The organism is Acinetobacter sp. Res13-Abat-PEC15-P4-01, from assembly GCF_015676285.1.
In the GTDB taxonomy this organism is placed as follows: domain Bacteria; phylum Pseudomonadota; class Gammaproteobacteria; order Pseudomonadales; family Moraxellaceae; genus Acinetobacter; species Acinetobacter nematophilus.
Genome location: NZ_JADAIN010000011.1, coordinates 1 through 115,343 on the forward strand (window position 1 = coordinate 1; position 115,343 = coordinate 115,343).

The 115,343-nt window shown below is 39.5% G+C and carries 102 protein-coding genes and 8 tRNA genes (1 of these 110 running past the window's edge); 37 read left to right on the top strand and 73 right to left on the bottom strand.

Annotated features, from left to right (window positions below):
• Positions 1 to 92: 92 nt before the first annotated feature.
• Positions 93 to 2,228, bottom strand: coding sequence for an elongation factor G (fusA, locus tag IMO47_RS04270; RefSeq protein WP_196076293.1), 2,136 nt, complete (start codon positions 2,226 to 2,228; stop codon positions 93 to 95).
• 21 nt (positions 2,229 to 2,249) lie between these two features.
• Between fusA and IMO47_RS04275 the strand changes: the two genes are divergently transcribed.
• Positions 2,250 to 2,411: a hypothetical protein gene (locus IMO47_RS04275; protein ID WP_196083699.1), complete on the top strand. Its 162-nt coding sequence runs from the start codon at positions 2,250 to 2,252 to the stop codon at positions 2,409 to 2,411.
• A 4-nt stretch (positions 2,412 to 2,415) separates the two neighbouring features.
• On the opposite strand, the gene rpsG is transcribed toward IMO47_RS04275, so the two are convergent.
• From rpsG to IMO47_RS04290, 3 genes are all read right to left on the bottom strand, one after another.
• A complete protein-coding gene (gene rpsG, locus IMO47_RS04280; protein WP_004655203.1) occupies positions 2,416 to 2,886 on the bottom strand; it encodes a 30S ribosomal protein S7 in 471 nt (156 codons plus the stop codon).
• Between the two features lie 178 nt (positions 2,887 to 3,064).
• The gene (rpsL, locus tag IMO47_RS04285; protein WP_000246374.1) at positions 3,065 to 3,439 is read right to left on the bottom strand and encodes a 30S ribosomal protein S12; all 375 of its coding nucleotides are present in this window, start codon (positions 3,437 to 3,439) and stop codon (positions 3,065 to 3,067) included.
• Positions 3,440 to 3,586: 147 nt separating this feature from the next.
• Positions 3,587 to 5,053, bottom strand: coding sequence for an EcsC family protein (locus IMO47_RS04290; protein WP_196076294.1), 1,467 nt, complete (start codon positions 5,051 to 5,053; stop codon positions 3,587 to 3,589).
• A gap of 346 nt (positions 5,054 to 5,399) precedes the next feature.
• Between IMO47_RS04290 and IMO47_RS04295 the strand changes: the two genes are divergently transcribed.
• From IMO47_RS04295 to IMO47_RS04325, 7 genes are all read left to right on the top strand, one after another.
• Positions 5,400 to 6,491 carry an AAA family ATPase gene (locus IMO47_RS04295; RefSeq protein ID WP_196076295.1) on the top strand — a complete coding sequence of 364 codons (1,092 nt, stop codon included), beginning with the start codon at positions 5,400 to 5,402 and terminating at the stop codon, positions 6,489 to 6,491.
• A complete protein-coding gene (locus IMO47_RS04300; RefSeq protein WP_196076303.1) occupies positions 6,491 to 9,097 on the top strand; it encodes a DUF5682 family protein in 2,607 nt (868 codons plus the stop codon). The genes IMO47_RS04295 and IMO47_RS04300 overlap by 1 nt, the downstream gene beginning before the upstream one ends.
• Complete coding sequence (locus IMO47_RS04305) at positions 9,094 to 10,278, top strand: VWA domain-containing protein (RefSeq protein ID WP_196076296.1); 1,185 nt, start codon at positions 9,094 to 9,096, stop codon at positions 10,276 to 10,278. The genes IMO47_RS04300 and IMO47_RS04305 overlap by 4 nt, the downstream gene beginning before the upstream one ends.
• Positions 10,275 to 12,431 (top strand): hypothetical protein, encoded by a 2,157-nt coding sequence (locus IMO47_RS04310; RefSeq protein ID WP_196076297.1) that lies wholly within the window; start codon positions 10,275 to 10,277, stop codon positions 12,429 to 12,431. The genes IMO47_RS04305 and IMO47_RS04310 overlap by 4 nt, the downstream gene beginning before the upstream one ends.
• A gap of 114 nt (positions 12,432 to 12,545) precedes the next feature.
• Complete coding sequence (locus tag IMO47_RS04315) at positions 12,546 to 16,385, top strand: DUF4132 domain-containing protein (protein WP_196076298.1); 3,840 nt, start codon at positions 12,546 to 12,548, stop codon at positions 16,383 to 16,385.
• Positions 16,386 to 16,669: 284 nt separating this feature from the next.
• Positions 16,670 to 17,902 carry a beta-ketoacyl synthase N-terminal-like domain-containing protein gene (locus tag IMO47_RS04320; protein WP_196076299.1) on the top strand — a complete coding sequence of 411 codons (1,233 nt, stop codon included), beginning with the start codon at positions 16,670 to 16,672 and terminating at the stop codon, positions 17,900 to 17,902.
• 81 nt (positions 17,903 to 17,983) lie between these two features.
• Positions 17,984 to 18,436 carry a CopD family protein gene (locus IMO47_RS04325; RefSeq protein WP_004830008.1) on the top strand — a complete coding sequence of 151 codons (453 nt, stop codon included), beginning with the start codon at positions 17,984 to 17,986 and terminating at the stop codon, positions 18,434 to 18,436.
• Between the two features lie 274 nt (positions 18,437 to 18,710).
• On the opposite strand, the gene IMO47_RS19560 is transcribed toward IMO47_RS04325, so the two are convergent.
• The 10 genes from IMO47_RS19560 to IMO47_RS04370 form a co-directional block, all read right to left on the bottom strand.
• On the bottom strand, positions 18,711 to 19,061 hold the full coding sequence (locus IMO47_RS19560; protein WP_227552205.1) for a hypothetical protein: 351 nt from the start codon (positions 19,059 to 19,061) through the stop codon (positions 18,711 to 18,713).
• The gene (locus IMO47_RS19565) at positions 19,058 to 19,294 is read right to left on the bottom strand and encodes a hypothetical protein (protein WP_227552206.1); all 237 of its coding nucleotides are present in this window, start codon (positions 19,292 to 19,294) and stop codon (positions 19,058 to 19,060) included. Before IMO47_RS19565 ends, IMO47_RS19560 begins: the two co-directional genes overlap by 4 nt.
• 2 nt (positions 19,295 to 19,296) lie before the next feature.
• On the bottom strand, positions 19,297 to 20,400 hold the full coding sequence (locus tag IMO47_RS04335) for a type VI immunity family protein (protein WP_196076300.1): 1,104 nt from the start codon (positions 20,398 to 20,400) through the stop codon (positions 19,297 to 19,299).
• A 13-nt stretch (positions 20,401 to 20,413) separates the two neighbouring features.
• Positions 20,414 to 21,127 (bottom strand): VRR-NUC domain-containing protein, encoded by a 714-nt coding sequence (locus IMO47_RS04340; RefSeq protein WP_196076301.1) that lies wholly within the window; start codon positions 21,125 to 21,127, stop codon positions 20,414 to 20,416.
• Positions 21,120 to 21,653: a PAAR domain-containing protein gene (locus IMO47_RS04345; protein WP_196076302.1), complete on the bottom strand. Its 534-nt coding sequence runs from the start codon at positions 21,651 to 21,653 to the stop codon at positions 21,120 to 21,122. The genes IMO47_RS04340 and IMO47_RS04345 overlap by 8 nt, the downstream gene beginning before the upstream one ends.
• Before the next feature lie 378 nt (positions 21,654 to 22,031).
• Positions 22,032 to 23,141 carry an acyltransferase gene (locus IMO47_RS04350; protein WP_196077821.1) on the bottom strand — a complete coding sequence of 370 codons (1,110 nt, stop codon included), beginning with the start codon at positions 23,139 to 23,141 and terminating at the stop codon, positions 22,032 to 22,034.
• A gap of 215 nt (positions 23,142 to 23,356) precedes the next feature.
• On the bottom strand, positions 23,357 to 24,790 hold the full coding sequence (locus IMO47_RS04355; RefSeq protein ID WP_196076017.1) for an amino acid permease: 1,434 nt from the start codon (positions 24,788 to 24,790) through the stop codon (positions 23,357 to 23,359).
• A gap of 180 nt (positions 24,791 to 24,970) precedes the next feature.
• Positions 24,971 to 25,342, bottom strand: a complete 372-nt coding sequence (locus IMO47_RS04360) for a RidA family protein (protein ID WP_196076018.1) — start codon at positions 25,340 to 25,342, stop codon at positions 24,971 to 24,973.
• A gap of 10 nt (positions 25,343 to 25,352) precedes the next feature.
• Positions 25,353 to 26,468 (bottom strand): alanine racemase, encoded by a 1,116-nt coding sequence (gene alr, locus IMO47_RS04365; protein WP_196076019.1) that lies wholly within the window; start codon positions 26,466 to 26,468, stop codon positions 25,353 to 25,355.
• Between the two features lie 89 nt (positions 26,469 to 26,557).
• On the bottom strand, positions 26,558 to 27,817 hold the full coding sequence (locus IMO47_RS04370; protein ID WP_196076020.1) for a D-amino acid dehydrogenase: 1,260 nt from the start codon (positions 27,815 to 27,817) through the stop codon (positions 26,558 to 26,560).
• 138 nt (positions 27,818 to 27,955) lie between these two features.
• On the opposite strand from IMO47_RS04370, the gene IMO47_RS04375 reads away from it, so the two are divergent.
• Positions 27,956 to 28,420, top strand: a complete 465-nt coding sequence (locus tag IMO47_RS04375) for an Lrp/AsnC ligand binding domain-containing protein (protein ID WP_004830027.1) — start codon at positions 27,956 to 27,958, stop codon at positions 28,418 to 28,420.
• Positions 28,421 to 28,797: 377 nt separating this feature from the next.
• On the opposite strand, the gene IMO47_RS04380 is transcribed toward IMO47_RS04375, so the two are convergent.
• Complete coding sequence (locus tag IMO47_RS04380) at positions 28,798 to 29,442, bottom strand: HAD-IA family hydrolase (RefSeq protein WP_196076021.1); 645 nt, start codon at positions 29,440 to 29,442, stop codon at positions 28,798 to 28,800.
• Positions 29,443 to 29,547: 105 nt separating this feature from the next.
• Between IMO47_RS04380 and IMO47_RS04385 the strand changes: the two genes are divergently transcribed.
• Both IMO47_RS04385 and IMO47_RS04390 read left to right on the top strand, forming a co-directional pair.
• Complete coding sequence (locus IMO47_RS04385; protein ID WP_196076022.1) at positions 29,548 to 30,315, top strand: hydroxymethylpyrimidine/phosphomethylpyrimidine kinase; 768 nt, start codon at positions 29,548 to 29,550, stop codon at positions 30,313 to 30,315.
• 84 nt (positions 30,316 to 30,399) lie between these two features.
• The gene (locus IMO47_RS04390; RefSeq protein WP_196076023.1) at positions 30,400 to 30,945 is read left to right on the top strand and encodes an FG-GAP repeat protein; all 546 of its coding nucleotides are present in this window, start codon (positions 30,400 to 30,402) and stop codon (positions 30,943 to 30,945) included.
• A gap of 147 nt (positions 30,946 to 31,092) precedes the next feature.
• Here IMO47_RS04390 and IMO47_RS04395 read toward each other — a convergent pair whose 3' ends face one another.
• From IMO47_RS04395 to sugE, 4 genes are all read right to left on the bottom strand, one after another.
• Positions 31,093 to 31,749, bottom strand: coding sequence for a nuclease-related domain-containing protein (locus IMO47_RS04395; protein ID WP_196076024.1), 657 nt, complete (start codon positions 31,747 to 31,749; stop codon positions 31,093 to 31,095).
• A 30-nt stretch (positions 31,750 to 31,779) separates the two neighbouring features.
• Entirely contained in the window at positions 31,780 to 32,268 is a 489-nt protein-coding gene (locus IMO47_RS04400) for a methylated-DNA--[protein]-cysteine S-methyltransferase (RefSeq protein ID WP_196076025.1), read from the bottom strand.
• Between the two features lie 42 nt (positions 32,269 to 32,310).
• Positions 32,311 to 32,628: a multidrug efflux SMR transporter gene (locus tag IMO47_RS04405; RefSeq protein WP_196076026.1), complete on the bottom strand. Its 318-nt coding sequence runs from the start codon at positions 32,626 to 32,628 to the stop codon at positions 32,311 to 32,313.
• Positions 32,629 to 32,718: 90 nt separating this feature from the next.
• Positions 32,719 to 33,036: a quaternary ammonium compound efflux SMR transporter SugE gene (sugE, locus tag IMO47_RS04410; RefSeq protein WP_004830041.1), complete on the bottom strand. Its 318-nt coding sequence runs from the start codon at positions 33,034 to 33,036 to the stop codon at positions 32,719 to 32,721.
• A gap of 217 nt (positions 33,037 to 33,253) precedes the next feature.
• Here sugE and IMO47_RS04415 point away from each other — a divergent pair, with 217 nt between their 5' ends.
• Positions 33,254 to 33,745, top strand: a complete 492-nt coding sequence (locus tag IMO47_RS04415; protein WP_196076027.1) for a hypothetical protein — start codon at positions 33,254 to 33,256, stop codon at positions 33,743 to 33,745.
• Between the two features lie 51 nt (positions 33,746 to 33,796).
• On the opposite strand, the gene IMO47_RS04420 is transcribed toward IMO47_RS04415, so the two are convergent.
• From IMO47_RS04420 to IMO47_RS04480, 13 genes are all read right to left on the bottom strand, one after another.
• Entirely contained in the window at positions 33,797 to 34,729 is a 933-nt protein-coding gene (locus IMO47_RS04420) for a copper resistance protein B (RefSeq protein ID WP_196076028.1), read from the bottom strand.
• Complete coding sequence (locus IMO47_RS04425) at positions 34,716 to 36,677, bottom strand: multicopper oxidase domain-containing protein (protein ID WP_196076029.1); 1,962 nt, start codon at positions 36,675 to 36,677, stop codon at positions 34,716 to 34,718. The genes IMO47_RS04420 and IMO47_RS04425 overlap by 14 nt, the downstream gene beginning before the upstream one ends.
• A gap of 50 nt (positions 36,678 to 36,727) precedes the next feature.
• On the bottom strand, positions 36,728 to 37,156 hold the full coding sequence (locus IMO47_RS04430; RefSeq protein WP_242052605.1) for a hypothetical protein: 429 nt from the start codon (positions 37,154 to 37,156) through the stop codon (positions 36,728 to 36,730).
• Between the two features lie 411 nt (positions 37,157 to 37,567).
• Complete coding sequence (gene rpe, locus IMO47_RS04435; protein WP_196076031.1) at positions 37,568 to 38,254, bottom strand: ribulose-phosphate 3-epimerase; 687 nt, start codon at positions 38,252 to 38,254, stop codon at positions 37,568 to 37,570.
• A 265-nt stretch (positions 38,255 to 38,519) separates the two neighbouring features.
• Positions 38,520 to 39,653, bottom strand: coding sequence for a M48 family metallopeptidase (locus IMO47_RS04440; protein WP_196076032.1), 1,134 nt, complete (start codon positions 39,651 to 39,653; stop codon positions 38,520 to 38,522).
• A 20-nt stretch (positions 39,654 to 39,673) separates the two neighbouring features.
• Positions 39,674 to 40,780: a YjgN family protein gene (locus tag IMO47_RS04445; protein WP_196076033.1), complete on the bottom strand. Its 1,107-nt coding sequence runs from the start codon at positions 40,778 to 40,780 to the stop codon at positions 39,674 to 39,676.
• Between the two features lie 170 nt (positions 40,781 to 40,950).
• Complete coding sequence (gene fghA, locus IMO47_RS04450) at positions 40,951 to 41,787, bottom strand: S-formylglutathione hydrolase (RefSeq protein ID WP_196076034.1); 837 nt, start codon at positions 41,785 to 41,787, stop codon at positions 40,951 to 40,953.
• A 220-nt stretch (positions 41,788 to 42,007) separates the two neighbouring features.
• Positions 42,008 to 43,423 (bottom strand): C13 family peptidase, encoded by a 1,416-nt coding sequence (locus IMO47_RS04455; RefSeq protein ID WP_196076035.1) that lies wholly within the window; start codon positions 43,421 to 43,423, stop codon positions 42,008 to 42,010.
• Between the two features lie 121 nt (positions 43,424 to 43,544).
• Entirely contained in the window at positions 43,545 to 44,363 is an 819-nt protein-coding gene (locus tag IMO47_RS04460) for a class I SAM-dependent methyltransferase (RefSeq protein WP_196076036.1), read from the bottom strand.
• Positions 44,357 to 45,181 (bottom strand): undecaprenyl-diphosphate phosphatase, encoded by an 825-nt coding sequence (locus IMO47_RS04465; protein ID WP_196076037.1) that lies wholly within the window; start codon positions 45,179 to 45,181, stop codon positions 44,357 to 44,359. The genes IMO47_RS04460 and IMO47_RS04465 overlap by 7 nt, the downstream gene beginning before the upstream one ends.
• Before the next feature lie 46 nt (positions 45,182 to 45,227).
• Positions 45,228 to 45,893 carry a tRNA (adenosine(37)-N6)-threonylcarbamoyltransferase complex dimerization subunit type 1 TsaB gene (tsaB, locus tag IMO47_RS04470; RefSeq protein ID WP_196076038.1) on the bottom strand — a complete coding sequence of 222 codons (666 nt, stop codon included), beginning with the start codon at positions 45,891 to 45,893 and terminating at the stop codon, positions 45,228 to 45,230.
• 215 nt (positions 45,894 to 46,108) lie between these two features.
• A complete protein-coding gene (locus IMO47_RS04475) occupies positions 46,109 to 46,642 on the bottom strand; it encodes a gamma carbonic anhydrase family protein (protein ID WP_196076039.1) in 534 nt (177 codons plus the stop codon).
• A 52-nt stretch (positions 46,643 to 46,694) separates the two neighbouring features.
• Positions 46,695 to 47,309, bottom strand: a complete 615-nt coding sequence (locus IMO47_RS04480; protein ID WP_196076040.1) for a CoA pyrophosphatase — start codon at positions 47,307 to 47,309, stop codon at positions 46,695 to 46,697.
• 124 nt (positions 47,310 to 47,433) lie between these two features.
• On the opposite strand from IMO47_RS04480, the gene IMO47_RS04485 reads away from it, so the two are divergent.
• Positions 47,434 to 47,982, top strand: coding sequence for an NUDIX hydrolase (locus tag IMO47_RS04485; RefSeq protein WP_196076041.1), 549 nt, complete (start codon positions 47,434 to 47,436; stop codon positions 47,980 to 47,982).
• A gap of 88 nt (positions 47,983 to 48,070) precedes the next feature.
• Here the strand turns inward: IMO47_RS04485 and IMO47_RS04490 are convergent, their stop codons facing one another.
• The 6 genes from IMO47_RS04490 to IMO47_RS04515 all read right to left on the bottom strand — a co-directional run bounded on the left by IMO47_RS04490 (position 48,071) and on the right by IMO47_RS04515 (position 56,240).
• Positions 48,071 to 50,014, bottom strand: coding sequence for a hypothetical protein (locus IMO47_RS04490; RefSeq protein ID WP_196076042.1), 1,944 nt, complete (start codon positions 50,012 to 50,014; stop codon positions 48,071 to 48,073).
• A gap of 10 nt (positions 50,015 to 50,024) precedes the next feature.
• Positions 50,025 to 51,350 (bottom strand): putative pilus assembly protein FilE, encoded by a 1,326-nt coding sequence (filE, locus tag IMO47_RS04495; protein WP_196076043.1) that lies wholly within the window; start codon positions 51,348 to 51,350, stop codon positions 50,025 to 50,027.
• On the bottom strand, positions 51,350 to 53,014 hold the full coding sequence (locus IMO47_RS04500) for an outer membrane protein transport protein (RefSeq protein WP_196076044.1): 1,665 nt from the start codon (positions 53,012 to 53,014) through the stop codon (positions 51,350 to 51,352). Before IMO47_RS04500 ends, filE begins: the two co-directional genes overlap by 1 nt.
• Positions 53,015 to 53,026: 12 nt before the next feature.
• A complete protein-coding gene (locus IMO47_RS04505; protein WP_196076045.1) occupies positions 53,027 to 54,217 on the bottom strand; it encodes a hypothetical protein in 1,191 nt (396 codons plus the stop codon).
• Between the two features lie 53 nt (positions 54,218 to 54,270).
• Positions 54,271 to 55,104, bottom strand: a complete 834-nt coding sequence (locus tag IMO47_RS04510; protein WP_196076046.1) for a C39 family peptidase — start codon at positions 55,102 to 55,104, stop codon at positions 54,271 to 54,273.
• Between the two features lie 206 nt (positions 55,105 to 55,310).
• Entirely contained in the window at positions 55,311 to 56,240 is a 930-nt protein-coding gene (locus IMO47_RS04515; protein ID WP_196076047.1) for a DUF6160 family protein, read from the bottom strand.
• A 264-nt stretch (positions 56,241 to 56,504) separates the two neighbouring features.
• On the opposite strand from IMO47_RS04515, the gene IMO47_RS04520 reads away from it, so the two are divergent.
• Entirely contained in the window at positions 56,505 to 57,851 is a 1,347-nt protein-coding gene (locus IMO47_RS04520) for an anthranilate synthase component I family protein (RefSeq protein ID WP_196076048.1), read from the top strand.
• A 229-nt stretch (positions 57,852 to 58,080) separates the two neighbouring features.
• On the opposite strand, the gene hisC is transcribed toward IMO47_RS04520, so the two are convergent.
• The 8 genes from hisC to IMO47_RS04560 all read right to left on the bottom strand — a co-directional run bounded on the left by hisC (position 58,081) and on the right by IMO47_RS04560 (position 65,941).
• Positions 58,081 to 59,178 carry a histidinol-phosphate transaminase gene (gene hisC, locus IMO47_RS04525; RefSeq protein WP_196076049.1) on the bottom strand — a complete coding sequence of 366 codons (1,098 nt, stop codon included), beginning with the start codon at positions 59,176 to 59,178 and terminating at the stop codon, positions 58,081 to 58,083.
• 190 nt (positions 59,179 to 59,368) lie between these two features.
• Positions 59,369 to 60,670, bottom strand: a complete 1,302-nt coding sequence (gene hisD, locus IMO47_RS04530) for a histidinol dehydrogenase (RefSeq protein WP_196076050.1) — start codon at positions 60,668 to 60,670, stop codon at positions 59,369 to 59,371.
• A gap of 128 nt (positions 60,671 to 60,798) precedes the next feature.
• Positions 60,799 to 61,461, bottom strand: coding sequence for a DUF4272 domain-containing protein (locus IMO47_RS04535; RefSeq protein ID WP_196076051.1), 663 nt, complete (start codon positions 61,459 to 61,461; stop codon positions 60,799 to 60,801).
• A 142-nt stretch (positions 61,462 to 61,603) separates the two neighbouring features.
• Positions 61,604 to 62,299, bottom strand: coding sequence for an ATP phosphoribosyltransferase (hisG, locus tag IMO47_RS04540; RefSeq protein ID WP_004830084.1), 696 nt, complete (start codon positions 62,297 to 62,299; stop codon positions 61,604 to 61,606).
• On the bottom strand, positions 62,299 to 63,564 hold the full coding sequence (gene murA / locus IMO47_RS04545; protein ID WP_196076052.1) for a UDP-N-acetylglucosamine 1-carboxyvinyltransferase: 1,266 nt from the start codon (positions 63,562 to 63,564) through the stop codon (positions 62,299 to 62,301). The genes hisG and murA overlap by 1 nt, the downstream gene beginning before the upstream one ends.
• 6 nt (positions 63,565 to 63,570) lie before the next feature.
• Positions 63,571 to 63,822 (bottom strand): BolA family iron metabolism protein IbaG, encoded by a 252-nt coding sequence (gene ibaG / locus IMO47_RS04550; protein ID WP_196076053.1) that lies wholly within the window; start codon positions 63,820 to 63,822, stop codon positions 63,571 to 63,573.
• Positions 63,823 to 63,970: 148 nt separating this feature from the next.
• Complete coding sequence (gene raiA, locus IMO47_RS04555) at positions 63,971 to 64,312, bottom strand: ribosome-associated translation inhibitor RaiA (RefSeq protein WP_196076054.1); 342 nt, start codon at positions 64,310 to 64,312, stop codon at positions 63,971 to 63,973.
• Between the two features lie 180 nt (positions 64,313 to 64,492).
• On the bottom strand, positions 64,493 to 65,941 hold the full coding sequence (locus tag IMO47_RS04560) for an RNA polymerase factor sigma-54 (protein ID WP_196076055.1): 1,449 nt from the start codon (positions 65,939 to 65,941) through the stop codon (positions 64,493 to 64,495).
• Positions 65,942 to 66,467: 526 nt separating this feature from the next.
• Here IMO47_RS04560 and IMO47_RS04565 point away from each other — a divergent pair.
• The 4 genes from IMO47_RS04565 (at position 66,468) to IMO47_RS04580 (ending at position 69,750) form a co-directional block, all read left to right on the top strand.
• Positions 66,468 to 67,379, top strand: a complete 912-nt coding sequence (locus IMO47_RS04565) for an amino acid ABC transporter substrate-binding protein (RefSeq protein ID WP_196076466.1) — start codon at positions 66,468 to 66,470, stop codon at positions 67,377 to 67,379.
• A gap of 91 nt (positions 67,380 to 67,470) precedes the next feature.
• The gene (locus IMO47_RS04570; RefSeq protein WP_196076467.1) at positions 67,471 to 68,313 is read left to right on the top strand and encodes an amino acid ABC transporter permease; all 843 of its coding nucleotides are present in this window, start codon (positions 67,471 to 67,473) and stop codon (positions 68,311 to 68,313) included.
• Between the two features lie 2 nt (positions 68,314 to 68,315).
• A complete protein-coding gene (locus IMO47_RS04575) occupies positions 68,316 to 68,993 on the top strand; it encodes an amino acid ABC transporter permease (protein ID WP_196076468.1) in 678 nt (225 codons plus the stop codon).
• 13 nt (positions 68,994 to 69,006) lie between these two features.
• Entirely contained in the window at positions 69,007 to 69,750 is a 744-nt protein-coding gene (locus IMO47_RS04580) for an amino acid ABC transporter ATP-binding protein (protein ID WP_196076469.1), read from the top strand.
• Positions 69,751 to 69,953: 203 nt separating this feature from the next.
• Here the strand turns inward: IMO47_RS04580 and IMO47_RS04585 are convergent, their stop codons facing one another.
• The 4 genes from IMO47_RS04585 to IMO47_RS04600 all read right to left on the bottom strand — a co-directional run bounded on the left by IMO47_RS04585 (position 69,954) and on the right by IMO47_RS04600 (position 72,455).
• Entirely contained in the window at positions 69,954 to 70,628 is a 675-nt protein-coding gene (locus IMO47_RS04585) for a GNA1162 family protein (protein WP_196076470.1), read from the bottom strand.
• Positions 70,625 to 71,005 carry a DUF4810 domain-containing protein gene (locus IMO47_RS04590; protein ID WP_196076471.1) on the bottom strand — a complete coding sequence of 127 codons (381 nt, stop codon included), beginning with the start codon at positions 71,003 to 71,005 and terminating at the stop codon, positions 70,625 to 70,627. Before IMO47_RS04590 ends, IMO47_RS04585 begins: the two co-directional genes overlap by 4 nt.
• A 14-nt stretch (positions 71,006 to 71,019) precedes the next feature.
• Positions 71,020 to 71,691, bottom strand: coding sequence for a CsgG/HfaB family protein (locus tag IMO47_RS04595; protein WP_196076472.1), 672 nt, complete (start codon positions 71,689 to 71,691; stop codon positions 71,020 to 71,022).
• A gap of 140 nt (positions 71,692 to 71,831) precedes the next feature.
• The gene (locus tag IMO47_RS04600) at positions 71,832 to 72,455 is read right to left on the bottom strand and encodes a LysE family translocator (protein WP_196076473.1); all 624 of its coding nucleotides are present in this window, start codon (positions 72,453 to 72,455) and stop codon (positions 71,832 to 71,834) included.
• A 400-nt stretch (positions 72,456 to 72,855) separates the two neighbouring features.
• On the opposite strand from IMO47_RS04600, the gene IMO47_RS04605 reads away from it, so the two are divergent.
• Positions 72,856 to 74,475 carry an oleate hydratase gene (locus IMO47_RS04605; RefSeq protein WP_196076474.1) on the top strand — a complete coding sequence of 540 codons (1,620 nt, stop codon included), beginning with the start codon at positions 72,856 to 72,858 and terminating at the stop codon, positions 74,473 to 74,475.
• A 63-nt stretch (positions 74,476 to 74,538) separates the two neighbouring features.
• Here the strand turns inward: IMO47_RS04605 and IMO47_RS04610 are convergent, their stop codons facing one another.
• From IMO47_RS04610 to IMO47_RS04630, 5 genes are all read right to left on the bottom strand, one after another.
• Positions 74,539 to 74,718 (bottom strand): NF038215 family lipoprotein, encoded by a 180-nt coding sequence (locus tag IMO47_RS04610; RefSeq protein ID WP_196076475.1) that lies wholly within the window; start codon positions 74,716 to 74,718, stop codon positions 74,539 to 74,541.
• Between the two features lie 104 nt (positions 74,719 to 74,822).
• A complete protein-coding gene (locus tag IMO47_RS04615; protein WP_196076523.1) occupies positions 74,823 to 75,383 on the bottom strand; it encodes a hypothetical protein in 561 nt (186 codons plus the stop codon).
• A gap of 58 nt (positions 75,384 to 75,441) precedes the next feature.
• Positions 75,442 to 76,203 (bottom strand): class I SAM-dependent methyltransferase, encoded by a 762-nt coding sequence (locus IMO47_RS04620; RefSeq protein ID WP_196076476.1) that lies wholly within the window; start codon positions 76,201 to 76,203, stop codon positions 75,442 to 75,444.
• Between the two features lie 99 nt (positions 76,204 to 76,302).
• Positions 76,303 to 76,941, bottom strand: coding sequence for a hypothetical protein (locus IMO47_RS04625; RefSeq protein WP_196076477.1), 639 nt, complete (start codon positions 76,939 to 76,941; stop codon positions 76,303 to 76,305).
• A gap of 70 nt (positions 76,942 to 77,011) precedes the next feature.
• Complete coding sequence (locus tag IMO47_RS04630) at positions 77,012 to 77,656, bottom strand: D-Ala-D-Ala carboxypeptidase family metallohydrolase (RefSeq protein ID WP_196076524.1); 645 nt, start codon at positions 77,654 to 77,656, stop codon at positions 77,012 to 77,014.
• A gap of 232 nt (positions 77,657 to 77,888) precedes the next feature.
• Here IMO47_RS04630 and IMO47_RS04635 point away from each other — a divergent pair, with 232 nt between their 5' ends.
• The 5 genes from IMO47_RS04635 to IMO47_RS04655 all read left to right on the top strand — a co-directional run bounded on the left by IMO47_RS04635 (position 77,889) and on the right by IMO47_RS04655 (position 83,706).
• Complete coding sequence (locus IMO47_RS04635; protein WP_196076478.1) at positions 77,889 to 78,437, top strand: TetR/AcrR family transcriptional regulator; 549 nt, start codon at positions 77,889 to 77,891, stop codon at positions 78,435 to 78,437.
• A gap of 11 nt (positions 78,438 to 78,448) precedes the next feature.
• Entirely contained in the window at positions 78,449 to 80,101 is a 1,653-nt protein-coding gene (locus IMO47_RS04640; protein ID WP_196076479.1) for an MFS transporter, read from the top strand.
• Positions 80,102 to 80,175: 74 nt separating this feature from the next.
• Positions 80,176 to 81,315 carry an HlyD family secretion protein gene (locus IMO47_RS04645; protein WP_196076480.1) on the top strand — a complete coding sequence of 380 codons (1,140 nt, stop codon included), beginning with the start codon at positions 80,176 to 80,178 and terminating at the stop codon, positions 81,313 to 81,315.
• Positions 81,316 to 81,439: 124 nt separating this feature from the next.
• Positions 81,440 to 82,330 carry a pyridoxal-phosphate dependent enzyme gene (locus IMO47_RS04650; protein WP_196076525.1) on the top strand — a complete coding sequence of 297 codons (891 nt, stop codon included), beginning with the start codon at positions 81,440 to 81,442 and terminating at the stop codon, positions 82,328 to 82,330.
• A gap of 176 nt (positions 82,331 to 82,506) precedes the next feature.
• Positions 82,507 to 83,706, top strand: a complete 1,200-nt coding sequence (locus tag IMO47_RS04655; RefSeq protein WP_196076481.1) for an NAD(P)/FAD-dependent oxidoreductase — start codon at positions 82,507 to 82,509, stop codon at positions 83,704 to 83,706.
• 26 nt (positions 83,707 to 83,732) lie between these two features.
• On the opposite strand, the gene IMO47_RS04660 is transcribed toward IMO47_RS04655, so the two are convergent.
• From IMO47_RS04660 to IMO47_RS04670, 3 genes are all read right to left on the bottom strand, one after another.
• On the bottom strand, positions 83,733 to 83,885 hold the full coding sequence (locus IMO47_RS04660; protein WP_196076482.1) for a hypothetical protein: 153 nt from the start codon (positions 83,883 to 83,885) through the stop codon (positions 83,733 to 83,735).
• Positions 83,886 to 84,036: 151 nt separating this feature from the next.
• Complete coding sequence (locus IMO47_RS04665; protein ID WP_196076483.1) at positions 84,037 to 84,201, bottom strand: hypothetical protein; 165 nt, start codon at positions 84,199 to 84,201, stop codon at positions 84,037 to 84,039.
• A gap of 82 nt (positions 84,202 to 84,283) precedes the next feature.
• Positions 84,284 to 85,906, bottom strand: coding sequence for a mechanosensitive ion channel (locus IMO47_RS04670; RefSeq protein WP_196076484.1), 1,623 nt, complete (start codon positions 85,904 to 85,906; stop codon positions 84,284 to 84,286).
• A gap of 552 nt (positions 85,907 to 86,458) precedes the next feature.
• On the opposite strand from IMO47_RS04670, the gene IMO47_RS04675 reads away from it, so the two are divergent.
• Entirely contained in the window at positions 86,459 to 86,881 is a 423-nt protein-coding gene (locus IMO47_RS04675; RefSeq protein WP_196076485.1) for a hypothetical protein, read from the top strand.
• 30 nt (positions 86,882 to 86,911) lie between these two features.
• On the opposite strand, the gene IMO47_RS04680 is transcribed toward IMO47_RS04675, so the two are convergent.
• Together IMO47_RS04680 and IMO47_RS04685 are read right to left on the bottom strand one after the other, a co-directional pair.
• A complete protein-coding gene (locus IMO47_RS04680; protein ID WP_196076486.1) occupies positions 86,912 to 87,361 on the bottom strand; it encodes an ABZJ_00895 family protein in 450 nt (149 codons plus the stop codon).
• Positions 87,362 to 87,879: 518 nt separating this feature from the next.
• Positions 87,880 to 89,085: a multidrug effflux MFS transporter gene (locus tag IMO47_RS04685; RefSeq protein WP_196076487.1), complete on the bottom strand. Its 1,206-nt coding sequence runs from the start codon at positions 89,083 to 89,085 to the stop codon at positions 87,880 to 87,882.
• A gap of 146 nt (positions 89,086 to 89,231) precedes the next feature.
• On the opposite strand from IMO47_RS04685, the gene yccS reads away from it, so the two are divergent.
• The 4 genes from yccS to IMO47_RS04705 all read left to right on the top strand — a co-directional run bounded on the left by yccS (position 89,232) and on the right by IMO47_RS04705 (position 95,764).
• Positions 89,232 to 91,406 (top strand): YccS family putative transporter, encoded by a 2,175-nt coding sequence (gene yccS, locus IMO47_RS04690; protein WP_196076488.1) that lies wholly within the window; start codon positions 89,232 to 89,234, stop codon positions 91,404 to 91,406.
• Positions 91,407 to 91,505: 99 nt separating this feature from the next.
• Complete coding sequence (locus IMO47_RS04695; protein ID WP_196076489.1) at positions 91,506 to 92,066, top strand: YcxB family protein; 561 nt, start codon at positions 91,506 to 91,508, stop codon at positions 92,064 to 92,066.
• A 166-nt stretch (positions 92,067 to 92,232) separates the two neighbouring features.
• A complete protein-coding gene (locus IMO47_RS04700) occupies positions 92,233 to 94,845 on the top strand; it encodes a sulfite reductase flavoprotein subunit alpha (RefSeq protein WP_196076490.1) in 2,613 nt (870 codons plus the stop codon).
• Positions 94,846 to 94,978: 133 nt separating this feature from the next.
• Entirely contained in the window at positions 94,979 to 95,764 is a 786-nt protein-coding gene (locus tag IMO47_RS04705) for a YdcF family protein (RefSeq protein WP_196076491.1), read from the top strand.
• Between the two features lie 29 nt (positions 95,765 to 95,793).
• On the opposite strand, the gene IMO47_RS04710 is transcribed toward IMO47_RS04705, so the two are convergent.
• The 10 genes from IMO47_RS04710 to IMO47_RS04755 all read right to left on the bottom strand — a co-directional run bounded on the left by IMO47_RS04710 (position 95,794) and on the right by IMO47_RS04755 (position 97,997).
• Positions 95,794 to 96,261 carry a DUF2750 domain-containing protein gene (locus IMO47_RS04710; RefSeq protein ID WP_196076492.1) on the bottom strand — a complete coding sequence of 156 codons (468 nt, stop codon included), beginning with the start codon at positions 96,259 to 96,261 and terminating at the stop codon, positions 95,794 to 95,796.
• Between the two features lie 77 nt (positions 96,262 to 96,338).
• Positions 96,339 to 96,414: transfer RNA gene (locus IMO47_RS04715), tRNA-Val, on the bottom strand.
• Positions 96,415 to 96,514: 100 nt separating this feature from the next.
• Positions 96,515 to 96,591, bottom strand: a tRNA-Asp gene (locus tag IMO47_RS04720).
• A gap of 8 nt (positions 96,592 to 96,599) precedes the next feature.
• Positions 96,600 to 96,675 (bottom strand) — tRNA-Val (locus tag IMO47_RS04725).
• Between the two features lie 115 nt (positions 96,676 to 96,790).
• Positions 96,791 to 96,867 (bottom strand) — tRNA-Asp (locus IMO47_RS04730).
• An 8-nt stretch (positions 96,868 to 96,875) separates the two neighbouring features.
• Positions 96,876 to 96,951: transfer RNA gene (locus tag IMO47_RS04735), tRNA-Val, on the bottom strand.
• A 76-nt stretch (positions 96,952 to 97,027) separates the two neighbouring features.
• Positions 97,028 to 97,104: transfer RNA gene (locus IMO47_RS04740), tRNA-Asp, on the bottom strand.
• Positions 97,105 to 97,146: 42 nt separating this feature from the next.
• Positions 97,147 to 97,223, bottom strand: a tRNA-Asp gene (locus tag IMO47_RS04745).
• A gap of 21 nt (positions 97,224 to 97,244) precedes the next feature.
• A tRNA-Val gene (locus IMO47_RS04750) sits at positions 97,245 to 97,320 on the bottom strand.
• Positions 97,321 to 97,604: 284 nt separating this feature from the next.
• On the bottom strand, positions 97,605 to 97,997 hold the full coding sequence (locus IMO47_RS04755; RefSeq protein WP_196076493.1) for a YbaN family protein: 393 nt from the start codon (positions 97,995 to 97,997) through the stop codon (positions 97,605 to 97,607).
• A gap of 214 nt (positions 97,998 to 98,211) precedes the next feature.
• Between IMO47_RS04755 and IMO47_RS04760 the strand changes: the two genes are divergently transcribed.
• The 3 genes from IMO47_RS04760 to dapE all read left to right on the top strand — a co-directional run bounded on the left by IMO47_RS04760 (position 98,212) and on the right by dapE (position 100,608).
• The gene (locus IMO47_RS04760; protein WP_196076494.1) at positions 98,212 to 99,057 is read left to right on the top strand and encodes a DUF1853 family protein; all 846 of its coding nucleotides are present in this window, start codon (positions 98,212 to 98,214) and stop codon (positions 99,055 to 99,057) included.
• A 115-nt stretch (positions 99,058 to 99,172) separates the two neighbouring features.
• On the top strand, positions 99,173 to 99,313 hold the full coding sequence (locus tag IMO47_RS04765) for an entericidin A/B family lipoprotein (RefSeq protein WP_004830144.1): 141 nt from the start codon (positions 99,173 to 99,175) through the stop codon (positions 99,311 to 99,313).
• Between the two features lie 161 nt (positions 99,314 to 99,474).
• Positions 99,475 to 100,608, top strand: coding sequence for a succinyl-diaminopimelate desuccinylase (gene dapE / locus IMO47_RS04770; RefSeq protein ID WP_196076495.1), 1,134 nt, complete (start codon positions 99,475 to 99,477; stop codon positions 100,606 to 100,608).
• A gap of 647 nt (positions 100,609 to 101,255) precedes the next feature.
• Here dapE and IMO47_RS04775 read toward each other — a convergent pair.
• Positions 101,256 to 103,439 carry a carboxy terminal-processing peptidase gene (locus tag IMO47_RS04775; protein ID WP_196076496.1) on the bottom strand — a complete coding sequence of 728 codons (2,184 nt, stop codon included), beginning with the start codon at positions 103,437 to 103,439 and terminating at the stop codon, positions 101,256 to 101,258.
• Between the two features lie 196 nt (positions 103,440 to 103,635).
• Here IMO47_RS04775 and nagZ point away from each other — a divergent pair, with 196 nt between their 5' ends.
• The gene (gene nagZ / locus IMO47_RS04780) at positions 103,636 to 104,655 is read left to right on the top strand and encodes a beta-N-acetylhexosaminidase (protein ID WP_196076497.1); all 1,020 of its coding nucleotides are present in this window, start codon (positions 103,636 to 103,638) and stop codon (positions 104,653 to 104,655) included.
• A gap of 248 nt (positions 104,656 to 104,903) precedes the next feature.
• A complete protein-coding gene (locus IMO47_RS04785) occupies positions 104,904 to 105,746 on the top strand; it encodes a class I SAM-dependent methyltransferase (RefSeq protein WP_196076498.1) in 843 nt (280 codons plus the stop codon).
• A gap of 203 nt (positions 105,747 to 105,949) precedes the next feature.
• Here the strand turns inward: IMO47_RS04785 and IMO47_RS04790 are convergent, their stop codons facing one another.
• Positions 105,950 to 107,296 (bottom strand): alpha/beta fold hydrolase, encoded by a 1,347-nt coding sequence (locus IMO47_RS04790; RefSeq protein ID WP_196076499.1) that lies wholly within the window; start codon positions 107,294 to 107,296, stop codon positions 105,950 to 105,952.
• Between the two features lie 304 nt (positions 107,297 to 107,600).
• Here IMO47_RS04790 and IMO47_RS04795 point away from each other — a divergent pair, with 304 nt between their 5' ends.
• From IMO47_RS04795 to pta, 3 genes are all read left to right on the top strand, one after another.
• A complete protein-coding gene (locus IMO47_RS04795) occupies positions 107,601 to 108,866 on the top strand; it encodes a glutamate-5-semialdehyde dehydrogenase (RefSeq protein ID WP_196076500.1) in 1,266 nt (421 codons plus the stop codon).
• A gap of 606 nt (positions 108,867 to 109,472) precedes the next feature.
• Positions 109,473 to 110,690 (top strand): acetate kinase, encoded by a 1,218-nt coding sequence (locus tag IMO47_RS04800; protein ID WP_196076501.1) that lies wholly within the window; start codon positions 109,473 to 109,475, stop codon positions 110,688 to 110,690.
• Positions 110,691 to 110,961: 271 nt separating this feature from the next.
• Positions 110,962 to 113,103, top strand: a complete 2,142-nt coding sequence (gene pta, locus IMO47_RS04805) for a phosphate acetyltransferase (RefSeq protein WP_196076502.1) — start codon at positions 110,962 to 110,964, stop codon at positions 113,101 to 113,103.
• A 120-nt stretch (positions 113,104 to 113,223) separates the two neighbouring features.
• On the opposite strand, the gene IMO47_RS04810 is transcribed toward pta, so the two are convergent.
• Positions 113,224 to 115,343: the 3' portion of a TonB-dependent receptor gene (locus tag IMO47_RS04810; protein ID WP_196076503.1), read on the bottom strand. Its footprint extends 70 nt past the window's final position; the window shows 2,120 of its 2,190 coding nt (coding positions 71-2,190); its start codon lies beyond the right edge, outside the window — the gene reads right to left on this strand; it ends in the stop codon at positions 113,224 to 113,226.

Consider the following 115,343-nt stretch of genomic DNA (forward strand, 5'->3'; position numbering starts at 1 on the left):
AGAGCTTCCTTTTTTAACTACTCATGCAGGGTCACTGCATGAGCACTTGGTTTTTAACTATGAATTAGTTTGGGCTTATAGTAATCGAAAGATTACTCGTCGTCACCTTTTTTACCGCCAGACTGGAATTTAGAAATGATGCCTTCAGCCACGTTACGTGGAGTTTCAGCATATTTAGCAAATTCCATAGAGTATGTCGCACGACCTTGAGACATAGAACGCATTTGAGTCGCGTAACCAAACATCTCAGCAAGTGGAACTTCAGCACGAATGGCTTTAGTACCGCCAGGTAAGTCATCCATACCCTGAACCATACCACGACGACGGTTTAAGTCACCCATGATATCGCCCATGTAGTCTTCTGGAGTTTCTACTTCAACTTTCATGATCGGTTCAAGCAAGATCGGATCTGCTTTCATGAAACCATCACGGAATGCGTAAGAACCTGCCATTTTGAACGATAATTCGTCAGAGTCGACATCATGGTAAGAACCGTCAAATAATGTCGCTTTGATACCCACAACAGGGTAACCAGCCAAGACACCATTCTTCATACGTTCTTGAATACCTTTGTCAACTGCACCGAAGAATTCTTTAGGTACAACACCACCAACAACTTCTTCAGCGAATTCGTATTCTTTACCAGCTTCAGGGTCAAGCGGCTCTAAACGTACGTATACGTGACCGAATTTACCTTTACCACCAGTTTGACGAACGAATTTACCTTCTTGTTCAACAGACTTTTTGATTGTCTCACGGTAAGCAACCATTGGTTTACCAATGTTCGCTTCAACACCGAATTCACGTTTCATACGGTCAACGATGATGTCAAGGTGAAGCTCACCCATACCCGCAATAATTGTTTGACCAGATTCTTCGTCTGTGCGAACACGGAACGATGGATCTTCTTTCGCCAAACGACCTAAAGCAATTGACATTTTTTCTTGGTCAGCTTTAGTTTTTGGCTCAACTGCAAGTGCAATTACCGGCTCAGGGAATTCCATACGCTCAAGTGTGATGACATTTTTCTCATCACAAAGTGTATCACCTGTAGTTACGTCTTTAAGACCTACACACGCAGCGATATCACCCGCACGGATTTCTTCAACGTCTTGACGATCGTTTGCGTGCATTTGCACGATACGACCAATACGTTCACGTTTAGATTTAACTGGGTTATAAACAGAATCACCTTGTTTAAGAACACCAGAATAAACACGTACGAATGTCAAGTTACCTACGAACTTGTCGTTCATGATTTTGAACGCCAATGCAGAGAATGGAGCTTCGTCAGATGCTTCACGAACAGCTTTAGTTTCAGCTTTATCGTCAAGTACACCTTCAATCGCTTTCACTTCTGTAGGTGATGGCAAGAATTCAATTACAGCATCCAACATACGTTGAACACCTTTGTTTTTGAACGCTGTACCACAAAGCATTGGTTGAATTTGACAAGCTAATGTTTGAACACGTAGACCTTTAACGATGTCTTCTTTGTCAAGATCACCATTTTCAAGGTATTTGTCCATTAACTCTTCAGAAGCTTCAGCAGCAGCTTCAACCATGTTTGTACGCCATTCTTCAGCAGTCGCTTGAAGATCAGCTGGAATATCGCCGTATTCGAACTTCATACCTTGAGAAGCTTCGTCCCAAATGATCGCTTTCATTTCGATCAGGTCGATAACACCTTGGAAGTTTTCTTCAGCACCGATTGGAACAACGATAGGTACAGGATGTGCACCAAGACGTGTTTTCATTTGTTCAACAACACGGAAGAAGTTTGCACCTGTACGGTCCATCTTGTTCACGAATGCTAAACGAGGTACTTGGTACTTGTTCGCTTGACGCCATACAGTTTCAGACTGAGGTTGTACACCACCTACAGCACAGTAAACCATACAAGCACCATCAAGAACACGCATAGAACGTTCAACTTCGATTGTGAAGTCTACGTGTCCCGGTGTATCGATTACGTTGATACGGTGTTCAGGGAACTGTTTACTCATACCTGACCAGAATGTAGTCGTAGCAGCTGAAGTGATTGTAATACCACGTTCTTGCTCTTGTTCCATCCAGTCCATTGTTGCTGCACCATCATGTACTTCACCGATTTTGTGAGATACACCTGTGTAGAACAAAATACGTTCTGTAGTCGTGGTTTTACCAGCATCAATGTGCGCAGAAATACCAATGTTACGATAACGAGAAATTGGGGTTTGACGAGCCATGATTTCTTGCATTCCTAAATTTTGTTGTTTAAAACAGGACGCACCAATGAAGCATTGATGCGTACGGATACTCAATACGTAATGGGCAACTTAAATACCCGCAAATCCCCCACTTTGGTAGAGGGCGATGTTAAATCGAGCTGCAATACGCATGAGTATTCTCCTGATAAGGGACTGTTTTAGCCGCTTAGAAGCGGTAGTGAGAGAAGGCTTTGTTAGCTTCAGCCATACGGTGCACATCTTCACGTTTTTTGATCGCTGCGCCTTTGCCTTCAGCTGCATCAAGCAACTCACCAGCAAGACGTAACGCCATAGTTTTTTCAGAACGCTTAGCAGCAGCATCTACTAACCAACGCATAGCCAAGGCAGTACGACGGGATGGGCGTACTTCCATAGGTACTTGATAAGTAGCACCACCAACACGGCGTGCTTTTACTTCGACCATAGGACGAACTTTTTCAAGAGTAGTCTCAAAAAATTCAACTGGGTCAACTTTGTTTTTTTCTTGAACGCGGTCTAAAGCACCGTAAACGATACTTTCAGCAATAGACTTTTTACCATCTTGCATTACGTGGTTCATGAATTTAGCGATTGTTTGGCTACTGAACTTAGGATCCGGAAGGATTTCACGAGCAGCAACTACGCGACGTCTTGGCATTTTAATCTACCTATAAATATGACACTTCAGGTTTATCCAGCATGAGCACAAAGTGTCATGTGCTATTCGCTGGCCTTACTACACGTCGCTTGAATTTCACAAAATTAATGCAGAAATCAGACAAGCGAGACGATAAAGGATTGCGGTTCTATCTGCTTAAGAAGCTAATCTCGAAAGATTATTTCTTAGGACGTTTAGCACCGTATTTTGAACGAGACTGGTTACGATCTTTAACACCAGCACAGTCCAAAGAACCACGAACGGTATGGTAACGTACACCCGGTAAGTCTTTAACACGACCACCACGGATAAGAACAACACTGTGCTCTTGCAGGTTATGACCTTCACCACCGATATAGCTAGAAACTTCGAAACCTGAAGTTAAGCGAACACGGCAAACTTTACGCATTGCTGAGTTAGGTTTTTTAGGTGTAGTTGTATAAACACGTGTACAAACACCACGACGTTGTGGACAAGCCTTCAACGCAGGAACTTTTGATTTTTCAACCAAAGTTGTACGACCCTTACGGATCAACTGATTTGTTGTTGCCATATGGCAATTCTCCCGTTAATAAAAAGCCTCAAAAAATTACCACTTTTTGAGGGCATGCAATTGTAAGCCAAGATGTAAAAATGGTCAATATTCAACGTACTGTCAAATATTGACCATTTCGAACTTTGCCGATAAAACCAAGCAAACTTAATTCAGCTTATTTTCTGATTTCTTATCAGTAGCTTCTAGGTTTTTTTCAGTGCTTTTTACCGTATTTTCAGCGCTGACTTTCGGTTTCGCAGGCGTACGCTTTTTTGTTACAGTTTTTGCTGCTGTGGTGGTCTTTACCGCAGGAATTGAGGTTGATGTTGCTGGTTTCTTCTGTACATTGCGGCGAGGTTTTGCTTGGATCGATTTTTCATCCGATTGTACAGATGCGTTCTTTTCAATATGCGTCTCAGCTAATTTCTGAATTCCCTGCTCAACTTTTTCGACAGGATTTGAAACAACATCCTTCTCACTGGATTTTTCTTTCACTTCAACTTGAGTAATCGTTTTGTTTTCAATTTGTGCATCAGATTTCTGTGGATCAGTCTTTTGCGAGGAGTCCGCTAGAAGCAATGGATTGGCATGAGACAACAATTGAGTAAACTGCTCATAAGCCTCTAGAGTATCGATTGTCTGATCAGGATGCTGAAGTAAATATTGACGTGCTCCCGAAAAAACAATTTGAGCTTGCTCTGTGGCATCATCCACCAGTTTCCAGCTATATACAGCGCTGATTCCCATCGTGGCCAAAGGTGTTAAACGCGTCAAAAGATTAAACTGAGGAAGATGATTCATCCAAGATAATTTGAATGAACCATCTTCATTGGCAATCCATTTTTTGAGCAGCTCTGCATCATTTGCTGAACCTAGTAATTGCTGAAGTTGATTGACATTATGAGTTTGCAAAACACCTGCAAATGTTCGAATCGCCGCAATCAATGCCTGCTTTTCAGCGACAGTCCCCAAATCAATCTGTTTAAAAATATATTCCACTACTGCATGATCTTTCGCCTGCAACTCAAAACCATATGCCCGACCCGTATGGTAAACACTGCGGAGTGCCAGAGCCAGGGAAGCAGGAATATCAATAAGCGTACCCACGCCTCCAACCGCACCCGTCAATGTACCTTGAATTGCGGCAATAATTTTATTTTGATTGGCTAATGCAGTACTGATCCGTCGTGAACGATCAGTATCTTGACTGAGTTCTGCCAGATTTTTTGCACCAACCTCTTTTAATACAGACTCGACAGAAGTCAACTCAGAGACGAAATCATTGAGTTTATCAAAAAGAAAGTCGGATAATTTATCGTTCAAGTCCGGTGAGATAAATGAAGCAACATGATTAATTTTTTTTGAATGCTTTCCTAAAAGTTTGCCAGTTACGTTGGGCAAATGCTCACGCATCATTTGCTGAGGGTTTTCATATTTTTTACGCTCAAAAGCGTTTTTTTCTTGCGCTGTACCTTGAACAACTGAGTCTGCTTGAGGGCTATGTGTAAGCTTGCTGACTGTTCCTGGCGCGACATGCTGAAGCACATTTAAACCCGTTTCACTGAGTTTTTTTGCTACACCAAAAGCATTTGAAATAAGTCCGCTTGAATGTTTTTTATTGGAATTTACCATCTGCATCCTCTGTAACTATGTTTATATTAAATATTAAGACATGTACCCTGAGTCTGCTGACGACTCACCTAAGATGAAATCAGCAACAGCCCCATACATTAATGTACCGAATCATTCACCAATACAATCACTATTTCATAAAATTTCAGTACAGATCAGTATACGATACAATTATAAACAATCTGAACGCCACCCAATGGCGATAAAATGAATTTATTTCAGGATAAACCATAAGATTAACAAATAGATGTCATAATTTGTCGCGAACAACAATTGTACGGGTGGTGATCTTGGCTTTTGCCAGTTATGATAGTTTTATTCTTTCAAATATATTTACTCAATGATTATGAAACAGAATTTACAGAATCAAATTAAATACAGTTCAGAACAAAAATATCAAGCAGAACTAGAACGTTTGAAAGAACAGGATCAGCATAGAAAACCAGCAGGCTGGCAACTTTCAGCTTATGCGGTTCGTTCATTTATTTTAGGTGATCACAAACTTGATATTCAGAAGAAGTTTTATGGTGACGATGCGCTTGTTGACCGTGCCCTAGTAACGTTGATGGGAAATCAAGGGCTGATGTTGGTTGGTGAACCGGGTACGGCTAAATCCATGCTTTCAGAACTGTTCAGTGCAGCGATCTCTGGAAACTCTCATCTCACCATACAAGGAACTGCGGGTACAACCGAAGACCACATTAAATACTCATGGAACTATGCCCTGCTGTTGTCAGAAGGTCCTACTGAAAAATCACTGATTCCATCCCCCTTATTCCACGCCATGAAAAATGGTCAAATTGTACGATTTGAAGAAATCACCCGTTGCCCGCCTGAAATTCAGGACGTTTTGGTGTCGTTACTTTCAGAAAAACAAATGATGATTCCAGAAATGGGACAAGATTTTAACCTAGCGGCGACTCAGGGTTTTAATATCATTGCCACAGCCAACTTACGTGACCGTGGTGTGCATGAGATGTCTGCCGCATTGAAGCGACGTTTTAATTTTGAAACAGTCAAAGCGATCCGTGATCGAAAGTTTGAGATTGAATTGGTTGGATTACAACTGAAACAGCAGCTTGCAGAGCTTTACCAAGAGATTCAGATTCGCCCACAAATCATTGAGCTGTTGGTCACTATTTTCAATGAATTAAGAACTGGGCAAAGTCTACAAGGGGCAACATTAAAAACACCTGACGCGGTCATGTCTACAGCCGAAGCAGTAAATATTGCCCATGCTGCTGGACTTCAAGCCCTCTATCTGAGTGATGGCATCCTAAAGGCAGAACATATCGCACAACAGTTGGTTGGTGTTGTATTTAAGGATAATCCAGATGATGCCAAACGTCTGCGTTATTATCTAGACACGGTAGTCAAAGAACGTGCACGTAAAGACGATGATTGGAAAAGTTTTTATGAAGCCAGTCGAGAGTTTTAATCATGCAATCACTGGACCCAAACACAGTCATTGATGAAATGCCCTCACGATTAAAACAAGCATTTCACCTAAAACAACAATTAGCACAGCAAAATGTGTTCTTTGCACCTATTCGCCATCATAGTCCAGCCTGTGCTTTTGCTTTGAAACAATACATCAATGAAATTAAACCCACGCATATATTGATTGAAGCACCCGGCAGTTTTGAGTTTTTAATCCAAAGCTTACAAGACCAAGCTACCGAACCACCAATTGCGATCTTTGCACAAGCACAATTTCACAATACGGTAACCCCATCTCGTTTGAAAGAGGATGAAACAGATCAAGCCAATCGATCTCAACCTGAGATTTTTTCTGCCTATTTTCCTTTTTGTGAATATTCACCAGAATGGGTGGCGATTCAGGAGGCAAAACAACAACATGCAGAGGTTAAGTTTATTGACTTGGATTGGGCTGAACAAAGCATTTTAAAAAGTCAGCAAAAGAATGTTGACTGGCAACAAAAAAGTTTGATGTCTGAACGTTATTTTGCACATAGTCAATATATTCAAAAACTGGCTGAAAGCATGCATTGTCGAAACCATGACGAGCTGTGGGATCATTTATTTGAATTGCAAAGCGCCAGTCAACTACAACAAGCACAACAGTTTTTTGATGATGTGTTTGTGTGGTGCTCATTGGCACGACTGGACTACGAACGAGAGGTTCTATTACAAGAAGCCTCCTTACACCGTGAAGACGTCATGTGGAATTGTATCCAAAAGGCGATGAATCCAAAACACAAAGTTTTAGTGGTGACGGGCGGGTTCCATAGTATTGCCTTAATTGAAAATTTGAGTGACAGCGCTCAGGCTGAACGTTTTATTGTTCAAGCTTCAACCCAAAAGTGGCAAGAACAAGCATGGCTGATTCGCTATAGTTTTGATCGTCTCGATGCGCTGAATGGTTACGCTTCAGGAATGCCCTCACCTGCCTATTATCAACAACACTGGCAACATTTAAATACGCAGAACGCTCCATCACAGACAGACCCACAACAACATTTTTTTCAGTACCTAAATGAGTTGTGCCATTTTTTAAATCAACAGAATGCACTTGATGTCACCCCCTATATCGCACTTAAAAATACCGCGGAAATCGCATGGCAATTGGCGGTACTGCGTGGGCACAATCAACCCAGCCGTTATGATTTACTCGATGCATTACAGTCTGCACTGATCAAAGGTGAAATGGATGACGGACAACAACATCTATTTACCCATATTTTTCAGTTTTTAGGTGGACAGCGACTTGGCAAAGTTGCGCAGAATCAACATAGCCCAGCTTTACTTCAAAATACCTATCAACAAATTAAGGCTTACCGCTTTAATATCAATGACACCATTTTACGTCATCGAAAACTGGATATTTATCGTAAGCCACTGCATCAAGAAATCAGCCAATATCTGCATTTATTGGCGTTTGTCGACTGTCATTTTGCGCAACGTATTTCAGGACCTGATTTTGTGCAAGGCGCAAGCTTGGATCTTCTATTCGAGGAATGGCGTTATGCTTGGACACCTAGTGTTGAAGCACGCTTGATTGAACTGGCTGAAATGGGCAATCAGCTTGAACAGATTGCATTGATTAAAATGCTCAAGTTGCAGCAAGAAAATGAGCAACAGGGTATGGGGCAATCCGCATTTGAAACTGCCAAATTGCTGGCTCTCGCCTGCCGTTTGGGATTAAAGCAGCATTTGAAACTGTTGAATCAGCAACTCGATGGATATCTTGAAAGCGATCAAAACTTGGCTTCAGTGATTGGTGCAGCACAACAACTCTATTATTTGTGGCATGGTCGCAGTCTGCTCAACCTCCCCGAACAGATGCTATTGAAAAGTTTAAGTTTTGCTGTCTATCAAGCCTGTTTTTTACTTGATCAACTTTATGATACACATGAAGAAAAAATTGAACAAAACCTGAAAAGTCTGAAAACCTTACATCAACTGATTTTAAACATCCGACAACAGAAGATGCAGCTTGAACATCATGCATTTAAGACTCAAACCTTCGATTTATTGAGTTTGATGTATGAACAGATTGATCCAACAAAACTGGATGAATTCCATCTTAACGCGCTGAAAGGTGCGCTGCATACCTTACAATTTTTAGATCATCAGATTGAGCAACAACAGCTGCGGCAATACTTACAACTGGCTTTTGCTGTAGGCAGCTCTCCAGAAGACTCGGTGCAGTATTTACATGGCATGTTTTTTATTGCACCTGAGATCTTTGTACAATCAAAAGTAGCAATTGATGCATTGCATCAATTGGTCAGTCATTGGACTGAAGAAACCTTTATTCAGATTCTACCTGATTTACGTTATATCTTTAGTCAGCTCACGCCTAAGCAAAGTACTCAGGTGTCTAGATTTATCGCTCAAACCACAGGGCTTGGCAATGACACCATTCTGGATCAGGTGTTGAGTCATATTAGTGAACAGGATGTTTTACAAGGCGTTCAACTAAACCAACAACTTCAGAAAATATTTACATATGACCATTTAGAGCACTGGGCAACCCCCTCAAAACAACACTCGTCTAAACAGCAGGGAGCAAACTCATGAGCCAATTGCCTCCTGAACAAAATCAACATGACAACTCAGACACTCAGCTTACTCTCGATGCAGTGGATCAAGCTCGCCGATGGCGCCTGATGTTGGGTCGATATGCAGATCAAAATTTATCTGCTGCTACGCTGTCTGGTGAGCAATTGAAGCTTGAACGCAATCTCGATTATCTCTATCAAAATGAATATAAACGTCGAGGCATCCAACAGGGGAAAAACCGTCATGGTGGTTTAGAAGCATCCCAATTGAATGCGATTAATTGGCTGAATCAAAGTCGTAAACTTTTTCCAAAATCAACTTTTGAACGCATGCAAAAGCAAGCGATTGAACGTTATGAGCTGACTGAGTTATTTAAGAATCCTGAACATGTACGACAGCTTGAACCTAATCCAGCGGTAGCCAAAGCCTTGCTGAGTATGCGTGGTCGTTTAAGCACAGAGATGAAAGAGGCGATCCGTGAATTAATTCGAAAGGTGGTTGAAGAATTACTTCAAAAAATTCGAGCTCAATTTCTACAAGCCTTACAGGGTCGTCGTAATCGTTTTAAACGTTCACACCTCAAACAAGCACAGAATTTTGACTGGAAACGCACCATCCAGTCCAATCTGAAAAACTATCAACCTGATTTACAGAAACTGATTATTCAGACCCCTTATTTTAACGCACGCGTACAGAAGCACTTAGCTTGGGAAATTGTCCTGTGCGTAGACCAAAGTGGTTCAATGATGGACTCCATCATGTATGCCGCGATATGTGCCAGTATTTTAGCTGCACTGCCTGCGGTCAGTATCAGCTTGGTGCTGTTTGATACTCAAATCGTTGATCTTAGTCATTTGGCACATGATCCTGTTGAAGTGCTACTGACTATTCAGCTGGGTGGGGGAACCAATATTGGTCAGGCATTACACTATTGCCAAAACAAAATTAAACAGCCTCATCGCAGCATTTTAGTTTTGATCAGTGATTTTGAAGAAGGTGCTTCAGTTCAACAGATGCTGAATACCACCAGTCAACTTCATCAACAAGGCTGTAAATTACTTGGACTTGCTGCACTTGATCAGTCTGCCAATCCCGTTTATGACATCAATATGGCACAAAAACTTCAAGAACGCGGCATGCAAATCGCAGCAATGACTCCTGAACATTTAGCAACTTGGTTTGCAGAGGTAATGCAATGAGTTGGCAGATATATACCCAATACGATGAAGACAGCCTGATCATGCACAGTAATGCAGGCTTATTAAGACGGGCACGAAAAGCACTCAATGATGTTGAATTACTTCGACAAAGTGCTGATCAACTGTTATTTAAAGTGGAAGAATGCGAAGTTGAGCTGCCTGAGGCAGGCATCACCAAGGCTCAATGCAATTGTTCTGCCCAAGGTTGTTGCAAACATATTTTAACCAGTATTTTATGGGTTCAAGAAAATGTCTCACACTTTTCAAGCATTGACAGTTCGCAAGACTGTTCATCAGATTATAAGTTTGAAAATTCGACTGAAAGCCCACCTCAGCAGCATACGCACTCAGCAACTACAGCAGTCGGGCAAAACACACCATCTGCAAAAGAAAAACTTCTAAACTTTGATCCAAACAAAATTCAAAAGCAGGCAGGCAAAGCCAATGTCCGTTTGGCTTATGAATTTATTCAAAACTGGTTGGCACAACCTGAACAGTGTCAGATTGACATTCAGACCAACAAAATTTCTTTTCATACCGATTTAAGTTCCGATCCCGTTCTGCTCTACCCTGCAACTGGATTTGAAGGCATCTTGTCAGAAATCAGTGACAAACAAAAAATTGCAGCACATTTAGCATGTGTTGCCTACTTCTTTCTACAACATGCACCAGAAAAATGGCAATGGTCGATCGAGTTAAGCGAACAGCAATACCACTCGAGCCAACACCTTTCCTTAGATGATCGTGAATTCATCGAAGAACTTAAAATAATTTGTCAGCACTTTATTCAACAGGGTTTATCCCATCTTGCAAAAGAAAGCGTCATGTCACTGCATATTTTAAATATGCAGGCACGTGCTCAGAATCTTCCTCGCCTCGGGAGTTTATTACGTGCACTACATGGCACTATGCGACAATTTTTAGAGGATGATGTACAGGTTGATGAGCAACAGATTTATAATCAGTTGGCACATCTATATGCTTATCTGACCGCACTTTCAGAAATTGAGTCTTTAAAGCCGGAGTTTCAAACAGAAGCTTTAGCCAAGCTGCGTGGGGTTGTAAAGCGTGATTATCAAAATGAAACGATTGCACATTTGATTCCACTCGGTTGTGAATGGTGGAGTACCGAAAGTGGTGCGCATGGCTTAACCGTCTGTTTTTGGGATGTTTCTGAACAACAGCTCAAAGAAGTCACTCAAGCCAGAGCCAATCATTTAGACCGCACTTTTGATATGCACAGTGCTGCCAATACTGGAATTTGGGGAAGCTCTTTGAGCTTTTTATTGCAACATCAGTTGGAGCTGACGCATGCAAAATCAAGTTCAGAGACTCAGCTCAGTGCAAGTACGGATACCCGCTTTTTACAGAAAGGTTCGTTTAATGAGTTGACCATTTCTGATCTGGACCAGATGAATATTGGCATATCTCAATGGGAAACTTTACACAAGATACTTGTCCCCCACTCAAGTCTTGAACAACTCAACTCACGTTATGTCCTGTTGCGTCACCACCATATCAATCCACCTGAACTTAACGAGCTTGAACAGTATTTTGAATATCGTGTAACCGATCAACAAGACATTGGATTGAAATTAGTGATCCCGATCGAACCAGAATATCGTGTTCGAATTAAAAATCTGACTCATCTTATCCAAAATGAAAAAATTCTTGCGACTTTGGTACGTGTTGAAACAACACAGCAACAGTTGCAATTCATTCCATGTAGCGTGATTTGGCAATCCCCGAAAGGCTTAAAAATTTTTAGTCTCGACTATGACCATCCTATACAAAAGAAAAGTAGTTTGGCTGAACTGATCACAGGGCGAATTGAGAAACTTCTGGAACAAAAAAAACAATGGCAAAAACAACAGCATCTGTCTGCTTTAGAGATTTTGGTTTTAGAAACACAGTCATTACTTGAGTTTTATGCCAATACCGGGCGTTCTCAATTTGATCGCGATGACCAAATTAAACTCAATGATCTTGCCCAACAATTTGCAGAGTTGGGTTTAAGTTTTATTTACAACACATTACAAATGGATGCCACTGAAGAGACTCTTGCAACGCAGCTTTTAAAATGGCGACATGTTTTATTACAACTGCAACGCTTAAATCAAAGGATCGCTTTAGAAGGACAAGTTACGTCGTGATAAATTAGTCGTGGTATTTAAATTGATGATATTTTTCTATAATTTTGCTGAATAACCAAGCGAAGTATTAAAGACTATAGAAAAGCAACTCTCAGTTGCTGAAAAGGAATGTATATGTTGAATCAACTTTTTTCAAAAATAGAGTCTATGTTTTCGAAGCCTGAAGATAAAAGTATTCAAGCACAGCAGGCAAACCCATCTCATGCCGAGGAGATCCAAAAATATAATGAGAACCTTAAAAGCAAAGTAGAAAAGCTTTACCATATTTTTAGTCCTTTGGCTGTTATTGAAGAACAACTTGATCAGCATGTTGTTTTATTTATTTTGGATGGTGAAAACCCTGAAATTCTTATTAAACTACAACAGTACACCGACGAAAAAGCTTTGCTTTTATTGGGCAAGCCAGGTACCTATAGCTGGTATTGGCCTCAAAACAATCAAGCCTTGGATAAAAAACAAAATAAGCTTGCTGACGCAGCATTAAAACTGCGCCGTCGCTATTATGGCGAGATCTTTGATGAATTAAACTTTGATCAGATTATTCGTTTTGCCAAAGTGCTTGAAGCCGCTACCAAACAAAAAAATTTCACCAATATATATGAAAAAGTACCTTCTTGGTTTATCTATCTTACCGTAGATGCATTTATCACTGCTTTTGATAGTCAACATTTTAGTGAAACTGATCCAAATAAACTCTTAAAGCAGAATTGGACACAACAAAAACTGGTCGATTTACTTGAAAGCGATCAGCAAGGTTTGGGACAAGAGCTATTAGCTTATTTATTTGAGCGTCAGAATATAGACAGTTACCATGCCAATAAGTTAGAAAAAATATTGTTATTGAAAGATACCAAAGAATTTATTACGGAACGCTTGGAACAATTAAAAAACATCATTCCAGCATTGAGCATCATCGGACAAGAAAACTTTTTAGATTATATTGTTAAACAGCCTTCTCTCATCAAACAAGTGCCGGACTTGATTGTAAAACTCGCCATCGGCAAGTCTAAAACAATCCGTACAAAGGCAACCAGTTTACTGAGCAATCTGAATGCTGAAGATAGTCAAAAATATTTACAACACAGTTTACTGGAAGGTTCTAGCCAAGAGCGTGGTTTTTCAGCAGATTTATTGGCGCGTTTGGGCGCAGACAACCTTGCTGTCTTAGAACAAGCTTTTGAGCAAGAAAAGCAAAAGTCAGTACAACAAATCCTACAAATGGCAATTCAACGCCTAAGATCCGTTGACAGTGCTCAGCTTCAAGAAAATATTGAAACACCCGAATTCAAACCCTTTACCGAACAAAAAATTCCGCAGCATTTTTCAGAAATTATTTTAGAAAATTATCAGCAGATTTTAGCAAAAGCTGAACAAAATGCCGCAGATGAAATCGAAGAAAATAAAACCGCCAACTACAAGCGTAATTGGGCGCAAGATCATTTGAAACAACTGAAAAAGATCAGCCGAGAGAGTTTATTGGCACTTGTAGATCAATTGAATGGGGATGCGCCATTTAAAAATTTCCACAACCTAGAAAATATTATTACCTATAAAAACAAATATAAAAAATACCCAGAATTTTCGATAATCCATGCGGCTCGAATCGTTTCTACACGAAATCGGGACTGGATCTATTGGCCAAATTTATTTGAAATGCTACGTCCAGAAGAATATGCACAATATGAGTTGCGTCATATTGTCCAAGCCCTAGAAGCCGCTAAGTTTTTCAGTCCACAACGCAAAGTTGCCAAAGGTATTTTATCGTCTTCATCCTACTATGAAAGTTTACAGGATTATATTTACGAAGCAGATAAAATTTGGCCATTCTTTGCGGAACATCAAGAATACTTAACTGAAGCTTTAGGACTTTCCCCCTCATTGGAAAAAAATGAATATCAAAGCTTTACACCGTCTGATGCGATTTTTGTATTGAAATGCTTTCCATCTCTGCCTACTCAATTTATTCCACGTTTGCTGGAATTTGCCTTAGGTGAGAACAAACGACTGCGTTATGAAGCACAAGAAACCTTACAACACCTTCCTGATATTCATCTTCGCGCGATTGAAGCACTAGACTCAGGCAAACAAGAGATTCGAATTACAGCCATTGAATGGCTCGCACGATTACAGAATCAAGATGCAGTAAAACCGCTCAATACTTTATTGAAGAAAGAGAAAAAAGAAATTGTACGCGCAGCACTATTAACTGCACTGGAAAAATTAGGGCAAGATATTAGTGCCTATCTCGAACCGGAAGTATTACTCAAAGAAGCAGAAGACGGACTCAAAGGTAAACTATCGGCAAGCTTTACCTGGTTTGATTTTGAAACACTGCCAAAAGTGAAGTGGAAAAATGGCAAAGTTGTCGATCCCAAGATCATTCAATGGTGGGTGATTTTGGCAGAAAAACTCAAAGAGCCAAAAGCCAACGAATTATTGCAACGTTATACCCATCTATTGGATGAAAAAGATCAAGTTCAACTGGCAAATCATTTACTGCACAGTTTTATCCATCAAGATACTTTGCAAACACCGCTTGATGAAGCGACACAATACGCGACCCAAGAAGCACCAAGTCGCTTGAATTCTTATCGCGATGCGTATAAACGCTATGGTGAACAATATCCTGAATATTATGCCAAATACGCAACCATCACTTTAGAAGAAGTGATTGATGAAATTAAGCGTGAACGTTTAGGTCTCTACCTGGGTTCTGCAATCAAGAGCAAGGGTATGCTTTCACTGACCGCCAATGCACAGGGCAGTTTTGCAGTCAAACAACTGCAAAACTATATGAAACAGCACTACCCTCGTCGCTCGCAAATTGAAGCGATGATCAGTGCATTGTCCATCAGCAATGATCCTTTGATTATCCAGCTATTGCTTTCACTTTCTCGCCGTTATCGTACTGCTTCAGTACAGACCCTTGCGAATCATTTAGTGGCTGAAATCGCAGAACGCAACCAATGGACCAGTGATGAGCTTGCTGATCGCACCATTCCAACTGCTGGCTTAGACGAAAATGGTGTATTACAACTGCAATATGGCTCACGTAACTTTACTGCGTTTGTAGATGATAAAGACAAATTTATCTTAAAAAATGAAGAAGGGAAAGAAGTCAAAGCCCTACCTGCTGCGCGCCAAAATGATGATGAGAGTTTGATCAAAGAGGCTAAATCACTGTTCAGCACCAGTAAAAAAGAGTTCAAACAAGTGGTGGATATGCAAACCGGGCGTTTGTATGAAGCAATGTGCAGTGAACGTCAGTGGAATGTTGCTGAATGGCAAGAGTACATCTTTGCACATCCGATTATGCGTCGCTTGATTCAACGTCTGACTTGGCTCGAAATTAAAACCACCGGTGAAAAAGTCAGTTTTAGACCAAGTGATGATGGTGCATTATTGAATTTGGACGATGATGAAATTGAACTCAGCCCCGAGAGTAAAATTCAAATTTCACATGCGGTTTTAGTTGGTGAAGATGAAGCACAGGCTTGGATTGCTCACTTTAAAGACTACAAAGTGAAGTTTTTATTTGAGCAAATGACACATCATCTACCACAATTTGAAGATGAAAATGCCACAGAGATCAGTGATCATAAAGGTTGGCTGACTGACACATTTACCTTACGGGGTGTGGTAACCAAGCTGGGATATCAACGTGCCAGCATTGAAGATGGTGGTTCTTTTGATCGATATACCAAACCGTATAAACAACTGGGTATTGAGGTCGAAATCACATTCAGCGGCAGTTATGTTCCAGAAGAAAATATTCCAGCTGTACTCTATGAATTGGCATTTAGTAAAAAAGGTAGCCGCTCTTGGAACAACAATGAACTTCCCATAAAGGAGATTCCGCCTATTTTATTGGCAGAAAGCTATGCTGATTATTTGAAGGTTGCCGCTTCAACATCAGGATTTGATCCTGAATGGGAAAAGAAAACACCGTGGTAAGGCATATTTCTTTAAAGTTGATTTAAGAAATCATCGCTATAAACCGTCTATAATGACTTGTCGTTATGGATGGTTTTGCCTAATTGAGGTAAATATCCATGATTCATTAAACTGCTACGGCATGGCATAAAAGCATGGATATTCAAGTAATTAAGCAACATTTAATCCTTAAAGTTATCTGTCTAAATGATGCTTAAGAATCAGTATCTTTCGCCATTGAACTGAAAAACTAAACGCGTTTAAATGTGACCATTCATTCTGTATTCTAAAATAAAGGACTTTGCATGAACCGTCGTGTTGTGATCACTGGTATGGGTATTAACTCATGTATCGGTAATACATTGGAAGCTGTTAAGCATTCTTTGGAAAATGGTATTTCAGGAACACGTCATAATTCAACTTACGAAGAACTTAATTTTAAAAGTCATGTCAGTGCCGCCGCTGAACAGGATTTTGATGGTATTGACCGTAAGCTGAAACGCTTTATGGGTGTTTGTGCCATGTATGCATACAATTCAGCACTTGCAGCCGTTGAACATGCAGGTTTAACAGCAGAACAAATCGGTGGTAACCCACGTTATGGTATTGCAGGCGGTTCAGGCGGTAACTCAACTGCTTCTGTCGCAGAAATGGTTAAGCTTCTGGAAGAAAAAGGCGCACGTAAAATCGGTCCTTTCTTCGTACCGCGTAATATGTCAAACACCATCACTGCCAATGTCGGTGTTGCATTCAAACTACAAGGTGTTGCACATTCCATTACCAGTGCTTGTGCAACTTCTGCTGATGCGATTGGTTATGCTTACAACCTGATCCAATTGGGCAAACAAGATTTAATGCTTGCTGGGGGGGGTGAAGAAGATCACTGGTCACAAAGTTTATTGTTTGATGCAATGGGCGCGCTTTGTTCTAAATACAATGAAACACCTGAAACAGCTTCTCGTCCATATTCAGCCGATCGTGATGGCTTCGTCATCGCTGGCGGTGGTGGTTTCGTGGTACTTGAATCGCTTGAACATGCCCAAGCGCGTGGTGCAAATATCCTTGCTGAAGTTGTTGCCTATGCGGCGAACTCTGACGGTGCGGATATGGTTGCACCATCAGGTGAAGGGGCAACACGTTGTATCCTTATGGCACTTGAAGAAGCCAAACAACATGGCGTAGACAAGATCGACTATGTGAATACGCATGGTACATCTACCCCTGCTGGTGATGTGACAGAGTTACTTGCCATGGGACGTGCGTTCGGTGAAGGCAATGTTCCTCCACTCAGTTCAACCAAATCGATGACAGGTCATAGCTTAGGTGCTGCCGGTGTCCAAGAAGCCATTTACTCTGTGTTGATGATGCAAAACGACTTTATCGCACCCAACATCAATGTAACTGAACTTGATGAAGGTGCAAAAGGCTATGACATCGTACTTGAAAAACGTGACGCAAAATTGAATACTGTAATGAGTAACAGTTTCGGTTTTGGCGGTGTAAATGCTTGTCTCATTTTCAAGAAATGGGAAGGCTAATTTAAGCAATTCTGATCATTCATGGTTTTCTATACTGTGAATGATCAAGTTTTCGCTCACTGCCCTTAAAAGGGTAAATTGATGGATGCTCCTTCTGAAGCTTTCCTTTGGGTTAAAGCTTTACATATCATAGCAGTCGTATGCTGGTTTGCTGCACTGTTCTATCTTCCCCGCTTATACGTTTATCATGCAATGAGTGAGGATACAGTCAGCCATCAACGTTTCGAAATTATGGAGCGTAAGTTGTATCGTGGCATCATGTGGCCATCGATGATTGCAACATTGATTACTGCGCATTTTTTAGTGGATTGGGGTGATGCCACACGTCACTACCATGAAGCATTGTGGTTTTATCTCAAAGTTGGCTTGGTGGGTCTGTTGGTGATTTACCACTTTGTTTGTGGTTATTACCGTAAAAAACTGATTGGCAATGCCCATTATAAATCACACAAGTTTTGGCGTTTTTTTAATGAGATGCCAACATTGATTTTATTTGCCGTGATTATATTGGTGGTGGTTAAACCGACGTTTTAGTCTCAAAACTATATTTGCCTCACATTCACTTAACTGACTGGCATGTTTTTATATTCCATGAAGTCAATCCATGAAAGATAATTTTATTGTATAAAAGAATAGCCTCTTCAAATATAAAGGGGCTTTTTTAATTCCAACCTATACGTTTATCTAACCATGTTTAGCTTTTGAACGTTGCACACGATTAATCAATAAATCCATAAAATTTACTTTTTTACCAACCTAATCAACTGGCATAGAAAAATGAAAACGCTTGGTGTATTTCCTCTTTTGATTAATTCCAAACAGCATTTCTCAAATAAACATAAAGTGCTTTATCTAGCTCTCTAAATAAAGACTCAGCATCAACTTTTTCACCTAAAAGCTCAATAATATCATCTTTATAATTAACCCTTTGTCCAAAAGGTCTCTTACCATCAGTGTATGGTAAAGGTAAGGGATACCCCTTAAAGAAAAAATCAACAAGACCATCATTGATCTTCATATCGTACCATATAAGTAGTTTAAGCAGTTCTATGTGGTGTTCTGTTAAATCAAATACTTCATTTTCCTTATAAACATAGCGATTAGCTAAACACGATGAAGCTGCAAACCATGTTGGAAAAGCACATAAAGCTTCACTCATGATTTTTTTAGTTCATTAGAATTTTTAGATTTCTTTAAAATCTTAGATATTTCATCAAAACGAGGTAAATATACCGCTAAAGCACCATTTTCAATATTTAACCATGCAACATGTAAATTTTGAATAACAAGTATATGCTCTTGTGTTAAGGGAATATTTTCTTGCTCATAAGCATCTTTAACATTATATTTTCGAGGAATAATAGTTTTTATAAAATCTAAAATAACTTTCATTTTTAATTCCAATCTATACGTTTATCTAAAAAAGCATACTGACTATTTAACTTAGGCTCATCTTGTAACTTTGCAAAATATTCAAGCTTTTGATCATCTTCTATATCAAAACGAGCTAACCAATGATTGGCTAAATAGCCTTTAATCAGTGGAATTTCATCTGTTGAATAATTACCACGATGTAAATCACCTATTTTTTCAACACGTAAAGGCTTTAACACTCTATTTAACAAGACATAAGGCGCGGGTAAGGGATCACTTTCAACAGAGCCCATTAAAGGTAAAGTCCCCGCTTGTATCACAACCCCTGTACCATAGTCATAACCAATGAACCAATTCATCGGTAGTTCACTGTTTAATGCTTCTTCTTCCTTAATCGAATTAAACCACCCGTAGCTGATTGCAGTTAACCAGTTCACAGTTTTAATGCCTGTTATTAATCTATTAGATAAAAGTCCTGGATTTCCTACATCCATTGCCCAAGCTTTACGAGCCATAAACGCTTCAGTCGGTTCATTCTTATCACTTCTTATTCTAGAAATGAGACAAGCATAACCTGCATAACCATGTTTGGCTTTTAAACGTTGCGCACACTTAATAAATAAATCAATAAAAGCTTTACTATTTTCGCCCACCCAGTCGATTGGCATAGAAAAAGTTAAAGAGCTTTGATATTTCCCATTCTTCACTTGCCATTGACTAGATCCTCCTACATAAAACTCCCATGCACCAGTGGTAAATTTCTCTTTACCACTGGTATATAAAAAATTAAAAGCTTTCATAGGACTATAAAGTTTTAAGATATTTCGTATAGGTTTAACTTTTTCAAAAGCTAAACTAGCACCACCAGCCCCGTTAGGTGGCTCATCCTGCCAAAGCCAAGTTAAATGCGCTTTGGCATATTCTTGATAATCATCAAAGCATTGAGCAATCGCTTCACGCATGTCATCGCTATAACCCTCTTTAAAGTATAAAACCGCACGAATCGCAGGAATCGCACCGACATAGTCTTCTCCACCTTGTGGGGTGAGTAATCCACCACCAATTGCGCCTTTTTCTTGTGTCGCAACCCATGCTTTGTAGTCTTGTTCTTTTTTAAAGTGCATTGTTTTCTCCAAGTTAAAATGCTGGGGCTGGGAATTTTGGCATTTTTGGTAGTTTGCCTTTTCGCAACTGTGCCAAGGCAGCTAATGTCGCAATTGCTGCAGTTGCCCATTCAGTCACTGTGGATTTTTTACCATCATCATCACCACAACCACATTCATCAGGGTCGAGCACTTTTAACTTACTGTAGTCGCCTGCTATTTGCTCATAAGCCTTTTCTTGCTCAGGACCAAAAACATCCGTACCAAACTTAATTTCCACCACATGTTTAATATTGTCTTGGGTTGGAGGTGCATTGGGGTCTTTAACAATAACCAAATCAGGACGACGAGTCATTCCCTCCCCTTTCTCATATTCATAACCCTTATCCTTTAACCAATTTTTTTTAATCCATCCCCAAACATATTTATGCCCTTTGGTGAGTATATTTTTATCCATGATCGGTTCAGGAGGGTCTGTATGCATATCATAAGTGATTTCGGGTTTATATGGACTTTGATTAAACATCATTTCATCCATTTCTTTTAATCGCTCAGAAACACATGATTGATAAAGGTTATTTTGCTTTTTCCCTTTGTTTGGATTGTAGTTACAATAACAAATGGCACTGCAAAGAATTTCTTTGTCTTTGGGATCAAGTGCCGTACTGTCAATTGCAACAACTTTAATTGTTGGATTTTGTGTTGGTGTAGTTGTTAATACTCCTTGTGGTTTTCCCTGATCAGCCATTGTCTAACTCATCCACTAAATTGAGATGAATTTCTTCCTCAGACGGGGTATAAATCCAATCAGTATAGCCTTGCGTATCACTTGCATAAATGGTACTGGTACCATCTCCCATGGTTACACGGACTCTACGGTTGGCGATCGGTTCACCAGTATTTTGGTCAACAAGCTGAAAACGACCTGAATGGTCTTGTGGTGGCGGTATTGTTTCTTCACCCTCATCGTTTGGATTACCCATCAGTTGGGAACCAAAAGGTGAACTGGCTTCAACAACCACTTGAAATGAACTTGGCAATAATTTCGCACCACATGCGGTTTTCATTCCCGCCAAAGCAACCTGACTATTATCAGGAAGAATAAAATGAGGCGCACCTTCTGCGATTGGAAAAATGCCTTTACATTTAGGACAAGCAACCATATAGCCTTTAGCAGCCATACCGATTCCATTGACTAAGGTCGATGCATTGCTTTGAATCACGACACCACCATGATCGGTTTTACAACCTTGGATAATAACAGCTTGAGTCATAATTATTCTCTTATTTTATTTAGTAAAATTTAATAAAAATGTTTATATAAAAATAAATAAACCGCTCAAATATACCTTAATTATATGCAAGTAACAAATTTTCAAACTAGAAACCTAGCCAGCTATTCATTTCATATTAGGAATTAAAAATAAAAAGCTCATTCTAGATTGGATTAAAAAATAGGAATAAGGTAAAACAAAAAATTATTTTATATTAAAATTCAATTAATTAATTTCATGAAAATATATGTGATTATCTTTCACAATAGACTTAATCACTACATTTTTTCAATTATAGATTTATCCACTCTCTAAAGTATATAACTGATCATAGATACATATTATATACTTTAAATATATTTTGAGAATTTAATTTACCTATCTATTATTAAGTAAAAATTGACGTATTTGTCGATTCAACGGTGCTGAATAATACTTTTCGATTGCCCAACTCAATATAAAAACACCTATAAAATAAATGGGCAATAGCATCAATTTTTCAACAGGTAAAGTTTCTTTGGGAAGATAAAAAACTTTAAACATACCTAGAATAATCAGATGAAATAAATACATCTCATAACTACGCTGCCCTATCCACTCCATAGCTTTGGAGAGGATAGAGGATGGTTCAGCCTGCGGATGTTGAGCAAAACAGAAAATTAAAATTGCAGACAATAACGCAAAAATAGACACTCCCCATGTACTGACCTCTTTGATCGGGGCATAAAGGTACAGAATAATCATCAAAATACAAACCACAGGTACAATGATTTTTGGAATATCAAGCGTTGTCCCTACCTTTTGAACAAGCAATGCAGTCAAACAGCCGATTGCAATGCCATCAAAACTTGAAAAATAGTGATATAAGTACGCTCCACTTTCCTCTGCAAAGTGTAAAGAACGAAAGTAAGTTGCATAACAGATAATAGCCAACAACAATGCAATAAAACCTTTCCCCCGCCCTAAAACCAAACAGAGTATTGGAAAGGCTAAATAAAACACCTCTTCAACCGACAATGACCATAAAACCCCAAGTGCATAATTCACCCAGCCATTTTCAATGATCAATATATTCATCCAAAAGGTAAAAGCAGAAAATACAGTAAGTCCATAAGAAACTTCGATATCATTTGGAGCCTGATTCATAAAGGGTTTAAGTCCCATTGCTCCGAATATCGTGACCATGGCAACAAGTAGAACCAAGCAAGGCATAATTCGCGCAATACGGCGAACATAAAAGTCTTTAACTCTGATATGCCCTAACGAACCACTTCTTTGTAAGGCGTGCTGGGTAATCAAAAAACCTGAAATAACGAAAAACATCGTCACTCCGTAATTACCATTACGCGCAATCAAATTGTTCAGGCTTTCACCAAAAATTTCTACACCTAAAAATGTGTCGTGTAATTTATAAGGAATATTAAAATGATGAATCAGCACCAATAAAATTGAGATGCCACGTAATACATCAATCTTGTAATTGCGCATAGATATTATTGTCTACCCAAATTGGTGCTATTAAACGTGTTTTTTATTTTTATTTCAGTATTTTATTTTGAACAATTTGTTAATGCATTGATGATCTAAAAACACTTCAATCAAGATGCGATTAACTAGATAAAATGTCTAAGAAATGAAGCCAATCAGAAAATATACAGGAGATGACCGAAAACCATCTCCTGATCAGTTGAAGATATCCAACATCAGCCTTGTTGATGACTACGCTTTTTCATACGCGGTTTATACATTAACTGATAAGTGACTGCTAAAATGATCACCCATAACGGACTGATGATGAGCGCTTTTAAAGTATCAGGCTCCAAGCTGAGAATCACCAATGTAAATGCAAGAAAAATCAATACAATATATGACATCCATACGCCACCTGGCATTTTAAAGTTCGATTTTGCATGAAGCTCTGGGCGTAACTTACGATAGCGTATATAACATACCATGATGATGCTCCAGATGCTGATGAACAAAATCACACACAAAGAGCTTGCGAGTGTAAATGCTTCGACAGTATTCGGTACAAAATACTGTAAGGCTGCACCCGCCATAATGAAACCACAAGAAAACAACAGTCCTTTTGCAGGCACAGCACGCTTTGACAGCTCAGCTAACTTTTCAGGTGCTTGACCTTCTTTGGCTAAACCAAAGAGCATGCGACTGGTTGAAAACACACCACTGTTCATTGATGACATCACAGAAGATAATACCACCAGATTCATAATGATGGCTGCTCCGCCAATACCTGCATGCATAAATAACGATACGAAAGGACTCTGGTCTGCGGGAATTTCTGTCCACGGTGTTACAGACATCACAATAAACAATGCCAACACATAGAACAAAATAATCCGTGTAGGAATGGCATTGACCGCTTTAGGTAAGTTCTTTTCTGGATCTTTGGTTTCAGCTGCCATCGTACCAATCAGCTCAACCCCCACAAAAGCAAATAACGCGATTTGGAAGCCTGCTAAAAAGCCACTGCCACCTTTCGGGAACATCCCCCCATATGACCAAACATTGCTAAAACTTGCAACTGAACCACTTGGTGCTTGAAAATGGCTGAATACCATATAACCACCAATGAGAATCAAGCCAAGAATGGCCAGAATTTTGATCAATGCAAACCAAAATTCAATTTCACCAAACAATTTTACCGTGAGCAGGTTAATTCCAAGCACCAAAAGCACACAACCTGCACTAATCAGGGCTTGTCCCATGGGCGTAAAGGCAACCCCATCGGGTAACCAAAAATTCAAATAATTAATAATTGCAGCTAAATCAGCAATGCCGACCAAAATCCAACCCAGCCAATAAGACCAGCCGATGTAATACCCAGCACCAGGACCGATTAAGTCATGAGCCATGTCGATAAATGATTTGTAATGCAGATTGGAAAGTAGAATTTCGCCTAATGCACGCATCAAGAAGAAAAACATGGCACCAATAATCATATAGATGATTAAAATCGAGGGACCTGCTAGAGAAATTGTTTTCCCAGATCCCATAAATAAACCTGTACCAATCGCACCGCCAATGGCAATTAATTGCAAATGACGATTTGATAATTTCCGTTGCAGCTCATGTGGCGACGATGGTGCGTCATCTGTATGGCTTGAAGTTGTCATAAAAATATCCTTTTTGACAATTTTTTGGAGGTAAAACTTGCTTGTGGCAACAGAACATTCCCGTTCTGTTTTGTTTTACCCAACTTGAGCCAAAGCACATGGTTTACATGTGCTTTGGTTTTGTTTCCAAATAAGTACGATTTAATTCATGCAGTGATCAATGCATAGACATTAAAAAGCTTATTTCTGTGCAGCCGTGACCGCAATTTCAATCAACCAATCTGGATTTACCATATCTGCTTGAATTGTGGCACGAGAAGGTGCAACACAGCCTTTTAACCAATCTACCCAAATAGCATTGAATGTTGGAAAGTCAGATAAATTCTTAATGTAGACATTTGCCGACAGTAGACGTGATTTATCCGTATTGGCTTCAAGTAACAGTTGATCGATGGTTGCCAGAATATCTTTGGTTTGACCTGTAATATCAAGTTGCGTATTTTTAGGCACTTGACCAGATAAATAAACCACTTTATTAAAAATTGTGACTGCACTCATCACGTCATTACTGTTCAGTTTCTGGATATCTGCATGTTGAAGATTATTTGACATCTGTATTTCCTTATTTCGAAATTTTGAAATTTACCCGTGCAGTGACACCGCACATGAGTTCATAACCGACTGTGCCAGAACTTGCGGCAACATCATCGATTGCAAGTACAGTACCATCGGAAGATTGTCCCCATAGCACCACTTCACTGCCAATATCAGCATCAGCAATATGAGTTAAATCAACTGCAAGCATGTCCATACTGACTCGACCAATGGTTTTTGTAAGTACAGAATTGACCAATACAGGTGCATCCATAGAGATACGCTGATAACCATCGGCATAACCACATGCAACAATACCGATTTTCATGGCATGGGGTGCTGTGAATTTTGAACCATAACCTACTGTTTCATTTGCCTGTAAATCTTGAACTGCGATAATTTCACTGCGCAAACTCATGCTTGGTTTAAGATTCCAATCCTGGATTGAATGGCTAGGATAGTCAGGTGAGCTACCATACAGCATAATCCCGCTACGAATATAATCTGAATGTAAGTCTTGTGAATGTCTCAGGATGGCTGCGCTATTTGAGACAGAGCGGTCACCTGCTAAATCGTGAATGGTATCTTCAAAAACACGTTGTTGATATTCAATTCCTGATTTTCCTAAACGCTCACCATCGGCATCAGAAAAATGCATCATATGGGTAATGGACTTAACAGCTGGACACTGTTGCAATCTTTGCCACATCGTACGATAAGCATCTGGCTTAAATCCCAGACGATTCATACCCGTATTCATTTTTAAAAATACATCGAATTTAGCCTGTGATTGGTCTGATTGAGCCTGAAACTGTTCCAACCAATTGATTTGTGCAATATGATGCAGACTAAAACTTAATTGATATTCTTTACAGTCCAACAAATCTTGCGCTGAAAAAATACCTTCTAAAAGTAAAATTGGACCTGTCCAGCCTAATTTTCTTAATCTTTTTGCTTCATCAATATCCAATAAAGCAAAACCATCTGCGGATTTAAATGCTTCATAGACACGTTCAATTCCATGCCCATATGCATTGGCTTTGACCACTGCAAAAACTTTACTTTGAGGCATAAATTGACGAGCAACATTTAAATTATGCTGCAAGGCATCATGATGAATGACAGCAGTAATTGGTCTAGGCATGTTATTCGTCCCTGAATACGAATGTACAATTAAAGCGTTTATCTCTAAACGCTTTAATGCAATGTGAATGATAAAAATGAATACAGTTTTTAAGCTGCGTGAGGATAACGCTGAATAGATAGACCTTCTGTACTAATGTCAGTTTGATGATTCAATACAAGATCACTGATCAATTTTCCTGAACCACATGCCATAGTCCAACCTAATGTACCGTGACCTGTATTTAAGAATAAGTTTTTAAAACGTGTTGCGCCAATAATTGGCGTACTGTCTGGCGTCATTGGGCGTAGACCTGTCCAGAACGATGCTTGTGCCAAATCGCCGCCTGGGAATAAGTCTTGAGTGACCATTTCTAGCGTGCCGCGACGGTCAGCATTTAAACCATGGTTAAAACCACTCAACTCAGCCATTCCACCCACACGAATACGTTGGTCAAAACGCGTGATCGCAATTTTATAGGTCTCATCCAAAACTGTAGACTGCGGTGCAAATGCAGGATCAACAATTGGAATAGTTAATGAATAGCCTTTTACAGGATAAACGGGTAAATTCAATTCAAGTGGTTTCAAGAAATCACGTGAATAACTACCGAATGCCAATACATAACGATCAGCTGTCAGCACTTGACCATTGACAAGCACACCTTTGATTTCATCCCCTTCAACCACAAGTTTTTCAACATTTTGATTAAATTTAAAATCCACACCCAGATCTTTGGCTAAGTTGGCTAAGGCATTGGTAAATAGATAGCAATCACCAGTTTCATCATTTGGCAAATGCAAACCACCCACCAATTTATCTTTCGCATGTTCAAGCGCAGGTTCAACTTTAGCGAGATCATCTTTAAGCAACAACTCATGCGGAACGCCACACTCTTTCAGTACAGCAATATCGCGTTGAACCATCTCTAATTGTGCTTCATTACGGAAGACTTGCAGGGTACCTTTTGAACGGTTTTCGTATTGAATACCTGTATCTTTACGAAGTTCTCTTAAACAGTCACGGCTGTATTCTGCAACACGCGTCATACGTTCTTTGTTGATGGCATAGCTTTCTGAATTACAGTTTTTAAGCATTTGCGCCATCCACTGTAATTGCCACATACTGCCATCGATATTGATTGCGAGTGGAGCATGATGTTGAAACATCCACTTCACTGCTTTAAATGGAATACCCGGTGCAGCCCACGGCGTAGAGTATCCAGGAGAAATTTGACCTGCATTGCCAAAACTGGTTTCTTCAGCTGGACCCGCTTGGCGATCTAAAACTGTAACTTGTGCTCCTTGCTGCGCGAGGTAATATGCACTTGCTACACCAATCACACCACTACCCAATACGATTACACGCATTTCTTATCCTTTACGCATTTACTAGTTTATTTCACTAGTATATTTTTGGTTCAATAGTTTATTTCACTATTTTTGATGTTAAAATTTAGGTGTTTTAATTTTTTGTCGTGAAAATTGACTAAAAAAAGGAAATTATTGATGCGTAAATTAGACCGTATAGATCGAATGATTTTAGAAATTCTTCAGAATGAAGGTCGCATTGCCATCAGTGAATTGGCTTCGCGCGTCAGTTTGTCGACAACACCCTGTTCTGAGCGAGTGAAACGTTTGGAACGTGATGGCATCATCATGGGCTATCATGCACGCCTTAACCCCAAGCATCTTGACCGTAACCTATTGGTTTTTCTTGAAATTAGTCTCTCTGCAAAATCTGGTGACGTTTTTGAACAAGTGGCGAAAGATTTAATGGAAATACCGGAGGTGCAAGAATGCCATCTCATTTCTGGGGACTTTGATTATCTGGTCAAAGCCCGTCTAAAAGAAATGAGTGCTTATCGCCGTCTACTGGGTGACTTACTTAAAAAACTCCCCTCTTCCGCATCATCACATAGTTATATTGTGATGGAAGAAATCAAAGAATCACTGTACCTTGATGTCAAATAAATAAATTAACCTGAGTTCGATAAAAATTCTTGATGAAATATGATACTCGGAAACGTCATCCACAACTGTTTGAGGCAGGACTACTTCTATAAAGTATTGTTTCTGCAACTGATTAAAGATGTTGCTGGTCGTTGACGAATTTTGCGGTGAGCAGCGATACCGCTGCGCAAGATGGTTGCCCTTGCGGAGCTTCGCTCCTCATGCCAAAAAAAGTATGGCGAGCCGCAGGCTGATCCTGAAATTGGGTAAAAACTCAGCACCCCCTGAAAAATATTTATTTTTCAATGAATTGAAGAAATGATTGCATCGAAATCATGCTAGATTATTTTAACAACTTACAAGGATTCACTTAATTTAGCTCGTCAACATGGAACGCATCAAACAAAATCGAGCAGTTCGGCAAAACTTTTGATCCTAGCCTTTGGCTGAGCGAGATCCAACTCCTGCTGACTTCCATAGCCATATTCAACAGCAATCGTTTCGATACCGTTTTTGCGAGCACCCAAAATATCATGTTCTCGATCTCCGACCATTAAACATTGTTCTGGATTGAGCTGTTCTTTATCTAAAATATACGCAATCAATTCAGCTTTATTGGTTCGCTCACCATTGAGTTCACTTCCATAAGGATAGTCAAAATAGTTCAATAAATCGAAATGATCTAAAATTTGACGCGCATACACTTCAGGTTTTGCTGTCGCTAAAAACAGTCGATAACCTTTATCTTTTAATGTGGCTAAGGTCTGAGCAACATCCTCAAATACATGATTTTCAAATAGCCCAGTAACAGCAAAACGCTCTCTATACCCCAGTAAAGCTTGCTCAGCCAATACATCATTTGCTTCAACATTCAGCAATTTTGCTAGGGATGCCTTTAGCGGTGGACCAATAATCCAATCAATGTTTTCAGATTCAGGAATAGGATGCCCAACTTTTGCAAGGCCATATCGTGCAGATGTGGTAATCCCTACCTTTGGGTCAGTGAGTGTTCCATCCAAATCAATTAAAATATTCTTTATCATGGTCCAATCCTTTAAATCTGCATTTCAAACAATTATCAAATTACTATCGAGTGTTCTCTCAAAGTTGCCTATACTAACGCAAATTTGAGAATTAAGGACATCATCGTGCGCCCTACTGTACTTTGTTTTTCAGGTCTAGACCCTTCAGGTGGAGCTGGCTTACAAGCTGATATTGAGGCAATTGGTCAAAGTGGTGCGCATGCGGCAATTGCTTGTACAGCATTAACCATTCAAAACTCTCAACAAGTCTTTGGTTTTGAAGCAACCTCAAAACAACTCTTAATTGCTCAAGCCAATGCTGTTGTTGGCGACTTACCGATTAAAACGGTAAAGTCTGGGATGCTAGGGACGACAGATAATATTGCAGCTTTGGCTGAATTTTTACGAGAACATCCAGACTACCTCTATGTGCTTGATCCTGTTTTAGTGGCGAATAGTGGTGGTTCTCTAGGTAATCAAGAAACCTTGGTTAAAGCCTTTGTTGAACTGATTCCTTTAGCAACTGTCATTACCCCAAACACAGTTGAATTACGCGCCTTAACGGGTGAAGATGATTTAGAACAGGCAACCCAGAAACTCTTTGAAATGGGGGCAAAAGCCGTTTTGGTCAAAGGTGGACATGAAGATACCCCTGACTATATTCGCAATGCTCTATATGTAAATGGTGAAATGATTGCAGAATCAAAATGTCCGCGTTTAGCAGGTGAATATCATGGCTCAGGTTGCTCACTTGCGAGCTTTATCGCTGGGCGCTTGGCACTGGGTGATCAACTTAAAATTTCGGTACAACACGCTGAAACATGGTTATTTGGCGTATTGAAAAATGCGGAAATGCCTGTTGAAGGCGGGCAAAAAATTCCTAAACGTTTTTAAAACCTAAATGGCATGTCCAAAATTTTATCCTTGCTTTTTTAAAGGTGAAGTTTTGGACATACATAGAAAATAAAGAGAATAACAATGATTAAAAAATACTGGTTCATCTTGGTGGGTAGCACAATTTTCAGCCCATTCACGTTTGCCTTCCCTCAACAACAGACGGTTACAGGCAATTTAAGCTACACTGTAAATGGGCAAAAAACCCACTTTTTATTTAAAAATGGTGATGAAGAATCAGGGCAACTCACCATTAAAACTGCATCAAAACAGCAAACTTTTCCGCTTCAAGAATTGCCTTATCAACGTTCCTATCAAATCTATTTTAATGATTATAATTTTGATGGATATACAGATATCGCTGTGTCTGCTCCAGATATGGGCATGGGCGTTTATGCAGTCTTTGATATTTTTCTTTATCAGCCCAAAAGCAAAGGCTATCAGGCATTAGATCAAAGTAAAATTGATTTTAGCCATGCCCAATGTTCTCTATTGGCAGATCTCAAGCTGATTCCTCAGAAAAAACAAATGACCAGTTCATGTCGAGGTGGCGCAAAATGGTGGGTTGATACTTTTCAATTTAAACATGGGCAATGGCGATGGTTAAAATCCAAGGCAGAGGATGAGTGATTTTATCATCATCCTTAAAGTTGAGTTTTTTATCAAACTTTTGGATTTGTACAGAACTGCACGCTTAATAAAATGCACCAATCCTTTACGATTTGATCAAAGCCCTTTTAAACATGAACAGCCAATATTATTGAATACTCATAATCTTCAACTTTCAGTAAATTTATCCTTAAGGTTCTGTACATGTTGGCGATTGGTTTGCCACGATTTTTCTAAGATTTCTTTTTCTAAACGATATTGTATACGTTTTAATTTCATAGGAGGAATGGTGCTTTGATTAAATTGTTTTACATAGTCAATCCAACCAGCTCCACGAAAAACATTGCTTGGCATTGTTGTTTTAAATTCACAATCAGGCATAAAGACAATCACCGAATGAATTTGATCCGCATCGACAATATCAGCTAATACATATTCTAAAACTTTTTGATTTTTATAATTTTGATGTAGGGGATTTTGAAATTTATAGGTTTTTTTAAAAATTTTTTGTGTCCAGTTCTTTTGTCGCTCACTGCCAAATATCCATCCTTTATAGTTCTTTGTTTCTATCACAAAAATCCCAAAAGGACTTAATAGAATGTGGTCAATTTGAGTCGTCTGATTTTGCTCATCGAGCAAAGTGCAATCATTTAATAAGCTATAATTTTGCTTGTCCAAGTAGAGTTTTACATGCGCACTGACTGCAAACTCGCCTAGTTTCCCTTTTAAAAATGGTTTAAAAAATTTAATAAGTGTAATAACAATTAAAACTAAGACAAGCCACCAAAAAGTGGATAGCAATGGAATAAAAATTTGGTTCATCATTTTTAAATTTTAATCTTTATAAAGAATACTCTAAGTGTATGAGCGTTTCTCAATTTTTAAAAGAATATCCTTATTTTCCAAACCTCCGGCAAAACCCACCAATTTACCATTTGCACCCACCACACGATGACATGGCGCAATGATAGAAATTGGATTTTTACCATTCGCAGCGCCGACTGCACGAACAGCTTCCACATTGCCAATCTGTTCAGCTATTTGCTTATAACTCCGTGTTTCACCAAATGGTATCGTGAGTAGAGCTTGCCAGACTTTTTGCTGAAAATCTGTTCCAGCAAAATCTAGGGCTAAATCAAATTGGGTTCGCTGTCCTTGAAAATATTCGTTCAATTGCTTCTGTGTTTCCAACAAAATTGGATGATTTTTATTTTCGATCAATTGTGCTAAACGGACACGTTTAGGATTTTCATTTTCCCAAAGTACTGCAACCAATGCTTGATCATGCGCAACGAGTTTTAATATTCCCACTGGCGAATTCATTTCCATAAATGAAAGCTGCATCAATTGACTCACTGTTGCTGATATATGTTTCCCCAGATTAACTTAGCTTGAAGATAATTTCATCAAGACTAAACCAGAAATAATCAGTACAGCTGCCAGCATTCGCATGGCAGAGGCGGGTTCACCTAAAAAGAAAATACCGACAGCAAATGAACCCACAGCACCAATTCCTGTCCAAACCGTATACGCTGTACCAAGCGGTAAACTTTTCATTGCATAGGATAATAAGGCAAAACTTGCGATCATAAAGACAAGGGTTAAAGCACTAGGAATCAGTTGACTAAAACCATCTGAAACCTTCATAAAATATGCCCAAACCACCTCAAATAAACCTGCAACAGCCAATAACACCCATGCCATTCGATATTCACCACTTTCTATATTTTATTAGATAATATGATTACACAAAAAAGTGCCAGCCCTGCACGGAATGGCACTTCAATTTTTCAATTAACTTGATGAAAGCTTCATCAGCACTAGACCAGAAATAATCAGTACAGCCGCCAACATTCGCATTGCTGTTGCAGGTTCACCCAGAATAAAGATTCCCACTAGGAATGAACCAATCGCACCAATTCCTGTCCAGATGGTATAAGCTGTTCCCAACGGTAGGGTACGCATAGCATATGCCAGTAGACCGAAACTTAAAATCATGAAAAATAAGGTAATAATGCTCGGTGTCAGTTTTGTAAATCCTTCAGACATTTTCATGGTATATGCCCAAACGATTTCAAAGATACCTGCAAAGACGAGAACAATCCAAGCCATGACCAGCTCCAAATTTAAATTAGAATCAGGTCGTCCTGACGATTTTTCTCAAATTGAGGGAGGTCGTTCCTCCTAAAGAATCATAATTATATCAACTCATCTGGCTAAATTTATTAAAATTTACAAAATTTGACCTTATTTACATTTGAATGGTACTTTTTCGTCAAGCTTACTTTATGATCATTCACAGTCATTATAAAAGCGGAGTAAATACGCCATGAAACATGATTATTGGGGTGAAATCCATCCAAGTTGGGCAGGATTTAGTTCAGAAACTTTTTTTTCACATGCTTTTTTCAACCAACATGCAGATCGAGAAATATTTTTGGGAGAAGAGTTTGATGAAGAAGGCAATGAAATAGAACAAGAACCTGATCAAGAACAACTCAGTGCATTCGCCCGAACCTACCAAAAATTCCTGCAAAATTTTGACCAACACCTCAAAACAATACAACAATATGCTTTTGAACGTTATCAAAAACTTTATGCACATCACTATGAAAATCCTGAAAAATCAGGAGAAGCCGCTTTAAATATCCATGATGTCGAGGCGCATAATTCCTATATTCAAACCATGTTAAATTTACGAGTCAGCTCTCCAGACACACTAAGGCTATGCATTCACTATGATTTGGATACTGAGCACGGAATGGAGTTTAAGTTCGTCAATGACCAGCTCGAAAGTGTGGCAGGTATCGCTGAAACATAAAAGGTCACCTCCTCAAAAGTGACCTTTTTATTTAATTTTAAAAATAAACGATTAGAACCTTAAGCGCAGCCCTGCACCATATAACCAACCGTTTTCTGAATCAGTTGCGGTTTGCCATTGCGTTTCTTTATTGCCTTTAGAGTAGGTATAGGCAACACTGACATAGGGCATGACTTTTTTGGTGATTTCATAGCGTGTTTCTAAACCTGTTGTCATACTGTTTAGACCTGATTTTTTGGCATAGCGAGAGTCATCACTAAACACAACATTCAGATCCAGATAAGGTTTTAAAATCAGTTTTTGAGTTAACAGTAAATCTCGTTCGGTTTCCAAACTAAATGCCACTCTGCTGTCTTGACCGACATAAAGATAAGCATCCGTTTCAAAGAAATACTGCGCCAAACCATGCAGACCGAATGCAGCATCCACACGTTCTTGATCGGTTTCTCGTTCAGGATTATCACTATAACGCACACCCGCTTGGACATCCCAAAATGCTGCGATATTCCGACTGTACAATGCACTCAGATCATATTCAGCTTTGCTTGATTCGGCTTTACTCGAACTTCCTTTAACAAACAGTTTATTTTCATCAGTTCCCACTCTGAGTTCGAATGAAGAATCCAGAGTACCTTTACCCTCCTCATCCAACATCCAGGCATTGTCGATGGTGACCCGTTGATAAACTTGTCCGCCATGCTCCTTTCGATGGTCATGTGTATCATGGGATGAACGAGTATTTGCTGATGCATTGCTCTGATCTGCATCCATTTGATGTTGAGAATGATCAACTGTCTGGTCAGCATTTTCCACTGCGTTCATTTTGGAGTGATCCATGGAGGAATTGCGCATCGTCATGCTTGATTCAGTGGCTGCATTGGTTCCAGCTTGCAGCTGATGACCTTCATGGGCGATTGCTAAACCACTGACTGACAACAATGAAATACTTAAAACTGATTTTGAAAAAAGATTAATGATTCGCATGTTCGCCTCCTTTCACTTCAGTTTTCTGATTTGTTTTTGTTGCTTGAATGGGTTGTGTTGACACTTTGCCATCACTGACATTTGCCACAATCAACTTATTCATCATGCCTGAGCTCATGTGATACAACAGATGACAGTGGATTGCCCATTCACCCAACTCATCAGCAGTGAGCAATGCAGTTACTGTTTTACCCGGAGGTACAACAACAGTGTGTTTATTTGGCATATCTACTGGAGCTTGACCATTTTCCAACTGCATAAACATGCCATGCAAATGCATTGGATGCGCCATCATGCTGTCATTAATAAATTTAATACGAATGCGCTCACCGTATTTCACTTTAAGTGGTTCAGCCTCACTAAATTTTTTGCCGTTAATCGTCCAAACATAACGCTCCATGGTTCCGCCTAAACGGACCACCAGTTCGCTGGTCGCCTCACGCGTGTCTGGTTGTGGTGTAAGTGACTTTAAATCACTGTATTGAAGCGCTTTATCTCCTTGAGGGGTTGAGGCATTTGCCCATCCATAAACCACTTGGTCATTCTTGGACTTTATGGATGGGTCATGCTGAGAATGATCCATGCCCTGCATGCTGTCTGCACTCATCTTCGAGTGATCCATGCCCTGCATGCTGTCTGCACTCATCTTCGAGTGGTCCATACCCTGCATGCTGTCTGCACTCATCTTCGAATGATCCATGCCCTGCATGCTGTCTGCACTCATCTTCGAGTGGTCCATACCCTGCATGCTGTCTGCACTCATCTTCGAGTGGTCCATGCCCTGCATGCTGCTGTCTGCACTCATCTTCGAGTGATCCATGCCCTGCATACTCCCTCCTCCCATACTGGAGTGGTCCATTCCCATATCTTCCATGGTCAACAATGAACGTGGGCGAGCATCAGGCATATGAATTCCAGAGGTTTTAGGTGTTAATTCATTATGCAGTGTCCCTATTGCAAATCCTGAACGATCAATCGACTCAGCCTCAATTTGATAATGATTGTCTTTGGGTTCAACAATCACATCATAGGTTTCAGCCGTTCCAATACGGAATTCATCAACAGCAACAGGTTTTACTGGTTGCCCGTCTGCACTGACAACCGTCATTTTTAAATGAGGAATTCTGACATCAAAAAATGACATTGCTGATGCATTTACAAAGCGCAAACGTACTTTTTCGTTTGGCTTAAACATACCCGTCCAATTCTGCTCAGGAGTTTTCCCGTTGACCAAAAAAGTGTAGCCCGTCACATCAGACAGATCTGTTTTTAACATACGCATCTGATTCCACATTTTTCGATCAGACCACGTTGCTTTCAAACCATCTCGTTGCACTTGCTTCCATACATCAGAAAGCGTTTCTCGTCGGTTTTGGTAGTATTCCGCTGAAACTTTTAAATTGTTTTGAATTTGATCACTGGTTTGTTTATGAAAGTCCGACAACATGACCACATAATCACGCTCTGTTCGTTCATGCGCTGCCAGCGGCTTTCTATCTTTTGGATAAATGACCAAAGTGCCGTATAAACCATCTTGTTCCTGTCCTTTTGAATGCGCGTGATACCAATAGGTTCCACTCTGACGCACCTTGAATTTATATACATATTCTTCGTTGGGTTTAATTCCATTAAAACCATTAAAACCTGGAACTCCGTCCATAATTCCCGGAAGTAACAGACCATGCCAATGAACTGAGGAATCCTGATTTTTTAATTTATTGGTGACACGAATAACAGCATCATCCCCCTCTTCAAACTCAAGCAATGGAGCGGGAAACTGACCATTCACAGTAATACGTTTTAAGGGCTGGCCAATAACATTGACCATACCTTCATCAATCGTCAATCGATACTCTCTCACTGCCGCCATTCCCCATGTTGAGGAAAACAAACACAATGACACGAGCAGGCTTTTCGCCAAATGCTTTTGAACTAAATAAATAGACATAACTTAACCTAAATTTTAAAAATAACTTTACGGATACAAAGTTTCTAAAATCAGATTAAGCTTTGGGGGGGACGTAAGATTTCTTGCCAAAAACCCGCAAGATGTTGTGCTTGGTAGGTCGCTTGATAAGAAGCACTATTTTGATAATGATCAGGGGTGATCATTTTAGGGATATCACTATTAAACCAAATCACTGAAGATTGACATGAAAATAATGCACAATCCTGACATTCAGAATCTTGAATCGACTTGGAATGTCCTACTTGCGTATGACAATTTTGCAAGTTGTTAACGTGTTGATCGTGATTTATAGACTGATTATGATCATTGTTATATTTTTGCCTATCTATACAATGATTTTTTATCAGTTGTAGAGATGCTTTTTTCATCATTGCCTGATGCTGAGTTGAACTGAATGAAGACATCATTTGTTCATGCTGCATACTCATCTGCATGACTTTTGCAGAGGCAATAGACACACTGCTCCATCCTATGGCGAAAACCATAAGACAAACAAACCACAGTTGTTTGCAGAGTCGTCTAAACAAAAGCAGAACCTTGTCAGCCCATGATGAATTTAAAGCATAGCCAAAAATCTCATTTTTGGCAAATATCCTACATTCAAACAAAGATAAATATGGATTGGATAAATCTTCGGCACACTATTTTTATACAATGTACGATCATTGACCGCATAAACAAATCGCAGTTTCAATAAAAAAAAGAGCCCATATGAACTCTTTTTAAACGATTCCAGATGAACAACTAAGCAATTGACAACAAACTGTTTAATCTATACCCAGCTTATCCATATGCTTATCAACATAGTTATCCATATAGTTAATCACAACTTTATCCACAGGGTGTCGTCAACTTTTGTAGCAAACTTTTTAAGCTGAGACCTGTCCGACTTTGGCTAGTTCAGTTCGCATTTCATTGATTACCGCTTGATAGTCCGGTTTTCCAAAAATCGCTGAACCTGCCACAAACATATCTGCACCAGCCTCCGCAATTTCACGAATATTGGCAGGTCCAACACCACCGTCAATTTCTAGACGAATGTCACGACCTGAAGCATCAATAATTTTACGTGCCTCACGCAGTTTTTCTAAAGTCTTTGGAATAAATTTTTGACCACCAAAACCTGGGTTGACACTCATCAATAATACTTGATCCACTTTTTCCAATACATAATCCAGATAATGCAATGGTGTTGCAGGATTAAACACCAGACCTGCTTTTGCACCACCATCCTTAATCAGTTGTAATGAACGATCGATATGATGTGTTGCCTCAGGGTGGAAGGTAATAATATCCGCCCCTGCCTCAAGAAAGTCACCAATCATACGATCAACAGGAGAAACCATGAGATGCACGTCAATTGGTGCTTTGATGCCATATTTTTTTAATGCCTTACACACCCCAGCGCCAAAAGTTAAGTTCGGAACATAATGGTTATCCATCACATCAAAATGGACAACATCTGCGCCTGCAGTCAATACATTTTCAACTTCTTCACCTAAACGGGCAAAATCAGCAGATAGAATTGAAGGAGCAATCAGAAATGGCTTGGACATGAAACAACCTGGCAGATATAAAAATTTTATCTATTATAACAAACTAAACTTACAAAGTTGCTTTAAAAGTAGACAGCTTCAACCCAGTTCACTCTTTATAAAATAATTCCAATCAATACTATTGATGAATCCTTTACAAATTTATTCCATCTAAAAATGATCTGCAAAATTACAATGCGTTCCTGATCGAGTTTTGCATACCCCGTAAAATGCAAGGGCTTTAAAAAGCCCTTGATCAAATCAACAATTATCTAAAAATAAAAGATCATTTTGACTGTTCATGTTTTACCTGCTGTTTTTTCTCAAAATCACGAACCATTTGAATACGTTCTTCAGTTGCAGGATGCGAAGACAAAGCATCCAGAATTGCTAAAGACTGATTTTTATCCGACTCTTTTTGAGATGAAGGCGAACTAGAAGATGCCTTTTTATCCGCATTTGCAGTTTGATTCGCATCGCCGGCTTTATCTGAATCTTCCGTTTCATCACTTAAACGTTGCAAGAAATTAGCAAAATGTGAGACTTCAATCCCCTTTCGATCCATCAGTTCTAGAGCATACAGATCAGCTTCAGATTCAAACTTACGTGAATAGTTCGCACCAATCATTGCTGCAGGTAATGAGGTAAATAAATCTGAGCTATCGCCCGTCATGGCAATATACAACACACTCAACCCCAAACTGGTTAAACCTTGTTGCAAGCTGTGACGCTGAATTAAATGACCTTGCTCGTGCGCCAAAACCCCTAAAATTTCCTGATCGCTATGTGCCATTTCGATCAGTTCATCCGTGATAATGATGGTATTGTTTGGCAATGCCACTGCATTTGCCCCCAAACGCCCTCCTTCACGAAAAACCAATTTGGCAGGTTTACCTTCAGCTACAGTATTTAAATATTGCTTGGAAATTAAATCCCTCTGACCTTGAGCCAATTGACTGGGCGCTGTCCAATTATTTAAAACATAGGTTTCGGCTTCATCCCCTAATTTCTTCAAGCTATTTTCGGGCAATTGAAAAGCCACATAATGTGAAGCAGCGGGAACCCCCCATTTGACTAAGGCAATCACAAAAGCAACCACAAAAATCACGCTAAAAATGATCAAGCTTGGTGAACGTTCTAATTTCCAGATTGAATGCTGAACTTTTTTGGTTCCATAATTAAACCATTCAGGTAATGCACCACGAAACTCAATCCGTGCATCATCTTTCAACTCAATCACAGGATGTAATTGCCCAAGCGCACCAATCAATGCCATATCTGTATATTGATAGCGACGATGTTGCTCTAGACGATCGCCATAGCGAATCAGAACTTCAGACTCAGATTGAGCTGAAATCTGTGCCGGGTGCGGTTTAGATACCACACCATCATAGAAAATAATATCTACTGGTTGTGACATAGACTATTCAACTCATACCCTTATAAAGAAACATCAATGTCAAAAATATCACTGATTTCTTCTGCTAAAGCACTTTGTTCCTGCTGCGCCAGATTCATCATTTGATCTGGATCATCATGCAAAATTAAGCTCATCGACTCAACCTGATATTTGTGAATACGAATTGCTGCCCAAGCTGACATTAAACCTATGCTTAAAATTTTAACGATCCAGTTTGAGGCAATAATCCATGCATAACGCCATTGATTACACTCTGTTTTAAACTGGCTATTACCAACCGTTGTATTGTTCCATGTGGTAATAAAAAGACGTGCAGCGATTAATGGATAAATAAATAATCCAACCACTGCATACATGATAAATATCCCGGTCACAAAAAAGCTTGGCGAGAACCCGGCAACAGTACCAATGATGCCGAAATAAACCACTGAAAAGGCAATGATCACACCAATCGACATAAAAATCGGCACATATACAGCTGCCATGTATGCAGACCAATCGGCATTTAATTTAAAGTTTAACTGCCCTGCATATAAATGATTCAGATAATATTTTTTATATAGCCATATCGCTACAGGCGAAAAGATACCCAAGGTAAAAATATATACCAATATACTCAAGAAAAAGACTTTATAAGACTCTTTCGTGGTTCCTGCAAAATAGAATCGGCTGTTTCCAAATTTACTGTTTCGTGCAGTAAAACGCATCGTTGCACGAATCAACCACGGAACCGCTGCATATAACACAACCAACCCAACCACAGTCGCAATCATTGAATACCGTGATGAAATGGAAAATGCGGCATAAATACCCAGTGCTATCAAACGCCCAATTAAAATTTTGGTTGGGATACCGGTAAAATCAAAACGGCGCTTAAAAAATTCCGTGTTCCCATAAAAATAACGTAAGCGACGGACCTTTGCCCAAGGTGCATACAAGCTTAAAGTCACAATGGTCAATAGGATATTGACAATCCAGATTCCAAAATACTCCATTGCATCACCATGAAACTTAAAGCGATGAACTTTAGGATATTGTAAATCTGTAGATTGCGGAATACTCGGCGGTGTAATGTGCTGATCCACACTCAAATGATCAGGAAATGGGGGTGGAATTTGATCTTGCATATTATTCTCTTTATTCAAATTATGATGATGAACTCAAAGTTTTCATAATAAAAAATTTCAGTGTCAGTGTATATTTTTTCTAAACTGAAAGAAATAGAGTAAAAGCAAACAATAATTTACTTTTACTCAGCATCAATTTGCTATTTTAATATTTTGGAATAAATCACATTCTACTTTTGCAATTGTAAAGCGTGGAACTGCAAATGATCATCCATAAAACTTTGGATAAAATAATATCCATGATCATAGCCTTGGTGAAATCGGAGGCTGATTTTTTGCCCAACAGCATTACACGCCTGCTGGAATTTTTCGGGATTCAATTGACTATAAAACTGGTCTTTTAAGCCTTGGTCGATCAAGACCTCATCAAAAAGTGCCCCCTTGCTAAGCAACAGTTGCGTTGCATCATGTTGCAGCCATACTGATGGGTTATCTCCTAAATAATGGGAAAAAGCTTTTTCTCCCCAAGGACATTCACTTGGTGCGCAAATTGGCGCAAAGGCAGACACAGATTTAAAATAATGTGGATATTTCCATGCCAATGTTAAGGCACCATGTCCCCCCATGCTGTGTCCAAAAATACCGATCGCATTTGATTGGATTGGGAATGTTTGAAGTGCCCAAGTATAAACTTCATCAACAATATAACTTTCCATTTGAAAATGTTCAGCCCACGGCGCCTGAGTTGCATTGATATAGAAGCCTGCACCCTGCCCCAAATCCCATGAATCGCCTTGAGCAACATTATCTCCCCGTGGTGAAGTATCTGGCGCAATCAATATTAAGCCAAGTTGTGACGCCAAGCGTTGGGCATGTGCCTTAATAATGAATGTTTCCTCGGTACAGGTTAGGCCCGCCAAATAAAACAGTGCTGCACACTTTTGCCCTTTCAAAGCTTGAGGTGGCATATAGACAGCAACTTTGCTTGTACTTTTTAAATAATTCGACTGAATCTGATAAATTCGTTGTTCACCATCAAAGCAAATCGTACTACTTAAAAGTTCCATTGCCGTCTCTCCCCATATTTGGATTTATAAATTGTTTAAGGTTAACAGTCCGCCATCAACCTTATTGATATTGATGGCATCTGTATGATAATACCTTTATTTTTTCATTGCCCTCTTAGAGGATATATCACAGAAAATGTCCTCAACAGAACATTGATGGAGAAAATACACTTTTCCTCCTCAATGAATCACCGACCTGATGTCTAAATGACAGCAATCATCAGGGCTTAGCTGGATCCAACTTTTCATTCTGACTTTGTGCGGAAGCAATCACACCTTGTTGTGGAAATAAATGCTGCTCCAATTGAGGCAACATCAATTCCATATTTTTTCCAATTACCCACTGGGGTTCAGATGGATCAAAGCCTTGTGCATTTTCCCATTTTGCAACAGTTTCGGATGCTTCTTTAAACGCAGCTTTTAATGAGCCTTGTTCACGCATTGCCTGATCAAAGAAGGCTCGACCGAAATAAGTATAATCCGCTTCATTTGAACAGCCAAATGAGGCACGATCAGCTGCAGAAGCAGTGATAATTAAAGTATCTGGTGATTGCAGTGCTGAAACAAAACTACCTGAATAGCAGGCTGATATAACAATCACTTTCCAACGAATGCCCGATTTATCTAAACTTTCTCTCAGCCATTTTGGATCAACATCACTTAAATCAATCGGTTCATTTTCCAATTCAAAACGATTGGGTAAACCGTGTGATGTCATATACAGAAACAACACATCACTTTCTCGGTTCATTTGCTGCCCGATACGGCGTAAGGCGAGATCTATACTGGTTTTTGAAGCGATTGGGGTCTCGTTCATACTTGCAGGATTATTCACCAATTCAATAGAGCGCCCGAATGTCCCAAAACGTGTATCGAACTGTTCTTTGATTCGATCGATCTCAAATTTAAATACATCCTGATAACTTGCCCCTGCCACACCTAAAAAGTACCAGTGTGTTTTGGCAAACTCACCAAACTGAATCTGTTCCAATGCTTTATTGAGTAAACGACTTTGGGCATAGAACGCATTTTCACTGATACTCGGTGGAACCTCTTCCACTTTCCAAATCGGCTGCTCTTTAATAGACACTTGCCAAGTAAACAGCGTCGCAACCGTAGCAAACATAATCAATGCTCGTTCCCACCACGGCCATTTTAACTCTCTCGAAAACACCCAGACGACTGCAAGACTCTGCCAAATAAATAAAGCAAAGAACAACAGCGGAATCACATCATAAGTAAAATATGGTAAGAGATCATGATTGCCCAGATACTGTAAAAGACACTGAAACAACATGATATGGGTATCAAGCACCAACCATAGTAGTGCAGGCACTAACATTAAGCGTGGATTGTTGGTTCGTTGGGAGAGGAAAATCCCGACAATCAAAGCAATAAACGGCCATAAAGCATAACTGACTAAGCCTTGACGATTAAATACCCCACCATCACCTGCCACCAGCCAACTAAATAATGTATTGGCACAAGCCCCCAACAGCCCCCAAAAAATAAGCTGTAAAATCGACGGCCGAACGATTTGTAAAGATTTTCGCGAACCCAAAAATAACCAAATCCCTGCACGTTGGTTACTTTTCAAATCATGCCAAAAGTTAATTGAGGGTTTAAGGTCTATCATATAGATTCTGTTAAGGCAGTCGCTTCAATCAGCCTATCTAGTTTAGGCTTGGCTAAAAAATTATCAATGTTTGATTTAACTATATATCAATAATTCGACTATTATTGAAACAGTTACCAAACTACTCAATAAGATTGCTGTTAAAATAGGCATCAAATCGGCAGGCATCGCCTTGCCACTGATAATCGGTGGGTTGATCATTTAAAAATACAGCCAGTCGAGGACGTTTTACCACGACCCGTTTGGCAATATGTTGGGCTAAGACTAAAAGATGATCTCCTAAATCCATCTCACCATCTTCAGGAAGGAGCATGTGTAATAACTGCATTTGCTTTTTGACTTGCGCTTGTTTTTTCACTGCCTGCTGATGTTGATCACGTTGTGGAAACATGGGATCTAAATAAACCACATCGACTACTTTTTTATCCTGAATCAACTGCTCTAAATAGACAGTGGAGTCTGAAAAAATTAAATCAATCCGAGCAACGACTTTTGCAAGAAAAGGATCATTTTCAGCTTGTGATTTTGCATCCTCAAGCAAAGTAAATAAAATGGGGTGTCGCTCCACCAAGCAGATATTGGCGCCAAGATATGCCATTAATAAGCTGTCATGCCCCAAACCGGCGGTAGCATCGACCAAGCTTGGTTTTTCTGAAAGATGGCAAGCACGAGCGATCATTTCTGATTTTAAACTGGCGCGTTTTAGACGTGGTATTTCAGCTTTCCAGTCAGGCTGCATTTTCATGCCATTGGCACATAGACTCAAACCTTGCTCATCTACACACAGTGCAAGCTCGGGGTTTAACCTTAAAAAGCGCGAATTGAGTTTTTCAATCACTTCTATGTTGACCACAACTCCACGTAAAGAAAGCACAGTTTGATAAGACTGTGCTTTCTCTAAAAAAGTGGATGTTGTGAATAAGCGAATCTCGCTTACCATAATTTCCAACCTGTTAAAGCAAATAATAAAATGACTAAACCGGATGCAATACGATACCAAGCAAAGACCATAAAATCACGTTTGGAAACATAAGCCACCAGAACACGAATCAGAATTAATGCAGAAACAAAAGAAACAATCAAACCTACAAAAAATACCGTCCAATCCTGGGTAGTTTCATAGATATGATAGTTTTTAAAAAGATCCAATAACCCTGCACCCACAATAACAGGAATACCTAAAAAGAAAGAAAACTCAGTTGCCGCCTTACGTGATACCCCAAGCATCATCCCCCCAATAATCGTCGCGCCTGAGCGTGAAGTACCGGGAATAAGTGCTAAGACTTGAATCAAACCAATATAAATCGCTTCTTTGATCGAGATATTGTCTACTTCAACCGCATTGACTTTAGGTGGATTTTTCTCAACCCACCAAATAATTAAACCACCAACAATTAAGCCAATCGCTACGGAAATATCATTAAACAAAAGTTCTTTTACGAGATCGCCACAAGTCAAACCAACAATCATGATTGGAATAGAAGCAGCAATAATGCTCACCCCAAGATGTCGACCTTTAGGTTCACCCGAGAACAGACCAATAGCAGCTCCCCAAAGTTTGCCCCAATATTCATAAATAACGGCTGCGATCGCCCCCATTTGAATCGCAACAACAAATAAGTCGCTCTTCTCTTTGGTCCAGAAATTCATTAATTCAGATGCAAGAATTAAATGACCTGTACTTGAAATAGGTAAGAATTCGGTAATACCTTCAACGATACCCATAATGGCTGCTTTGAGTAGCAGTAAAAGATCCATGTTAAATCCTAAAAAATTAAATCCTAAAAATTAAAGCGAAAAACGATTATGACTTGCCTTGTTCTGGAATTTTTTTCCATGCGTTATCACGTAAATATACCGGTAATGCCTGCTCAGCACTGAGCCATTGCTGTTTCAATGCATGTTGTCTTGCAATTGTCGCAATATCGTTGGCATTTGCAGTAAGCTGCTGAAATTCAGTCGCCTCACCGTCAACCAGTGTTGCCCCAGAACCAATCAAAGTATATTTTCGATATGCTGCAGCCTGTTGATAGTCTAATAATTGTTCTTCATCTACAAGTTGCATAATGTTATTTTGGTCAAGCTTGAAACTCGCCATATAAACTTCATTCATACGTGCATCTAAAACAGCTGTCACTTCTGTCAATTGAGCATGTTGGTATGCTGACTGGGCCAAAGCTTGCAATGTTGACACAGGAATAACCGGAATATCATGCGCCCATGCTAATGCTTGGGTCACTGCCGCATTGATCCGTACACCACTGAATGAACCAGGTCCACGGCTAAACGCGATTGCAGTCAACTCTTGATTGCTGATTTGATTTTGCTGAAAGCCTTGCTCAATCATTGGCAGAATAGTTTGAGTCTGTGCCTTTGCTCGCGTATCAAGTTGAAAATAGAGTGTTTGAGTTTCATCAACAATCGAAACGGAACACTGCTCATTGGCAGTTTCCAATGCCAGCAATTTCATGCACAACCTTACTGTATTAAAAATGCTGACTATGATACTCCACTCATTTCATTAGCGCGAGGACTAAGCGCTAAAGCCGGTCAGATAAAATTGAATGCTCTAAGTCATCTATAAAAATATCAAGAGAATGAATTTCTTTCCTAAAAAAACAAAGCCCTCATTTCAAAGGGCGGTATTCATTTTTAAATCATGTGCTTCACTTTGAAACAACTGTGCTAATCAAACTTGAATTCTTCTAAATCGATAAAATCTTTGTAGTGTGAAGCATAATGCAATGCACTCATTTTTAATAAGTTGGCTGCATTTTCATCTAAAGTTCGGACTACTTTTCCTGGAGAACCCACCACCAAGGAATTATCGGGAATCACTTTACCTTCAGGAATCAAGCTATTGGCCCCAATAATACAGTTTTTACCGATGACAGCATGATTTAAAACCACTGCATTGATACCAATTAAACTATTCTCACCGATGGTACAACCATGCAGCATTGCTTGATGTCCAATGGTCACATAATCACCAATATTTAGTTCAATACCGGCATCGGTGTGTAACACCGCATTCTCTTGAACATTGCTAAAATTCCCCACATGAATCTTCGCATTATCCGCACGAATAACAGCCCCAAACCAAACGCTGACTTGTTGTCCCAATTCAACTTGACCTATTAGCGTCGCATTATCAGCGACCCACCCATCAAAAGGTTCATGTAATGCTTTGGGTGCTTGTCCTTTAAATTTATACATCATGGTGCGATATTCCTTTCAATTTTTCCCTGTAAGCATACTTTCAAATATAAAATTATTTTCGATTCAGGATTTGAGATTTAAATGATGGAGAATTCAATAAAAATGGCCAGTTTTTCTGATAGTCCAATCCATATTTAAATAATGAGATTAAAATTCTGGCTGTTAAACCCCAAATAATTTCATTTTCAATTCGTAGACTTGGAAAATAAACTGACTGATGCGCCAAACGCACTTCGTAAGGAATGGGCTGTGATTCCATCATTTTTTTAATGGGTGCATAAAAGATACGATCAATTTCAGTAGGCTGTGGAATCAATTGAATATCAGGCGGAATCAAACCCACCACGGGTTTTACTGTAATTCCACTTTTTGCCCGCTCCATCGGCAAATCACCAATCAGCTTAACATCAAAAGGATTTAATGCTGTTTCTTCCCAAGCTTCACGCAGCGCCACAACAATATTGCTGGTGTCATTTGGGTCGCGTTTCCCCCCGGGAAACGAAACCTCACCGGCATGATTTGATAGATATGCAGAACGTCGGGTCAATAAAATTTTAGGATCGGCTTCCTGAGTAATTGCAATCAGAACCGCAGCATTGGCAGGAAATATTCTTCTGCCAAAACGTAATCTGTTTTGCAATATTTGTGTTAACTCATGATCCTGCATTTATCTCACTCAATATTTTTGTTCTGTTTCTATCATATATGAAATTTTATGGATAAGGCTATAAATGATGCGAAAGTAGAATTTTTCAGTTATGCTGAGTTATCTCACATTTTCAATGAAGCTTATGAGTTTTTGCAGTGTTTGTGGTCATTCGACAATCGAAAAAATTCCTTTAGGTGATCAAAAAATCCGTAAAGTTTGTACGCACTGTGGCACCATTCATTATGTTAATCCTAAAGTTATTTGCGGCGCACTTGCCCTCTGGGAAGGTAAAGTTTTACTTTGTCGCCGTGCAATAGAGCCCCGTTATGGACTTTGGACATTACCAGCTGGATATATGGAACTGTTCGAAACCATGGAGCAAGGTGCAGCACGTGAAACGCGTGAAGAGTCAGAAGCAGAAGTGGACATCGAACAATTGTACTGTATGTATAATATTCCCCGTATTGGACAGATTTATGTGTTGTTTAAAACACAAATTAAAGATGGTTTTTTTGGTGCTGGGGAAGAAACACTCGAAAGCCGATTATTTGAAGAACATGAAATCCCTTGGAATGATTTGGCATTTCCAAGCGTTGAACGTACATTACGCCATTATTTTGAAGATCGAAAAAATAATGTCTTTCCGATGCACCTCGAAACATTAGGAACACGTCTAGACCAAACAGGTTGACTATCAAAGTATTTTATTTAGATTTACCTATACAGACAGCATAAAAAATCCCCCAATCTCTATTGGGGGATTTTTTGTCACAGTGAGATTATTTGGTTTTCACTGTATAACATTGTGGCAAACTTACCGATAAAGTTCCTTGTTGACGCTTCGCCAACTCTTTTTGTTCAGGCGTGAGTTTATCTTTATTCGCATCTGTATTGTTATAGATTGCCTGATAAACTGCCTGTAAATTGACCCAAGTTGCCGTAATGGTTTTGTCTCCATCCCAACTGGTAATATTGACACCACTAGAAGTATTTTGCTCATTGATCAATCGTTGAAGGTTTAAACGGATACCGCCAGACGACACTGAAGCTTTATTTAAATCATCGGTTGTGGTGCCGCTTGTTGGAGTAACGACCAATCTCTCATTTAATCCCACCAAAGCACCATCAAGACTTCCAAAAACAGGATTCGCCAGAATCATACGCATTGTAATTGATTTTTCAATATCACCATTGATATAAGCCGTACCTGTCGTTCCCAGTCGATATTGTTGAACACCTGTTTCTTTATCAATGTACGTATTCGGATCGACATCCGAACAGGTATTTGAATTTAAAGCACCATTTCGCCCCAAGTTAGTACGGATATCCCCATTTTCATCAATTACAATCCCTAATGTTTGGGTATTTGGGTTGACTTCTGGATTGGTAAAGTTAAATGTAATATTGGCATAGAGCGGGAAGTAATATTTTTCACCAGTTTTTACTGTATTTTTAGTCAGGAAAACTCTTCGGTCCAAGTAGTTCGCAGGATTGGTTTTATAAATATCAATGCCACCTGAAAGCTGATCTCCAGCGAATGTCTGGCGCCACTTGCCATAAACCGTCGTATCTGTCGGTGCAGTGGTTGCACCAGTCGCACGCTTATACATATATTCGGTACCCGCCACATTGGTATTGTTCAGTAATGTACCTTGATAAATGCTCAGTTGATCTGTTGTTGTTTGATCTTTTTTGAATATCAATGGATTGCTGATTTTTCGGGTTAATGGACTGATCCAACCTTGCTGTGGATTGACATCTAATTTTTGTGGAACCACTTGATTAAGTAACAGGAACTTTAACAATGAATCAGCAATGGTGCTACCTTCGACTTTTTGCGGAACACCTATCCATTGCATTGCATAACCTGTGGTATAGCCTTGGCGATCCGTCACGAGATACATATTGGCTATCGATTCGTTCTTGGTATTTAAGTCACTCTTCCCTGTAAAGCCTTGGATATCAACATTTGCTCCACTAAAAATCAGGAAGTTTGTAGAATAAATATTAACCAGCGACTGTTGAATCAAACGCTGGGCTGTTAACTGTGCCGAAGCATTATCGACAGTTTCAAGATTGAGCCATGGTTTTAATTTCTCGATGTAACTGCCATCAAGAAAATCGGCAACACCAATATCCGCAGGTAAATCTTTAAGGTTATTTTTTAAATTATCTGATAATTCGATAGGTTGAATATCCCCAACTTGGTGAGTATTTTGCTCTACACCAATCGCTTGGAAAACGCGAACCAAGCCAACCATGACTTTAAAGGTGTCATCATTCATATCCATATTGGCTGGTGCTTTACCAGTCATGGCAGTTGCAATATCAATCAAACCAATTGCAGCAGGTTGTCCATTGACTTTTAGAGGGCGAATTTTGTTTAAATCTACCTCCCCCAAAACAATTTTACGTTGTGATTCAGAACCCTGAATATAAAACTTTGCCTTGTCACCAATTAAGCAGCCTCCAGAAGCCAAACCACCTTCTAATTTGGTGGTGAAATGATTTCGGGTATCTGTACTACAATCAAAATTTAATCCAGTCACTGGATAATCAACATAAAAACCTAAACATTTTTCATAAGATGCATCACAGCCATTGGTATAAGTTACAATACCTTTGTACGGGTCTTCATTGACTGTTGAACTTTCACCACCACAACCAGTAAGTGCTAAACCTAAACTCGTTAAAACGAAAGGGGCTAATAATCTTTTTTTCATAATCTCGTCCTTACTGAATAACACTCAGCTTAATTTGTCCATGATTTGTTAACTGTTTATTTTCAACATCTATAGCTGAGGATAACGGTGTTAAAAATAGATAAGTCGCTTTTTCGGGTTTTCTCAACACACCTTCCATTGCGGCATATTGTAAATTGTTGTCATGAGATTCTTCATTTTTAAAGCCACTCACACCTTCGATTACACAGCCCTGTTCATCTAGAAATACAACTAAAGGCCAATAGTAGCTCTGTGTCTTGGAAGAGGATGCATAGGAAGTTAAAAGGATATTTTGTACCTGAGCATCTAATTTCACTACCTCATACGCAAAATGCTCTTTAATCGGAGCAACTGGCCATAAACCAATCTCTTGATTTTTAGATGATAAAGCTTTTGCTTTAAGTATTTTTTTACCTGAGAAACAGGCTTGTTCTAAATTATGAACCACTTCATCTTTAGGTAAACGGAAATAAGTTGAAGCGAGGACCACTGGTTTTTTTTCATCAGTTTCTGGATTGCCTCGAATACGGTTTAAGAGACTTGTACTGAGTCCTTTTTGGCGTTCAATGGTTTCATAACGTCCATGTACTGCGCCAATCTCTGGGGTCATATAAAATCGCTTTTTCCCCTCTAGGTTAAATTCACGATCTTCCAGATATTCATTATTTACATACTTTTCGCCATCAATGATGGTAAAGTTTTTGTCTTCAGTCTCTTGAATACTCTGCGTTTTAAGCACAGCTTTGGAAACTGGTGAGTTCTGAGTCGTTAAACTCTTTTGTTGTTTTTCGACTTGTTTAGCTTCATGTTGTGATTTAGCTATTTCAGCAGTTTTGGTTTCTGGAACAACTACAGCCTTTTTTTCTTGTTCATGTTTCTTTACTGAGGACGGAACAATCTGTGATGGTTGTGGTTGTGGTTGTGGTTGTGGTTGTGGTTGTGGTTGTGGTTGTGGTTGTGGTAAATCCTTAACCTTTTTTTGTTGCTTTGCTTGGATTTCCGATGAATGTTCAGTGAGGGATACGACTGATTTTTTTTGCTCTGGAGCACTTGTAGAAAGACGCTCAGGTTGAGTCATCTTTTCATTTTGTGCTGTATTGGATTGAGGTTGAATAGCCTCAACAGACTTTATCGTTTTGCTTTCATTCTTATGATTATTTTTTTGCTTAGTTTCAGGTTGTGTTGGTGATTCAGGTTTTTGAATAATCATCGGATGCCCATCAGGTCCGATAATGGTATAGAAACTGGATGCATAACAAGCTGATGTGGCTAGGCTAACAGTCAATGCTAGCCACAAAGAATTCAAAACTATTTTTTTTTCAGCTTTTAAACGCATTACCATCTCGTTCTGTAATTGAGCCCTAGAATTGTGACTTTGGTATTTGTTTTTACATTCAATCCAGCATATGGATTGAGCAGTAAGTTATCTACCCCTGTCTTATTCGATAAACTACTGGTGTTTGCAGGAATATTATCGCGGCTGCGTAGAAAGCCCACAGATAAATCAATATCGGTATCTTCATCAAAACGGTAACCCAAACCTAAACCGAATAACTGGGCATTATTAATCGGTACCATGGTATTTCTTTTATCATCAGGAATCGCACTTGCGCGAGGTTCATAACCTGCTCGAAGTTTTAAACGGTCATTTGCTGAATATTCCACACCAATTCCCCAACTCCATGGTGACTTAAAGCCAAGAGGGAAAGCCAATGAGGTATCTGTAACTTGATTGGATAAAAGTTTAGCAATTTTTAATGCTGAAATTTGGCGATCAAATTCAAATTGGAATTTTTCCCACGCTTTAAAGTCCGTCCATCCAACATCAAAATTCACTTGTAAATCGGGTAAAACCTTATATTTTATCCCTGCTTGAAAATGTGCTGGATATTCCAAATCCATTGCGATCAAACCAGATTCTGTCGGCGGTATATAACCAGGGAATCCTAGAATCGCAGCAAGAATCTGTCCGGTTGCAGAGGAGTTCAAACCTTTAATCAGTTCGCGTGGTGCGTTGGCATTGTCAATGAAATATTTACCTTTCATACGCATTTTTGCCGAGCTTTGATAGACCATACCAAAACCGAAATTCTCAGTTGGCTCCCACATGAGACCCAGGTTATAGCTTGGGCTAAGACTTTGCTCCAAAGACACCTGCATCTTTCCGAACTGCCCAAACGGATTCATTCCCTCATTGGCATTACAAATACCAAATAGCAAGAGATCGGTGATCATATTGGAGTTATTTCGGAATGGACCACAAACAGACTCATCCACCATTCGCAATACACCGATCATTTCATTTGGGAAGCGTAAATCGGTCTTCAATGCCATCGCATTATATGACATCCCAATAGAAGCCCCCAAAGAGAGTTGATCATTGACTTGATATGCGACAGAAGGTGATAGATATGTAATACGTTCAATGGCAACCTGTTGACCCATAAAGTTGCCGGGATTTTTATCTTCTGAACCAAATCCCGCCACCATAGGTGCATAAGCTGCCGTTGCATACGTTAATTTTGAACCTGGTGGATTATAGGAAACCCCACCTGTAGGCGCCAATACCGGCCAACCTGGTCCCAAATCCACAACTTTCTTTAAAATAGGAATATATAAACTTGCATATTCAACGTCACCACGTACAGAGTCTTTATAGTCCGTACATAAGCTGGAAGGATTATCGGGGGCATCATTACAGATCAAAGGATCATCAGAATAACCAAATACGTTGTAGCCTGGTGGAGCAGAAAACTCCCGTTGAACATCAAAATTAGCAATGATGCCCTGTACGTCTGTCTGTAGACCTTTGAGTTTAGTCAGCCCGGCCGGGTTAAAATGAATTGCACTAATTCCTGGCGGATCTGCGGTAACGGCATTCCCCATAGTCAATGAACGTATGTCTACAGATAGGTTAAGCCCTAAATGCGCAAATACTTGAGTTGAACACCCTGTTAATAAAATTGCTGTTACTAATGGGCGCAAACGTATGTTTTTCATACCTTACACTCCTTAGCGAGCTTTTTTCTTACCAAAGCCAATAATATCTAATGGGAAAGACAACCCAAGTGAAATATCTGGTGAATCTTCAGTTAAACCAATTCCCAACGTACCATTCACAATGGTTTCAGGATTTACACGCACACCCAGAGCAATCGAGAACATACCGCTTGACTGATTAGCAGCATCATATTTTTCACGTCCCCTTTCTGGGGTCGATGGATTTGCCTGATATGTAAATGAAGTATTCATATTAAATGATTGTTGATATGACATGGTCATGGAGACATCATAGTTAAATGAATACGCGAAACCGAATGAGAAACCGCCTGTCATTCCAGGATCAAATTCTTCCAACACCCTTTGACCAAGCTGTTGCCCCCCCTGACCATTGGCATTACCACCGCCACGTACTTGATTTAAACCGGTTTCTTTAAATCCATAGTTGGCTGAAACTGAAGCAAATAATACAACAGGGTCAATATATTTTCGGGTACTTGCGCCAACACCCACAGAATAATAGCCCTTACCTGTGGAAAGGTCTGTATTCGGATTAATCTCGTATGGGCTATCACCTGTTTTTGTCGATACACTACCAAATAAAATCAGTGGTAAACGACCGGCTTTAAGCGGAAAAGGTTCCCAGCGCGCGCCTAGGTTGATATCTCCCAGACCTGCTGCCGTTGCATCTTTTAAGCTGTCTGATTTGGCAATAAAGGGCAAAGAAGCCGTAAACGTTAAGTTGTCTCTGACACCATATTGCACTGTAAAAGTATTGGTAATGGTATGACTTGCATCTTCATCTACACGAAGTTGGTAAGCAGTACCTTCATTAATACCCAAATTCAGTTGTGAATCGCGATAGTATGAATAATCCAAATCATAGAAAGTTGATATTTCACCTTTTTTAATCAAGGAATACTGACGTTCATTGGATGTAAAAACTTCTTGCAAGTTCGTTTCTTGAGAAGCATCCCCTTCTTTCTTTTGTAATGCTTCAGCGGCTTGAGAGCCTGACTTTGGTGCTAAAGATTTTGTTTCATCCTTATTGATCTGTACTTCTTCTTTAGCTGGAACAGCTTGATCTACTGCTGTATCAGCACTTGCATCAACCTCAGTATTTGTTTCAGCCGCATATAAACTTCCGATTGCAAACTGAATACTCACTGCAAGTAAAGTTCTTTTCATCCATTGATTATTCATATTATTCCTATCCCAAAAAATCCAATTCAGTTATGTAATTTTTAGTCCATCTTTTACTTACGTTTATAATAGAGTCGTAGGTAGGTTGTAATTGGCTGATTATAGGTTGCTGACTTGGTATCTAGGTCAATTACTTTACGCATGGTTGATGCTTTATCTGCCAATCTATTGACGTAATCTGTTGAATATTGAGCTTCTACCAAGGCATAGCGATTAATTGTTGCATCATCAACATGACGCATATCCGCCTCTTGTAAAGCCAACATATTCCGTTGTTGGTCTTTGGGCGCATTAATCATAAATAAAGTATTATTTTCCCAAACTTGCTTAAAGCGCTCCTGGTCAAAACTAATATTTCCTAATGCAGGGTCAGCCACATAGACTCGACCATCTTTATACGCTTTAAATACGACAAAATGTTTAAATCCTGCATAAGAAATCGGCACAATCACAGGTTGATTCTGATTAATTAAGTCTGTGAATTCTCCTCTAAAGCCTCCACTTTCATAACCAATTGCTGCAACAAAACGTTTCATGTCCAACAGCGAAAAACTTCGACGTTCGATAATACGATTGTATTCCCCAAAACGTAATAAACCTTCCATGGTTTGCTGTTCTGTCAAATTTGTCCCAACATATCCATTCAGCAAGGTTGTGAGTGCCGCAGAGCCACAACTATAGTCATATGCCTGACGCACGATACCTCGGAATTGATTTTCTAAAGCAGGTTTAATATGAACCATCTCACGATGATTTCGTGAAAATGATGGGTCCCGAGAATCCGCAAGCTCAGTGTAATAGACAGCATCCTTTGGCTTGGGTTTTACATCTAGTGCATGGTTGGCAAAATAGTACATTAATGCCGAACCTAAAGTAATTTCTAACATAATTTTAACTATCAAGTATCGGCAGTATTTTGCCTAAAGTGCTGATTTTATTTTTAGAGTGAACACTCTACTTCCCTGAAACTAGAAGATACCGTTTTTTGAAAAAAAAAACAGTCTTTTTTTGAACTTTTGTCGCTTTTACAAGGTTTTTTTGTAAAAAAAAGACGCATGCTCTGCATGCGTCTTTTCATATTTCTAGTGTTAACTTAGTGACCAGCAATTGTAATCACAGCACCAGGTGTTGTACCTGCAGTACCGTTATAAACTTTCAAACCACTGATTGCTACATCACCGATTGAAGCGGCTGAAGAACTACCCAATTGAATTTTTTGGATATAAATATCAGTCGGTTTGGTCATCGCCGTGATTTGCAATCCGTCAGCAGTTGCACCATTCACACCTGCTGCACGAACAGCAATCGCAGCATCTGTAGATAAATTCGCAGAACCTGTATCTGTTAATTTAATAGAGCCAAGAACGATATCACCGCCACCACCAGTAGATGCATCATGTAATGATAGATTACTGATTGTTAAACCACCAGTCATGCTACCAGCCAGTTTGATCATTGCGCCTTGTGGCGTATTACCCAATTGAATGTTTGCAGCAGTTTTACCAGTCGTTAAAGTTAAACCATTTAAGATGGTCGCAGTACCAGTACCAACTTTATAAGGACTATTTGTAGTTGTAGCATCTACATCATTAACTTCGATTTTGCCCAAAGAAATATTTAGACCAGAAACCGCAGCACCAATATTTAGGAATGGACTACCACCATTACCATCAGTATCAATAGTAATATCAGCTAAGTTATGGCTGCTTAACAAAGAGGCAGTATTTGCTGTTAATACAACATTGTTAATCGTGATTGCACCAGCTTTAGCTGTACCACCTGTAATTGGTGTACCATCAGTAGCACCATTTACACCATCTGAAAGTTTAGCTGTTGCAGATAAGCCATCACCATCAAAAACATGAACTTTGGCAATATCGACTTTCGATATCCCAATCCCTATGGAAATACCATCCTGACCAGTCGTTGCACTCAGTGCTGCATCATCCATTGCTTGCAGAGCCATTGCATTTGAGCTAACAGCAACAGCAGAAACTAAAGCAAGTTTAGTAAATAATTTCATAGTCCGTACTCTCCCAAGAGCATTTTTTTTCATTTTTAACCACTCTCCGTAGTTCCCTGTTGTTTTTAGTTGTTTTACAACTTAGAACACCAATCCTTGAGTAGTCCGTTTTGCCCTTTTAAGTTAACTGGATGTTACTTTTTGTTCAACTGCTGTTTATCAAAAAGCTGATGAAACCGATAAACGGTAAACAGTTTTTTCACCTGAGTTTTCAGGTAGAATATCCCTGACCAATCTCTTTTTCTTTTTGAGTTCAATCTCCCTATGTTTCGGAAGTTATTAGATTTTCCACCAAACAGTATTGCTACACTATTACATCGACTTCACTCGCTTTTTGGTTGTGTCTATTTAAAAAATTCAGGACAAGATATCATCGCCTTCTTACCTGAAAAGTATTGTATTTCGACTTCACAGCAATATGAAACTTATACACGAAGCGGCTTTACGAATTATCAAAAAGTTCAAAATACCAACAAGCTCAATAATTTTTTTTATTTCAATCCACTTAGCTCCGCAAATAGCGTTGAAAAGTTTCAAGGTGGCTATATTGGGTTTATAGACTACAATTATGCCAGCACTCAACATATTGATTGCACAGCTAAAGCCCAACCAAATTTTTATATGGGTGTGTATCAAACTTTTATTCATATCGAAAATCAACAATTGGTTTTCTATAGTGCGGAATCATGTGCAGAAGAATTTTTTAGATTCATACAAAACCTTTTAAATACAGATCATGCATTAAGCAAATTTAAACTGGACACGCTCTGTAAGGCGACATGGACAAAACAAGACTATGCACGCGCCTTTAGCCAAGTCCAAGAATACATCAAGGCGGGTGATTGCTATCAAATCAATTTGACTCAAGAATTCACTGCACAGGCGCAAGGGCTACTTTTAGATACAGCTGAACATTTCTGGAAATTGACCGACGCCCCATATTCGGGCTATTTAAAACTTGATGATTTTGAATTGTTGAGTTGTTCACCTGAATTATTTATTGATTTTAAAGCTGAGCGTAAAATTATCACCAAGCCGATCAAAGGCACGATGCCTCGTTATAATGACCCAGTTTTAGATCAACAGTCCAAGGATCGATTAATTCATTCTCAAAAAGATCAGGCTGAAAATGTCATGATCGTAGATTTGTTACGTAATGACTTAAGTGTATATGCTGAAACAGGTTCAGTGAAAACACCTCAACTGTTCAATATTGAATCTTTTAATCAAGTCCACCACATGGTGAGTGAAGTCACAGCAATATTAAAACCTGAAGTCAATCCATTTGATGTACTTTTGACGGCATTGCCTGGTGGGTCAATCACTGGTGCACCGAAAATTCGGGCAATGCAAATTATTGAGGAGCTAGAGAGTGCTCCACGTGGCGCTTATTGTGGTTCTTTGGGATATTTTAATTTTGATGGCACAGGATCTTGGAATATTTTAATCCGTTCTATTCAAAAATTTCAGAATAACGTTTCTGTATGGGCAGGTGGTGGAATTACCATTGCTTCTGATTGCGATGCTGAATATCAGGAATGTTTTGATAAAGTTTCTGCAATGCTTGATTTACTCAATACTTGGTATCAAGCAGCTTCAGAAGATCAATAACCTGGGTCCCAGATAAAACGCTTGGTGAACATGATACTCGAAAACATCCCTCGCGCGACAGTTTGGGGGCAAGTCTTCATTTATACAGTGTTTTTCTGTAATTCATTGAATGCGAGCCAAGTCAGCAAATGTTCGTTGGTTTTTTTTAGATGAGGGGAACATATGTTCCCCTCTCCCAGATATTCATTGAGATGGCGGCTTCAATCTCTACCGCACTTATTACTAAGCTTTAAGTCAAGATATCCTGCTTTAAAGTATCGACAAGCCGTTGATTCTGTTCGTCTGTACCAATCGTAATTCGTAAGAACTGGTTAATACGAGGCTTATTGAAATAACGTACAATAATTCCCTTTGCACGTAACGCTTGTGCAAGTTCACCAGCATCTTTAGAAGGTAAAGATGCAAAGATAAAATTTGCTTTAGATGGCAGTACGTTAAAACCTATCGCCTCTAAATCTGCCACAAGTTTATCTCGGCTGAGAATCACTTTTTGACACTGGGCTTCAAAGTAATCTTGATCTTCAAATGATGCAACAGCAGCAGCTATGGCAAAACGATCAATTGGGTATGAGTTAAAACTATTTTTAACAGCTTCTAGTGCTGCAATCAGGTGCGGCTGTGCAATCGCAAATCCAACGCGTAATCCAGCCAGAGAACGAGATTTTGAAGTCGTTTGACAGACAACCAAATTCTCATATTTCTCAACTAACTGCACGGCAGACTCTGCACCAAAATCAACATAAGCTTCATCAATCACAACCACAACATCTGGATTGGATTGCAGAACCTTTTCAATGGCATCCAAACCTAGTGCAATACTGGTGGGCGCATTTGGATTGGTAATAATAATTCCACCATTGGGCTGTTGATAATCATCCACCACGATCTCAAACTGGTCATTTAAAGGAATGATTTTTGTTTTAGCCGAAAGCCCAAAAAACTGACTGTAAACAGGATAGAAACTATAGGTAATATCTGGATAGAGGATGGGCTGATCTTGAACGAAGAAAGCTTTAAAAATATGGGCGAGAACTTCGTCTGAACCATTACCGACAAAAACATTGGCAATATTGACATGTTGTTGTTGAGCAATTGCCTGTTTCAGTGCAGTTGCATCTGGATCGGGATAGAGTCGCAGCGCATCTGCAGAATTTTCCAAAACCGCCTGAACCGCTTCAACCACTTTCGGCGATGGCGGATAAGGATTTTCATTGGTATTCAGTTTTAATAAATTTTGAATTTTCGGCTGTTCCCCTGGAATATACGGTTCTAATTCACGTACTTCAGGGCTCCAAAAACGCATTTGTTCAGGGCTAATCTTTGACATTTTCTTATCTCTTATTTTCCTCATCCATCCCTTTCAATACTTTAGCAGCAAATCTAAAGGTCCGTTTAGAGCAGGTAATTTAAACCTATCCAAAGGAATGCTGCATAGCCAGCATTCTATTTTAGATAATTTCCACCCTTTTGCTTTGAGAGGAACATGTATTACATGATCAATGAGGTATTCAATTTAATTACTGGTAACGGTATCGTGCAGATCTCGCATGCGCATCCAAATCTTCTTGCTGAGCAAGAATATCTGCAGTTTTCGCAAGTGATTTTACGCCTTGCTCAGAACACATGATTAAACTTGAACGTTTCTGGAAATCATAAACACCCAAAGGTGATGAAAAGCGTGCTGTGCCCGATGTTGGCAATACATGGTTAGGACCTGCACAATAATCACCAATCGCTTCTGGTGTATAACGCCCCATAAAGATCGCACCTGCATGGCGAATCTTTTCTGACATCAACTGGGCGTCATCCAGACACAACTCCAAGTGCTCTGGCGCAACCTGATTAATTAAATCAATCGCTTCTTGACGGTTTCTCACCAAAACCAATGCACCACGATTGGCAATTGAAGTTCGCGCAATTTCCGCTTTTGGCAAAGCAGACAAATGAGCCTCAATTGCCTGCTCCACATCGTTTAAAAGCTGTTCATCTGGTGTAATAAAAATCGCCTGTGCCACAGCATCATGTTCTGCTTGCGACAATACATCCATCGCTAACCACTGGGCGTTATTCTCACCTTCTGCATAAACCAGAATCTCAGAAGGTCCAGCAATCATATCAATACCCACTTGTCCAAAAACCGCACGTTTTGCAGCAGCAACAAAACGATTGCCTGGTCCAGTGATTTTATCCACCTGTGGAATAGTTTCTGTGCCATACGCCAATGCCGCAACAGCCTGAGCACCACCAATGGTAAATACACGATGTACACCTGCCAAATATGCAGCAGCCAAGACCAAAGGATTTAATTCACCGTTTGGCGCAGGTACAACCATGATGATTTCTTTTACACCCGCAACATGTGCAGGTATGGCATTCATCAGCACAGAAGAAGGATATGAAGCCAAACCGCCTGGCACATAAATCCCAACACGATCTAAAGGTGTCACTTTTTGACCGAGGGTGTTGCCCAACTCATCAATATAAGTCCAACCTTCTTGTTTTTGTGCTTGATGAAATGAACGAATGCGTTGTGCCGCCATTTCCAAGGCTTCGCGGATTTCAACAGTTAAGCCTTCAAATGCTGCTTTTAATTGGGTTTGTGACAGTTCTAAATCTGAAAATTGATGCGCTGGATGTCGATCGAACTGTTGAGTGAGTTTTAATACATGTGCATCGCCATGCTGACGCACATCTGCAATAATTTGGTCTACTGTTTTTAAAAGCTCAGGATCACTCACTGTTTCAAAAGCTAACAAGTCAGCAAAGACTTGTTTAAAGTTCTGCTCTTGAGTCGATAAACGTCGCATCAATTTACCCACAAGGTTGTTTAAGAAAGATTTAGTTTACCTTGTTTTGAACATCTTGTGGGCAAAGATCACATGGTCAATTCAACTTAGTTTGATAGAAAAGTCTGATGAGGAATTCTGCTGATCAGACAAAATCTGATTTAAGTACTCACATCTGGATAATCCCAGTCGCTTTCAGCCTGAATTAGCCAATTCAATGCACCGTGTCGTTCAACCACAACCGATGAGTTTAGATTCGCAGGCGCTTGTTGTTGTTTTAAACGTGCATCGACACATGCCCAGTCATAACGATAAATTAAATCTGCTTGATCTAAAATTTCGTCAATCTCCCGTAATTTTACTTTTGCCATAAATGCCTCAAATGTTTCACAAGAGGTCACCGCCTGAATCGCAAAATCACAATCAATAATATGATCAGGATAGCTCAGCTCATCCACGATGCCTAAAGCCCATAACAAAATCCAATAGGCTTCATATTTCCAAACCATATTGACAACATCTTGTTCGGAAGCATCACGATTTAAAATCGCCCTTTCTTTTTCGGTCAATTCGCCCAAAACTTGCATCTTTTTTAAAATATCAAATACAAATTCCTGAGTTTCATCATCGTATTGATCATTGTTTAGATCACAGGCCACCTGAATTACCCATAAACAAGCAATCGCTCGTTTTGCAATTTCTTCGGCGGTACGCATTTGCGCTTCTTCCACAGACTCGATCACAGGTAAGTGATCAATATGTGGAATTAAATTTTGTTTAAGGTTCTGAATAGATTCATTTTTACGTTGTTGAGGCGTTTTCATCTGAGCATTTGTATATGAATGACTATGATGTTTTATCATAAACAGAATTTTCGTTATGCCATAATTTATTAAAATTTTGATTACAAAAAAAACACCACGCTCGTAGAGTGGTGTTTTTTGATTGTGTATTGACTGGAGGGTGCTACTTTTGCTGTTCACGCTCTTCCACTGCTTTTTCAAGCTGTGCAAGAATGGGATTTAATAAAGTTTGCTTACGCTTAAAGCTTGCTTTGTTCACAATCAAACGTGAAGACACTTTGCAAATTTCTTCCAAAGGCTCTAAACCATTGGCACGTAAAGTATTGCCAGTATCCACGACGTCTACAATATAATCACCCAAACCCACTAAAGGCGCCAATTCCATTGAACCATAGAGTTTAATCACATCCACTTGCTCACCTAGGCTTGCATAGTATTGACGAGTTAAATTCACATATTTTGTGGCAATTTTTAAACGCCCTTTAGGACGCACCATCCCCACCTTACCTGCAGTCATTAACTTACAATTGGCAATTTTTAAATCTAATGGTTCATAGACATTTTGAGCGCCATGCTCCATTAATACATCTTTACCTGCTACACCAATATCTGCTGCACCATTTTCAACATAAGTGGGCACATCAGAAGCACGTAAAATTAAAATACGGACTTGTTTATGTGTGGTTGGGAAAATCAACTTACGCGATTTATCTGGATCTTCCAGTAAGTTAATCCCCGCCGTTTCAAGTAAAGGAAGCGTTTCTTTAAGAATACGCCCTTTACTCAATGCCAAAGTCAAACCATGATCAAAATTGCCCATAACGTCAAAATTTGGATCATCGTTTCTCATATCGCTCATTAACTTGTCTCGCTCACTCGCTTAATTTGGGCACCCAGACCTTGTAATTTTGCTTCGATATTCTCATAACCACGATCAATATGATAAATACGATCAACAATGGTTTCGCCTTCAGCAGCCAATGCAGCCAAAACCAAAGAGAACGAAGCACGCAGGTCGGTTGCCATTACAGGTGCAGCAGATAGTTTTTCTACACCTGTTACAATAGCATCATTACCTTCAACCTGAATATTTGCACCCATACGTGCCAATTCAGGAACATGCATAAAACGGTTTTCAAAAATCGTTTCGGAAATTGTTGCAAAGCCACGGCCAATTGCATTTACAGCCATAATCTGTGCTTGCATATCTGTCGGAAATTCGGGATGAGGCAAGGTACGGAAACTGACTGCTTTTGGACGCTTGCCCATCATATCAAGCTCAATCCAGTCTTCACCACGGGTTACTTCAGCACCCATTTCTTCAAATTTATCTAAAACTGATTCAAGCAGATTCGGGTCAGTATGGGTGGTTTTCACTTTCCCCCCAGTGATTGCCGCTGCCGCTAGATACGAACCCGTTTCAATTCGATCTGCAACTACTGAATATTCACAGCCGTGCAAGCTTTCAACACCAGTAACGACCAGAGTATCCGTATCCAAACCTTCAATTTTTGCGCCCATTTTAATCAGCATTTGCGCTAAATCTGTAATTTCAGGTTCGCGTGCAGCATTACGAATCGTCGTAACCCCATCAGCCAAAACAGCTGCAGTTAAAATATTTTCAGTTCCACCTACCGTCACCATATCAAAGACGACTTCACCGCCTTTTAAGCGACCATCAACTTTAGCATGAACATAACCTGCTTCGACCTCAATCTGCGCACCTAAAGCTTCCAACGCTTTTAAATGCTGGTCTACAGGGCGTGAGCCAATCGCACAACCACCTGGAAGTGAAACTTTCGCACTGCCATAGCGCGCCAATAATGGACCAAGCACCAAGATTGATGCACGCATAGTTTTGACCAGTTCATAAGGTGCAAATTGATTGTCTAGCGTAGCGGTGTCGGCAATGACTGTTTCGCCCTCATAATTCATGGTGACGCCAAGACCACCAATCAATTTAACCAAGGTACGAACATCTTTTAAATTTGGGACATTTCTTAAAGTAATAGGCGTATCTGCAAGAATCATTGCAGCCAATAAAGGCAAGGCCGCATTTTTTGCACCCGAAATGCGTACTTCACCTTCGAGTTTTACACCGCCTTGAATGACAAATTTATCCATTGACGCTTAAGCTCCAAACATACTGGCTTTGCGCCATTCTTCTTTAGTCATTGCACGAATAGTGACCGCATGTACCTCACCACTAGCAATATAACTGTTAAGTGGTGCATAAACAGCTTGTTGACGAGGAACAGGACGTTTTCCTTCAAATTGATCATCGACAATACGGATATCAAATTTACCTGCTTGTCCACTGACAGCAACCTCAGCATCAGGAAAAGCTGCTTTTAAAATTTCAGTGAGCTGTTCACTATTCATTGCATCGACCTCTTTATAGGACTGACAGTGTAAAAACTGGCTATTTTACTATAACTCACTAAAATAATTCATTAGCTGGTACAAAAAATATAGATAAAAAAAAGAGGTATTTTCAACCTCTTTCTAAAATGCTTAAAAATATTGAAGCTTAACTTGCTAAAATATTCATCGGCTGGTAATCCAACTGCATTTTGCGATGCTTATCTAATTGTCTTTTTAATTTATCAGTCAGCTTAGTAATGGCATTATACATATCGTCCGCAGTTGCTTGTGCAAAAAGCTCAATCCCGGGCAAACGGACAATTGCTTCCGCAATATGATTTGCACTGCCTTTTTTTGATCTTTTGTCTAATTGATGATCTTTACTTAATTTCACCTGCATACTGTTTACTTGGTCAATATGCTTTGTCATCTGTGAGAATCTATCTCGTATATTTTCTTCTATCGCAGGTGTAATGGTTAAATGATGTCCACGAATTGTAATTTGCATAGCTTCATCCCTCTCCTTTTATAGGAATATGAAAGTCATAACCAAAACGATCCCATGACAGAATTCACCAAGGAAAAAACTGTGCTGAATATCATGCAATCATTTAAGTTACTCCAAAAGACAAACAAGCGATTCATTATTTCGTCATAATGAATCATTAGAATAGCCACACTTTAAAAACTAGATCAAGACTTTTCTGTCTGATGATGATGGAATATGTAACGATTCACGATATTTTGCGACAGTACGTCGCGCAACATCGATTCCATCCTCTTTCAACAAATTGGCAATCGTATTATCAGACAATGGCTTACGAGGATTTTCATCTGCCACCAATTTTTTAATTTTGGCACGAATTGCCGTGGATGATGCTTCACCGCCAGAAGTAGTCCCCACATGACTTGAAAAGAAATATTTCAACTCAAACAAACCAAGTGGGGTCAACAAAAACTTATTGGTCGTGACTCGCGATACTGTTGATTCGTGCAATTCAACTTCTTCTGCAACATCTCTCAACACCAAAGGCTTCATGCCTTCTGCACCAATTTCTAGAAACTCACGCTGATGCTGAACGATACAGCTGGCAACTTTTAATAACGTTTTATGACGCTCATCTACACTTTTGATAAAGTTTTTAGCTTCCAACATTTGATTACGCAAATATTGGTTGTCATCACTTTGATCAGCACGCTTGATCATGCCTGAATAGAAAGAGTTGATTCTCAACTTTGGCAAAACATCTGGATTCAGTTGAACATGCCAGTGATTATTCTTTTTGGAAACCACCACATCAGGAATTTGATAATCTGATTCTTTTTGCTCAAACTCTGCCCCTGGATAAGGCTTCATGGTTTTCAGCAGTTCAATTGCTGATTTCAATGACTCAGCATTCAAACCTGTCTGTTTAATCAATTTATTGAGATCATTGCTGACCAAAAGCTCATAATGTTTTAATAACATGAGAGCTTCTTTTCTAAATAGAGTGTGAGCAGGTAAAGCCTCGATTTGCACAAATAGACATTCTGCAAGATTACGTGCGCCAATACCTATCGGTTCAAGCCGCTGGATATACTTCAAGACCACCAGAACCTCGTCTTCTTCAACTTCAATGTCATAGTCCATTTGCTGTAGCAAATGTTGGACAGAACTGACGATTTCATCGACATCTGCTTCCAAAAAACCTTTTTCATCAAGCGCATCGACAATACAGTAGGCGATCAGTTTATCGACTGGGGAAAAATGCAGTAAATTCACTTGCCCCAGCATATGCTCTTTTAATGATGCATTTGAATGGCGGTTATCTTCACGATCTTCAAACTCTGGACGCTCCATTGCAGTAGATTGATGGGTATATACGTCATCCCAATCGGTATCTACAGGCAACTCATCAGGTAAATGATTGGCATTTAAAGCATCGGAAAGCTCATACTCTTGTTGTTCTTGTTGTACGCTTTCCAAACTTTCATGTGTTTCTTCTTCAACTTTTTCAAGCAAAGGATTACTGTCCAGTTGAATTTGAATTTCCTGTTCAAGTTCTAAACTCGATAGTTGCAGCAATCGAATGGCTTGTTGCAGTTGCGGCGTAAGCGACAACGAGTTTGCAACTTTTAATCCAACCGATAACTTCATACCTTTACTTCCTCACAGTGCTTCATTTCACTTTGTTCTGCTTCAATAAATTAAGCAAAATTCATGCCTATTCATTTTTTATACCACAGTAAAGAGGGGACGACTAGCAAAAAAAATGAATAGATTACATAAAAATATTTATTATTTATAAGCTAAAGTTAAATTTTAAAAATGTATTATTTTTATGAACAACTTACCAAATTGTCAAAGTTAGGAATTGGTGAAATAGACATCAAATATCTAAATATAGATTAAAAAACTATAAGCAAAAATAAATGAGCTTAGGGCTATTTATTTCAAAATATTTAAATAAAATAGGTTTCGCTTTGTGATACCAATCACATTTCTAGTTTTGCTAAATTTATTATTTTTATCCTTTACTTATTGGAATAGTGAGTATAAAAATAATGATATAAAGAAATATGATGGATCATTCTTTCAAGGAAAAGCATTGGCACGATAACTGCTTAATTTAAGGACAAGCACTATTGTAATGCCAAAATAATCATGTAATGGAGAACTCAAAATGACACAATCAACTAAAGCACTATCAAAAAAGGTATTTACCACTGCACTTGGCGTACTTATGGCAGGTGGCGCTTTTTCACAAGTTCAAGCTGCTGATACTTTGGCAAAAATCAAGCAATCAGGAAAAGTCATCATTGGTTATCGCGAGTCTTCGGATCCAATTTCCTATGTTGTTGGCGGCAAGCCTATGGGCTATGCTGTTGATATTTGCAACAACTTTGCCAATGAACTGAAAAAAACTCTCAAAATGCCTAACCTTAAAGTGGAATATAAGGCAGTTACCTCATCAACACGTATTCCAGAAATGTTGGCAGGTAATATTGATATGGAATGCGGTACGACAACTAACTCTGTTCAACGTCAACAACAAGTGAGCTTCTCTACCAACTACTATGCTACAGAAGTACGCATGGCAGTAAAAGCAAATGCACCAATTAAATCAATTGCAGATTTAAATGGTAAAGCTGTCGTGACGACTCAAGGAACGACTTCTGATAAATACATCAAAATGGGTGAAAAAGGTGAAAAGGTCAACGTAAACAATGTTTACGGTAAAGATCATTCTGATTCATTTGCAATGGTGGCTTCAGGACGTGCTGCAGCATTTGTTATGGATGACAATATTCTTGCAGGTCTCATTGCTAAATCTTCAAATCCGAAAGACTTTAAAATTGTAGGTCCAGTACTTTCATCTGAACCTTACGGCATTATGCTTCCTAAAGGTGATGCAGCATATAAGGCAATTGCGGATAAAACTGTCACCACAATGTGGAAAAACGGTCAAATGGCTGCTTTATATAAAAAGTGGTTCCAGTCTCCAATTGCACCCAAAAATGTGAACTTAAATATGCCAATGAGTTCATCATACTTAAAACTTAAAGCCAACCCTACAGACGCTGGCATTAACTAATCCCGTGCTCAAATCACAGCTTATAGATCAGGCTTAAAGCAAAGTCTGGTCTATAAGTTTTTTACAAAATTAAAAATACAAAGGAGCACACATGTCAGTAGGCTCACTTAACTGGACAGCATATTGTCTCCCCTCAAATGAATATAGTTTGGACAAGGCTGCATGGGCTGAATCCGTCTGTAAAGCTATAGGTGGTGAAAGTTACTCTCCTGTTGCTGATGCACCAACATGGTTACAACTGTTAGGTTCAGGTGTCTGGACCATGGTTTGGACTGCGGTACTTGCATTTTTTATCGCTTTCCTCCTGGGTTCGTTAATCGGAATCTTACGCACGATTCCAAACAAGCCCCTTGCATTTATTGGCACCTGTTATGTCGAACTGTTTCGAAATATTCCACTGATTGTACAACTCTTTTTCTGGGCATTCGTGTTTCCAGAACTACTTCCACTCAGCCTAAGCACAGGAAGTGGTGAAATGGTTCATGGTGGATGGTGGCAAAATATTCTCAATGACAAGCCAGCAGTAGTTGGTGTATTCGCTTTGGGTCTATACACTGCTGCCCGTATTGCAGAACAAGTTCGCTCAGGAATCAATACTGTTTCCAGAGGTCAAAAAAATGCAGCTTTTGCGATTGGTCTCACCCAAAGCCAAAGCTATCGTTATGTCATTCTTCCTGTTGCATATCGAATTGTATGGCCAACACTCACTTCCGAAGCAATGAACATTTTCAAGAACTCTGCCGTGCTGTATGCACTCAGTGTTTTAAACTTCTTTGCTTATACCAAAACGATGCGAGAAGAAACATCACAAGATATTGTGATCCTTATTCTTTCAACACCAGTCTATTTGGTCATTACCTACACCATTAAGCTCATCATGGCGTGGATTGAAAAACGAATGGCTGTTCCTGGTCTTGGTTCAGGAGGTAAATAGTCATGGATTTTAGTATTTTACAAAATCAGGATGTGATTCAAACACTGATTGCAGGGTTTAAGTTTACCGTTACTGTGACGATTTTATCTATTATTGGTGGAATTCTGATTGGCACACCTTTAGCCATGATGCGTTTATCCAACAATACAGTCGCCAGTAATTTTGCTAAAGCATATGTTGACTTTTTCCGTGGCGTTCCACTGATTCAGGTCATTTTTATTTTCTATTTTTTATTGCCAAAGTTCTTTGAGTTTCAATCTGATACCTATTATGGACCACTCTTTTCAAGTGTGGTGACCTTTGCAATTTTTGAAGCTGCATTCTTTTCAGAAATTGTTCGTTCAGGTATTCAGTCTGTCTCAAAAGGTCAAGTCAATGCAGGTTATGCCTTAGGCTTCACTTATGGACAAACCATGTCCAATGTCGTACTGCCTCAAGCATTTAGAAATATGCTGCCTGTTATATTGACTCAATCTATCGTACTTTTCCAAGATGTCTCATTGGTATATGTGATCAGTGCGCCAGACTTCCTAGGCAATGCAAATACTTTAGCAAATACTTACGGTGCTGAAACCAAAGCAACATTCTACCTTATTGTAGCAGTTGTTTATTTCTGTATCTCCTTTGCGCTTTCTAGACTTGTGAAGCGTTTACATCAAAAAATAGCAATAATTCGTTAATTGGAGAATCAATATGCCAATGATAGAAATACAGCATATCTCAAAATGGTATGGAGATTTTCAGGTTCTCACAGATTGCACCACATCCATTGAAAAAGGTGAGGTTGTGGTGGTTTGTGGACCATCTGGTTCTGGAAAATCTACACTGATTAAGACAGTCAATGCATTAGAACCATTTCAAGAAGGCAATATTATTGTTGATGGAACAGCGCTCAAAGATTCAAAAACTGATCTCGCCCAGTTTCGCTCTCGCGTAGGCATGGTATTCCAACACTTTGAATTGTTCCCGCATATGACCGTTTTAGACAACTTGACCATTGGACAGGTCAAAGTACTGAAACGTTCTAAATCGGAAGCTGAGAAAAAAGCTTTACAATACTTAGATCGTGTGGGTTTAGCAGCACATAAAAACAAATTCCCCGGACAGCTGTCTGGTGGTCAGCAACAACGTGTTGCGATTGCACGTGGTTTGTGCATGGATCCAGTATGTATGCTATTTGACGAACCGACTTCTGCACTTGATCCAGAAATGGTTGGAGAAGTTCTTGAAGTCATGAGCCAACTTGCAAAAGAAGGTATGACCATGATGTGTGTAACCCACGAAATGGGCTTTGCACGAAAAGTCTCGTCACGAGTGATTTTCATGGATCAAGGTAAAATTTTAGAAGACTGCGCAACCGATGACTTCTTTAATAAGCCAGATGAGCGTCATGAAAGAACCAAGTTTTTCTTAGATAAAATTTCCATGGTGCATTGATATATTGTTCTTGTTGAAAAATAAAACCCCAATTTAAATTGGGGTTTTAGAATCTGGAGACATTTCAAAAATGGCTTGCGTTGTAGGCTGAAATTGAGCATGTCTGAATTTCGTATTGGCGTCTAGTCTCGCCTAAAAACATACGTAGTCGCGAACATAGACGAATCATCAACAGACTCTATCAATTGCGGTCAAATAAATCGTTAAGGTTTTACTGTATTTTGAGTAAAGTTTGGCGATCTTGGTCCGTACAGCAAGCCTTTTTGCTGGTTTAAATTAGGTGAATACAACTGCGAACTCACCACACCGGATAAGGCGTAAGCTTTATCAGACAAGTGATTAGAAATCTGATCCACCACAGCACCTACTAAAGCCCCCAGTAAACCTGCGTTGCTATTATCATTGGATTGTTGAAGCCGTTCCCCACCTTGCCAAAGTAGCGTTCCAGATGCGAGGTCCACCAGCTTTGCTTCTACAGCAACTGTAGAAACAGATTGAATCACCTGATATTTAGAGCCATATTCGTTGACTTTAATATACAGTGCAGCATCTGCCCCAAAAATCTCTTTTAACTTCTGGGGAGCTACAGCTTGTGCATCAAACCCATTGGTGATCCCATTCTCTTTAAACATGGTATCCACCACAGAAATCGGAAACACATAATAACCTGCCTCAGCAACTGGAAGTGTCACTGTTGACCAGTATCCATAAGTCGCACGCGTATCAGGTGAATTATTAATTGGTGGCAGTACCAAAATCGACTTGGGTTGATGCGCATGATATGCAGCCAAATCTCGATGGGCTTTTGGGGCTACAGCGCAGCCAGTAAAAAGCATTCCGAAACAGCTTAAAGTCAGCAATTGCCTCATTTTCTTCATGGCGTTTTAACCTCAGCAGATCGAGTGGTCATTTTCTGAAGTAAACGATCCATCAATACTGTAGACTCAGGATAAACTTGACGCTCCAATTCAAAATATTCAACTGCACGAGGCGCATTATTGATATTCAAGTTTAATAATCCCAAATGTGCATATAAACCAGGCGGTACTGCTTCGTTTCTGGCTTTTGCTTTTTCAATATCTTTTTCAAGCAGCGAAATTTGTTGCTGCGGTGATGTCTTTTCAGGAGTACTCAACATCAGGTAGGTTTGTTGAGGAAATTCTCCCCAACGGTATAAAGGCTTTGGTCCAGATGAAGCACAACCGACTAAACTGAAGGTTGCCAAACAACTGATCAAGAATAAAACAATTTTCATGGGTTGATTCAAACCTATTGTGTTGACCACTTATTGGTTTGAATATCACTCACAAGATTATTGACCGCTTCACGAACAGCCAAATCTAAAACCTTGCCATTGAGTGTTGAGTCATATGATGCTGTTGATCCAAAACCTAAAACTTCCCGTTCACTAAGCGCATATTCACCTGCCCCCTGCACAGAATGTACAACTTCAGCAGTTTTTACATCCACCACATTGATATTGACTTTTGCATACGCAATCTGTGTCTTGCCACGACCAAGTAAACCAAATAATTGATGATCACCTACTTCTTTACGACCGAACTCTGAAACATCTCCAGTCAGTACGAAACGTGCACCTTTAATCGCTTGAGAAGACTGACTAAATCCAGCTTCTTGCTTTAATTCAGAGAGATTCTCTCTATTCAATACAGAGAAGTATCCTGTTTGCTGTAAATGCGTCTCTAAAATGGTTTTTGCCTGTCCACCCAAACGGTCAACATTGTCAGAAAAAATGCCACGCATATAGCTTGAGCGATTATCAAATTTACCAATTGAAATAGGCGTTTTAACTCCAGCATATTTAATTGTTGTCGTTGCAGCAGTCACTTGTGGTGCCTGAATCGTTTTAGAGGTTTCAGTCGTCGAACAAGCAGTCAACGCTACCGCATTCAAGGCAGCAATAAGTAATATTTTTTTCAAGGTTACATCTCTCTACGGTCTAAGCCCTTATAATTTGCAAGCCGATTATAACAAGCAAACAGCGTTTTAAATAATTAATTTAATTCACAAAATAATCATGCTTGAGTTAAATACTTAATTTTCATGGAACAATCACTTGATTATTTCAGTCCAAAAATTAACTTCAGACCCAGTACAGTCATTACACCGCCCGCCACTCGATCAAATAGTTTTTTAAATTTTAAATATACACGGCGCGGCTTTTCTGCAGACAATGCAACCGCAACTAAGGAATACCAGCCGACATCGATAAAAAAACACAAAATGGGTAAAACAAAATAATAATAAGTTGGAATTTCTTTGGGTAAAAGTGCAGTAAAAATACTCGCCAAAATAATGGCGATTTTAGGGTTACTCAACTGTGTGATTAATCCCAGACGATAAGCGTGTTGATAACTCATACCCAATGCAGAACCACCTGCCTGTTCAATTGGGTCTTTGGCATGTTTAATAATTTTATAAGCCAGCCAAAGTAAATATAGTCCGCCACAAATTTTTAACATGATATATGCAGAGGGTACAGCCAATAAAATCGCCTGTAAGCCCATGACAGCTAGAAGACCAAACAGTGCAGCACCTGTTCCAGTTCCCAGTGCTGTAAATAACCCGTGCTTACGAGAAATCGCAATTGAATTTTTAGCGACATACACAAATGTAGGACCAGGACTGATTGCACCCAACATCAATGCTAGCGCAATAGAGCCTAAAATCAATAACGATTCCAAGTGTTACCTCGTCACAAAAAGTATTTAAAGAAAGCTTATTTTAAGCTACAAGGGTTTTTTGAAGATACAAAAAAAATGATTATTTCATTATGAAGTTTTTCTATAGTTCAAAACGATAGCGATTTCATCTATACACTTCTATACAGTTGTGAATTATTCTCAAATACAATAGCTTCGACTAAATTTAGAGCAAAAACTCAATAAAAAATTATTTTTCAATAACTTGAATCATATCAAAAAATTAATAGATCGTATTGAGACATCCTGAAAAACCATAAGACTGAAGATTTTAATCACAAAAAATAACTTCCCTTTTCACTCTTTTTTAAGATATAAAAACCCATAATAAAACTATGGTTTTAATTTATACATCATCAAAATTTCACATTCAGGGGTAAAAATGAACAACTATAAACCTAATCATTTAGATGCTAAACAAGCACATCTTTGGATTGTTGGCGGTGGAATCGCAGGTATGGCTGCTGCTGCATTTGCGATCCGCGATGCCAAGGTTCCTGCTGAAAATATTCATATTCTGGAAGAACTGGATGTATCTGGTGGATCTATGGATGGTGCCCACACCCCCAATACCTCTCAAGCATGGGTCACGCGTGGTGGACGTATGCTGACTGATGAAACCTATTTGTGTTTATGGGATTTGTTTTCCAGTATTCCCGCTTTAGAAAATCCTGATATTTCTGTTCGTGAAGAGTGTCGTGAATTTAATGAACAGGTTAAAACTCATGCCCAAGCGCGGTTGATCAATGCACAACATGTGATATCCGATGCATCCAAACTGGGTTTAAATACATTACATCGTGCACAAATGTTACGTTTATTGGCATCAAAAGAAGAAAAAATTGGAAGTCGTCGTATAGATGAATTTTTTGATGAAACATTCTTTGAAACAAATTTCTGGCGTATGTGGCGTACTACATTCGCTTTCCAAAAATGGCATAGTGCAGCAGAACTGCGCCGCTATTTTTTACGCTTTATTCAAGAACTCCCTCGTATTCACACACTTGCAGGGGTAAAAAGAACCAAATACAACCAATATGACTCAATGATTTTACCGTTACAGCGCTGGTTGGTAGAGCAAGGTGTCGATGTTCGCTTTGGGCATTATGTGACTGAGGCTGATTTCCAAACAGATGATAACACCTCAGAACGACGAGCAACGCGCCTATATGTCAACCTTCCGGAAGGTACCGAGCAAATTGATCTCAAAGACCATGATCTGGCGATATTTACTTTAGGTTCGATTACAGCAGACTCCCGTTATGGTGGCAATGATGATGTACCGGCACTCATTCGCGATCGTCAAGATCATGGCTGGACGTTGTGGGAAACTTTGGCAAAAAAAGCGCCTGATTTTGGTCGCCCAATGACCTTTTATGGCAACATCGACGAGCATAAATGGGAATCTTTCACGCTGACTATGCATGATGATGTACTGTTAAATCGCATTATTGAATATACCGGTAATCAACCAGGCACTGGTGCATTGATGACTTGGTTTGAGTCTGGTTGGCATTTATCTATTGTTGTACCAGCCCAACCTCATTTTGCTGATTTACCTGAAGGCACATTTACACTTTGGGGTTATGGTTTTCAAATTGATCAAAATGGAGATTACATCAAAAAACCAATGTCCCAAGCCACAGGCAATGAAATCCTCACTGAATTGATCCAACAACTTGGCTTTAACGATATTCTCGAACATGTATTGGCTCATACCACAGTGACAACAGCAATGATGCCTTATGCATCGGCCTTATTTGCTTGTCGTAAGCCTGGAGATCGCCCTCAAGTGATTCCTCACGGCGCTAAAAACTTTGCATTCCTAGGGCAATTCGTTGAAATTGAGGATGATGTTGTATTCACTGTTGAATATTCAGTTCGTGGCGCCATGATTGCAATTTATGAGTTTTTTGGTGTAGAACGTGAAATCCCTGATATCTATAATGGTCTACTTGATCCAAAAGTCGGCTTAAAGGCATTAGAAACCGTCTTTCATTAAGCCGGTTTAATTCAGCCCGTATATCAACTTTGGTATACGGGCTGAAAATTCTTGCATCAAAACTTATGGTTGTAGTTCACTGGATGTATCACGAGCAGTTAAACGGTAATCTTTTTCATATACAGGCATTCCTGCAATATGAATGGAACGAACTTCAGTCTTGGTCGGTGTGGGAGGCTTTTTTTCGCATCCAACTAAAAACGCCACCAATATTACACTCAAACCCACGGATAGCTTTTTCATAGCATCTCCTCTACTTTTTGTTTTATTTATCTTTTGAGCATAACAGTTCTGTCTAAAAAAACAGCTTTTTTTTATTTCAAATGTTTTCTAATGCTTTAAGCACTTTATTCTTTACAAGGTTGATTCAGATAGGCACTTATATCTTCAGCATTTTTATTGGAATAACGATAATTAAACCGCCCTCTTTCATCAAATTTCATATCACTAAAGTACTGCGAAGCATCCACCCATACAGATTCGGCTTGCGGATATTCATTTGGTTTTAGTTGTATTTTACTATGGGTTTTCGAGCCAAACATTTTCTGAAAAACTATTGCAGGCGTATCTCTAAATTCAAAGCGGGCGATACACCCCGTCTTTTTATCTACCGCAACAACATCATCCAAGGCTTGAACCAGACCATCTTTTGAAATAAACAGGCTATGATGAAGATTAAAAGTATAGCCATAACTTAAATGCAAAAAATCGCTGGTCTGATGTTCAAGATTCAAACCTCGCTCCCAATCCACCACCAAAGGTAGTCTGTAACGGTCACCTTCATATAGCACAAAATCACAATGCTTATTCGTATCCTCATCGCATGTTTCCTGAACAACAGAAAACTGCCCAATGTTTGCCACAGTATGATGGATTGGTTCAGCATCGCTATTCACTGTAAAAAGCATCAGGATCAATATCATGACAAAAGATCGATTGGTTGTTATTTTTAACATGATTTATTCATCAAATTTTACTCAATACCAAATATACCGTTTCACTGGTGAATGTGCCATCTTCCTGAATTTGATAATATGAGCGTACTTGATCGGATATTTTGGATTGCAAATAACGGATCGTATGGATGCCCTCTTCAGGTGTTTGCATCCGCTCTACCCAACTCTGAAAATTTAACACTAAACTTTGTTTCTCAATGATTTCGATTTTAAAGCCTGCCTGTTCAACAAAAGCCATCCATTCTGACAAATTATAGTTTCGAACATGGCTGGGATCACGGATCGTTTCAATGGTTTGAATAAAGGTATCTAAAATAGGATTGGCGTTACCAATAATATCAAACATGATCACTTTGCCATTCACACGCAATACCCGGTAAATTTCATGGAGTGCCTGCGTGATATTTTGCCAATGATGTGCAGAATAACGACTGATCACACAATCGAAATGCTCAGCAGGAAAATCCAATTGCTCTGCTGCACCCACCTGCCCTATGACATGATCAAATCCCTTTTGTTGAGATTGCGTGGTCACAAGATTGACCATTTCAGGCGTAATATCATAGGCAATCACTTGCTCAGTGAATGCTGCAATCTGATAAGTGACATGCCCACCACCACAGCCTAGGTCCAAAACTTGCTTGAATTGATGCTGTTGGATTAAATTTTGCATTTTTTTAAACTCAATGCCTTGAGCATGTACTTTACTATTTAAGTATGCTTCTGATTTATTTTGATATTGTGTCTGATTAACTTGCTGTTGAGTGGTCATTGCAGTGTCCTTCTTGTTGAATAGAACTACAATAGACAACTCAATTAAAAAATAAAAATGATGTATTTTGATTAAATAAATAACTTTATTTTATCAATATTAACTCATGATAACCCGATAATCAGACTGACAAGGGCTTTGAATGATAACATCCTGTACTCCCATCTCGTTTCCGATCTTAATATTATAGTTAAATGAGAAATCACCGTTATCATTAAAATTTGCAGTACTCGGATAGCTGAACTGTTTGAATTGAGGCACTTTATTATTGAGCACTAAACGAACTCGAAAATCAGGAACACTATAAAAAACCAATGAATTTGGCATATTCTTTAAATTTGATTCATAGGTGACGAAACAGCTCTGTGAACCATTCATGGCAAGAAAACTGCCATAATCTTTTTGCTGGTTTTTATCATTTACCACCATGAGATTATGGTCACCCCCTGTAGCCCCCATCAGAAAACCCATCAAGTATGGATTGAACTGATAAACATGTGCAGTTTTACTCCATTGTTCAAGCAATACCTGACGCTTCCCTTTCGCGTCATACAGTACATAATCACAGGTATAACGATTCTTAGCACATGATTCTACTTTAATTTTTACCTTTCCTGCATGTCCCAATATCTGATCCTGTTCAGTATCCACTTCGACAGCGGCATTACTCTGTGCAAAAATCGAACCACTGGTTAAAATACTGATTACAAACAAACTCTTCTTTATTTTTTTCAACATAAAAATTTTCCGGCATCTAAGCATTTTTCAAAATATAACCCGTTGATCATGCTTGATTTTTAAAATCCGATCACTCACTTTTTAAACATGGTGAACTTTTCGACTTGTGGTCTTTCCCCCAGGTTCGAAAGCCTTGGGTATCAATATGGTAACGGTTATTCCCATATACCCCTAATCCCATTTTATAGTTTTTGCCTTCCACTTTCCAAAAATGGCACATTTTTTTAACCAACATTTCGCGATCACTTTCAATTGTTTCTTTAGGAGACAAGATGTGAAAATCTACAGCATAATTATTTAAATGCTTGCTTTTCCCAGCACCACCGACACAGTGATTTAGTTCAGGTGCACGATAGATCGCTGAGATTGTATAGGTTTTAAAATATCCATTGCGATTTAACTTTTCCACCAGTTGCAAACTACTCACCACGTTTTTCCAATAAGCTTTAGGAGGAATGGCAAAACGTTTGGAATAGCAGCGTTCAGGCATATAATTTCGAGTCGTGGTGAGTTCCATTAAGCTCGGCGGATGTTTTAAATACTGAGACATAAATTGATAGTAATCCGCTAGTAAACGGGGGTCTTGTTGAGCCTTCCACAGCTTGAACTGCTGTTCGATTTGTTGCTCTGATGCTTTTTTTGAAGATGATGAATGTTCTGCATTTTTTTCAGATGGTACACAGCCATTCAAAGCCGCGAAACTGATACAGCCCATGATGAATATTAATTTAGAATTTTTCACAATGACAGCACACGTATTGTTTTATTTTATAAACTGAATAAATCAAAAACTGGATTTAGGATATTTATGATTTCTATCACAAAGATATTCTAACCAATCCCATCTTTGATAACCGCTCACTTTACAAAAAATCACACAGATAATGATTTACAACGGACAAAAATGTCCGTTAAATATCACTATAAAATTAACACCCTCTCAAGCTATGCGAAAACGCCAACAACTGGCAGCACAAAATCGTGAAGATTTACTCGATGCCGCCCTTACTATTTTCCGTAAACAAGGGATTCGTGCGCCTTTACAACTCGTGATTGATCAGGCAGGAGTAGGCAGAGCCACTTTTTATCGTAATTTTCAAGATCGTCGAGAATTGGTGATTGCGTTAATGGAACAAGCTTTGACTCGTTTAGATGAACGGGCAAAAAGTTTTTCCCAATACCCCGATGGTTTGATTCGCCTGATTCGAAATCATGTTGAAAATTTGCCCTATCTGACTGCATTAATGGAATATTGGCGTGTGATAGATCGTAACGACCCTGTCATGGTGGATATCTACCAACGGCGAGATGCGATTTTACAACCGTTGATTGACCAAGCCATTACACATCAAATTTGCCGCCCAGATCTCACCCCCAAAGACTATGCACTGATTACCGGAATTTTGCGTGCTTCATTTCAAGGTCTGACGGATGAAGAACAAGTTCAACTTGCCACAAGAGCTGTAGATTTGCTGATTGATGGTATCAAGGCGTAATTGGGACAGTTATGGATAAATCACCACGTATACTTGAACCGGCACCCGATTGGACGCCTGAAGAACGTCCAACCTTGCCTGGATCTCCTGCAGTTATTGCACATCCAACTTATAAGAAACTGATTTACTTTTTTATTGGGTTATTTGTGGCAATTTCAGGAAGTTTAAGTAATGGATTTATTACTGCAAACCTCCCCTTGATCCAAGGTGAATATTCACTCACGCCATCTGAAGCTGCATGGATTCCTGCTGCTTATGTGATGGCAAACATCAGCTCCAACATGATTTTATTTAAAGCAAGACAACAATATGGTCTTCGGCTTTTTTCAGAAATCGGGTTGATTTTGTTCATCTGTGTTTTGGTTTTACACATTTTTGTTCATACTTTTGAAATGGCACTGTTTGTCCGTGTCATCAGTGGTCTCGTTGCAGCACCGCTCAGTTCACTGGGTATGTACTACATTATGCAAGCCTTTCGACGAGAAAATTTTGGTCGTGGAATTTATCTTGCGCTGGGCTTCCAACAGTTGGGAATTCCGCTGGCTTGGATCATTTCTCCTTCACTGGTCGATGTGAATGACTGGGTGGTGTTATATACCTTTGAACTGGGTTTAGCGATCTGTTGTTTGGCAATGGTGGTGTCTTTAAAGTTACCCCGCAGTTTAAGAATTGAAGTATTTGAAAAGCAAGATTTCTTGACCTTTGCCTTATTAGCTCCGGGATTTGCCTTACTCTGTATCGTACTTAGCCAAGGTCCTATTCTTTGGTGGTTTGAAGTCAAGTGGTTGGGATATGCCCTCATTGCAGGATTTAGCTTAATCATGATTGGCTTGACCTATGAACATTACCGGGTTAATCCATTGATTATTACCCGTTGGCTGGGTTCAGCGAGCACACTAAAATTCGTGTTTGGTGCTTTGGCAATTCGTTTGCTGATGTCAGAGCAAAGTTATGCAGCGGTAAATTTCTTAAAGACCATGGGCATGGGTCCAGATCAGTTCGTTACACTTTATAGTGTGATTTTTTTAGGCATTGCGTCGGGTACAGTTTTTAGCGCACTGACCTTTAAACGTGAGCGAATTTCATGGCATCTGGTTGGTGCAGTGATTTTGGTTCTGATCGCTTGTGCTTTGGATTATCACCTCACCAGTGATGTACGTCCAGAAAACTTCTATCGCAGTCAGTTTATTGTGGGTTTTGCCAGCGGTATGTTTATTGGTCCTTTATTATTGACGGGTTTTATCAGTGTCTTACAAAAAGGTCCAACGCATATGGTTACTTTTGTGGTGCTGTTCTCGGCTACACAAAGTTTTGGCGGTTTAATTGGAAATTCATTTTTTTCAACCTATCAACAATTGCGTACCCAAAATTACCGAGCAGAAATAGTCAGCGATTTATCTCCAACAGACCCGCTTGTTGTACAGCGCCTCGCCTTATATCAACAAGCAGCCAATAAATATACAATTGATAATACTTTGGAACAGAATCAAGCTTATCGTAATCTTAATCAGATTGTGACACGTGAAGCTCAGGTACGCGCATACAACGATGTGATTGCATTAAATGGAATATTCGCCATTTTACTGCTGATTTGGAGTAGTTTAAATATTACATGGTCACGTTACCAACTCAAAAAACAGCAACTGGCCCTCAATAGCAGCTAGACAACGCTCATGATTTTTTATCGATTAAATACCCATGACGTCATTCTATGCATTAAAAATATTTGAGAATTCTTATGTCACAAGATCAAAAACCAACTGAAACGGCAACGCCTGCACCTGCACCTGCACCTGCACAGCAGACATCAGGAGCAACTGTAACGCCACCGCCATCAAGTAAATTAATTCCTACAGCCAAAAGAACATTGTTGATTATGTTTTTGGTATTGCTGGTGGGGATTGCGGTGATTATGCGTGCTTGGAAAATTGGTCCGTTTGACAGTGCAGTAGAGTCAACCGACAACAGCTATATCAAAGGTAAAACCACTGTTCTATCTTCGCAAATTAATGGTTATATCAAAGATGTCCTAGTCACCGATTTTGATCATGTCAAAAAAGGTCAGCCGTTAATGCATATTGATACCACCACCTATGATCAGAAAGTTACTCAGGCTGAAGCGGGTGTTGACCAGGCCAACACGACTTTAGCCAATCAAAGCCAAGCCATTGAACAGCGCAAAGCGGATATCGTCGCAGCACAGGCCAAAGTTGAACAAGCCAGAGCAAGCTATGAGTTATCTACAGCACAACTTCGTCGTTATCAACAACTGGGCAACAGTGGTGCGACCTCTAAAACCGAACAAGACAAAGCCGCAGCAGATGTAAAAAATAATTTGGCATTATTAAAGCAGGCTGAGGCAAACGTTTTAGTCGCTCAAGAGGCCTTGAAAACAGCACAAGTTGCTGAATCTGGACTTAAAGCACAAGTCACCAATGCCAAAGCACAATTTGACCAGGCAGTGACCACTAAAGACTACAGTATTATTTCAGCACCGATGGATGGACAACTTGGAGAAGTAACACCGCGTGTTGGACAATATGTTTCAGCAGGAACACAGTTGATGTATCTGATTCCACAACAGACCTGGGTGATTGCCAACTTTAAAGAAACTCAAATCGCGGATATGCGTATTGGACAGAAAGCAAGCTTTACTGTGGATGCAATGAAGCATCAAAAATTTACTGGACACGTTGAACAAATTTCACCGGCTGCCGGTGCTGAATTTAGCGTATTGAAACCAGACAACACTACAGGAAACTTCACCAAAGTTGTGCAGCGCATTTCAGTGCGGATTGCAATTGATCCAAATCAAAAAGGTTTAGAGTTCTTACGACCAGGAATGTCTGTAGTGACTTCTGTCGATACACAATCCTAGTTGATGCTGGCGACCGAATGGCGTTTCGCAGAGTATGTTTACTCAAATCTTTATTCCTTGACAGATTTGAGTAAACTAACCTGTAAATACATTTCCCTTTACGAAAGATTTGCTCAAGATGACGATGTTTGATCCCATTGCCCAAACAATTTCTGATCAGCACTTAGATTTAGATTATTCTGTGCAACTCACGGTTAGGCGTCTTGACCAAATTCATCCAAACATTTCAGGCAATAAATTTTTTAAACTTAAATATAATTTTATAGAAGCTCAGCGTCTTGGCTTTAAAAAAATTCTGACTTTTGGTGGCGCATATTCCAATCATATTGCTGCAACAGCGTATGCAGCACAATTCTTCGGCTTTGAAAGCATGGGAATTATTCGTGGAGAGGAATTAGCCAATAAAACGTATAACCCCACCCTCAAGCTTGCCCAACAAATGGGCATGGATTTAAAATTTGTTTCACGTGAAAATTATAAGCTAAAGCAAGATCCTGAGTTTAATCAGCAACTCCAAGTAGAGTATCCCGATAGTTATATAATTCCTGAAGGCGGTACGAATGGCTTGGCGATACAAGGCTGTCAAGAAATTTTAAATCCTCATGATTATACTCAGTATGATGTAATCTGTTGTGCTGTAGGGACAGGTGGAACAATTGCAGGCATTATTGAAAGCAGCGCGCCTAAACAACATATTCTTGGCTTCTCGGCACTAAAAGGTGATTTCCTTAAACAGGATATTCAGCAGTGGACACAGCGGACCAATTGGTCACTCACAGATGCCTACTGTTGCGGTGGTTATGCCAAGACAACACCTGAATTACTGTGCTTTATTGAAAATATTGAGCAACAATTTCAATTGCCGCTGGAACATATTTATACAGGCAAAATGTTCTACGGCGTTTTTGATCTGATCTCTAAACATTATTTTGCTGAAAATACTCGCATACTCCTGATCCACAGTGGGGGCTTACAAGGTCGATTACAAAAAATCTCGATCAATCAAAAAAAGTGATGTGTCATCATTATATTGATAATTTCAGTGGCTTTGACAGAAGCGAGAAACAGAACTGTTGGATAATGTCTCGCATATAACCAGATAAAATAACTCTCATTCTTACTGAATAATTGTTCTGAAAATTCATCTAAATTTGTCTATAATCCCCTGCTGATCATTATCATGAGTGTGTTATGTCTTCGAGCCAATACGATGTTGTAGTCCTTGGTGCAGGTGCTTCAGGTTTAATGCTTGCAGCCAAAGCTGCTGCACGTGGACGTAAAGTTTTGGTCGTTGAGAAAGCCAACAAAGTGGGTAAGAAAATTCTCATGTCCGGTGGTGGAAAGTGTAATTTCACCAACCTCTATGTTGAGCCTGATCATTTTATTTCACATAATCCTCATTTTGTTATCTCAGCCCTTACACGTTATACCAATTGGGATTTTATTGGTATGGTTTGTGAATACGGTATCGACTATGAAGAACGTAAACATGGGCAGCTGTTTACCCTGAATGGTGCCAAAGAAATTTTAGCCATGCTGCTCAATGAATGTGAAAAAACCCATCTGGTCGACATCAAAACCAGTTGCGAAGTCAAAGGCATTACATGTAGCGCAGAGGATCATTTTCAGGTTGCAACGAGTCTCGGCTATTTTCAAGCGCAATCCGTTGTGGTTGCTTCGGGTGGTTTATCCATACCCACTTTAGGTGGGTCAGGGATTGGCTATGAAATTGCCAAACAGTTTGGTCACCACATCTTCCCAACACGAGCAGGCTTGGTTCCTTTTACTTTCTCCGATCAATTTAAAGAAGTGACAACACGCCTAAGTGGTAACGCAGTCGAAGCAACACTATCCAACGATCTCAACAGTTTTACTGAAGCCCTGCTGTTTACCCACCGTGGTTTAAGTGGTCCAAGTTCGTTACAACTGTCCAATTACTGGAATGCAGGACAAACCTTTAATATCGATTTTCTACCGAGTCTCGAATTATTTGATTTTTTCAAGGCAAAAAAACAAACTCAAGCTAAAGTTTTGCTGAGAACTTTATTGACTGAACATTTACCTAAAAGTGTAGTGCTTGAATTACAAAATCTGATTTGGTCAACATGGGCAGAAACAGCAATTGGACAATTAAGCGATGAAAAGCTTGAACATATCGCCAAGCAATTACATCAATTCGAAGTTAAACCTTCCGGTACAGAGGGCTATCGAACAGCTGAGGTCACTTTAGGTGGAGTGGATACTACTGAGGTTTCTTCCAAAACCATGGAAAGTAAAAAGCAAAAAGGTTTGTTTTTTATTGGTGAAATTCTGGATGTCACTGGGCATCTCGGTGGATTTAATTTTCAATGGGCATGGGCTTCAGCACATGCCGCATCTGAATATGTTTAAACCCTCTACACTTGGAGTTTATCCATTTACTCCAAATAGTCTGTTTGAAATAAAATAAGTTGGTTTTGGATTTGCTGTTTTTGGGTAACGCGTTGAATCGCCAAATCCATACGATTCTGTCGGTCTTTTCTAGCAAATAAAGACTGATGAATTTTTTGAACAAAATGGATTAATTTCATTTCTATTTCCTTTAAAAATGACTTTTATTCAGCTCGATTGATGTTTTACTTCTTACATATGAATGACTTGAATTTAGACAATAAATCAGTCGATGTCTATCTTTTTTCAAGAAAAAACATCATATAAAGCACTTCACTTATACCGAATCAATCACGGTTGGGATTTATTTTGAGATTCGTCTTGTTTTTCAACAAAATCCGCTTGCTGCTTCTTGGGCTTTGAAAAAACAAATTTATATGCACTTGCCAAAAAACCAACCGTAATACCGGCGATCACAATTGGAGCAATAAAATTATTTGGCTTTTTCTTTGACATCTCAATCTCCCTTATTTTTTGACCTTAAAATAAAAAATCGATCAAGCTTTCATCCTGATCGATCTTTGTCAGGATTTACATGTTAATTCGGGTCATCTTTATCCTCTTTAAAAGAATCGGTTAAAGATTTATATTCATTTTCGATCGCAGGTGTATCTGCTGTAACTTGGCTCGAATCTGCTACAGGAGTGACAGCTGAATCTGTATTCTTCTGATTTAAAGGATTTGGTTGAGTTGCCTGTTGTTTTGCTTTGTCAATCAAATCTGTTAAAACACGTTCAGCAGGTTGACGACCACCCAGACCAAACGCCAAGGCAAATGCCACTGCAACAGAACCCAAGGTTAGACCAAATGCAAGGTTAACAATTGAATCTGCAATACCCATGGCTTTTAAGCCCATTGCAATCACCAACCCCATGATCAATACACGAACGAGATTTCCCAACCATCTAGAACTGTTATATTCTCCACGTTGTACAACATTTGCCACGATATTGGCCAGCCAGAAACCAATAACCAGTATGACGGCACCCAAGAGAATATTCGCACCAAAGTGGATGAACATCGAGATCAGCCCACTGACCTGCTCAAAACCGAGTCGATTCGCAGCTTCTGAAACTGCAAATAACATGGTAAAGAACACAATTAAATATCCAATGATGCAAGAAACTTTAGTTTCACCTAAAAAGCGTTGTACATCTAATTTAGCAGGAATTGAATCTACGCCTGTTTCTGCAACAACTTCCGCAACCAAACGTCCTACAAAACGGGACACCACATATGCAACAATTAAAATTAATCCTGCTGCAATAATATGTGGAATCGCATACATAATTTCACCCAACATCATTGTTGCAGGTTGTGAAATTGCCTGTATACCCAAAGCTTCAAATGCCACGATTAAAGCAGTAATCATGACCACAGCAAAAACAAATGAACCTAAAAACTTAGACAATCCCTGATCTGAATTTTTAAATAACCCCACTTTTTCAGCTTGGCTTTGTAAATTTAAACTACTGATTAAGCCCTCAACAATCCCACGAACAATTTTCGCCAAGATATAACCAACAAAAATGATCACACCCGCAATAAAAATATTAGGTAAATAAGAAATGGCTTCATTCAACATCGATTGAACAGGAACCAATAATCCCTGCAATCCTAAGATTGACAGAACAATTGGCAGGAACAACAATAAAATCAGCCAGTAAACAATATCGGCGATATTGTGGCTAATTGGACTGACACCGACATCTGCACTTAGCTTTTCATCCAGTTGAGTACGATCCAAAGCTTTTTTTAGCCCGACTTTAACGAGATTTGCTACAATCCATCCAATAAATCCTATCGCTACAGCAGCCAGCAATTGCGGGATAAACAACAAGAATTGTTGAATCATCAAACTAAATGGACTACTCACACTGTTCAGGTTCAATACATTGAGCGCACCAATTACAGCAATGACCATAACCACCCAGAAAATAATTCTGGAAAGTATACTCTCGATGTTTGAACGATGCCCTGTAGCAGAAGATAATTTCGAATTCGTTCCCAGTTTCTCTAGGATCTTTCTAAAACCTGCTGCGACAATCAATGCAATAATCCATCCAACAATGAGGATAGCTACAGCGGCTAAAATAGGGTGAAATTGATTCCAATAATACATGGCATCAAAATTCCCCTGAGTGTGTAAAATTTCATTCATTTTTATTCCCTCAAGTTATACATTTATAACAATTTGAGTGTGCTCAAATGACTTCAAGCATCATTCTTATTTTCAACAGAAAGCGTGATGAACTACTCTTTTACTTTATAATTTGCTTATATAACGATCAATTTTTACTGCATAAATACAACAAAACAAAGCATAAATGCTAAGCAGAATCAAAAAACCCCAGCTTACTGGCTAGGGTTTTTGCTTAAGTTATCATTTAAATTATTGATAAATTTGAAATTAGAGCCAATCGGCTATCATGTAAACAAGCAATGATAAAAGAAATAACCCCACAAGAATAAGCATATAAATTGGTAAGCGATTCTTATGTGTGATCTCTTCATTACTGGTTACATAAGATGGTTTATTGAAATCGTGTCTCATGATATCCACCTCCATCAATTTGATGTATTTTTATACTACCAGTCTATTCATCAACTTTGTGTAAAATATTTTAAGTAAAAGTAAATTTTAATCTAACGCAGTACGAGACAGATAAATGGGCTATAATATGTACCCCCATTTTTGTTGACTATTGTATATATGGCATATCAACGACAAAGTGTCGCACTCGATCTAGACACCGATGTCACTCATCAATGCTTCTTACATACATCTAGAGATGATCATTTAATCGGAATCATTGAGTTTAGTAAGCCTAGCTATATTTTAAAGTGGGGAGATCTCGAATATTTCCGTAGACGTACTGATGAATTTTCAGTAATGCCTTTCCCTGAATGTGTCAATGCGATGATTATTGATATTCGTAATGTCAGTTCATTTTTAGACAATGATGTTCCCATTATTCCCTGGCGTTTACTTGAGGAAGATTGCCCAATACGACTCGTCGTTCCTCAAGATCGCTTGGAACATTATGCGGGAATTTTTGAGCCCACTTGGCTCACCTCTGATATTGAAGTCGCAATTCATGAGTTACGAGAGTTTATGGATATGTTTGTCCACTAATCGATCAGCAAATATGACTGATGCTGGATTCTATTCTGCAAACATTTTTGCCGCCATCCGTTTTGCCTGCTTTCCATAAAACCAATGGGTAATTAAATAAAGAGGAATGGCAAGCAGGAGCAGCATAATGGTCATTGTGCTCAAAAATCGAATATTTTGCATATAGGCAAGGAATGTTTGCCAAATTTCAGGGTCGTTGCGGGAAAAAAACCAAACGCCTGCAAAAACACCCAATAAATTATAACTCCAGAAAATGAGCGTGAAACCTAAGGTTAAACTTCTACGTTCTTTATCAGTAGGTGCCCGACGTTGTTGTTTGAGAAAACGATGCAATACAATAATCATGGCAAGTAAATAAGGTATTGCTGTTAATACACCAGCAATCTCATTGGGTAAAATTGCTGCCAATACACCAGCAATCATCGTTAACACTAAACAGAGTAGAAAAAACCAGAAAAAATATTTGTTTAAAGAAACCATAGTGTCGACTTAAATTGCAATCAGAACCGCATTATAAAATTTTTTAAATTTTTTTTCATTTTCTTGTCAACCAATCTGAAACTGTTGTCGTTATATAAGTATAAGGTCTGCAGCAACCAAGTTTATTGCACGGCATCCGCAGTTAAATTTGGAGACCTTAACTCCCCCAGAGAGACTAAAAACTTATGCTTCTTCAAGATTTAGAATAGCAGCCTGAATCTTTACACATGAAGTATTTTGGCCGACGATTTACTCATCACTCGAATCGTCGGCTTTTGTTTTTTTGATCTTTGGTATTTTTCAATGCCTCATTTCTGAATAAGCGTAATATTCTGATCAGTCGAACCAAGCATTGTTCTTTTATTGAATGCTGATCAATGGGTTAATTTACTTGATATAGTCCAACCAACTCAATCTTCATACTTCGTGCCTCGTATCGACTCAAAAACACAGCGAGTTGCAAACGTCAAAAGACGCTATATTTGCTCTATGATTTTTCAACGGATTGACTATAAAGACTACTTCAGTCTAAGTTGTTGTGATACTTTTAAAATGGCTAAAAATCCCGCTACAGTAAAAGCCAACATCAATATTCCCATATTGAACAAATGATTCCAAACCAGAAAGTTCAGTACGACTCCCCCCAGAAGACCACAGGCGAATTGCATACTGCCCATAATCGCACTCGCTGTACCAGCTCTAGAACCTTGTTCAGACATTGCTAATGCCATTGCATTGGGTCCTGTAAAACCAATTCCTGAAACGGTGAGGAATAAACCCAGCATTACAACGACCAAAGGCGCTTGAAGCATTAAACCCGCTCCCACGATAATCAGTGCACCTGTGACCTGAATCAATCCTCCTAACGTTAAACGGTGGATCACTGAAAAGCGATTGGCTAAGCGTTTGTTGATTGAAGACAGTAAAATAATACCAAAAGCATTAAAACCAAAAGCAATTGCGAACTGTTGCTGTGTTAAATGATAGCCATCCATCAGTACCGCTGCCGCAGAACTGATATAACAAAAAAGGGCAGCACCAGTAAAACAACCTGCCATCATGGGAAAGCGAAAACTTCGATCTTTAAAAATAGCAGCATATAAAATAAAAACCTGACTAAAATTCAATTGAAGTCTACGTGAAGGTGCCAAGGTTTCTTTAAATAAGAAATGAACGCAGGCTAGACAGATCAAGCCAATGATAAATAAAGCAACAAATACCGCTTGCCAGTGAAAGAAATTCAGAATTGCAGCACCTATTGACGGCGCGAGAATCGGCGCTATCCCCATCACAATCATCATGCTGGCAAAAGCTTGAGCCGAGCCTTGCACATCGAGACGATCACGAATGGCGGCACGTGCCATGACCACACCAACGCAACCGCCCAGCGCCTGTAAAATTCGTGCAGCAATCAATGACCAATGATCAGGAGCTAACACGCACAATAAGCTGGCAAAAGCGAACAGGGTCATACCAAAGTAAAGTGGTTTTTTACGACCGATGCGGTCGCTGATTGGGCCATAGATCAATTGCCCCACAGCCAAACCAAAGAAATATGCAGGTAAAGTATTGGCAACTTGCTGGGTGGAGACATTAAAATCTTGCGCCATTTGTGGGAGTGCTGGCAAATACATATCGATAGATAAAGGACCTAACGAGGTAAATAGCGCCAAAAGCATAATCCAACCTGTTGAATACTGTTGACCAGCGTTTTTTTCAGACATAGATCGTTTATAATTTCATACTAAATATTGCAATCAAGTTTACACTGTCCGTTGTAAGATGTGTCACAAAGATCAGTGAAAAATCAGCTCAGCAATAAAACAATCACCCCAGCAATAACACCGTATCGATTGAATAAGGACTTTCTTTGAACACATGGCTGTTAAAACTACGAAAAGCTACCTATAACACAAGTTTCATGTATAACTTGAGGATGATCATCGCCTTTACGGGCACTGCTTTTGTTCCTTATTTATTGGATCAACAGTTGATGACCATTCCATTGACCTTGGGTGTAGTTGCAGCCGGTTTGAGTGATATTGATGACCGCTTTTCAGTGCGGATCATGAATTTGATTTATACCTATATCGGATTTTTTATCACCGCTGCCTCAGTCAGTCTGCTGTTCCCCTATCCCGTGCTTTTTGCATTAGGTTTAATTGTTTCTTGTATTGGATGGATTTTACTGGGTTCCTTGGGAAGACGCTATGCCACCATTTCTTACGGTTGCTTAGTCGTTTCAGTTTATTCCATGCTTGGAGTTCATCTATTTGAGCAATGGTATATCCAACCCAGCTTATTGGTTATTGGGGCAATTTGGTATGGTCTCATTTCTACCATCAGTTTTTTGCTCTTTCCAGTGCGCCAGGTTCAAGACAAACTGTCACAATGTTTTTCGTCGTTGGGCAATTTTCTTTTTTCTAAATCCAACTTGTTTGATGTCGATATGACACCGACCAGCTATCAAGACAGCATGATTAGCCTGTCCATGGAAAATGGTCAACTGATTAGCATTTTTAATGATATGCGTACGGCATTGCTCACCCGTCTAAAAGGTGACCGAGGGCAACGTGATACACGACGTAGTTTACAATACTACTTTGTAGCACAAGATATTCATGAACGCGCGGATTCAGCGCATATTGATTATCAAAAACTGGCAAAAATGTTTGAACATAGTGATGTTTTATTTCGCTTTCAACGTATTTTGGCTTTACAGGGTAAAGCGTGCAAGGATTTAAGCGACAGCATTTTACATCGAACCACTTATCAACATAATGCCCGCTTTGAACATGCCTTTAAAAATTTAAAACAGTCGCTAAACAAACTTAAAAAAGAAGAACATTATGATCTCATCTGGATCAATTCATTATTCGCACTCTATCAAAATTTGAAATCGATTGATGCTCAATTGCAGAACCTAGAAACTGAACGTCACATTATAAATGATCAAAATAAAAACGTTGAACAACAACTGAAAGATGATGATTTAAAAGGCTGGGATGATATTGTCATCCGCATCAAACAAAATTTAACACCTGAATCAGTCTTATTCAGACATGCAATTCGGGTTTCTGTGGTTTTATTTATCGGTTACGTTTTTGTGCAATTAACCAATATTCAATATGGTTATTGGATCTTATTAACAGCACTCTTTGTCAGCCAACCAAACTTTAATGCCACCAAACGCCGCTTAAGATTACGCATCGTGGGAACTCTCGGTGGAATTATATTAGGTTATGCGATCTTATTCTTTGTCCCTTCCATTGAAGGACAGCTCTTGTTGCTCGTGATAAGTGGCGTGCTATTTTTCGACCTCCGCAGTAAACAATACGCCCAAGCAACAGCCTTCATTACCATCATGGCACTGATCAACTTTAACTTAGATGGGCTGGGCTTTGAAGCAGCTCTACCGCGTATGATCGATACGGTAATTGGATGTGCCTTAGCCTGGTTTGGGGTGAGCTTTATTTTTCCAGATTGGAGATTCCGTCGTTTGCCTAGAACCATTCAACGTTCTTTGGAAGCACAATGTAATTATCTGGCTGATGTGGTTACCCAATATCATCAGGGGCGTAACAACAGTCTGAACTACCGTATTGTACGTCGAGCAGCTCACAACACAGATGCGGATGTTGCATCATTGATTTCAACTTTGGCAACAGAACCGGATTTTGATCAAAGTCAGAAAACATTGGCTTTTGAGTTTTTATGTTTGAATCATACCTTCCTCAGCTATATCGCGGCATTGGGTGCACACCGTGAAAAAATCCAGGATCAGCAGGTTTTAAATCTACTGGATCAAGCTTTGGATGATATTCGTGGTGCCTTGTTACGGGATGAAATGCCTGATTTAACAGCACATAATATGCTACAAGCGATTCGCACTCGCTTAGGTCAATCGGAAGCAGATGACTCTAAATCATTGATTATTCTTCAACAACTTTCATTAATGTTTAGTATTCTCAAACAACTGAGTACTCTCAAACAAAATTTAAGTCATGCCCGTGACGATCAATCTACGGAATTAGCTTCTTTATAAAAGAGCATAAAATTTGCCTAGATATTTGGTACAATAGGCGCACTAAATCTTGGGATTTAGTGCTAAACTCTGACTAGATTTACATACATTACTGACACTATGACTGCCAAGAACATTTACGCTTATACCTTACAACCAGTTCCATACGAAGTATCGGAAGCCGAACAACGTAGTGCTCAACTTGCGATTTGGCGCAGTACCAATAAAATTGGGACTAAAGCTTGGGCAATCATGGGTGTCGCTGTTGTCCTTTCCATTCTGGGTATTGCCTTAATTAAAAACTACTCCACCATTATTTTTTGGGTCATTCTTGCCTGTGTGGCGATTTATCTTTTAGTACGAAAATTTGGGCTTGAATGGTATGTAAAACGTAAGATGAATGAGTTTCCAGTTCAAGAAATTAAAGGTGTCAAATTAGGTGTACAGCCAAGTGGTATCGTGATGCGCCAGCAAATGGGCGTACAAGAAGGGGTGGGTACAATTGGCTGGAAAGATGTTTATGAATGGTATAACACACCAGAATTTTTACTTGTGAATTTTAAAGTAAAAGGTCAGCAAGGTGCCTATATCTTACCTAAGCGTATGGACAGCAAAAATTTCCCATTCGAGACTTTGCGTAAACATCTTAAAGAAACAGTTGGCGAAGCAAAAACACTGTAAACGTTAAAGACTTCATAAAACCTCCATTGTTGGAGGTTTTTTTACATTTATGACGACTATTTTAATAAAAATGATAATGAGAATAAATATTATCTGCAAAATTCATTATCTCTCCTAGATATTCAGCTATAATCTACAATCAAACAATTCTTCCCTTTCCATCACCATGTTTAAAAAGACTTTTTTCCAAATACACTGGTTTTTAGGCATTACAGCGGGCTTGATCCTTTCGATTATGGGGGTTACAGGTGCGATCTACTCTTATGAACAACCGATTCAGAGATGGTTAAATCCAGACAGTTATACTGTAAAAGTTGAAAATCATGCGAAATTAACCCCTGCTGAAATTTATCAACACTTTCAAGTTCAAAATCCTGAAATGAAGATCAACAGTATTACTGTTGCCAAAGTGCCTGAAGAAGCGTCAAATATCAATATTGTTAAAGAAGGTGCACGTAGAGGGTATACCATGATGGTCAATCCCTATACGGCAGAAATCCTGCCTGAAGTTAGAGGCAAAGATTTTTTTCAATTTATACAACAACTGCACCGCAATCTTACAGTAGGTGAAGTCGGTAAACAGATTACTGGTGCAAGTACCTTGATGCTTATCTTCTTTGTACTCAGCGGTTTGTATCTTCGTTGGCCAAAAAAACATTCTTTTAAACAGTGGTTTGCATTAAAGCCTAAACTCAAAGGTCGCAATTTCCTTTGGGATTTACATGCAGTGGTCGGAACTTGGGTGGTTATTTTCTATTTGCTTTTAGCATGTACAGGACTGTATTGGTCATATGACTGGTGGCGTGATGGCATGTTTAAGGTGATGGGTGTTGAAAGACCTCAACCCGAAATGCAAGGACCTCGCATGGGTGAAGGCAAAGAGCGTCAAGGCAATGCCACACAATTGCAACAAGGACGTGATCAGCATCTACGTAATGGACCACGACAAGCAAAAGAAGGTCTAAAACCTGAACAGATCCAAAAAGTTCTGACACAGACATGGAATGGCTTTAATTCACAAATCAAACGGGATTACTCGACGCTGACGATTTCGATTCCGAAAAAAGCCGATGGTAAAGTCGAACTCACATTTGTTGATGCAATTCCGCAGCATGAGCGTGCACGAAACAAAGCGATTTATGATTATCAAAATGCTCAAATTGAAAAAATTGATTTATATGAAGTTAAACCGTTGAATGAAAAAATCATGAGCAGTATGTTACCTGTTCATCGCGGTAGCTTTTTTGGTCCAGTATTCCAATTTATTATTATGCTTGCCGCTTTGGCAATGCCATTGTTCTTTATTACAGGATGGATGCTCTATTTAAAACGTCGCAAACAAAAGAAATTAACCCTTGCAGCGAAACAGTCTGGCTCAGCAATTCAAATTGATCCCAATGCAACACCATGGTTAATTGCTTATGCTTCACAGACAGGTGTATCTGAACAATTGGCATGGCGCACTTCTATCAGCCTGCAAGAAGCACATCAACCCACTACTGTAAAATCTGTCCAACAGCTTTCTGAAGAAGATTTAAAACAAGCGAAGCAAGTTTTATGGATTGCCAGTACTTATGGGACTGGTGAAGCACCTGATCTAGCATCGCATTTTGAGAAGAAGTTAATGAGCAAATCATTAGACCTGTCTCATCTCAAATATGCAGTTTTAGCCTTAGGCTCACAAGACTATCCAGAAACTTACTGTAGCTTTGGTCATCGTATTGACCAGTGGTTACAACAATCTGGAGCACAGCAATTATTTAGGACCATTGAAGTCAATAATGGCAGCAATAGCGACATTCAACAATGGAATAAGGCTTTGACACAAGCCACCAAACTTGACCTGCAAACCATGTCGATTGATAAAGTTTTTGATCAGTGGCATTTGAGCAAACGAGAATTACTCAATCCAGACAGTTTAGGTGCACCTGCATTCAATATTGAACTCCATGCCTGTCATGAAACAGTATGGCAAGCAGGTGATATCGCAGAAGTTCAAACGGGAAACAGCCCAGAACGTATTCAAAAATTTTTGGATAAATATCAAATTGATCCCGATACACCAGTCGATTCACACGAACAACAGCCGATTAAAAATATTCTTTGGGATCGAGATTTAACTGTTGAAGTTGAACCTTTTGCCAACATGGAACATTTACTTGAACAGTTAGCAACTTTGCCTACTCGGGAATACTCGATTGCCAGTATTCCAAGTCAACAAGTATTACGCTTGGTGGTTCGTCAACAGCGTGATGCTCAGGATGAACTTGGTTTAGGCTCAGGCTGGTTGACCTCACACTTAAAATTGCGTGACAAAGTTGCGTTAAGAATTCGCAATAATGATTCATTCCATTTAATCACGGATAATCGCCCGATTATCTGTATTGGGAATGGGACAGGGATTGCTGGTTTAATGAGTTTAATCCATGCCCGTGTTCGTCTGGACTATACGGAAAACTGGTTAATTTTTGGTGAACGCCAGCAAGCACATGATTTCTTCTTTAAGGACACCATTCAAGCTTGGCAAAATACAGCAATGTTACAACGGATCGACTTGGCTTTTTCCCGTGATCAAGCAGAAAAAGTCTATGTTCACCATAAACTACGTGATCATGCTGATGAAGTTCGAAAATGGATTGCAAATGATGCTGTGATCTATGTCTGTGGAAGCATTGACGGAATGGCAAGTGATGTTGATCAAGCTTTGATTGATATTCTAGGGCAAGATACAGTTGAACAATTACGCTTAGATGGGCGTTATCGACGTGATGTTTACTAAGCCGGACATAAGGTCTAAACCATCCTAAATAAGCCTATAAAACCGAGCAGAATTGCTCGGTTTTATTTTCACTACCCCTCATTGCCTGAGATCGTTTACAATCAATGTTGGATGACATTACTTCTCATAGACCATGAACAAAAATAAATTATTGCGTTTGAGCCTATTCATTAGTGGTGGGTTATTATTTCTTGATGGCTTTATTTTGCTACTGTATAAAAAGATTCATTTAGGCACACTCCTTCCCTTATTGATTGGTTTGGTCTTTATCTGTACCAGTATCTGGGGAAAAGCAATTCAACACCGCCTGGCACAACATTCCAAACTTAAAAAACTCTGGCGTCTCGGTTGGTCTCTGTTTGGGATTTGGCTGATCAGTCTCATTGGCTTTTTTACTTATATCCAATTTAACACTCAGCACAATCATATAGAAAATGGTTTAGATGCAATCATCGTTTTAGGCAGTGGAATAATACAAGGTAAGGCGTCTCCCACACTTGCCAAGCGCTTGGATCGAGCAGGCAATATTGCAGAACTGCAACCACAGGCATGGGTTATTGTCAGTGGAGGAAAAGATTTTGGTGAGATTAAAACTGAAGCTGAAATCATGTCAAAGTATTTGGAAGAGAATTATAAGATTCAACCCAATAGAATTCTTCAAGAAAATGAAAGTACCAGTACAGATTTAAACCTCAAGAACAGCCAAGCCATTTTGCAACAGCATGATGTATCTTTAAGTTCAAAAATTGCAATCGTCACCAGTGATTTCCATACCTTACGTGCAGCAGCAATCGCAAAAAAACAAGGTTATCGCAACTTTATGACCATCGGTGCTGAAACACCCCTGAGCACCCGATATAACGCATGGTTAAGAGAATATTTTGCATATATCAGCGGTTGGGTACTGGGAGAATATTAAACTGAATACAGCTCCATTCATCCTCTCCCTCAAGGATGTATCCGAATCTTGCGTGGTAAAGGGAGACGGGTTTGATCTTGAAAAAGCTCAGGTTGAGCTGTATAAAGCTGATATAAATAGCTTTTTATGTCCAGTAAGAACTTACGTCCTGAAATCAAAATATTCTGCCCTTCAGGGGTTAAATTGATTGACAGTAAAGTATCATTCTGTTGAATGAAAGGAATCATTTGCTCGATAAAAGAAATAAAATTGATTTCCTGAACATTGAAACGACTCCAGTTGTCTTTGACCAATAACTGCGCCAAACTTCTACTTTGCCATACCGCTACAGCTTGTTGTCCTGTAGGGGTTGCACATAAAGCCCAACCGTCATCATAAAGTGCAAAAACTTTAGCTTCAGACACTATTTTTTCGAGAAATGCTTTGTATTGATCTGTAGCTTGAGCAGTATTTTTCTGTACTGAAGACGCAGCCTTGCGTTGATATGGATTTCGCATAAGATACTTATTTTTAAAATAATTATATAGTTATTCTACACAAAATTTTAAAATAAATAAATAGAAGAAAGGAAATTTGGTGGGCGCTGACGGGATCGAACCGCCGACATTCTGCTTGTAAGGCAGACGCTCTACCAACTGAGCTAAGCGCCCTGATGAGAATAAACAATATTGCATTGCTTAAACTGAATGAGATGTAAAAAGAACAATCATTTTACATTTACATATCTTAATCTCAGGATATCAAGATAAATGGCGCAGCGGACGGGACTCGAACCCGCGACCCTCGGCGTGACAGGCCGATATTCTAACCAACTGAACTACCGCTGCACTGTATATGGTGGGCGCTGACGGGATCGAACCGCCGACATTCTGCTTGTAAGGCAGACGCTCTACCAACTGAGCTAAGCGCCCTGAGTGAGGATTAACAGAGATCACCCTGTTTAAACTTCAATAATGATGAATTGAACAAACGAAAGCGTTATATCTAAACATCTCCATTCATCTTCATCTCAGGAATCAAGATAAATGGCGCAGCGGACGGGACTCGAACCCGCGACCCTCGGCGTGACAGGCCGATATTCTAACCAACTGAACTACCGCTGCGTTTTATATGGTGGGCGCTGACGGGATCGAACCGCCGACATTCTGCTTGTAAGGCAGACGCTCTACCAACTGAGCTAAGCGCCCTAAACGAGTCAATAAACAAAAAACTTATTTAAACTCTGATTAGGTTATTACACCTGTTCACAATTTTTCTGTAAAGTGGCGCAGCGGACGGGACTCGAACCCGCGACCCTCGGCGTGACAGGCCGATATTCTAACCAACTGAACTACCGCTGCACTTTAACATATTATTGCTATACAAACGATTTTTGAATTTAATGGCGCAGCGGACGGGACTCGAACCCGCGACCCTCGGCGTGACAGGCCGATATTCTAACCAACTGAACTACCGCTGCACTAAATTCAACGTTAAAGCTTGGTGGGCGCTGACGGGATCGAACCGCCGACATTCTGCTTGTAAGGCAGACGCTCTACCAACTGAGCTAAGCGCCCTAACGACTTCATCGTTTGTGAGGTGCATTATAGAGAATCTTTACTGTGTGTCAAACGCTTTTCTCTATGTTTTAAGTATTTTAGGTGTGAGTGATTAAAAAATAGATCATTTTAATTTAATTTATTCTTTTTTGTTTATTATTTATCTATTTATCAAATATCCATTCCACTGCTTTTATGCTCTTTCATTCGTAAGTTAAGTCATATTTCTGCTATTGCAGCTTGCTTATATCGCGGCTTAAAAACTCTTTGCAGATGATTGAACATATTTAAAATCTGTCCAATCACGACTGATCCTGTTGTCTACCCGTTGCCACAGAACGGGGTTCTGGACGCAACCACAACCAGACTGCAACAATAAACATGGTGAGATCAGTGAAAATTTTGACGGCCAAAGGTGCATTGGTAAAGAGCATAATAATACCACTGATCAGCATCATGATACTGGCAATCCATTTTGCTTTACGGGGTACAGTACCATTTTCTCGCCATGCTCGAAGGGTTACGCCATATTTAGGATGATTCATTAACCACGCATCAACCTGAGGCCAACCTTTTGAGGCTGCCCATGCAGCTAAAATAAGAAAAACTGTGGTTGGCATTCCAGGTAATAATGCGCCTATAAATCCAAGCACAATAAACAGCACCACCAATGTTCGCCAAAACAAAATTTTCATAGCTTCACTCAACCTACGCACAGCCCAGTATACCGTTCAATTGATATACGCTGTATATTTTCAAACGATACTGCTCATTTTATTTTAGAATCATGTTGTTCATTATTTTCGATACCCAGCAAATTAAACTTGCATCTTGATCATCTTGTTTGCTTGAATTACCGCTTTATCCCTTCTTTCTTTATTCCTGAGTTTCAAGCTGAGATGTAATGCAATGACAGATTATTTTGAGCCTTGGTTAAAATATCACCACCCAATTGTCCGCCAATTGGCTTTTTGCATTGCCAGTCCAAATATTATTCAAACGCTCCCTGATGAATTGCAGATTCACCATCATTTTGAATTACATAACACTGCGTTTTGGCAACAACAATTCTTCGCCTATAAATCCCGCCTAGACGACTTGGATCAAAATCCAACCGCATTAATTGAATTTGTACAACAACTCAAAAGTACGCGTTTAGGTTTACGTTTTGAATATTTATTCTGGTTTTGGCTACAGGATGAAGCCAATCCACATTACCAGTTGATTCAACACAGTATTCAAATCATTGAAGGAAAACACACCAAAGGAGAAATTGATTTTTTAGTATTGAATCGTATAACCCAACAAACTGAACATTGGGAAGTTGCTTTAAAATACTATTTAGGTGAAGGAGATTTACATTTAGCACGTTGGTATGGCTTAAATCGTAGTGATACTTTATTCCGCAAACTAAATCATTTCTCTGAAAAACAATTTCAATTTAGCCAGGTTTTAGACCGAAACATCGAAAAAAAATGGGCTGTGCTCAAAGGACAATTGTATATTCCGTGTTTTAGAGATCCTGCCCCGCTTCCCATATGGATGAATCAACAACGTAGATTGGGGCAATGGGGATACCACTTAAAAAAAGATTTATATCGCTTACAGCGCCACGAATGGATTTGTCCAGATTTGAAGCAAAGTTCAACAACCGCAAAATGGTGGTGTAATGGCTTATACCATGATCGTCAGACCCAGCAATTCTATATGTATCGTCAAGCACCTTTATTATTTTCTCTTGACATTAATGTTTAATTATTCACGTTTTCTATACAGTGTTTTACGAATACACTCATAAAAGCATAACGATATATTTCAAATAATTTCGTATAGTATAAATGTAATTAACGCGTGAAACACGGAGATAGTAATGAAAAAAATTTTAGCAGTTTCAATGTTATTCGCTTTTGTTTTGTCTGGCTGTAACACTTTTAAAGGTGTTGGTAAGGATGTGTCTAAAGCGGGGGATGCGGTTACGAATTCTGCAGAAAAAGTTGAAAATAAGATGTAATTCAACACCATCAAAATTTGATTTTTGGAAAGCCTTATCTGCCACAGATAAGGCTTTTTCATGCATATTTAAAAGCTTTTGGACTTTCTCCACTTTTAGGTTTTCATTCAGTTTTATCTTCCTCTATTATATTGTTCAATTTTCTTACTTGATCAATGTCCATGAATCGCTCGGATACCTTAGAACTCAGTTTACAACTTCTTCGTCAGCCCTCAGTGACACCTGTCGATCATAATTGCCAAAACATCATGGCTGATCGCTTATCTGCAATTGGATTTAATATTGAAAATATGCGTTTTGAAGATGTAGACAATCTTTGGGCAAGACGTGGAACCAGTTCACCTGTTTTCTGCTTTGCAGGTCATACAGATGTTGTACCCACTGGTCATTTGGATGCCTGGCAATCAGATCCATTCTTACCGGAAATCCGTGACGGCAAGCTTTATGGTCGCGGTAGTGCTGACATGAAAACAGCTTTGGCAGCCATGGTGGTGGCCTCTGAACGTTTTGTTAAAAATCACCCTGACCATAAAGGATCTATTGCATTTTTGATTACCTCTGATGAAGAAGGTCCATCGATCAATGGTACAGTCAAAGTCGTTGAAACATTAGAAGCCCGTAATGAAAAAATGACCTGGTGTCTGGTCGGTGAACCTTCAAGCACCTCCAGCCTTGGTGATATCGTTAAAAATGGACGTCGTGGTTCATTGAATGCGGTCTTGACGGTAAAAGGCAAACAAGGTCATGTTGCCTATCCCCATTTGGCAGTTAATCCGATTCATACCGCATCTAAAGCTCTAGCAGAACTTTGCGATACTGTTTGGGACAACGGCAATGAATACTTCCCTGCAACTTCTTTCCAAGTGTCTAATATTCAAGCAGGCACAGGCGCAACCAATGTTGTTCCAGGCACCATGACGGTGACCTTTAATTTCCGCTATTCTACAGAAGTAACAGCGGATCAACTCAAAACCCGCGTCTTGGAGATACTCGATCGCCATCAAGTGAACTATGATATTGAATGGACACTCTCAGGCTTGCCATTTTTGACTCCTGTAGGTGAATTGGTGAATGCTGCGCGTACTGCAATTAAAAACGTCACAGGTACCGATACCGAACTTTCAACCAGTGGAGGTACATCTGATGGACGTTTTATCGCTCCTACCGGTGCACAAGTGCTTGAATTGGGCGTGCTCAATGCAACCATCCACCAAATTAATGAGCACGTAAATATTGATGAACTCGAGCCTTTGGCTGAGATTTATGAACAAATCCTGGTTGAATTGCTGGCTTAATGCCTTCACACTTTTTGATCAAGATTTTAAACCGTTTCAGCCTGTAATAGGATGGTGCACGCAGATCACAGGATCATTCCTTGGACATGATTGGTGACGTTTGATGATTTGATTCATGTATCGATCATCATTGATACCCTGAAAAAAAGCATCGAGGCTAAAGCAGGAGTCATAATGTTGATCAAAACAGAATAACTCGAGATTGCTGATATGGCAGACCTTCAATCCATAAGGTAACAGACAGAATTAAAACGACAACAGCGCCATAAAATCCAGTCAAAAGAACGCCCAATCAACTTGATTGGGCGTTTATATCAATATCTGTCAACCTATATAAGCAACAAGCTCAGCGTCTGTAGACATGTCAAAAATGACTTGCATCATAGATTGACCAGCCATAAAGAATATACACTGTAAGGAAACTTGAAAATAGCGAGACTATTTTCAAGTTTCATGACTTAGTCCGAGATAGTTCTAGCCCCAAGCAACAACAAAGCATGGCTTTGTTGACAAACCAAGGCAAAATGGAGGGACTCGTGTGTTTTTTGCCCTTTGGGTTAGCTTTAGAAACAGTATTTCGCTTCTTTCTAGTCCTGCCTAAAACACACATAGTCGTAAACATAGACGAATTTCAACGTCCCCCATCATTATTTACTTTTTAAATGTGACATATCAAGCAACACCTGAGCAGCCTCATTCACAAAAGTCTCTTCCTCTGGCAACGCTGGACGTTGATTTGCTTTCATTTTTGCTCTGGACTCTGCTAACGCATCCAAACTGGCTTGATAACTTTCCCAATTCGAATAAGGTTTCAAGCCTGTAGCAGCACGACGTTTGTTTTCGGCAGCTAAAGTTTTCATCTCAAGCGCAATCAATTCTGCTTTACGTTTATCAATATCCAAAGAAATGCGTTTTTGATCTTTAGTTTCCTGAGCAATTGCCTTACGTGTTTCTAGATATTGGAATTGAGGATCCTGGCTTACACGCGCCTTGGATTTTTGATCTAGTTGTGCAACATAAGGTTGAATTGAACCTTCACGCTTAAATGGTGCAGTTGGAATGGTATCCCATTTTAAAGCATTCTTTGCTTTACGCTCACCAAACTCTTCATCGTAGATATCAACCAGCTTAATGTCAGGAATTACACCTTTATTCTGCGTACTTCCCCCCGTCACACGGTAGAACTTGCGTTGCGTCAATGTTGCTTGACCATAAGCCAAACTATCCAACTGAACTTGTGCTGTTCCTTTACCTGTTGTGGTACTTCCCAGAATAACGGCGCGATCATAATCCTGAAGTGCAGCAGAATAAATTTCACTTGCAGATGCAGACGCGAGATTAACAAGTACAGCCAAAGGTCCTGCATAGGTTTGCGCACCACCATCAGTGTCTTCAAACACGCTGACATTGCCGTTGCCATCACGAATTTGTACGACAGGTCCTTCTTTAATCACCTGTCCAATCATTTTGGCAACCTCTTCTAGAGAACCGCCTGGATTATTACGCAAATCAATGATTATACCTTCAACATTTTGTGCAGCGAGTGCTTTTAATGCTTTGTTGGTATCTTCGGATACAGAACGATATTCTGTACCTGCACGACGAGCACGGTAGTTCAAATAGAATGATGGAATTTCCAATACGCCGAACTTGTGCTTTTGCCCATCACGACTGATTTCAACTGTTCGTGAACGTACCCCTGCATCTTCTTCCTGGATGACATCGCGAGTAATGGTGACAACACGTGCTTGACTCATAGAGGCGCCAGCACCAAGTAACTTCACTGAAACTTTGGTTCCACGTTTGCCACGGATCAATCCCACGATTTCAGAGCTTGGCCAACCAATAACATCGACCATTTTTTCACCGTCTTGGGCAACACCAATAATTCGGTCTCCCGACTTCACTTGCCCTGTTTTACTTGCAGGCCCACCATCTACGATAGTTTCAATCTTCGTGTAGTCCTCATTACCACGCTCCGGACGGATCGATACACCAATCCCCTCCAGTTGCAAGGTGGTTTGGCGATTCAACTCCATCGCATCAACAGGTGGGAAATAATTACTATGTGGGTCATAGGTCAATGTCATTGCATTGAGGATACGTTCAAGAACATCATCGCTTTTGGTTCGACTGATTCGTTCCAATTGACGTGTATAACGTTTCGTTAAAGTCTGAACAGGTGTTAGATCTTCAGATGCAGCTAAATCTTGCCCATTGGCAAGCGTTGGATCGTCTTTCAATGCTTTCTGTTTGGCTTGATCTTCTTGCTTGGCAATCGTGAGATTAATCAACTGCGAAACCAGCATTTTGCGCCAATAATTCTGTAATTCAGCTTTGCTACCAAAAAATGCAGCTTTTTCACGATCTGTATCGATAAATTCATTCGGCTGATTTAAGTTTTGTGGTTTTTTAAGCTCAGCCAATTCAAATTCATAAAATTCTTTTAAACGTGTTCGATAATGCGCATGAATTGCAAACGGTCCAGACAAATCGCCCGCTTTGAGCTTCGCACCAAGCGTTGCACCATATTGTTTTTTATATTGCTCAATTTCTGAAGCTAAAAATAACGTGTGTTCAGGATCAAGGCTGTCAATATACATATCTAGAATACGATTGGATGTATTGGCATCTAAGCGCATATTTAAATAATGCTGACGATCAATTAATGTTGCCAGTTGACGAGTCACAAGTGCTTGTTCTTGTGAAGGATGGATCGATTGAGCAACGTTTGTAGCATTGGTTTCCGCCATTGCTTGATTGATGGTATGTGTGAAGAACAAACCACCTGTTGCAAGTGCGATAGCGCAAGCGAGAGTTTGAATTTTCATAAATTCTTAATATTTCCTTGGGTTTTCCAATTTCTCTATCGTTTTTCAATCTGAACTCAACAGTTTCAACATCTTAAACGACTTTATCTGTGTATGTTGTGTAGTTTTATCATAATCTGTACTGAGTAAATGTAGCAAATCATTGCAGAAATCGGGTATTGTTTCCAAGTTTATATAAATACAACCGTGGATTCCTATGATCGGCGCATTGATGCTTGATATTGCAGGCACAGAACTTACTCAAGAAGATATTGAACTATTACAGGCTCCGCAAGTCGGTGGCATGATTTTATTTTCAAGGAACATACAATCTCCTGCTCAAGTTCGTGCCCTCACTGACCACATGCGCACAATTCGACCAGACATCTTGATTGCTGTCGATCAGGAAGGCGGTCGTGTACAACGCTTAAAAAATGGCTTTACTTTACTTCCAGCAATGGGGCATTTTGGTCAACTTTACTTAAGCCAACCTGAAAAAGCCATAGCATTGGCTGAGCAATGTGGCTGGCTGATGGCGATAGAAGTGCTTGCTGTCGGGATTGACTTTAGTTTCGCACCAGTCTTGGATATCAATGACATCAGTGATGTGATCGGTGATCGTGCTTTTGCAGAAAATGTGCAAGATATTGTTCCGTTGGCAAGTGCATTTATGAAAGGAATGCAGCGTGCTGGTATGGCAACCACTGGCAAACACTTCCCCGGGCATGGTTCAGTCAAAGCAGATTCACATGTGGCTGCTGCAATTGATCAACGAGATTACCAAGAGATTTTTGACAACGACATGCAGAGTTTTATCCAACTCCAGGGACAATTGGATGCACTTATGCCGGCTCATGTGATTTATGAAAAAGTTGATCCAAACCCAGCTGGATTCTCTGCATATTGGATTCAAAAAGTATTACGTCAAACTTTAAAATTTGATGGGGTACTATTTTCCGATGACTTGAGTATGCAAGCTGCCTGTGTGGCAGGAGGTGCAGATGCCCGTATTCGTGCCGCCCTCGAAGCCGGTTGTGATATGGGACTCGTTTGCAACAATCGTGAATCCGCATGTATTGCTTTGGCAGGTATTGAAAATTTACCTTTCCCGAACCAAATACGTTTATCACGTATGCGTGGCAAAATTCCCAATCTCACCATCGGTGAATCTTTTGATTTAGGTGATGAATGGAAAACTGTCAAAAAAGTCATTGAAGAATTTAGAAATTCTCTTTAAAAAGATAGATAGGACGTCCCTGCAATGTACAACATATTGTAGGGAGAGCAACTTAGGTTTGTTCAACTTGCTTTGTACCCTTTAAGATAACACCATGAATGCTGTGTAAATATTTCTCACTGTTCAGGCTGCTTAAAAGGTACGCTATGGCATGGAATCAGGAAGAACAAATAAGAGAACCATCAAATTCAGTATTTGTGTTTTCGTATTTGATGACCCAATTAAAAAAACAATAGTTAAGGAAAACTATGTCAGACCAACAACTTTCTAAGCATCGGCATATTTCATTTACCGCACATTATACAGGTTATATCTGGTATAAAATGGGTATTTCCCACCCTTTGCTTGCTACATCTAAAGGCAAAAGACTGGCGATGATTGCTCATCCCATCGAAAGTTGGGGAGAAAGATTTGTTGGTGGCAGTATGCGGACCACTTTAACACAACGTCACACCATCCTAGATGATCGTTTACATCAACTGATTGCACAATTTCCTGATTTACAAGTCCTTGAAATCGCTGCGGGGTTGTCTCCGCGTGGATGGTGGTTTAGACAACAATACGCTCAAATCGATTATCGTGAATTAGATTTGCCTGAGATGGCGAAAACCAAACAAGCTGCACTAAAACAGATAGATCCGAATAGCCCTGAAGTTTTATCAGTCGATTTATTTACCCATGACTTTCAAAATGCATTCAAAGTCTTTGATCCTCAAAAACCTCTCGTTGTGATCAGTGAAGGTTTAATCAATTACTTCAATAAAAATCTTTTAAAGCAGTTGATTCAATCCATAGCAGATTATGGGAAAAATTTTAAAGCTTTACACTATCTCACGGACATATATCCTGAACCTGTCAAAAACAAATTTGCTACCGTCATCTGGAACAGCAGTAAATTACTGAAATTGATGTCCAGAAGCGCCTTCACTTTTCATTTTACCTCTCCCGAACACGCCAGACATTTTATATCTGAAACTGGTTTTAAAAAAATTGAAGTGATTCAGCCTAGTCTGTATTTCAACCAGAATAGTAAACAAGATCCTGAACAGCATCTAGGTGATTTAGTCTGGGTCATTGATGCACAATTATAAATGATAGAAACATGAGATAGTGTTAAACCGTCTCATTATCCCTACAAGTTTGTGGACATAGATCAATCATATTCAATGAACTTTATGCTTGTTCCGAACATTCATTTTATTGGTCAACAGAAATGATGTTTTACGATGAGTTTTTCAACAGATTGACTGCATGAAAAACCAGTTCAATTTGAACTGGTTTTTTGTTGCCTCAATTAAGCTAGAGCTGTATCTTCTTCTACACGACAAACAGGCGTGAGTGTTTGACGGGTAATAAAGCGCAATAAACGGTCTGCATTTTCAAAACTGCCATGTTTAAATAAGGCACGAACACGATGCTCAGAAGTTTCAAAAATCAGACACTCAATTGCAAATTCACCTTCATCATCACTGAGATTCAATGCCAAGTCACGAGTATGTTCATTAACAAAGCTTAAATCACCGATATGATCGAGATTCATGAACAGTCCGAAATAATTCAAATCGACAACGTGAACGGGAATTACTTTATTGGAATGACGATGCGTCAATTGACGTTGGGGATCAAGCACATGAATCCGAGCCTCTCCGCGACGTTCAATTTTGTGCATTTGCTCGCGTGTTAAATTGATAATCCCATCCAATCCCTGAATAGACTTACCCTGCAAGTAGGTAGTAAATAGATTCATGGTTTCTTTACGGCGTTGCAATTGTGGCACATGATCCGCATTGGCAATCATGGCAAACTGCATATCTGGACACTGCAAAGCAAAATGAGCATTTTCATGCGGTAATGTGAAACTGTCATACTGACCACAGGCGACAAGCGTATTTACACGTGGAACGGGAACATGGCTCAAACGCAGTAAACGATTGCAGTTGATTTCATAACGTTCTTGTTCAGTATTTGAAAACTCTGCCATTTGTTTGAAGAACAATCTTTTCGCTGTAGGTGACATCCGCGTTTTATCGAGTTTGGCATGGTTGACCAAATAAAGAATAACGGCTTGACCAAACTCATCCATCCGCTGCTCTTTCATCAACATCAAAGACTCTTCCAATAACATGCGCCAGCTCTTGCGCGTTTCCTGCATGACTCCCATTAAAATCATCTTTTCAACCAGTTCCGGACGTTGATCAACAAAAAAGGATGCGATCACTGACCCGAGTGAAATACCGACAACTGCAACTTTCTGAATATTCACGATATCTAGCCACTGACCCAACATTCGTGAAAGATCAGGAAGCTCCAATGTACCTGCAGATAGACCAGAATCAATATTGGTAATTTGCTGATTCGCTCCCATGGAAGGTAGATCAATGAGAATGACTGGACCACTTTCAAAGAATTGCTCAACACAATATTTATAGGAGTTAAAATTTTGAAATGCGCCGCCCACAATCACAATCGGTGTATTGTGAATAGTTCGCGCATCAGCAATCGCCATATACTCAACTTTCCAACCATCAATCCAAGTTGTCCTGGGTTCCTGTTTGAAACTATTTTTGTGGTATATGTCGAAAAAACCAAAGCTTGATAAAGATTGGTGTGATTCTGTGTCCATTTGGATAATGGAATTCATATCCTTCCTCCATCCTTGCTTTATTCTTTTAATATGCAAGATTTCGACCCGCATTATTCTTTCAAATTTGTGATACGTATATGTTCTGTATCACATCAATGTCCTTATTGTTTCATTCTTACAGATGTGTGATTTATACGCAATCGCTAAATTGACCGTCTGTCCAGTTTAAATGGCAAAAAGATTGCAAGATATTTAGCGACCCTGCACAGGATAGATAAGTTTATTTCAATGAAATACTTCCTTGCTTTTGCTTAGACTGCTACTATCAAAGGGAAATTTTTAAACGATCAAATAAACTGCTATGCAAGATTCAATTGAACAGTATATGCAAACTGTAGGAATTCAAGCTCGTCAAGCCGCTAGTGCTTTGGCAGGTGCGACTACACTTGTAAAAAATAATGCCTTATCTGCGATTTATACTGCTTTGGAAAATAGTGAACCGCAAATCTTGGCTGCTAACCAAATTGACATGACCAAAGGTCGTGACAACCATTTAGATAGCGCTTTACTTGATCGTTTAGAACTCAACCCCACACGCTTCAAAGGCATGTTACAAGGCTTAAAAGATGTAATCGGACTGGTAGATCCTATTGGCGAAATTACCGATTTGGCTTTCCGTCCAACCGGAATTCAAATCGGTAAAATGCGAGTACCCTTGGGTGTCGTGGGTATGATCTATGAATCACGCCCAAATGTAACCCTTGAAGCAGCATCACTGGCGCTAAAATCTGGCAATGCCATCATTCTACGCGGCGGTTCTGAAGCGCTTAACTCGAATCAGGCAATTGCTCAAGCCATCCAACATGGTTTAAAAGCGGCCGGATTGCCTGAAACGTGTGTACAGGTCATCAACACCCCTGATCGTGCAGCAGTTGGTCAGTTGATTACAATGTCTGAATATGTCGATGTGATTGTCCCTCGTGGCGGGAAAGGTTTGATTGAACGTATCAGCAATGAAGCAACAATTCCCGTGATTAAACACCTGGATGGTAACTGTCACGTATTTGTTGAAGCTCAAGCAGACTTACATAAAGCGCTACCGATCGCATTAAATGCCAAAACGCATCGTTATGGTGTGTGTAATGCCATGGAAACTTTATTGGTAGATGAAAGCATTGCTGAAGAATTTTTACCCCGTATTGCTGAACTCTATGCGGAGAAACAGGTTGAATTACGGGGATGTATCAAGGTTCAGAAGATCTTAGGCAATACCGTGAAACCGGCAAGCGAAGAAGATTGGTATGAAGAATATCTTGGTCCAATTTTGGCAGTGAAAATTGTGACAGGGATTGAAGAGGCCATCCACCATATTAATAAATATGGCTCACATCATACGGATGCAATCATTACTGAAAACTTTAGTTTGGCACGCCAATTCTTGACACGAGTCGACTCCAGTTCAGTGATGGTCAATGCTTCTACCCGTTTTGCAGACGGTTTTGAATATGGTTTAGGCGCTGAAATCGGTATTTCAACCGATAAGATCCATGCACGTGGTCCAGTAGGACTTGAAGGTTTAACTTCGCAAAAATGGATTGTATTGGGTGACGGTCAAATTCGTCATTAATCACATTTTAAAAAATTTGCAAACTCAGCATTGTCCTACGTCTTACAATGCTGAGTGTTACAACTGCTTGCCCCTATTCGCCACAAAGCTCACTCAACCCCACAACAAGTAAAATACCTTGCATAAACAACACATTATAAACAATACCCTATTTTAAACCATTGCCAATGATGTTTTTGAGTATCCTGTTTCATCAGCTGGTTTACTGGGTAAAATTTTCATAAATGATCAAGTTGAACCATTAAAAAACCATAACCCATCTTATTTTCTCAAGAGTTTGAATCATCAAAAATTATTGAAAACTAAAACAGCTATATCCTCGGACCGATTGATTGTCATAAACTCATATAAGTTTGTTTACAAGAAACTGCACAATGCAGATAGATTAAAATAAAGATGAATGATAGTTTTTATTAATCAACTGATAAATATTAAATATTAATCAATATCAGGTCGATAGTCCGAAAGTCTAATCACCTAAAGTCTATCTAGGACAAAAAAACTACACATGGTACAACATCACTACTGATCTAATTTGCCCTATAAATAAAGCGTAATCAGATCAATCAGGATGACTTTTTCAAATTACAATTTGGGTATTAAAACGTGTCTACATCAGTATTAGTAATTAACTGCGGATCTTCATCAATCAAATATGCGCTTGTTTCTGAACGTCGTGAAGATCGGATCTTTGGTTTAGCGGAAAACCTTGGTTCTGCTGATGCACGTATTAAGGGGATCACGGCGGGCAATCAGCCACTCGAACTCTCCATCCCGCATGCAGACCATGAAAAAGCTTTAGAAACCATTTTAAGTCGTTTATCACAATACCAACCGAAAGCCATTGGTCATCGTGTTGTCCATGGCGGCACATTGACTAAAGCAGAATTACTCACACCTGAAATTGTAGAAAAAATTCGTGAAGCGACTCCATTAGCTCCGCTGCATAACCCTGCTCACCTGGTCGGTATTGATGCAACAATGCGTCTATTCCCTGAACTGCCGCAGGTTGCCGTATTTGATACGGCATTCCATCAAACCATGCCTGCCCATGCCTATCGTTATGCATTGCCGAAATTTCTTTATACACAGCACAATGTCCGTCGCTATGGTTTCCACGGCACTAGCCATGCCTATGTTTCTGAACGCGGCTCTGAACTTGCAGGCAGCTATAAACATGGTGGTTGGTTAACAGCACACTTGGGTAATGGTAGCTCAACTTGCGCAATTTGGAATGGTCAAAGTGTAGATACCTCAATGGGGCTTACGCCACTTGAAGGCGTAGTGATGGGTACACGTAGTGGTGATGTAGACCCAAGTATTCATAGTTTCCTTGCTTCTAACTTGGGCTGGGATATTTATAAAATTGATAAAATGCTGAATAGCCAATCAGGTCTACTTGGCTTATCTGATCTTTCCAATGATATGCGTACATTGATTGAAGCTTCGGAGCAAGGCAATGAAGATGCTACTTTAGCAATTGAAGTATTCTGTTACCGTTTAGCAAAATCACTCGCGGCACTGAGCTGTGGCTTACCTCGTATAGATGGTTTATTCTTCACGGGTGGGATTGGAGAAAATTCTGCATATATTCGTGAAAAAACAGTGTCGTATTTACCACACTTCGGTTTCAACCTAAGCAAAGAACAGAATGATGGTTTAAAACGTGGCACTGAAGGTCGTATCGACGCAGGAACAGGTCCGCAAATTTGGGTTGTTCCAACAGATGAAGAAGGTCGTATTGCCAAAGAAACTGTACATGTTGTTGAACATGAGGTACAACAGGCTGCAAAAAAGCCTGAATCAGATGTTGCGGCAGTTTAAACTGTCGTTGCGATGATCTGAGCCAAGATAATCCATTGTGAATCATGTCGTTCTAAAAACATGATTCACAACAGAGCATAGAATTACACCGCTTAGAGTTTCTGCGATCCTTGAATAAAGGTCATACAAGCATGGACCTGATCATAGAAATTCTTAATATTTGACTCGAATGTATTGATAAATAAAGAACTTGTGTCAAATAGTGTACTCTGCTTTGTTGGCTTCTCTGTATATACAAATTTCAATCTTTTTATTTATTAAAGAATAGTCTATGAAAACGATTCTGTTGGTGCCAACTGGGGAAGGTGTCGGACTAACCTCCGCATGCCTAGGTTTAGTCTATGCTTTGGAATGCCAAGGTGTTAAAGCAGGCTTCGTCAAGCCATTTTCACAAGAGTTACAAGCAGAACCAGATCGCACAACGGCTCTGTATCGCCACATTTCAAAACTGGATACTGTCGAACCTATTGCGTATACCAAAATTACCCAACAGTTGAATGACGGTGAAACTGATGAGCTTTTAGAAGAAGCGGTAAGTTTACAGCGTCAAGTGGCTAAATCACATGACATAATTATTGTAGAAGGGTTAGTCCCAACAGCTCGTGATGCTTTTGCCAGTGATCTAAATGCTTCTTTGGCGCAAGCGCTAGATGCAAAAGTTATCTTTGTCAGCAATGCAGACATTAATCGACCTGAATACACAGCCGAAAAAGTCGAAGCACAGTTACGTAACTTCGGAGGTGCTTCATCCACCCGTAATGCGGGTGTATTGTTTATGCGTACGCGCGGCTTACCGGCCGAATCTGCTCAAATCCCTGTGACCATTGATCCTAGTTTACGTTTGATTTCAGACACAGAACAATTCAAAAAAGAAATTCAAAAAACCCATGCTCACATCGGTTCTACAAATTTCCCGATCATCGGTTTGGTGCCTTTCAGTGATACTTTAAGTGTGCCTCGTGTTTCTGATCTTGCAAAACAAATTCAGGCAACATGGATTAATCAAGGTAAAGCCTCTACACGCCGTGTATTACATAGCAGCTTGATCGCTTCAAACATTGAACATGAATTACAAAAATTTGTGGCTGGGGAATTAATTATCAGTGCATCTGATCGTATTGATGTACTGTTGGCAAGTAGTTTAGCGACCAGCAATGGTATTCCGCTTGCAGGATTAGTTCTTACTGAACATCATGAACCTAATCCTTTGGTTTTGGAATTCTGCCAAACTGCAATCAAAAATGGTTTACCGATTTTACATACGCCACTCAGCACCTTTGAAACAGCCCAGCAACTGGCGAATCTAGGCAATGAGATTCCTGTAGACGATACCGAGCGAGCAGATCAAGTCACCCGTTTTGTATCCAGTCATATCGACCAAGACTGGTTACTTCAAATCCTCAATGGTGACTATAAACCCCGTCTATCTCCATCTGCCTTCCGTCATGAATTGGTGCAAAAATCAATTGCAGCCAAAAAACGGATTGTACTTCCCGAAGGCGATGAACCACGTACCATTCAAGCAGCAGTCATCTGTCAGTCCCGTGGAATTGCGCAATGCGTATTGTTAGCAAAACCTGAAGCTGTTCTTGATGTCGCCAAAGCTCGCAACATCGAATTACCTGCTGATTTGGAAATTATTGATCCAGATCTGATTCGTGAAAATTATGTCGCACAAATGGTTGAACTGCGTAAAGGCAAACTCAATGAATTGCAGGCGCGTGAACAACTTCAAGACACAGTAGTATTAGGGACCATGATGCTGGCGCTGGATCAAGTGGATGGCTTGGTATCAGGTGCAGTACATACCACAGCCAATACTGTTCGCCCCGCTTTCCAGCTGATTAAAACAGCACCGGAATACTCTTTAGTATCCTCAATCTTCTTTATGCTCTTGCCTGATGAAGTTTATGTGTACGGAGACTGTGCGATTAATCCTGATCCTGATGCTGAACAGTTGGCAGAGATTGCGATTCAATCTGCAGATTCAGCAAAAGCCTTTGGTATTGACCCACGTATTGCCATGATTTCCTATTCGACAGGGACTTCAGGCGCTGGTGCAGAAGTAGAGAAAGTCGCTAAAGCGACCGAAATTGCAAAACAACGTCGTCCTGATTTACTGATTGATGGACCATTGCAATATGATGCTGCATCTGTTGAAAGTGTCGGGCGCTCTAAAGCACCAGACTCTCAAGTTGCCGGTCGTGCCAATGTCTTTATTTTCCCTGATCTGAATACAGGAAATACCACCTATAAAGCAGTGCAGCGTTCTGCAAATGTGGTGAGTGTTGGTCCAATGCTGCAGGGTTTAAACAAACCTGTAAATGATTTATCGCGTGGAGCATTGGTGGATGACATTGTCTTTACTATTGCACTGACGGCGATTCAGTCAGAACAGCAAGCAGCACAATAAGCTTTTACATAAATAAAAAAACCACTCAGATGATTTGAGTGGTTTTTTTATTTTGTTGTTCTTATAGTTTATTGATCAACATACCGCATGATTCAAATAAATATGAGTACACAGCAGCACTTAAAAGTAATAATTCACACGGAATAGATAGTTTCTTGGTGTACCAGGCATCGCGTTTGAACGCCAATATTCTTTGTCGGTAAGATTGTTTACCGCAAATGTTGCCCCCCATCTATCATCCTTATAACCCACTGCTGCATCAACACGAGTCCAGTCTGGCATTTTTGTGGTGTTTTCATCAGAGGTATAATAAGACCCCATGTAAGTTGCACCGACTTCTCCATAAAACTTTTCTGTAGGAAGGTAGCGTACAAACAAATTACCCGTATGTTTTGAAACGTTTCTTAAATCATTATCCACCAATTCAGGTTTTAAATCATTTTTAGCGATTTTGGAATCTGTATAACCATAACCACCACGAATATAAAGGTTATTGAGTGCTTGACCAATAAAGCTAAATTCAGCCCCAGTAGATTCATGTTTACCAACAACTACATAAGGTGAATTATTGTCATCAGGGTCCTTACGAGCACGAATATTATTTTTATTGATATTGAATACAGAAAATTGTGTATTTAACTTAGAATCAAGCCATTCGCTTTTTATACCAATTTCATACTGATCAAGATACTGAGGCTCGTAATTGTATGCATTTAGATCATCTGTTGCATTAACAACATTGACGCCCATGTTTCCACCAAAAGGTGAAAAACTACGACTATAAGATGCATATAAGCTTTGTTCAGGTACAGGTTGCCATACAAAGCCTACATTCGGACTAAATGTTTCATCCTGAACAGTTCTTGATTGTCGATAAGAAGTCGAACTCTCTAATTTATTTGTAGTTTTTGCTTCATAATAATCATATCTTCCGCCCAACATTATTTTAAATTGGTCATTAATACTCATTAAATCTTGAAGAAAAAGTGCATAATTCGTCCCTTCATTATAATTATGAGAGGTCATGATATGCCCTGTGCCACGATTACTAAAACGATCCCCAGTCAATGGATTTACAAACCCATAAATCAATGACCCATCCGAGTTTTTATTAGATAATAACGGCTCTCGTTGTTCATAAGACCAATCTGTACCAACCAAGATATTGTGTTTGATTGCCCCAGTCTTAAATTCTCCTGTTATATCCCAAGTATTGGCAGTAGTTTTATTGGTCGTTTGTTGCCAGTAATAGATTTGATTGATATAGCCTTTGTAACAGCCTTTATTTGTATTCGTTGGCTTCACGTCAGCTGTACACATAGATCCTAAATAAAAATGATCAAAATTCTGTTCCGATTCACGATGACTTAAACTCCAATGAAATTTCCAATTTGGTGCAAATTCATATTTAACATCTGTACGCATTGTTTGAAGAACATCTTCTACATAGTCACCGGGTTGAGAAAACCCCATCTTGATTGATGTTCCTAAAGGCAAGTTATCATAGGAAGGTCCACGATCAGGTACGCGTTCTAAATTGTCATATGTAAATTCTGTGGTCCAAATCAGTTTCTCATCATCACTGCGATAGGTCACGCTTGGAGAGATCATTTCTTCTTTCGAACCGATCCCTGAACGAAAACTATTGGTATCTGACTTTTCTCCAACCAAACGCACAGCCCAGTTATCATTAAGTACTTTATTTAGATCAATAGTTCCACCAACATTGCCATAAGACCCAGCGTAAGCACCAATTGAACTTGGTGAGTCAAAATTTGCGTATTTGGTGACCATATTAATCACACCACCACCACCACTACGACCGTAGAGTACAGATGCTGGTCCTTTTAAAATCTCAATACGTTCAACATTGGCAGTACTACGACGAATCTGTCCACTTTCACGCACACCATCACGGTAAATATCACCTGAATCAGCACTGAACCCACGCAGCATAATGCCATCACCACGCATGTCATAGCTGGTTGAGACACCTGGTGTTCCCTGTAACATCACACTTAAATCATTTGCGCCGTACAACTTATATTTGGACACATCAATTGTATCTACAGTTTGTGGGATATCTTTTTTATCTAAACCATTTCGCGTGACATTGGCTTGTTTATAGTCCACATACGTTTTAATGGGGTCACCATCAGCCATTGCTTCAATCGCAATGGTCGGAAGTGTGGCCGTATTGGCTCTTTGCTCTTCCTTGGCAATATCAGAATTAGAAAATA

Excerpts from the sequence above, each read along its gene's own strand:
- IMO47_RS04405 (WP_196076026.1), bottom strand. The coding sequence starts at position 32,628 with ATGGCATGGGTGTTATTGGCTGTTGCAGGTTTATTTGAGGTGGTTTGG.
- IMO47_RS04340 (WP_196076301.1), bottom strand. The coding sequence starts at position 21,127 with ATGGCTGATCAGGGAAAACCACAAGGAGTATTAACAACTACACCAACA.
- IMO47_RS04445 (WP_196076033.1), bottom strand. The coding sequence starts at position 40,780 with ATGCAAGATCAAATTCCACCCCCATTTCCTGATCATTTGAGTGTGGAT.
- IMO47_RS04345 (WP_196076302.1), bottom strand. The coding sequence starts at position 21,653 with ATGACTCAAGCTGTTATTATCCAAGGTTGTAAAACCGATCATGGTGGT.
- IMO47_RS04290 (WP_196076294.1), bottom strand. The coding sequence starts at position 5,053 with ATGGTAAATTCCAATAAAAAACATTCAAGCGGACTTATTTCAAATGCT.
- IMO47_RS04570 (WP_196076467.1), top strand. The coding sequence starts at position 67,471 with ATGTCAGTAGGCTCACTTAACTGGACAGCATATTGTCTCCCCTCAAAT.
- IMO47_RS04755 (WP_196076493.1), bottom strand. The coding sequence starts at position 97,997 with ATGAAAATTTTGTTTTGGCGAACATTGGTGGTGCTGTTTATTGTGCTT.
- IMO47_RS04670 (WP_196076484.1), bottom strand. The coding sequence starts at position 85,906 with ATGAATGAAATTTTACACACTCAGGGGAATTTTGATGCCATGTATTAT.
- IMO47_RS04575 (WP_196076468.1), top strand. The coding sequence starts at position 68,316 with ATGGATTTTAGTATTTTACAAAATCAGGATGTGATTCAAACACTGATT.
- IMO47_RS04580 (WP_196076469.1), top strand. The coding sequence starts at position 69,007 with ATGCCAATGATAGAAATACAGCATATCTCAAAATGGTATGGAGATTTT.
- IMO47_RS04640 (WP_196076479.1), top strand. The coding sequence starts at position 78,449 with ATGGATAAATCACCACGTATACTTGAACCGGCACCCGATTGGACGCCT.
- IMO47_RS04350 (WP_196077821.1), bottom strand. The coding sequence starts at position 23,141 with ATGCGCAATTACAAGATTGATGTATTACGTGGCATCTCAATTTTATTG.
- ibaG (WP_196076053.1), bottom strand. The coding sequence starts at position 63,822 with ATGAATAGTGAACAGCTCACTGAAATTTTAAAAGCAGCTTTTCCTGAT.
- fusA (WP_196076293.1), bottom strand. The coding sequence starts at position 2,228 with ATGGCTCGTCAAACCCCAATTTCTCGTTATCGTAACATTGGTATTTCT.
- IMO47_RS04400 (WP_196076025.1), bottom strand. The coding sequence starts at position 32,268 with ATGCAGCTTTCATTTATGGAAATGAATTCGCCAGTGGGAATATTAAAA.
- IMO47_RS04425 (WP_196076029.1), bottom strand. The coding sequence starts at position 36,677 with ATGTCTATTTATTTAGTTCAAAAGCATTTGGCGAAAAGCCTGCTCGTG.
- IMO47_RS04700 (WP_196076490.1), top strand. The coding sequence starts at position 92,233 with ATGTTTAAAAAGACTTTTTTCCAAATACACTGGTTTTTAGGCATTACA.
- nagZ (WP_196076497.1), top strand. The coding sequence starts at position 103,636 with ATGATCGGCGCATTGATGCTTGATATTGCAGGCACAGAACTTACTCAA.
- IMO47_RS04710 (WP_196076492.1), bottom strand. The coding sequence starts at position 96,261 with ATGCGAAATCCATATCAACGCAAGGCTGCGTCTTCAGTACAGAAAAAT.
- IMO47_RS04420 (WP_196076028.1), bottom strand. The coding sequence starts at position 34,729 with ATGCGAATCATTAATCTTTTTTCAAAATCAGTTTTAAGTATTTCATTG.
- IMO47_RS04355 (WP_196076017.1), bottom strand. The coding sequence starts at position 24,790 with ATGACAACTTCAAGCCATACAGATGACGCACCATCGTCGCCACATGAG.
- IMO47_RS04630 (WP_196076524.1), bottom strand. The coding sequence starts at position 77,656 with ATGGGCTGTATCAGTTTCGCGGCTTTGAATGGCTGTGTACCATCTGAA.
- hisC (WP_196076049.1), bottom strand. The coding sequence starts at position 59,178 with ATGTCAAAGATTAGCCCTGAACAAATGCGTTTTTGGAGCCCTGAAGTA.
- filE (WP_196076043.1), bottom strand. The coding sequence starts at position 51,350 with ATGCGTTTAAAAGCTGAAAAAAAAATAGTTTTGAATTCTTTGTGGCTA.
- IMO47_RS04590 (WP_196076471.1), bottom strand. The coding sequence starts at position 71,005 with ATGAAAATTGTTTTATTCTTGATCAGTTGTTTGGCAACCTTCAGTTTA.
- IMO47_RS04360 (WP_196076018.1), bottom strand. The coding sequence starts at position 25,342 with ATGTCAAATAATCTTCAACATGCAGATATCCAGAAACTGAACAGTAAT.
- IMO47_RS04480 (WP_196076040.1), bottom strand. The coding sequence starts at position 47,309 with ATGCAGGATCATGAGTTAACACAAATATTGCAAAACAGATTACGTTTT.
- IMO47_RS04645 (WP_196076480.1), top strand. The coding sequence starts at position 80,176 with ATGTCACAAGATCAAAAACCAACTGAAACGGCAACGCCTGCACCTGCA.
- murA (WP_196076052.1), bottom strand. The coding sequence starts at position 63,564 with ATGGATAAATTTGTCATTCAAGGCGGTGTAAAACTCGAAGGTGAAGTA.
- IMO47_RS04320 (WP_196076299.1), top strand. The coding sequence starts at position 16,670 with ATGAACCGTCGTGTTGTGATCACTGGTATGGGTATTAACTCATGTATC.
- IMO47_RS04475 (WP_196076039.1), bottom strand. The coding sequence starts at position 46,642 with ATGATGTATAAATTTAAAGGACAAGCACCCAAAGCATTACATGAACCT.
- IMO47_RS04655 (WP_196076481.1), top strand. The coding sequence starts at position 82,507 with ATGTCTTCGAGCCAATACGATGTTGTAGTCCTTGGTGCAGGTGCTTCA.
- tsaB (WP_196076038.1), bottom strand. The coding sequence starts at position 45,893 with ATGAAATTGCTGGCATTGGAAACTGCCAATGAGCAGTGTTCCGTTTCG.
- IMO47_RS19560 (WP_227552205.1), bottom strand. The coding sequence starts at position 19,061 with ATGAGTGAAGCTTTATGTGCTTTTCCAACATGGTTTGCAGCTTCATCG.
- IMO47_RS04765 (WP_004830144.1), top strand. The coding sequence starts at position 99,173 with ATGAAAAAAATTTTAGCAGTTTCAATGTTATTCGCTTTTGTTTTGTCT.
- IMO47_RS04795 (WP_196076500.1), top strand. The coding sequence starts at position 107,601 with ATGCAAGATTCAATTGAACAGTATATGCAAACTGTAGGAATTCAAGCT.
- IMO47_RS04315 (WP_196076298.1), top strand. The coding sequence starts at position 12,546 with ATGTTGAATCAACTTTTTTCAAAAATAGAGTCTATGTTTTCGAAGCCT.
- IMO47_RS04500 (WP_196076044.1), bottom strand. The coding sequence starts at position 53,014 with ATGAAAAACATACGTTTGCGCCCATTAGTAACAGCAATTTTATTAACA.
- IMO47_RS04680 (WP_196076486.1), bottom strand. The coding sequence starts at position 87,361 with ATGGTTTCTTTAAACAAATATTTTTTCTGGTTTTTTCTACTCTGTTTA.
- IMO47_RS04625 (WP_196076477.1), bottom strand. The coding sequence starts at position 76,941 with ATGTTGAAAAAAATAAAGAAGAGTTTGTTTGTAATCAGTATTTTAACC.
- IMO47_RS04515 (WP_196076047.1), bottom strand. The coding sequence starts at position 56,240 with ATGAAATTATTTACTAAACTTGCTTTAGTTTCTGCTGTTGCTGTTAGC.
- alr (WP_196076019.1), bottom strand. The coding sequence starts at position 26,468 with ATGCCTAGACCAATTACTGCTGTCATTCATCATGATGCCTTGCAGCAT.
- rpsL (WP_000246374.1), bottom strand. The coding sequence starts at position 3,439 with ATGGCAACAACAAATCAGTTGATCCGTAAGGGTCGTACAACTTTGGTT.
- IMO47_RS04695 (WP_196076489.1), top strand. The coding sequence starts at position 91,506 with ATGACTGCCAAGAACATTTACGCTTATACCTTACAACCAGTTCCATAC.
- IMO47_RS04325 (WP_004830008.1), top strand. The coding sequence starts at position 17,984 with ATGGATGCTCCTTCTGAAGCTTTCCTTTGGGTTAAAGCTTTACATATC.
- IMO47_RS04375 (WP_004830027.1), top strand. The coding sequence starts at position 27,956 with ATGCGTAAATTAGACCGTATAGATCGAATGATTTTAGAAATTCTTCAG.
- IMO47_RS04485 (WP_196076041.1), top strand. The coding sequence starts at position 47,434 with ATGAGTTTTTGCAGTGTTTGTGGTCATTCGACAATCGAAAAAATTCCT.
- IMO47_RS04335 (WP_196076300.1), bottom strand. The coding sequence starts at position 20,400 with ATGCACTTTAAAAAAGAACAAGACTACAAAGCATGGGTTGCGACACAA.
- IMO47_RS04585 (WP_196076470.1), bottom strand. The coding sequence starts at position 70,628 with ATGAAGAAAATGAGGCAATTGCTGACTTTAAGCTGTTTCGGAATGCTT.
- IMO47_RS04395 (WP_196076024.1), bottom strand. The coding sequence starts at position 31,749 with ATGATGAACCAAATTTTTATTCCATTGCTATCCACTTTTTGGTGGCTT.
- pta (WP_196076502.1), top strand. The coding sequence starts at position 110,962 with ATGAAAACGATTCTGTTGGTGCCAACTGGGGAAGGTGTCGGACTAACC.
- IMO47_RS04310 (WP_196076297.1), top strand. The coding sequence starts at position 10,275 with ATGAGTTGGCAGATATATACCCAATACGATGAAGACAGCCTGATCATG.
- IMO47_RS04660 (WP_196076482.1), bottom strand. The coding sequence starts at position 83,885 with ATGAAATTAATCCATTTTGTTCAAAAAATTCATCAGTCTTTATTTGCT.
- IMO47_RS04665 (WP_196076483.1), bottom strand. The coding sequence starts at position 84,201 with ATGTCAAAGAAAAAGCCAAATAATTTTATTGCTCCAATTGTGATCGCC.
- IMO47_RS04295 (WP_196076295.1), top strand. The coding sequence starts at position 5,400 with ATGAAACAGAATTTACAGAATCAAATTAAATACAGTTCAGAACAAAAA.
- IMO47_RS04620 (WP_196076476.1), bottom strand. The coding sequence starts at position 76,203 with ATGACCACTCAACAGCAAGTTAATCAGACACAATATCAAAATAAATCA.
- IMO47_RS04675 (WP_196076485.1), top strand. The coding sequence starts at position 86,459 with ATGGCATATCAACGACAAAGTGTCGCACTCGATCTAGACACCGATGTC.
- IMO47_RS19565 (WP_227552206.1), bottom strand. The coding sequence starts at position 19,294 with ATGAAAGTTATTTTAGATTTTATAAAAACTATTATTCCTCGAAAATAT.
- IMO47_RS04635 (WP_196076478.1), top strand. The coding sequence starts at position 77,889 with ATGCGAAAACGCCAACAACTGGCAGCACAAAATCGTGAAGATTTACTC.
- IMO47_RS04705 (WP_196076491.1), top strand. The coding sequence starts at position 94,979 with ATGAACAAAAATAAATTATTGCGTTTGAGCCTATTCATTAGTGGTGGG.
- rpsG (WP_004655203.1), bottom strand. The coding sequence starts at position 2,886 with ATGCCAAGACGTCGCGTAGTTGCTGCTCGTGAAATCCTTCCGGATCCT.
- IMO47_RS04615 (WP_196076523.1), bottom strand. The coding sequence starts at position 75,383 with ATGCTTTTTACAGTGAATAGCGATGCTGAACCAATCCATCATACTGTG.
- IMO47_RS04520 (WP_196076048.1), top strand. The coding sequence starts at position 56,505 with ATGTTTCGGAAGTTATTAGATTTTCCACCAAACAGTATTGCTACACTA.
- IMO47_RS04610 (WP_196076475.1), bottom strand. The coding sequence starts at position 74,718 with ATGAAAAAGCTATCCGTGGGTTTGAGTGTAATATTGGTGGCGTTTTTA.
- dapE (WP_196076495.1), top strand. The coding sequence starts at position 99,475 with ATGAATCGCTCGGATACCTTAGAACTCAGTTTACAACTTCTTCGTCAG.
- IMO47_RS04465 (WP_196076037.1), bottom strand. The coding sequence starts at position 45,181 with ATGGATCTTTTACTGCTACTCAAAGCAGCCATTATGGGTATCGTTGAA.
- IMO47_RS04785 (WP_196076498.1), top strand. The coding sequence starts at position 104,904 with ATGTCAGACCAACAACTTTCTAAGCATCGGCATATTTCATTTACCGCA.
- IMO47_RS04305 (WP_196076296.1), top strand. The coding sequence starts at position 9,094 with ATGAGCCAATTGCCTCCTGAACAAAATCAACATGACAACTCAGACACT.
- IMO47_RS04490 (WP_196076042.1), bottom strand. The coding sequence starts at position 50,014 with ATGAAAAAAAGATTATTAGCCCCTTTCGTTTTAACGAGTTTAGGTTTA.
- IMO47_RS04440 (WP_196076032.1), bottom strand. The coding sequence starts at position 39,653 with ATGTCACAACCAGTAGATATTATTTTCTATGATGGTGTGGTATCTAAA.
- IMO47_RS04535 (WP_196076051.1), bottom strand. The coding sequence starts at position 61,461 with ATGAAAACGCCTCAACAACGTAAAAATGAATCTATTCAGAACCTTAAA.
- IMO47_RS04370 (WP_196076020.1), bottom strand. The coding sequence starts at position 27,817 with ATGCGTGTAATCGTATTGGGTAGTGGTGTGATTGGTGTAGCAAGTGCA.
- raiA (WP_196076054.1), bottom strand. The coding sequence starts at position 64,312 with ATGCAAATTACAATTCGTGGACATCATTTAACCATTACACCTGCGATA.
- IMO47_RS04760 (WP_196076494.1), top strand. The coding sequence starts at position 98,212 with ATGACAGATTATTTTGAGCCTTGGTTAAAATATCACCACCCAATTGTC.
- IMO47_RS04510 (WP_196076046.1), bottom strand. The coding sequence starts at position 55,104 with ATGTTAGAAATTACTTTAGGTTCGGCATTAATGTACTATTTTGCCAAC.
- IMO47_RS04460 (WP_196076036.1), bottom strand. The coding sequence starts at position 44,363 with ATGGTAAGCGAGATTCGCTTATTCACAACATCCACTTTTTTAGAGAAA.
- IMO47_RS04560 (WP_196076055.1), bottom strand. The coding sequence starts at position 65,941 with ATGAAGTTATCGGTTGGATTAAAAGTTGCAAACTCGTTGTCGCTTACG.
- IMO47_RS04505 (WP_196076045.1), bottom strand. The coding sequence starts at position 54,217 with ATGAATAATCAATGGATGAAAAGAACTTTACTTGCAGTGAGTATTCAG.
- IMO47_RS04455 (WP_196076035.1), bottom strand. The coding sequence starts at position 43,423 with ATGATAGACCTTAAACCCTCAATTAACTTTTGGCATGATTTGAAAAGT.
- IMO47_RS04685 (WP_196076487.1), bottom strand. The coding sequence starts at position 89,085 with ATGTCTGAAAAAAACGCTGGTCAACAGTATTCAACAGGTTGGATTATG.
- sugE (WP_004830041.1), bottom strand. The coding sequence starts at position 33,036 with ATGGCTTGGATTGTTCTCGTCTTTGCAGGTATCTTTGAAATCGTTTGG.
- IMO47_RS04390 (WP_196076023.1), top strand. The coding sequence starts at position 30,400 with ATGATTAAAAAATACTGGTTCATCTTGGTGGGTAGCACAATTTTCAGC.
- fghA (WP_196076034.1), bottom strand. The coding sequence starts at position 41,787 with ATGGAACTTTTAAGTAGTACGATTTGCTTTGATGGTGAACAACGAATT.
- IMO47_RS04380 (WP_196076021.1), bottom strand. The coding sequence starts at position 29,442 with ATGATAAAGAATATTTTAATTGATTTGGATGGAACACTCACTGACCCA.
- rpe (WP_196076031.1), bottom strand. The coding sequence starts at position 38,254 with ATGTCCAAGCCATTTCTGATTGCTCCTTCAATTCTATCTGCTGATTTT.
- IMO47_RS04775 (WP_196076496.1), bottom strand. The coding sequence starts at position 103,439 with ATGAAAATTCAAACTCTCGCTTGCGCTATCGCACTTGCAACAGGTGGT.
- IMO47_RS04415 (WP_196076027.1), top strand. The coding sequence starts at position 33,254 with ATGAAACATGATTATTGGGGTGAAATCCATCCAAGTTGGGCAGGATTT.
- IMO47_RS04790 (WP_196076499.1), bottom strand. The coding sequence starts at position 107,296 with ATGAATTCCATTATCCAAATGGACACAGAATCACACCAATCTTTATCA.
- IMO47_RS04605 (WP_196076474.1), top strand. The coding sequence starts at position 72,856 with ATGAACAACTATAAACCTAATCATTTAGATGCTAAACAAGCACATCTT.
- hisG (WP_004830084.1), bottom strand. The coding sequence starts at position 62,299 with ATGAGCGATATGAGAAACGATGATCCAAATTTTGACGTTATGGGCAAT.
- IMO47_RS04650 (WP_196076525.1), top strand. The coding sequence starts at position 81,440 with ATGTTTGATCCCATTGCCCAAACAATTTCTGATCAGCACTTAGATTTA.
- IMO47_RS04565 (WP_196076466.1), top strand. The coding sequence starts at position 66,468 with ATGACACAATCAACTAAAGCACTATCAAAAAAGGTATTTACCACTGCA.